This is a genomic window from Parafrankia sp. BMG5.11, assembly GCF_004337455.1.
On the sequence record NZ_SJXI01000015.1, the window covers coordinates 56,938 to 172,280 of the forward strand.

Annotated in this window: 101 protein-coding genes, 2 tRNA genes and 1 riboswitch (1 of these 104 running past the window's edge); of the genes, 50 read left to right on the forward strand and 53 right to left on the reverse strand. The window is 65.4% G+C overall.

What is annotated here, in order from left to right; genetic code table 11:
- Positions 1 to 114: 114 nt before the first annotated feature.
- Positions 115 to 3,390 carry a carboxyl transferase domain-containing protein gene (locus tag E0504_RS11175; protein WP_131624063.1) on the reverse strand — a complete coding sequence of 1,092 codons (3,276 nt, stop codon included), beginning with the start codon at positions 3,388 to 3,390 and terminating at the stop codon, positions 115 to 117.
- Entirely contained in the window at positions 3,387 to 5,561 is a 2,175-nt protein-coding gene (locus E0504_RS11180; RefSeq protein ID WP_131624065.1) for a CoA transferase, read from the reverse strand. Before E0504_RS11180 ends, E0504_RS11175 begins: the two co-directional genes overlap by 4 nt.
- 279 nt (positions 5,562 to 5,840) lie before the next feature.
- On the opposite strand from E0504_RS11180, the gene E0504_RS11185 reads away from it, so the two are divergent.
- Together E0504_RS11185 and E0504_RS11190 are read left to right on the forward strand one after the other, a co-directional pair.
- Complete coding sequence (locus E0504_RS11185) at positions 5,841 to 6,707, forward strand: alpha/beta hydrolase (protein ID WP_131624067.1); 867 nt, start codon at positions 5,841 to 5,843, stop codon at positions 6,705 to 6,707.
- A 16-nt stretch (positions 6,708 to 6,723) separates the two neighbouring features.
- Entirely contained in the window at positions 6,724 to 7,986 is a 1,263-nt protein-coding gene (locus E0504_RS11190) for a 3-hydroxyacyl-CoA dehydrogenase (protein WP_131624069.1), read from the forward strand.
- Here E0504_RS11190 and E0504_RS11195 read toward each other — a convergent pair.
- Positions 7,983 to 9,251 (reverse strand): TetR/AcrR family transcriptional regulator, encoded by a 1,269-nt coding sequence (locus E0504_RS11195; RefSeq protein ID WP_131624071.1) that lies wholly within the window; start codon positions 9,249 to 9,251, stop codon positions 7,983 to 7,985. The genes E0504_RS11190 and E0504_RS11195 overlap by 4 nt on opposite strands.
- A gap of 137 nt (positions 9,252 to 9,388) precedes the next feature.
- Positions 9,389 to 11,851, reverse strand: a complete 2,463-nt coding sequence (locus tag E0504_RS11200) for a TonB-dependent receptor (RefSeq protein ID WP_165938485.1) — start codon at positions 11,849 to 11,851, stop codon at positions 9,389 to 9,391.
- A 281-nt stretch (positions 11,852 to 12,132) separates the two neighbouring features.
- Between E0504_RS11200 and E0504_RS11205 the strand changes: the two genes are divergently transcribed.
- Complete coding sequence (locus E0504_RS11205) at positions 12,133 to 13,038, forward strand: SDR family NAD(P)-dependent oxidoreductase (protein ID WP_131624074.1); 906 nt, start codon at positions 12,133 to 12,135, stop codon at positions 13,036 to 13,038.
- A gap of 2 nt (positions 13,039 to 13,040) precedes the next feature.
- Positions 13,041 to 13,844 carry a phytanoyl-CoA dioxygenase family protein gene (locus E0504_RS11210; RefSeq protein ID WP_131624076.1) on the forward strand — a complete coding sequence of 268 codons (804 nt, stop codon included), beginning with the start codon at positions 13,041 to 13,043 and terminating at the stop codon, positions 13,842 to 13,844.
- A gap of 9 nt (positions 13,845 to 13,853) precedes the next feature.
- Here the strand turns inward: E0504_RS11210 and E0504_RS11215 are convergent, their stop codons facing one another.
- The 7 genes from E0504_RS11215 to E0504_RS11240 form a co-directional block, all read right to left on the reverse strand.
- Positions 13,854 to 14,678, reverse strand: coding sequence for an SDR family NAD(P)-dependent oxidoreductase (locus tag E0504_RS11215; protein ID WP_131624077.1), 825 nt, complete (start codon positions 14,676 to 14,678; stop codon positions 13,854 to 13,856).
- Positions 14,675 to 16,246 carry a class I adenylate-forming enzyme family protein gene (locus E0504_RS11220; RefSeq protein WP_131624079.1) on the reverse strand — a complete coding sequence of 524 codons (1,572 nt, stop codon included), beginning with the start codon at positions 16,244 to 16,246 and terminating at the stop codon, positions 14,675 to 14,677. Before E0504_RS11220 ends, E0504_RS11215 begins: the two co-directional genes overlap by 4 nt.
- On the reverse strand, positions 16,243 to 16,626 hold the full coding sequence (locus E0504_RS54170; RefSeq protein WP_131624081.1) for a cytochrome c family protein: 384 nt from the start codon (positions 16,624 to 16,626) through the stop codon (positions 16,243 to 16,245). The genes E0504_RS11220 and E0504_RS54170 overlap by 4 nt, the downstream gene beginning before the upstream one ends.
- 45 nt (positions 16,627 to 16,671) lie before the next feature.
- A complete protein-coding gene (locus E0504_RS11230) occupies positions 16,672 to 18,624 on the reverse strand; it encodes a PQQ-binding-like beta-propeller repeat protein (RefSeq protein ID WP_306769230.1) in 1,953 nt (650 codons plus the stop codon).
- A 49-nt stretch (positions 18,625 to 18,673) separates the two neighbouring features.
- Positions 18,674 to 19,747, reverse strand: a complete 1,074-nt coding sequence (locus E0504_RS53425; RefSeq protein ID WP_306769231.1) for a hypothetical protein — start codon at positions 19,745 to 19,747, stop codon at positions 18,674 to 18,676.
- A gap of 272 nt (positions 19,748 to 20,019) precedes the next feature.
- Positions 20,020 to 20,793 carry a hypothetical protein gene (locus tag E0504_RS11235; protein ID WP_131624083.1) on the reverse strand — a complete coding sequence of 258 codons (774 nt, stop codon included), beginning with the start codon at positions 20,791 to 20,793 and terminating at the stop codon, positions 20,020 to 20,022.
- A gap of 144 nt (positions 20,794 to 20,937) precedes the next feature.
- Positions 20,938 to 21,561, reverse strand: a complete 624-nt coding sequence (locus E0504_RS11240) for a recombinase family protein (RefSeq protein ID WP_131624531.1) — start codon at positions 21,559 to 21,561, stop codon at positions 20,938 to 20,940.
- A 459-nt stretch (positions 21,562 to 22,020) separates the two neighbouring features.
- Between E0504_RS11240 and E0504_RS11245 the strand changes: the two genes are divergently transcribed.
- On the forward strand, positions 22,021 to 22,551 hold the full coding sequence (locus E0504_RS11245; protein ID WP_131624085.1) for a DUF305 domain-containing protein: 531 nt from the start codon (positions 22,021 to 22,023) through the stop codon (positions 22,549 to 22,551).
- 237 nt (positions 22,552 to 22,788) lie between these two features.
- On the forward strand, positions 22,789 to 23,196 hold the full coding sequence (locus E0504_RS54175) for a four-helix bundle copper-binding protein (protein WP_131624087.1): 408 nt from the start codon (positions 22,789 to 22,791) through the stop codon (positions 23,194 to 23,196).
- Between the two features lie 50 nt (positions 23,197 to 23,246).
- On the opposite strand, the gene E0504_RS11255 is transcribed toward E0504_RS54175, so the two are convergent.
- Both E0504_RS11255 and E0504_RS11260 read right to left on the reverse strand, forming a co-directional pair.
- Positions 23,247 to 24,098: an ion channel gene (locus E0504_RS11255; protein ID WP_131624089.1), complete on the reverse strand. Its 852-nt coding sequence runs from the start codon at positions 24,096 to 24,098 to the stop codon at positions 23,247 to 23,249.
- 329 nt (positions 24,099 to 24,427) lie between these two features.
- The gene (locus E0504_RS11260) at positions 24,428 to 24,841 is read right to left on the reverse strand and encodes a MerR family transcriptional regulator (RefSeq protein ID WP_131624091.1); all 414 of its coding nucleotides are present in this window, start codon (positions 24,839 to 24,841) and stop codon (positions 24,428 to 24,430) included.
- A gap of 47 nt (positions 24,842 to 24,888) precedes the next feature.
- Between E0504_RS11260 and E0504_RS11265 the strand changes: the two genes are divergently transcribed.
- The 13 genes from E0504_RS11265 to E0504_RS11325 all read left to right on the forward strand — a co-directional run bounded on the left by E0504_RS11265 (position 24,889) and on the right by E0504_RS11325 (position 35,581).
- A complete protein-coding gene (locus tag E0504_RS11265) occupies positions 24,889 to 25,683 on the forward strand; it encodes a MauE/DoxX family redox-associated membrane protein (protein ID WP_131624093.1) in 795 nt (264 codons plus the stop codon).
- A gap of 29 nt (positions 25,684 to 25,712) precedes the next feature.
- Positions 25,713 to 26,117, forward strand: a complete 405-nt coding sequence (locus tag E0504_RS11270; RefSeq protein ID WP_131624095.1) for a hypothetical protein — start codon at positions 25,713 to 25,715, stop codon at positions 26,115 to 26,117.
- A gap of 49 nt (positions 26,118 to 26,166) precedes the next feature.
- Entirely contained in the window at positions 26,167 to 26,544 is a 378-nt protein-coding gene (locus E0504_RS11275; RefSeq protein WP_131624097.1) for a hypothetical protein, read from the forward strand.
- Between the two features lie 80 nt (positions 26,545 to 26,624).
- Entirely contained in the window at positions 26,625 to 28,433 is a 1,809-nt protein-coding gene (locus tag E0504_RS11280; RefSeq protein WP_131624099.1) for a copper resistance system multicopper oxidase, read from the forward strand.
- Positions 28,434 to 28,957: 524 nt separating this feature from the next.
- Positions 28,958 to 29,755: a copper resistance protein B gene (locus tag E0504_RS51270; protein WP_207912474.1), complete on the forward strand. Its 798-nt coding sequence runs from the start codon at positions 28,958 to 28,960 to the stop codon at positions 29,753 to 29,755.
- The gene (locus tag E0504_RS11290) at positions 29,746 to 30,390 is read left to right on the forward strand and encodes a DUF2231 domain-containing protein (protein WP_131624102.1); all 645 of its coding nucleotides are present in this window, start codon (positions 29,746 to 29,748) and stop codon (positions 30,388 to 30,390) included. The genes E0504_RS51270 and E0504_RS11290 overlap by 10 nt, the downstream gene beginning before the upstream one ends.
- Before the next feature lie 50 nt (positions 30,391 to 30,440).
- Entirely contained in the window at positions 30,441 to 31,253 is an 813-nt protein-coding gene (locus E0504_RS50330) for a DUF305 domain-containing protein (RefSeq protein ID WP_207912475.1), read from the forward strand.
- Between the two features lie 77 nt (positions 31,254 to 31,330).
- Entirely contained in the window at positions 31,331 to 31,807 is a 477-nt protein-coding gene (locus E0504_RS11300) for a nuclear transport factor 2 family protein (RefSeq protein WP_165938486.1), read from the forward strand.
- Between the two features lie 80 nt (positions 31,808 to 31,887).
- Positions 31,888 to 32,616 carry a PepSY domain-containing protein gene (locus E0504_RS11305; RefSeq protein ID WP_131624106.1) on the forward strand — a complete coding sequence of 243 codons (729 nt, stop codon included), beginning with the start codon at positions 31,888 to 31,890 and terminating at the stop codon, positions 32,614 to 32,616.
- An 888-nt stretch (positions 32,617 to 33,504) separates the two neighbouring features.
- Positions 33,505 to 33,876, forward strand: coding sequence for a hypothetical protein (locus tag E0504_RS11310; protein ID WP_131624108.1), 372 nt, complete (start codon positions 33,505 to 33,507; stop codon positions 33,874 to 33,876).
- Positions 33,877 to 34,030: 154 nt separating this feature from the next.
- The gene (locus E0504_RS54180; RefSeq protein WP_131624110.1) at positions 34,031 to 34,336 is read left to right on the forward strand and encodes a MucR family transcriptional regulator; all 306 of its coding nucleotides are present in this window, start codon (positions 34,031 to 34,033) and stop codon (positions 34,334 to 34,336) included.
- On the forward strand, positions 34,333 to 34,512 hold the full coding sequence (locus E0504_RS11320) for a hypothetical protein (RefSeq protein ID WP_131624112.1): 180 nt from the start codon (positions 34,333 to 34,335) through the stop codon (positions 34,510 to 34,512). Before E0504_RS54180 ends, E0504_RS11320 begins: the two co-directional genes overlap by 4 nt.
- Positions 34,502 to 35,581 carry a tyrosine-type recombinase/integrase gene (locus E0504_RS11325; RefSeq protein ID WP_131624113.1) on the forward strand — a complete coding sequence of 360 codons (1,080 nt, stop codon included), beginning with the start codon at positions 34,502 to 34,504 and terminating at the stop codon, positions 35,579 to 35,581. Before E0504_RS11320 ends, E0504_RS11325 begins: the two co-directional genes overlap by 11 nt.
- Before the next feature lie 24 nt (positions 35,582 to 35,605).
- Here the strand turns inward: E0504_RS11325 and E0504_RS11330 are convergent.
- From E0504_RS11330 to infA, 5 genes are all read right to left on the reverse strand, one after another.
- Positions 35,606 to 35,681: transfer RNA gene (locus tag E0504_RS11330), tRNA-Phe, on the reverse strand.
- Positions 35,682 to 35,763: 82 nt separating this feature from the next.
- A complete protein-coding gene (yacG, locus tag E0504_RS54185) occupies positions 35,764 to 35,961 on the reverse strand; it encodes a DNA gyrase inhibitor YacG (RefSeq protein ID WP_131624115.1) in 198 nt (65 codons plus the stop codon).
- Complete coding sequence (locus E0504_RS11340) at positions 35,958 to 36,917, reverse strand: ribonuclease (protein WP_131624117.1); 960 nt, start codon at positions 36,915 to 36,917, stop codon at positions 35,958 to 35,960. Before E0504_RS11340 ends, yacG begins: the two co-directional genes overlap by 4 nt.
- A gap of 10 nt (positions 36,918 to 36,927) precedes the next feature.
- Positions 36,928 to 37,497, reverse strand: a complete 570-nt coding sequence (locus E0504_RS11345; RefSeq protein ID WP_131624119.1) for a nucleoside triphosphate pyrophosphatase — start codon at positions 37,495 to 37,497, stop codon at positions 36,928 to 36,930.
- 15 nt (positions 37,498 to 37,512) lie between these two features.
- Complete coding sequence (gene infA / locus E0504_RS11350) at positions 37,513 to 37,758, reverse strand: translation initiation factor IF-1 (RefSeq protein WP_057883479.1); 246 nt, start codon at positions 37,756 to 37,758, stop codon at positions 37,513 to 37,515.
- Between the two features lie 223 nt (positions 37,759 to 37,981).
- Between infA and E0504_RS11355 the strand changes: the two genes are divergently transcribed.
- Positions 37,982 to 40,978 carry a TonB-dependent siderophore receptor gene (locus E0504_RS11355; RefSeq protein WP_131624121.1) on the forward strand — a complete coding sequence of 999 codons (2,997 nt, stop codon included), beginning with the start codon at positions 37,982 to 37,984 and terminating at the stop codon, positions 40,976 to 40,978.
- 72 nt (positions 40,979 to 41,050) lie between these two features.
- Here the strand turns inward: E0504_RS11355 and E0504_RS11360 are convergent, their stop codons facing one another.
- The gene (locus E0504_RS11360) at positions 41,051 to 42,208 is read right to left on the reverse strand and encodes an NAD(P)/FAD-dependent oxidoreductase (protein WP_131624123.1); all 1,158 of its coding nucleotides are present in this window, start codon (positions 42,206 to 42,208) and stop codon (positions 41,051 to 41,053) included.
- Between the two features lie 140 nt (positions 42,209 to 42,348).
- On the opposite strand from E0504_RS11360, the gene E0504_RS11365 reads away from it, so the two are divergent.
- Both E0504_RS11365 and uvrC read left to right on the forward strand, forming a co-directional pair.
- On the forward strand, positions 42,349 to 42,813 hold the full coding sequence (locus E0504_RS11365; protein WP_131624125.1) for a glycine zipper 2TM domain-containing protein: 465 nt from the start codon (positions 42,349 to 42,351) through the stop codon (positions 42,811 to 42,813).
- A gap of 85 nt (positions 42,814 to 42,898) precedes the next feature.
- Positions 42,899 to 44,869, forward strand: a complete 1,971-nt coding sequence (uvrC, locus tag E0504_RS11370) for an excinuclease ABC subunit UvrC (RefSeq protein ID WP_131624127.1) — start codon at positions 42,899 to 42,901, stop codon at positions 44,867 to 44,869.
- Positions 44,870 to 44,876: 7 nt separating this feature from the next.
- Here uvrC and E0504_RS11375 read toward each other — a convergent pair whose 3' ends face one another.
- The 4 genes from E0504_RS11375 to E0504_RS11390 form a co-directional block, all read right to left on the reverse strand.
- Positions 44,877 to 46,436, reverse strand: coding sequence for a serine hydrolase (locus tag E0504_RS11375; RefSeq protein ID WP_131624129.1), 1,560 nt, complete (start codon positions 46,434 to 46,436; stop codon positions 44,877 to 44,879).
- Positions 46,437 to 46,594: 158 nt separating this feature from the next.
- On the reverse strand, positions 46,595 to 46,897 hold the full coding sequence (locus E0504_RS11380) for a hypothetical protein (RefSeq protein WP_131624131.1): 303 nt from the start codon (positions 46,895 to 46,897) through the stop codon (positions 46,595 to 46,597).
- Between the two features lie 43 nt (positions 46,898 to 46,940).
- Positions 46,941 to 49,853: a pitrilysin family protein gene (locus E0504_RS11385; RefSeq protein ID WP_131624133.1), complete on the reverse strand. Its 2,913-nt coding sequence runs from the start codon at positions 49,851 to 49,853 to the stop codon at positions 46,941 to 46,943.
- Between the two features lie 51 nt (positions 49,854 to 49,904).
- Positions 49,905 to 52,061 carry an acylase gene (locus E0504_RS11390; RefSeq protein ID WP_131624135.1) on the reverse strand — a complete coding sequence of 719 codons (2,157 nt, stop codon included), beginning with the start codon at positions 52,059 to 52,061 and terminating at the stop codon, positions 49,905 to 49,907.
- Positions 52,062 to 52,158: 97 nt separating this feature from the next.
- Here E0504_RS11390 and E0504_RS11395 point away from each other — a divergent pair, with 97 nt between their 5' ends.
- On the forward strand, positions 52,159 to 52,884 hold the full coding sequence (locus E0504_RS11395; RefSeq protein ID WP_131624137.1) for a 2OG-Fe(II) oxygenase family protein: 726 nt from the start codon (positions 52,159 to 52,161) through the stop codon (positions 52,882 to 52,884).
- Between the two features lie 10 nt (positions 52,885 to 52,894).
- Here the strand turns inward: E0504_RS11395 and E0504_RS11400 are convergent, their stop codons facing one another.
- A complete protein-coding gene (locus E0504_RS11400) occupies positions 52,895 to 53,884 on the reverse strand; it encodes a hypothetical protein (RefSeq protein ID WP_131624139.1) in 990 nt (329 codons plus the stop codon).
- A gap of 174 nt (positions 53,885 to 54,058) precedes the next feature.
- Between E0504_RS11400 and clpB the strand changes: the two genes are divergently transcribed.
- The gene (gene clpB / locus E0504_RS11405) at positions 54,059 to 56,635 is read left to right on the forward strand and encodes an ATP-dependent chaperone ClpB (RefSeq protein ID WP_131624140.1); all 2,577 of its coding nucleotides are present in this window, start codon (positions 54,059 to 54,061) and stop codon (positions 56,633 to 56,635) included.
- Between the two features lie 103 nt (positions 56,636 to 56,738).
- Here the strand turns inward: clpB and E0504_RS11410 are convergent, their stop codons facing one another.
- Both E0504_RS11410 and E0504_RS11415 read right to left on the reverse strand, forming a co-directional pair.
- Entirely contained in the window at positions 56,739 to 59,870 is a 3,132-nt protein-coding gene (locus tag E0504_RS11410) for a TonB-dependent receptor domain-containing protein (RefSeq protein WP_207912476.1), read from the reverse strand.
- 228 nt (positions 59,871 to 60,098) lie between these two features.
- A complete protein-coding gene (locus tag E0504_RS11415; protein ID WP_131624142.1) occupies positions 60,099 to 60,629 on the reverse strand; it encodes a hypothetical protein in 531 nt (176 codons plus the stop codon).
- Between the two features lie 200 nt (positions 60,630 to 60,829).
- Between E0504_RS11415 and E0504_RS11420 the strand changes: the two genes are divergently transcribed.
- Positions 60,830 to 63,832: a TonB-dependent receptor domain-containing protein gene (locus E0504_RS11420; RefSeq protein WP_207912477.1), complete on the forward strand. Its 3,003-nt coding sequence runs from the start codon at positions 60,830 to 60,832 to the stop codon at positions 63,830 to 63,832.
- Positions 63,833 to 63,941: 109 nt separating this feature from the next.
- On the opposite strand, the gene E0504_RS11425 is transcribed toward E0504_RS11420, so the two are convergent.
- The 3 genes from E0504_RS11425 to E0504_RS11435 are packed head-to-tail and all read right to left on the reverse strand — an operon-like array spanning position 63,942 to position 67,281.
- Positions 63,942 to 64,856, reverse strand: coding sequence for a class I SAM-dependent methyltransferase (locus tag E0504_RS11425; RefSeq protein WP_165938487.1), 915 nt, complete (start codon positions 64,854 to 64,856; stop codon positions 63,942 to 63,944).
- On the reverse strand, positions 64,853 to 66,544 hold the full coding sequence (locus E0504_RS11430; RefSeq protein ID WP_131624148.1) for a putative 2OG-Fe(II) oxygenase: 1,692 nt from the start codon (positions 66,542 to 66,544) through the stop codon (positions 64,853 to 64,855). Before E0504_RS11430 ends, E0504_RS11425 begins: the two co-directional genes overlap by 4 nt.
- A complete protein-coding gene (locus tag E0504_RS11435; RefSeq protein WP_131624150.1) occupies positions 66,541 to 67,281 on the reverse strand; it encodes a 2OG-Fe(II) oxygenase family protein in 741 nt (246 codons plus the stop codon). The genes E0504_RS11430 and E0504_RS11435 overlap by 4 nt, the downstream gene beginning before the upstream one ends.
- Before the next feature lie 129 nt (positions 67,282 to 67,410).
- On the opposite strand from E0504_RS11435, the gene E0504_RS11440 reads away from it, so the two are divergent.
- The 4 genes from E0504_RS11440 (at position 67,411) to E0504_RS11455 (ending at position 70,962) form a co-directional block, all read left to right on the forward strand.
- Positions 67,411 to 68,583, forward strand: coding sequence for an acetyl-CoA C-acetyltransferase (locus tag E0504_RS11440; protein ID WP_131624152.1), 1,173 nt, complete (start codon positions 67,411 to 67,413; stop codon positions 68,581 to 68,583).
- 24 nt (positions 68,584 to 68,607) lie between these two features.
- The gene (locus tag E0504_RS11445) at positions 68,608 to 69,390 is read left to right on the forward strand and encodes an SDR family NAD(P)-dependent oxidoreductase (RefSeq protein WP_131624154.1); all 783 of its coding nucleotides are present in this window, start codon (positions 68,608 to 68,610) and stop codon (positions 69,388 to 69,390) included.
- Between the two features lie 176 nt (positions 69,391 to 69,566).
- The gene (locus E0504_RS11450) at positions 69,567 to 70,439 is read left to right on the forward strand and encodes a crotonase/enoyl-CoA hydratase family protein (RefSeq protein ID WP_131624156.1); all 873 of its coding nucleotides are present in this window, start codon (positions 69,567 to 69,569) and stop codon (positions 70,437 to 70,439) included.
- Between the two features lie 43 nt (positions 70,440 to 70,482).
- Positions 70,483 to 70,962 (forward strand): MarR family winged helix-turn-helix transcriptional regulator, encoded by a 480-nt coding sequence (locus tag E0504_RS11455; protein ID WP_131624157.1) that lies wholly within the window; start codon positions 70,483 to 70,485, stop codon positions 70,960 to 70,962.
- A gap of 21 nt (positions 70,963 to 70,983) precedes the next feature.
- On the opposite strand, the gene E0504_RS11460 is transcribed toward E0504_RS11455, so the two are convergent.
- The 7 genes from E0504_RS11460 to E0504_RS11490 form a co-directional block, all read right to left on the reverse strand.
- Positions 70,984 to 71,994: a type II secretion system F family protein gene (locus tag E0504_RS11460; RefSeq protein ID WP_131624158.1), complete on the reverse strand. Its 1,011-nt coding sequence runs from the start codon at positions 71,992 to 71,994 to the stop codon at positions 70,984 to 70,986.
- A 14-nt stretch (positions 71,995 to 72,008) separates the two neighbouring features.
- Positions 72,009 to 72,980: a type II secretion system F family protein gene (locus tag E0504_RS11465; protein ID WP_131624159.1), complete on the reverse strand. Its 972-nt coding sequence runs from the start codon at positions 72,978 to 72,980 to the stop codon at positions 72,009 to 72,011.
- Positions 72,981 to 73,051: 71 nt separating this feature from the next.
- Complete coding sequence (locus E0504_RS11470; RefSeq protein ID WP_131624160.1) at positions 73,052 to 74,329, reverse strand: pilus assembly protein CpaE; 1,278 nt, start codon at positions 74,327 to 74,329, stop codon at positions 73,052 to 73,054.
- A 3-nt stretch (positions 74,330 to 74,332) separates the two neighbouring features.
- Positions 74,333 to 74,983, reverse strand: coding sequence for a CpaD family pilus assembly lipoprotein (locus tag E0504_RS11475; protein WP_131624161.1), 651 nt, complete (start codon positions 74,981 to 74,983; stop codon positions 74,333 to 74,335).
- A 12-nt stretch (positions 74,984 to 74,995) separates the two neighbouring features.
- Positions 74,996 to 76,609 (reverse strand): type II and III secretion system protein family protein, encoded by a 1,614-nt coding sequence (locus E0504_RS11480; RefSeq protein WP_207912479.1) that lies wholly within the window; start codon positions 76,607 to 76,609, stop codon positions 74,996 to 74,998.
- 11 nt (positions 76,610 to 76,620) lie between these two features.
- Positions 76,621 to 77,721 carry a Flp pilus assembly protein CpaB gene (cpaB, locus tag E0504_RS11485; RefSeq protein WP_131624163.1) on the reverse strand — a complete coding sequence of 367 codons (1,101 nt, stop codon included), beginning with the start codon at positions 77,719 to 77,721 and terminating at the stop codon, positions 76,621 to 76,623.
- Positions 77,722 to 77,808: 87 nt separating this feature from the next.
- The gene (locus tag E0504_RS11490) at positions 77,809 to 78,297 is read right to left on the reverse strand and encodes a prepilin peptidase (protein WP_131624165.1); all 489 of its coding nucleotides are present in this window, start codon (positions 78,295 to 78,297) and stop codon (positions 77,809 to 77,811) included.
- A gap of 92 nt (positions 78,298 to 78,389) precedes the next feature.
- Between E0504_RS11490 and E0504_RS11495 the strand changes: the two genes are divergently transcribed.
- Positions 78,390 to 79,346 carry an alpha/beta fold hydrolase gene (locus E0504_RS11495; RefSeq protein WP_131624537.1) on the forward strand — a complete coding sequence of 319 codons (957 nt, stop codon included), beginning with the start codon at positions 78,390 to 78,392 and terminating at the stop codon, positions 79,344 to 79,346.
- Entirely contained in the window at positions 79,343 to 80,443 is a 1,101-nt protein-coding gene (locus E0504_RS11500; RefSeq protein WP_131624167.1) for an FAD-binding oxidoreductase, read from the forward strand. The genes E0504_RS11495 and E0504_RS11500 overlap by 4 nt, the downstream gene beginning before the upstream one ends.
- Here E0504_RS11500 and rnhA read toward each other — a convergent pair.
- From rnhA to ispH, 3 genes are read right to left on the reverse strand one after another with little or no spacing between them, the layout of a single operon-like run.
- On the reverse strand, positions 80,440 to 80,880 hold the full coding sequence (gene rnhA, locus E0504_RS11505; RefSeq protein ID WP_131624169.1) for a ribonuclease HI: 441 nt from the start codon (positions 80,878 to 80,880) through the stop codon (positions 80,440 to 80,442). The two genes, E0504_RS11500 and rnhA, sit on opposite strands and share 4 nt — an antisense overlap.
- Positions 80,877 to 81,836 (reverse strand): homoserine kinase, encoded by a 960-nt coding sequence (gene thrB / locus E0504_RS11510; RefSeq protein ID WP_131624171.1) that lies wholly within the window; start codon positions 81,834 to 81,836, stop codon positions 80,877 to 80,879. Before thrB ends, rnhA begins: the two co-directional genes overlap by 4 nt.
- The gene (gene ispH, locus E0504_RS11515; protein ID WP_131624173.1) at positions 81,836 to 82,810 is read right to left on the reverse strand and encodes a 4-hydroxy-3-methylbut-2-enyl diphosphate reductase; all 975 of its coding nucleotides are present in this window, start codon (positions 82,808 to 82,810) and stop codon (positions 81,836 to 81,838) included. The genes thrB and ispH overlap by 1 nt, the downstream gene beginning before the upstream one ends.
- A gap of 74 nt (positions 82,811 to 82,884) precedes the next feature.
- On the opposite strand from ispH, the gene E0504_RS11520 reads away from it, so the two are divergent.
- The 9 genes from E0504_RS11520 (at position 82,885) to tatC (ending at position 90,012) form a co-directional block, all read left to right on the forward strand.
- Entirely contained in the window at positions 82,885 to 83,541 is a 657-nt protein-coding gene (locus E0504_RS11520; protein WP_131624175.1) for a hypothetical protein, read from the forward strand.
- 67 nt (positions 83,542 to 83,608) lie between these two features.
- A complete protein-coding gene (gene argS, locus E0504_RS11525; RefSeq protein WP_131624539.1) occupies positions 83,609 to 85,354 on the forward strand; it encodes an arginine--tRNA ligase in 1,746 nt (581 codons plus the stop codon).
- A 2-nt stretch (positions 85,355 to 85,356) separates the two neighbouring features.
- Positions 85,357 to 86,037, forward strand: a complete 681-nt coding sequence (locus tag E0504_RS11530; RefSeq protein ID WP_131624177.1) for an SPOR domain-containing protein — start codon at positions 85,357 to 85,359, stop codon at positions 86,035 to 86,037.
- An 81-nt stretch (positions 86,038 to 86,118) separates the two neighbouring features.
- Positions 86,119 to 87,135 (forward strand): beta-N-acetylhexosaminidase, encoded by a 1,017-nt coding sequence (gene nagZ / locus E0504_RS11535; protein WP_131624179.1) that lies wholly within the window; start codon positions 86,119 to 86,121, stop codon positions 87,133 to 87,135.
- Positions 87,136 to 87,146: 11 nt separating this feature from the next.
- Positions 87,147 to 87,932 carry a ScpA family protein gene (locus E0504_RS11540; RefSeq protein ID WP_131624542.1) on the forward strand — a complete coding sequence of 262 codons (786 nt, stop codon included), beginning with the start codon at positions 87,147 to 87,149 and terminating at the stop codon, positions 87,930 to 87,932.
- Complete coding sequence (gene scpB, locus E0504_RS11545; protein WP_207912483.1) at positions 87,929 to 88,516, forward strand: SMC-Scp complex subunit ScpB; 588 nt, start codon at positions 87,929 to 87,931, stop codon at positions 88,514 to 88,516. Before E0504_RS11540 ends, scpB begins: the two co-directional genes overlap by 4 nt.
- A 50-nt stretch (positions 88,517 to 88,566) precedes the next feature.
- Positions 88,567 to 88,836, forward strand: coding sequence for a twin-arginine translocase TatA/TatE family subunit (locus E0504_RS11550; protein ID WP_131624181.1), 270 nt, complete (start codon positions 88,567 to 88,569; stop codon positions 88,834 to 88,836).
- A gap of 31 nt (positions 88,837 to 88,867) precedes the next feature.
- Complete coding sequence (gene tatB / locus E0504_RS11555) at positions 88,868 to 89,221, forward strand: Sec-independent protein translocase protein TatB (protein WP_131624183.1); 354 nt, start codon at positions 88,868 to 88,870, stop codon at positions 89,219 to 89,221.
- Positions 89,221 to 90,012, forward strand: a complete 792-nt coding sequence (gene tatC / locus E0504_RS11560; protein ID WP_131624185.1) for a twin-arginine translocase subunit TatC — start codon at positions 89,221 to 89,223, stop codon at positions 90,010 to 90,012. Before tatB ends, tatC begins: the two co-directional genes overlap by 1 nt.
- On the opposite strand, the gene mmsB is transcribed toward tatC, so the two are convergent.
- The 6 genes from mmsB to E0504_RS11590 form a co-directional block, all read right to left on the reverse strand.
- On the reverse strand, positions 89,993 to 90,865 hold the full coding sequence (gene mmsB, locus E0504_RS11565) for a 3-hydroxyisobutyrate dehydrogenase (RefSeq protein ID WP_131624187.1): 873 nt from the start codon (positions 90,863 to 90,865) through the stop codon (positions 89,993 to 89,995). The two genes, tatC and mmsB, sit on opposite strands and share 20 nt — an antisense overlap.
- Before the next feature lie 83 nt (positions 90,866 to 90,948).
- Positions 90,949 to 91,731 carry an enoyl-CoA hydratase-related protein gene (locus E0504_RS11570; protein ID WP_131624544.1) on the reverse strand — a complete coding sequence of 261 codons (783 nt, stop codon included), beginning with the start codon at positions 91,729 to 91,731 and terminating at the stop codon, positions 90,949 to 90,951.
- A gap of 11 nt (positions 91,732 to 91,742) precedes the next feature.
- Positions 91,743 to 92,801, reverse strand: coding sequence for an enoyl-CoA hydratase/isomerase family protein (locus tag E0504_RS11575; RefSeq protein WP_131624189.1), 1,059 nt, complete (start codon positions 92,799 to 92,801; stop codon positions 91,743 to 91,745).
- 8 nt (positions 92,802 to 92,809) lie between these two features.
- Positions 92,810 to 93,955 (reverse strand): acyl-CoA dehydrogenase family protein, encoded by a 1,146-nt coding sequence (locus E0504_RS11580; protein WP_131624191.1) that lies wholly within the window; start codon positions 93,953 to 93,955, stop codon positions 92,810 to 92,812.
- Positions 93,956 to 93,986: 31 nt separating this feature from the next.
- On the reverse strand, positions 93,987 to 94,478 hold the full coding sequence (locus tag E0504_RS51275) for a hypothetical protein (protein WP_207912484.1): 492 nt from the start codon (positions 94,476 to 94,478) through the stop codon (positions 93,987 to 93,989).
- An 8-nt stretch (positions 94,479 to 94,486) separates the two neighbouring features.
- On the reverse strand, positions 94,487 to 95,983 hold the full coding sequence (locus tag E0504_RS11590; protein ID WP_131624193.1) for a CoA-acylating methylmalonate-semialdehyde dehydrogenase: 1,497 nt from the start codon (positions 95,981 to 95,983) through the stop codon (positions 94,487 to 94,489).
- Between the two features lie 150 nt (positions 95,984 to 96,133).
- Between E0504_RS11590 and E0504_RS11595 the strand changes: the two genes are divergently transcribed.
- Together E0504_RS11595 and E0504_RS11600 are read left to right on the forward strand one after the other, a co-directional pair.
- Positions 96,134 to 96,207 (forward strand) — tRNA-Gly (locus E0504_RS11595).
- Positions 96,208 to 96,345: 138 nt separating this feature from the next.
- Positions 96,346 to 97,260: an alpha/beta fold hydrolase gene (locus E0504_RS11600; RefSeq protein WP_207912485.1), complete on the forward strand. Its 915-nt coding sequence runs from the start codon at positions 96,346 to 96,348 to the stop codon at positions 97,258 to 97,260.
- 3 nt (positions 97,261 to 97,263) lie between these two features.
- Here the strand turns inward: E0504_RS11600 and E0504_RS11605 are convergent, their stop codons facing one another.
- Positions 97,264 to 98,058: an SDR family oxidoreductase gene (locus E0504_RS11605; RefSeq protein WP_131624195.1), complete on the reverse strand. Its 795-nt coding sequence runs from the start codon at positions 98,056 to 98,058 to the stop codon at positions 97,264 to 97,266.
- Positions 98,059 to 98,151: 93 nt separating this feature from the next.
- Here E0504_RS11605 and E0504_RS11610 point away from each other — a divergent pair, with 93 nt between their 5' ends.
- The 4 genes from E0504_RS11610 to E0504_RS11625 are packed head-to-tail and all read left to right on the forward strand — an operon-like array spanning position 98,152 to position 101,152.
- On the forward strand, positions 98,152 to 99,465 hold the full coding sequence (locus E0504_RS11610; protein WP_207912487.1) for an alkaline phosphatase PhoX: 1,314 nt from the start codon (positions 98,152 to 98,154) through the stop codon (positions 99,463 to 99,465).
- Between the two features lie 40 nt (positions 99,466 to 99,505).
- On the forward strand, positions 99,506 to 100,063 hold the full coding sequence (locus E0504_RS11615) for a hypothetical protein (RefSeq protein WP_131624197.1): 558 nt from the start codon (positions 99,506 to 99,508) through the stop codon (positions 100,061 to 100,063).
- Between the two features lie 10 nt (positions 100,064 to 100,073).
- Complete coding sequence (locus tag E0504_RS11620) at positions 100,074 to 100,694, forward strand: 6-phosphogluconolactonase (protein ID WP_131624199.1); 621 nt, start codon at positions 100,074 to 100,076, stop codon at positions 100,692 to 100,694.
- Positions 100,682 to 101,152 carry an NUDIX domain-containing protein gene (locus E0504_RS11625; protein ID WP_131624201.1) on the forward strand — a complete coding sequence of 157 codons (471 nt, stop codon included), beginning with the start codon at positions 100,682 to 100,684 and terminating at the stop codon, positions 101,150 to 101,152. Before E0504_RS11620 ends, E0504_RS11625 begins: the two co-directional genes overlap by 13 nt.
- Here E0504_RS11625 and dinB read toward each other — a convergent pair.
- Complete coding sequence (gene dinB, locus E0504_RS11630; RefSeq protein ID WP_207912488.1) at positions 101,149 to 102,264, reverse strand: DNA polymerase IV; 1,116 nt, start codon at positions 102,262 to 102,264, stop codon at positions 101,149 to 101,151. The genes E0504_RS11625 and dinB overlap by 4 nt on opposite strands.
- A 74-nt stretch (positions 102,265 to 102,338) precedes the next feature.
- Between dinB and E0504_RS11635 the strand changes: the two genes are divergently transcribed.
- Positions 102,339 to 103,589 carry a multidrug effflux MFS transporter gene (locus E0504_RS11635; protein ID WP_131624203.1) on the forward strand — a complete coding sequence of 417 codons (1,251 nt, stop codon included), beginning with the start codon at positions 102,339 to 102,341 and terminating at the stop codon, positions 103,587 to 103,589.
- Here the strand turns inward: E0504_RS11635 and E0504_RS11640 are convergent.
- From E0504_RS11640 to crtY, 6 genes are read right to left on the reverse strand one after another with little or no spacing between them, the layout of a single operon-like run.
- Entirely contained in the window at positions 103,586 to 105,133 is a 1,548-nt protein-coding gene (locus tag E0504_RS11640) for an acyl-CoA carboxylase subunit beta (protein ID WP_131624205.1), read from the reverse strand. The genes E0504_RS11635 and E0504_RS11640 overlap by 4 nt on opposite strands.
- Positions 105,130 to 107,022, reverse strand: coding sequence for an acetyl/propionyl/methylcrotonyl-CoA carboxylase subunit alpha (locus E0504_RS11645; protein WP_131624207.1), 1,893 nt, complete (start codon positions 107,020 to 107,022; stop codon positions 105,130 to 105,132). The genes E0504_RS11640 and E0504_RS11645 overlap by 4 nt, the downstream gene beginning before the upstream one ends.
- A 41-nt stretch (positions 107,023 to 107,063) precedes the next feature.
- On the reverse strand, positions 107,064 to 108,107 hold the full coding sequence (locus tag E0504_RS11650) for a phytoene/squalene synthase family protein (RefSeq protein WP_207912489.1): 1,044 nt from the start codon (positions 108,105 to 108,107) through the stop codon (positions 107,064 to 107,066).
- Between the two features lie 40 nt (positions 108,108 to 108,147).
- Positions 108,148 to 108,729, reverse strand: a complete 582-nt coding sequence (locus E0504_RS11655) for a TIGR00730 family Rossman fold protein (protein WP_131624210.1) — start codon at positions 108,727 to 108,729, stop codon at positions 108,148 to 108,150.
- Positions 108,726 to 110,240 carry a phytoene desaturase gene (locus E0504_RS11660; RefSeq protein WP_131624212.1) on the reverse strand — a complete coding sequence of 505 codons (1,515 nt, stop codon included), beginning with the start codon at positions 110,238 to 110,240 and terminating at the stop codon, positions 108,726 to 108,728. The genes E0504_RS11655 and E0504_RS11660 overlap by 4 nt, the downstream gene beginning before the upstream one ends.
- Entirely contained in the window at positions 110,237 to 111,418 is a 1,182-nt protein-coding gene (crtY, locus tag E0504_RS11665) for a lycopene beta-cyclase CrtY (RefSeq protein ID WP_131624214.1), read from the reverse strand. Before crtY ends, E0504_RS11660 begins: the two co-directional genes overlap by 4 nt.
- Before the next feature lie 242 nt (positions 111,419 to 111,660).
- Between crtY and E0504_RS11670 the strand changes: the two genes are divergently transcribed.
- The 3 genes from E0504_RS11670 to thiC form a co-directional block, all read left to right on the forward strand.
- Positions 111,661 to 112,425 (forward strand): MipA/OmpV family protein, encoded by a 765-nt coding sequence (locus E0504_RS11670; protein ID WP_207912490.1) that lies wholly within the window; start codon positions 111,661 to 111,663, stop codon positions 112,423 to 112,425.
- Positions 112,426 to 112,551: 126 nt separating this feature from the next.
- Positions 112,552 to 114,357 carry an NAD(P)/FAD-dependent oxidoreductase gene (locus E0504_RS11675; RefSeq protein WP_131624218.1) on the forward strand — a complete coding sequence of 602 codons (1,806 nt, stop codon included), beginning with the start codon at positions 112,552 to 112,554 and terminating at the stop codon, positions 114,355 to 114,357.
- 27 nt (positions 114,358 to 114,384) lie between these two features.
- A riboswitch (TPP riboswitch) is annotated at positions 114,385 to 114,524 on the forward strand.
- Positions 114,525 to 114,553: 29 nt separating this feature from the next.
- Positions 114,554 to 115,343, forward strand: the beginning of a protein-coding gene (gene thiC / locus E0504_RS11680) for a phosphomethylpyrimidine synthase ThiC (RefSeq protein ID WP_131624220.1). 1,067 nt of this gene lie beyond the right edge of the window; only the first 790 of its 1,857 coding nucleotides appear in the window; its start codon is at positions 114,554 to 114,556; the stop codon falls past the right edge of the window.

The window sequence follows — 115,343 nt, forward strand, 5'->3', positions numbered from 1 at the left end:
TCTCGCCTCAGCATATCGCCTCCACTGAATCCCACTCGGGTTATGTTGTCCGGATCAGGCTATACCAGGTGCATGAAAGTGCAACCGGCAAATACCTATTTTCTCAAGCGCCCTTCACCAGCTGTCGATCCACTTTGGTGCAGCGGAGTGGCGCCGTGCGCCCGGGCCGCCAACCGACTGGAGGCTCGCGACGATCCAGCGGCGGGTGTCGGCAGGATCGATGACGTCGTCGATCAGAAATGTCGCGGCCGTCGTTAATGCCTTTCCGTGCTCATACAGGCGGGCCACCATTGACTCAAAGTACCGCTGGCGCTCCGCTGGATCCTCAATCGCATCAAGCTCCTTGCGGTACCCAAGCTTGACTGCTCCCTCGAGACCCATGCCGCCGAATTCGGCGGTTGGCCACGCAACCGAGAATGCCGACGCCTGATAGCTGCCGCCGGTCATCGCAATGGCTCCCAGCCCATAACTCTTTCGCAGCACCACCGACAGGATCGGGACCGTTAGATTGGATCCGGCGAGGAACATTCGCGCTGCATGTCGAACCAGACCCGTTTTCTCAACTTCGGGCCCAACCATGATGCCGGGGGTGTCGCTGAGGGACAGAACGGGCAACCCAAACCGCTCGCAAATCTGCATGAATCGCGCTGCCTTGTCCGCTGCATCGCTGTCGATCGCGCCCCCCAGATGCGCCGGGTCATTCGCGATCAGGCCAACCGGCTGCCCCTCGATCCGGGCCAAGGCTGTGACCATCGCGAGTCCGAAGCCTCGTCGCAGTTCCAGAATGGTGCCGCTGTCGCAAAGCGTCTCCATGAGGGCGCGGATGTCGTAGCTGCGGAGACGGTTCTCGGGGATCGCGTGGCGCAGCAGCCGCTGGTCCGCACAAGCCCACTCCGACACTTGCCCCTGAAAATAGCTGAGGTAGTCCCGCGCCCGATCCACGGCCTGCGCCTCATCGTCCACCAGAATGTCGATTACCCCGTTGCGCACGTGGACGGCGGCCGGCCCGACCTCTTCGGGTGCGAAGACGCCGAGCCCTCCGCCCTCGATCATCGCGGGACCGCCCATTCCCAACGTTGTGTCGCGCGTCGCGATAATGACATCGCAGCAGCCTAGCAGTGCCGCGTTGCCGGCGAAGCAGCGACCAGCGACAACCCCCACCGTGGGCACCTTCCCGGACAGCTTGGGGAATAACTCGAACGCGCGGATAAACCCGCCCCCATCGGTATCACCTGGGCGGCCGCCGCCGCCTTCGGCGAATAACACCAGCGGGATGCGCCAGCGCTCGGCCAATTCCACCAAGCGATCGGTCTTAATGTGATTGCGCGCCCCTTGGGTGCCCGCGAATACCGTATAATCGTATGCCATCGTAGCGATCCGCGCACGCTCCGGGCCGAAATGCGCCGCGTTCACCGTAGCGGTGCCCATGACCAGGCCGTCAGCGGGGCTTGAATCGATCAGCTCCTCGAAACTCGCTCGCCGGCTACGACCGGCCACGACGAGACGACCGTACTCGACGAAGCTGCCTGGGTCGCAAAGATCCTCGATGTTTTCGCGGGCGGTCCGCTTGCCAGCTCTGCGGCGCTTGGCAACGGCATCCGGGCGGGCCTCATCCAGTGCGGCGAGTTGCCTGGCGACGACCTGCGCTAAGTCGGCTCGAAGCACGTCAAGGTCGCGCTCAGGTCCCTGGGCGGCGGCGACCACCTCCTGATCCGCGTCCGGCAACAGGAACACCAGCGGCTGACCTGCATCGACAGTGTCACCTACCGCGACCAGGACCTGCAACACGCGCCCCGCGGCCGTCGCGGTGACGCCGTGCTGCATCTTCATCGCTTCGACCACGGCGATCTCTTCGCCGGCGCGAACGTGCGCTCCCGCCTCCACTGAGCATTCGACGACTGTCCCGATCATCGGGGCGTTCACTGCGATCGAGCCGTGCGGCATCGTGGCTACCGCGCGCGGTTCGGCGGCGGCGCTGGCACCCGTTGGGTCGATTTCATCAGCATATTCGCCGGCGCTCAAGACGAGGTCGGCGGCGCGCTCATCGATTAACGCAGTGTGCCATTCGCCGGTGTGGACCATGGGGCTGGCCAGGAGGGCCCGCAGGAATGCAACGTTTGTCGGCGCCCCGGACACGCGGAATTGGGACAGCGCGCGGTCGGCCTTGGCGAGGGCGGCGGCCTGACCGCCTTCTTGAACCGAGACGATCAGTTTCGCGAGCAAGGGATCGAAACGGGGACTGGTACGGTATCCGGCGTACCCGAAACCGTCCACTCTCACGCCGCGCCCGCTGGGGGGCGAATAGGCGGTCAATGTGCCGCCAGCGGGTTTGGCTGTTCCATCGGGCAGCATGGTCTCTAGGTTGATCCGCACCTGGACGGCATTCCCGCGGGCGGTCGGCGGTTCGAGGAGCCCGAGGTCCGCAAGCGGGGAGCCGCCGGCGACGCCAAGCTGCAAGCGCACCAGATCAAGTCCCGTGACCTCTTCGGTCACCGTGTGCTCGACCTGCAAGCGCGGATTGGCCTCGATGAAGGCGATCCTTGTTCCGTCCGACGAAACCAGGAACTCGAAGGTGCAGAGCGACTGCAGGCGTGAGCGGCGGGCCATCTCCAGCGAATGCGCGCGTAGCTCAGCGATCAGGGCGGGCGATACGCCTTCAATCGGCGCGATCTCGACCAGCTTCTGGCGCTGGCGCTGCAGAGAGCATTCTCGTTCTCCCAGGCAGAAATGATTGCCGGCCTGGTCGCCGATTACCTGAATTTCCAGGTGCCGCGCCGGCTGAAGAAGCTCTTCGGCATAGAGGTCCCCGACGCCGAACAATGCCAGCGCTTCGGCCCGGCAGCGCTCCCAAACCCGCTCGAGTTCATCGGCGTCGCGCACCGGCCGCATGCCGCGACCTCCCCCACCGGCAACTGCCTTGAGCATAACGCCCGCCGGACCCGCGTTGGCCAGGAATTCACCGGCGGCTTCGAGGGTGAGCGCTCCCCCAGTGCCGGCGAGAACTGGCACACCGCATTCCCCGGCAAGAGACCGCGCGGCCATCTTGTTTCCGAAGAGATCGAGAGCAGCGGGATCAGGCCCGACGAACGTCAGGCTGGCCCGCTCGCATAGGCGGGCGAAAGCGGCGTTCTCCGACAAGAAGCCATAGCCCGGATGAATGGCGTCGCAGCCAGTGGAGCGTGCCGTTTCGATGATCTGGTCTGCCGCCAGATATGCTGCAGGTCCTTCGCCCGAGAGGCGCACCGCATTACTACCGGCCGTGACATGAAGCGATTGGGCGTCGTCCTCACTGTGGACCATGACAGTTGCTACGCCCATCTCTGCCGCCGTGGCAGCGATCCGGATGGCGATCTCGCCTCTGTTTGCGATGAGCAGCTTGCGAATGGTCACGACGGTGGCATATTCCTGTTTTCGAAGACCTTGTCCTGATGCTCGCCGAGCATCGGAGCGGGGGTCGCGGCGCATAATCGCTTGCCGTCCAGCGTGAAGGGCAACGCGCCGGCAAGATGCCGGCCGATGTGCGGACGTTGCAGTTCGGCCCAATAGCCGGATGAATGCAACTGCCGATCAGCGACTAGACGCTGCAACGGTTGAACCGGGGCGGCAGGAACGCCCGCAGCCTGCAGGACGGTCGCTGCATCAACCACATTCCGCGTTGCCGCCCAGCGTGCAATGGCGCCTTCGATGGTTGCGGCAGAGACGTTACGGCCGGCCGGATCGGACAAGCCGGGATCGGACAGCCAATCATCCCGGCCTAGGAAACGGCACAACGCATGCCAAGCCGCCTCATCGTGGCAGGCTACTGCCAACCATTCGTCCGGATCACTGGTGGCTACACAGCAGCTGGGAGCCTCATCAGCCCGCCGGCTACCAGTGCGTCCGGAAAGCTGGTCGTCGACCTGCGATCTGATCATGGGTTCGGCGGCGAATTGGAACAGCGCCTCAACCTGCGCCAAATCTATGAAGCAGCCACCCAGCCGCTCCCTTCCAAGCAGTCCTAGAAGCGCCGCCGCGGCACCGTAGAGGCCGGCAACTGGATCGCCGTAGGCTATATGCTGCAAGGCCGGCGAACCACCGTCGAGACCATTCACGAGCGGCAAACCCGAAGCCTGCTCCACCGTCGACCCATAGGCCCGGAAACCCCGCCAGGGGCCGTCCTGGCCGAACGCGCCCATCGCAATGATCACCAAAGAGGGTCTCAACGCGTGGAGGACATCCCGCCCCAGGTCCAACCGGTCCATCACCCCAGGCGCGAAATTTTCGATCAGAACATCACCACTGCGCACCAGTTGGCGGGCTGAGGCGAGCCCGTGCTGGGTCTTGAGATCCAAGGAAACGCCGCGCTTTCCGCGGTTCATGACGCAGAACACAGGCGCTTCCTCGACCGTGGTTCCAGGCTCAGGCTTTTCCCACCCCGGCCACCAATCAGGCCGTGCTTCGGCCTCGATCTTGATCACCTCCGCCCCTAGATCGGCGAGGGTGCGCGTTGCCAACGGGCCCGCCCAGCCCATGGAGAAGTCGATTACCCGCAGCCCAGCCAGCGGCCCGCGGCCAGCGCCCGTCGGAGGCAGGGCTAGCCTGGCGCCGTTCCAGTCTATGCGGAACGGCGCCTTCGGAGTTACGATCTTCCGTCCTCCCAGTTCGGCTGCAAACGTGCGCCGATGTTGCCAGTGCGGGATCTTAGAAGTGGATGCGAAATCGGTCAGGGGCACCATCGGGATGCGTGCGGCCTGGCCCGACTCGGCCAATTCTTGCGCATCTCGCTCGGCAAACGCAGGCGCCAGCAGCGTATCGATCAGGTCTGCGGAGGCCAGCCGATCGAGCGTAGTGGCAAAACGCGGATCGCAGGCAAGCTCAGGCAGCCCGACAAGATCGCACAGCGCGTGCCATTGGAAAGGAGTGAGTGCGGTTACTCCAATCCATCCACCGCGCGCAGCATAGATCGAGCAGGGATAGGTCGGGATATAGCGGTTGATACCGAGGCGGCGGGCGCTTTGACCGAAGTGGGCGTAAGAAACTGCATTTGGCTCCGAGAATGCAACGGCCGCATCGAAAATCGAGACGTGAGCACTCTTCAGGGTGACGCCGCGACGTTTCGCAAGGATGCCGGCAAGTGCCGCGACGAACCCGGTCACACCGGCCATCATCTGTGAACCGTAGCCCTGCGCGAGCAGGGGCGGCCCCGCCGCCGGGCCGAAGCTGTAGGCAAGGCCGGCGAGCGCCTGGACGATCTGGTCATTTCCGAGCCACGCCGCGTAGGGCCCGTCACGGCCGAACCAGCTGTACTCGAGCGAAAAGTCAGCTGCAGACCGATCCCCCGTGCCGTCGTGGATGGCGAGTGCCGGGAAGTCGCCGATCGCCGCGCCGTCGAGCTTTCCCTGGTCGAGCCAGCTGCCGAACAGATCAGCGGCATCTGAGCCCCTAGTCGGCGAATTGCCGGGCAGACCGGGGTCACGGCGGACTTCGGCCCCGAACTGGGCCAGTAGGCGCGCGCAGAAGCGGCCTGCCACGTCTCGCGCATCGTCGCGTATCGTGACGCCGCTCAGCGGGGCCAAGGTCACCTGACCCCGTCCTCAGCCGGAACGGCACCGGGAAATCGACTTCCGCTTCGCGCCTGTGAAGAAAACCCGGAAGGCCGTGTCGTCCATTCCACGCCGAACCGCACCGTCAAGACCCCGGAGACTGCCCTTCGGCGCGTCCCAGGGCGTCCCAACTTGACGGCCTCCACCATGAACATCTCCTTGGAACAAGCCTATTGAGAATTGGGGTATGGTTGTTAGGGATGTGAGCGATGTCAAGAACATCATGGCGAGCGCCGCTCGTACGGGAGGAAACCGGAAGTGAGCGATATACAGCAACGAGACGTTGAACTGTTCAGTGAAGGAACCCGAATCGCCGCGGAAATCTTCACCCCCAGCTCATCAAAACCGGCTGAGGGATATCCGGCGATCCTGCTTTGCCATGGCTGGGGCGGCTTAAAGGATCACCTCGCTCGCTACGCCCGCAAGTACGCCGAATCCGGGTATCTGTGCATGACCTTCGATTACCGCGGCTGGGGGCAATCCGATGGGCGGGTAATCGCCCCGCGCAGCGGCCCTCCGCTGTTGGAGGCGGGGGAGCGTACTATGAAAGTGCAAGTCTTGCGCGAGATCGTCGACCCCATCGATCAAACGGCCGACATCAAAAATTGCCTCCACGTCCTGGCCTCAAAGCCGGACGTCGACTCTAGCCGCATTGGCATTTGGGGAACGAGCTACGGTGGCGGTCACGCGGTTTTCACTGCGGGTAACGATGAGCGCATCAAGGCTGTGGTCGCTCAGATTGGCGGCTTTGGCTTCCCGCCTGAACACCGCGATTGGGCTCGGGGGCGCGCTGCAGCAAAGGCCCGAGGCGAGATCGAGCCGCTCGTGCCGCAAAACGGCCAGGACGGCGTGCCCGGCCTCAAAGGCACGCCCGATGTAGCGCGGATGGTAGAGCATTCGCAGCTAGGCGGAGCGGCCAGGGTACGCGTCCCTACGCTCATCATCGATGCCGAGTTCGAAGAACTCAATAACCGACTCGAGCATGGATTTACCGCTTACATGATGATCCGCCAGAATGCACCGGCGGAATATCATACGTACCCATGCAAGCATTATGTCGTGTATGACGAGTACTTCGAACAGTCCACCGATTTAGCCGTTCGATGGTTCGGCCTGCACCTTTGATTGACGGGAGCACGACATGACTGAGACTGCCGATTATGTTTCCCGCGCGCTCGAACGCGCGGCGACCGTCGATGACGTGCCACAAGATACCCCGCTAATCGCGATTGAGAAGGTCGGTATCGTCGGTGCCGGGACAATGGGCGGCGGGATCGCAATGAACTTCGCCAACATCGGCATTCCGGTGCACATCGTGGAAACCGGCCAGGAAGCGCTGGATCGAGGATTCGCGACTATCCGCCGGAACTACGAGCGTAGCGCGAGCCGTGGGCGTTTTCCCGCCGAGGAGGTCGACGTGCGCATGGCACGCCTGACTGGATCGCTCGAGATGAACGACTTGGCGCAGTGCGATCTGATAATTGAGGCGGTTTACGAGAATCTCGACCTCAAGAAGGACATCTTCACCCGGTTGGATGCCATTGTGAAACCGGGCGCCATACTAGCGACGAACACCTCTGGCCTTGATGTCAACGCTATCGCCGCAGCTACCGGCCGTCCCGAAGCGGTCATCGGCTTGCACTTCTTCTCCCCCGCCAACGTCATGAAGCTGGTCGAGATTGTTCGCGGACGAGCGAGCTCGAACTCGGTCATCGCGACCTCTGTTGATATCGCGAACCGCATAGGCAAGGTGGCGGTAGTCGTGGGGGTTTGCCCGGGCTTCGTCGGCAACCGGATGCTTTACCCTCGCCAGGTGCAGGCGCGCGAACTGTTGCGGCAAGGCGCGATGCCATGGGACGTTGATCGGGTGCTGAAAGAGTTCGGCTTTAAAATGGGGCCGTTCGAAATGTCCGATCTCGCCGGCCTGGACATCGGCTGGACCAAGGGCGTCAAGAGCGGCGACGATCTCCGCGACGCGCTTTGCGAGGCCGATCGCCGCGGACAGAAGACCGGTGCGGGCTTCTACGACTATGATGAAAACCGCGCTGCCGTGCCTTCGCCCGTGGTCGAACGGCTGATCCAAGAAGTTTACGGCGGGCCGGAGAACGCCCCCATACCTTCTGATGCGGATATCCTAGCGACCTGCCTCTACCCGCTCGTGAACGAAGGGGCCAAGATCCTCGAGGAGGGTATCGCGCAGCGGCCATCAGACATCGATGTAGTCTGGTTGTACGGATACAACTGGCCGCACCACACGGGAGGTCCGATGCGCTGGGCAGATAGCCAGGGACTTCCTGTGATTATCCGCAGGGCGCGCGAGCTGGGGCAAGCCAACGAGTGGTACAAGCCGGCCGCTCTGCTCGAGCGAATGGTTGATGAGGGTCGCGGGTTCGGGGATCTCTAGGCGCGGGGCGCGCGGGTCCGGTCGCGGGCTGCCCCCAGGCCGTACAGCAACGGCGTCAGGTATAGCTCGGCGGCGTTATCGGCCCTGGCTTCGCGCACCCAGTTTTGAAGCTCCTGCGCGGAATTGATCGCAGCTGTGATCATTTCGGACGCGATGCGAATATCGGACGGCCGGACGGAGCCGTCGAGTAAGCCGTCGTTGAGCATGTCAGCAAAGCGCATTGTGGTGCGCCCCATGCGGTGCTGCAACTCCTCGCGCAGTTCGAAACCGACCGCTGTCAGGGCCGAGGTGCGCAGCAGCGCGCCCTCGGGCAGCATTTGGCGTGACACAAGCGAGCTCGCCGCCAAGATCGTCCGCGTGAGCCCGTCCGCGGGGGTCCGCATAGCGCTGTCCTGCGCCTCGCGGATAATTTCAAACGTACGGTCAAAGCAGGCAGAGACGAGCTCCTCGCGCGTCTCGTTATGGTGGTAGAAAGCGCCCTTGGTGACGTTCAGTTCGGACGAAATTTTTTCTACCGTCGCTCCGCGGTAGCCGAGGTCATTGATCAGGTGCGTCGCTGTCCGAAGGAACGCGTTTTGCGACAATCGGTCGGGGTCTTCGAACGCATTGTGCATCTCCCCAGGGGGTGCGGGAATGGTGACTGGGCGCGCGGCAATGCCGTTGAGAAGCAAATCGGTGAAGCGCTCTGCAACGCGGTCGAAATCTTCGGTCTCGTAAGGCTGGGTCCAGATCACCGACCAGAGCAGTTGAGACACCAGGAAATGCGCGGCGGCATTTTTTTGCGCCGCCGGCATCGCAAGGCCGGGACAATCGAGCAGGCTGCGTGTCCCGCGGAAGAAATCGACGTAGCGATTGCCTGCTTTCGTCCGGCGCTCGTCCGCGAGAGAGCGAATGTCGCCAAAATGCACGAATGGCGGCTGTTGCCCCCGCCGCACCCGGCCCTTGAGGGCGAAATAAGAGGCGATAAAGTGCCTGATGCGCTCGTCGAAATCGTCGATATCGCGCGATGATGCGATCAGTTCCTCGTGCAGTTCGACCGATCGCAGGAACGCGGCGCAGGCGAGTTCCTCCTTGCGAGTGAAGTAGTACCGCAGGCTCTTGAGGTTCATGCCCAATTCCGCCGCGACCACCGCCAAGGTCGTGTCGCGCAGTCCATTGCGGTTGATCAAGCTGGCAGCCGTATTGAGAATGTCCTCCTTCTTGCGCTCGTATCGCGAGCCCGGTGCTGCGTTGATCGCGGCGGCGGCCAGGTTTTCAGGCGGCATTGGGCGAAATCCAAGTACAGAACGGCTCGAATCGCACCGAAGCGCGATCTTTCGCCTAAGAAAGTGCGGCCCCACCGCTATCAGAGCGGGGGGCCGCGAGGCAACCGGTAGCACCGGCGTTGGAGAGCTCTCGAATGTTAGAAACGATATCGCGCGGTGATATTCCAGAGGCGCGGTGCAGCGTATGTGTTGAGGAGCTGTACCCCCGCACCACCCAGATTGGTCGCTATCGCGCTGTCGGAATAAGCTTTGTTGAACAGGTTGGTGACGACCCCGGTAATGTCCAGCCGTTCATTTGCGGTGCGATAGGTCAGCGTGGCGTTGACTAGTGCACGCCCGGCCACTCTCCCCTGCTCGAACGCGTTGGTGAAGTACCTGCTCTGATAGACAATCGTACCGCCGGGATAGATCGTACCCGCCTGGCCGATGTCGATCGCGTGGTAGCCGTAGAGTGACGCCTTGTGGCGCGGGGTGCGGGGCACCTCGTTGCCAGTCAGATCAACGATGTAATCCGGGTTCAATTGCGTGTTGGTCGGCGGATTGAGGAACCGCGGCTTCGTGACGTCGACGACACCGCACTCAGTCGAATTGGCGATCGGCGGACAGAAGCTCGCGAACGTCGGGTGCAGGTAGGTGTACGATGCCACTATGTTTGAGCGCGGTGTAGGCTCGAAGGTGAGTTGGGCTTCCAGCCCGTAGATTTCGGCCCGCTCCGCATTTGTGAAGCGCGTGAATACCGGACCAGGTGCGGTCACTCCGGTGGTCGGATTGGTGACGAAATTTACCGCTGAGATTGGAATCTGCATGTCGTGGAAGTTCTGGAAGAACACAGACCCATCGAACCGCACTTTGCCGCGAGTCAGCTTGCCGCCGATCTCGTACACGTCGAGGTGCTGCGAATCGGCAATGTTGTTCGGCGGCAGTCCCTGCCCCAGAGTGAAGGCCGACGACTGGTAGCCGCGCGCATAGGACACGTAAATTTGGTCGTTGTCGTTCGGACGCCAGGCGAGTGCGGCTCGCCCGGACAGGCCCTCATCCTGACGGCTGGGGTTTGCTGCACTGACCGCCGGACTGACGTCGCCCGCGAAGAACGGCGGATAGTAGTAGACGTAACGGAAGTCGGTGAGCGCTTCCTTGTCGTCCCACGTATGCCTTAGCCCCCCGTCAAAACGGATCGTAGGGGTGATGTCCATCGCGACGTTGCCGAAGATCGCCTTCGACTCGATGTCGTAGATGTTGCGCTGTTCGTATTCAGCCTTTCGCGGGTTTGGCTGCGGCATGACACCTCCGCCCCCGCCCGTTATCAAGACGTCGCCGCCAGTCGGGATCGCTTCCCAGTATTGCTCGTCGAATTCCTGCTTGAAGTAGTAGGCGCCTGCAACCCAGTCGATCACCGAGCCCTGCTCGCTTTCGAGCCTGAGTTCATGCGACATGAAGTGGTTATCGTTGTCGTAATTCGTCGTGTAGAAGGTTGGCACTACGGTACCCGGAGCGAACGGATCGGTAGGCAGAGCATTGTAGCTGGCTCGCGAGGTCAAATCCCGGTCAGCTGAGCCAGTTGCGACGTACTGTTGGTAGCCGCCGACATAATAGAGGGTTGCTCCGCCCAGATCGAGGTCCGCATTAGTGATGGTCTGAAGGTTATCGCGCAACCTGTCGTAGCCGACAAAATCGACGTTGATCTGGTGCGGTTCGGATGGCGGCGTGACAGTGTACTTATACTGAGGATTGGGTGAGAGGCCGCCGAAGACCGCCGTGGTGTTGTATTGCGCCACAGTGGGATAGCTGGGCTGGTTGCTGTAGCGGAATGTCGTCGTGCGGTTACGGATGTGAAAAGCACCCAACGTCCACTCGAGTTGCAGTTCAAGGTAGAGGTTCTTGACCGCGAAGCCGGCGCCTTCCGCACTTCCCAAGTTCTCCTGGTAGGTGTTCTGGTGAAAGCGCTGCGCTCCAAGCCGGAAACCGAGATTGTCGGTAATTGGGCCGGAGATATTCACTCCTATGTTGTAGAAATCGTTGGCCCCGTAACCCAGCGCAGCCTGACCGACGAATTCCTTGGTGGGCGCACGGGATTGCAAATTGATCGCGCCGGCAATCGCGTTGCGGCCGTACGTTGTACCCGCGGGACCGCGGATGAACTGGACGTTCCCCCCGAAGAGAGTGCTTTCGGCGATGTTTGACGGGACTAGATTGATGAACCCGTCGACATATTGAATAACCGCATTTTCCTGCCCGAGCAGTGTCTGCGCGGTCTGCCGCCCAATGCCGCGCACATTGATGCCGAAGTTCTCGGTGAAATTGAAACCCGGCTGGGTGGCAATCAAGTCCCGCGTGCCGTTCACGCCGGCAAGGTTTCGAGCCTCCGCGTCGATTACGGTTGCGACCTGCGGCTTGTCGAGAAGCCCCTGGAACTTGCTTCCTGTCACGATGATCATGCGTTCCTCGACCACATCACCGGTCGCGTCCTGCTCGCCTTCGGCTTCTGCCGCTGCCTCGGCCGGCGTCGTGGTCGGGTCGGCCCGATCGTTCGTTTGTGACCAAGCGGGAGCGCTGGGCGACAGCGCAACTGCAGTGCACGACAGGTAAAGGGCCGTCCTCATTCTCATTGCATCCTCCCCTACAGAGCGGCTGTTCACTGCAAACCGCTTTTCTCAATCGAGTTTCACGCAAGCATCGGGTGATGTCAATCGGCTAAGTTGCCTCAGGGGCTGGCGCCTCCGCGGCTGCTCGGGAGGGTAACCCCCGCTGACAGTGCGCGATGTGTACCCACTTTCTGAACCGCGCGAGACGAAGCCTTCAAAATTTTTTGAGAAAATGGGTTTGTTTTTGCTGCCGCCCGATCTTAAAGCCTTGAGTCAGAGATCGAGGGGATGGTCTGAAAATGCGCGACTTCTCAAGCAAGGCAGCTGTCATTACCGGCGGCGCCAGCGGTATCGGATTGGCTTTCGCGGAGCGGTTTGGCCGTGCCGGCTGCCGCATCCTGATAGCGGATATCGAAGGCCAAGCGATCGAGTCAGCGGTATCGCACCTGACCGGTCAGGGTATCGAAGCGCATGGCCATCAGGTCGACGTAGCGGATTTCTCCGCTGTCGAGGGACTGGCTGCTGCGGCGGCGGACAAGCTCGGCAACGTGCACCTGCTTTTCAATAACGCAGGAGTATCGATCACCGGTCCGACTTGGCTGATGGCCGAAGATGATTGGCGATGGGTCTGGGACGTAAATGTTTGGGGGGTGGTGAACGGCATACGAGCGTTCCTACCGGCCATGCTTGCGCATGGAGAGGGCGGTCACGTGATCAACACCGGTTCATTGGCCTCGTTCAACGGGAATGGCGATCACGCGCCGTACTGCTCATCCAAGGCGGCGGTGCTCGGCCTGAGCCAGTCCCTGTATAGCGAAATGAAGGCCATGATCACGGGCATCGGCGTTAGTATTGTTTGTCCCGGCATGGTCGCTACCCGGATCCACCAGAGCTGGCGTAATCGTCCGGACGACGACCGGCCGTGGAGCGACCGCGAGTTCGCGAACAAGGCGTTCCTCGCGGGAAGCGAAGAGTTCCAGGGCCGCGGCATGGCGCCGGAGCAGATCGCTCAGTCCACCTTCGAGGCGGTGCAGGAGGACCGCTTCTACGTGTTCAGCGGAGCCAACTGGCGTGCCTTCATGGAAGGCACAGTGGCTCGCGCGGTGCGGGGTGAAAACCCGTTCGTCCTGACGTGGGGCGAAGATCGGCGGCCCGAAAGCGAGCGGGGACGACGACCATGGGCTAGCGCCAACGACCTGGTCTGACCATGGCCCGGGCTGTACCCGCAGCAGAACTGGCTAATCACGAGGGTGCGCTCGCTCGCGACGGCTTCGCGATCATCAAGAATTTACTCCAGGATGACGAAATCGGCGCGGTGCGGACTGAGCTGGACCGCCTGCATGCCGCGTGCGGCTTCGGCGGCAACGAATTCACCGGGTTACGCACGAAGCGCGTGTTCAACCTGTTTGCCAAGACCCGCGTGCTTGATCCGCTGCTCATCAACCCTGCGGTTTTGCGCTTGGTACGCTCCGCGCTCGGACCAGAGGCCCAACTTTCAATCGCCTCGACCATGGAAATCCACGGCGAGGAGACGGCGCAAGCCCTTCACCAGGATGACGCTTATCATCCGTCCGCTCCTCACCCGCCGTTGGTCATCAATACGATCTGGGCGCTGACTGATTTCACCCACCAGAACGGCGCAACTCGCCTCGTGCCGCGATCCCACCTCCGGCAGGACCCGGTTGATCTGAGAGAGCCAACCATCCCGGCCGAGATGCCACGCGGCTCGGTGCTCGTCTGGAACGGCGCAGTTTGGCACGGCGGCGGCGCGAACCGCACTGACGCGCCGCGCTTTGGACTCTCTCTCAACTACTGCTGCGGTTGGATCCGACAGCAGGAGAACCAGTACCTTAGTCTCGATCCGACGCTTGTCAGCAGCCTTCCGGAGGACGTCCAGAAGCTACTCGGATACGACATTTGTCAGTTCGTAGGCTGGGTAGACGGCCGCCATCCGATGCGCGCCATCCTTCCCGAGGTGCGCGCGCGAATCCATGCGGGCCAAGGGCGGTAAAAGCCGAACTTAGGCGTCTCCGAAGTGGGTCCGTCCGGCCGCGGTCATGCCGGCGTCAATCACCAGGTCGTGGCAATTGACGAAGCGCCCTTCGTCGCTCGCCAAGTATAGGGCGCCATGGGCGATGTCGCGAGGCATGCCCGTGCGGCGTAGGGGCGTCGCCAATGCGAGGTTCCGCTCCAGTTTGGCCATACTCGCGGCGACATGCCCATCATCCATCGTCGCCGCGCGGCCTGATCCGCCAAAGAAGATTGGAGTCGCGATCCCACCTGGTGCGATGCTGTTCACCGTGATCCCGTACCTCGCCAGGTCCATACCCGCGACCTTGGTCAACTGTCGCACTGCGGCCTTCGCCGCGCTGTAGAGATACTCCCCCATGTGCGTGCGCAAGGCAGCGACGCTGGCGTTGTTAATGATTGCACCGCTGCCCTGCGCCTTCATCACGGGGGAGGCGTGCTTGATACCAAACACAACGCTGCCCAGCAGCAGATCCATCGCGTAGCGAAACTGGTCGGGTGAAACCTCCTCCAGCGTGCCAGGAGTAGGTCCACCGGCGTTGTTGAACAAGCAATCGAGACGCCCGAAGGTGGCCGTCGCCGTTCCGATGGCCTCAGCGATGTGACCTTCTTCGCGCACGTCGCCGGCCACGAAGCGCGCGCAGTCGCCGAGCCGCTCGACCAGTGCGCCACCTTTGTCTTTGTTTCGTCCCGTCAGCACCAGGAGCGCGCCCTGTTCGGCGAACAGTTCTGCCGTTGCCTCTCCGATCCCGCTGGTCGCTCCGGTGATCACCGCAACCTTGCCTTCGAGCCGCCCGCCCTTCGCTGCTTCCTTCATCTCGCGTGCTCTCCATTCCAGGCTGCCTGAAGCTCTCGCTTGAGCACCTTGCCGATCGCGCTACGCGGCAGTGTATCGATCACGCGCACATCCGACAGGCGCTGCATTTTACCCAGCCGCTCGTTTGCGAAAGCGCGCAGCACCGCGCCATCGGCTTCGGCCCCGGGATGCAGCGTGACGAAGCCGACCGGTGTTTCTCCCCATTCATCGGAAGGTACGCCAATAACCGCGGCCTCCTGCACAACCGGATGAGTGAGCAGCACTTCCTCGAGGTCAACGGGGTAGATGTTGATCCCACCCGAGATGATCATGTCTTTGCGGCGGCCGATTAGCGTGAAGAATCCATCTTCGTCCACGGAGGCCAAGTCTCCGGTGCGGATGAACCGGTGCCCTTCGGGACTAGTCCATGTCGCCTCCGCAGTCTGACCCGGCTTGTTGTGATATCCGTTCATCATCGCTGCCGATCGCCCGACGACCTCTCCGACCTGCCCTGGGCCGAGTTCACGCCCGTCGGTGTCTATCAGGCGAATGTCGTGGCCTTCCATCGGCCGTCCGACCGTGTCGAGCTTGTCGGGATGTTCGTGCGCCACCAGCATGCACGAGCCGCCACCCTCGGTCATTCCGTAGTACTCGATCAACCCACCCGGCCAGCGACGGAGGACTTCAGCCTTGAGGTCGCCAGGAAATGGAGCGGAGGTGGCGAACTTGAGGCGATAGCTTGACAGGTCGAAGCTGTCGAAGTCGGGTACCTGCAAAATCCGTCGGTACTGCACAGGCACCAGCATCGCATGCGTCACGCGGTACTTCTCGCTCAGCACGAGGAAGGTGCGTGCATCGAACCGGGGCATGAGCACGACAGTGCCCCCGCCCGCCAGCGCCGGGATGACGCTGACCAGCGTGGTGTTTGAGTAGAGCGGTGTCGAAATAATGGCCACGCCGTCGGGCCCGTAACCCGGGGGGTCGCTCAATCCGTTGTGCCCCCAGCGCATTCGGTAAGGCTGAACGATCCCCTTGGGGTCGCCGGTAGTGCCCGAGGAATATATGATGTTGAATGCCTGGTCGGCGGACACCGTCACGGGCGAGGGTTTTACGCCTTCAGGGGGCAGCCATTCCGCGAAAGGCGGGCCGTCGGCACCGGCCTCCAAGGCGACGACCGCGGCCGAGAGCCGATCCAACTCTCCTGCCAAAAGCGTACTGACGCCCGCGTCGAGGAAAAGATGGCTTGCTCCGTTGTCCGCCAGCATCGCTGCGAGCTGCCTCGGAGTAGAGGAGGGCGACAGTGGCGATATTGCCGCTCCGGCGCGCAAGACGCCGATGAAAATTGCGGCATATTCGATGCTGCTCGAGGCGCAAATGGCGGCCACCCCACCCGACACCACCCCATCTCGCTGCAAGCCGGACGCCACCCGGTCCGCGAGGGCATCGAGCTCGCGGTAGGTGACCGAGCGGTCGTTACAATAGATGGCGATGTGGTCGGGCCGTGCTGCCGCCTGCATCGCAAATAGTTCAAAGAAAGTGCCGAAGTCGCGCCGGACGTATTCCGCGATCGGCCGCGGAGTGTCGCTCATTTGAGAGTCCCCAGATATGCGACGATTGCCTTCCGCTCTGCAGGGCTCAACCTCGCCGGCGGCATCGTGGTGCCCGGAACCGTTACCTGGGTGTTCGCCAGGTAGCGGTCCAGCGTGGCGGCATTCCATGTCAGCCGGCTGCCCCGCAGACCTGCGGAATAGGCGAATCCAGGCTGGGTCGCTGCCTTGCGGCCCGAAATCCGATTAAGCGTCGGCCCCGCTCCGTTCTTCGCGGGCTCGATAGCATGGCACCCTGCGCATTGTGCGAAGGCTGCCGGGACGCTCCGGGCGGGCCCCTGCGCATTCACCGCCTGGAAGCTTGCTGCGCCCAAAAGCACAGCGACTAAGACGCCACAAAGGGCGCTGCGCATCGCCATCATCTTATCTCCGATCGCGCGGGACGCCGTGCCCCTGCGCGCTCAAGTTCACTTGCCATCGACGGAGAACGCCATCAGCACATTGCCGTCGGCATTGCGCATGTTGCGCCCCGCAGTGGCGCCGGAGCGTCCGGCGTAACCCGAATGAACATAGACCGTTCCGCCCGCGATCGTGGGGCCGGCACCGTCCATCACGCCGCCATAGACCATCGCCCCGTTGAGGGCGCGCACGGGTTTGCTAGCGGTATCGAAATCCCACAGGATCGCACCGGTCTTCGCGTCGTAGGCCCGGAAATGGCCGTCATAGCTGCCCGCGAAAACGATGCCGGGCACCACCGAGATCGCTTGGGATATCGCACCGTGGCACCAGAAGTTCTTCCATCGGCATTCAGGCTCCGGCGAGGTTGGCTGGTTCCAGACGACCTCGCCATTGGTCACATCGAGCGCCCACAAGCCCGGCTTGCCGTTCTTGCCCAACACGATGTCCGAAACGCCGGCGTAGACCCGCTCTCCATCGGCGGCGGTGCCAAACTCGATTCCGCCCAGCGCACTGCCGTTGCTGAGCTGACGCTGCCAGAGAATTGCTCCGCTATCCGGAGCGAGCGCGCGAAGCACGCCAGATTTCTGACCCACCAGCAAGCGCTCTTGGCCATTCTTGTCGGTATGCAGGATAACCGCCGCACCGATCGAGAAGTCCGGTCCTAACGGCGACGGGCAGTTGGCTGGCCTCTGGTCGCCTTCGCGCCAGCAGCCATCGATATAGTTGTCGTTGGCGGTGAGTTGCCGAGCCCACCTTATCGCACCGCTGTCGACATCGATCGCCAGAACGGAATCTGAGTGCTCGTAGGCCAGATCTGTGTAGGAATTGGAGGTCCCGACGTAAATCAGTCGCCGTTTGGGATCGACTGTCGGTGTGACCCAGATCGCCCCGCCCGATGGACCCCACAAATCCTTGCCGGCACGGTTCTTAGCGAACGGTCTCGGCAGTTCATCAGACGTGTAGCGTTTCCACAGGATTGCGCCGGTCGCCGCGTCGAGTGCCACGAGAGCGCCGCGAAATTTGCAGCACACCCAGTTAGGGGATTGGGCGAACGCCTCATTGCCCGAGGAGATCGGGACGAAAATCTTGCCGTCCCAATAAGTGATTGACCCGGTCATCTGCACACCGGGCTGCTCGTCAATCGTGGTTTTCCAGATCTGCTCGCCGGTCTGCGCATCAAGCGCCACCGCGCTCTTCGTCCAGTCGGAAAAGAACAGCGCCGCGCGTGTCAGTTCGCCGTTCGCCATCGGGGCGATCACAGGACTGGTGCGAGTCGCCGCGCCAGCGGCATGCCGCCAGTAGACGCAACCAGTCTTTGCATCGAGGGCATAGACGGCGCCGGACATCGAGGTGGTGAACAGCCGGTCGCCAATAATCGTCGCCTGTCCGTTCTTGGCGCCCGGGTACTGAAACGCCCATTTGAGCTTGAGCCGTGGTACGTCGGCCGCGGTAAGTCCGGGGTTTGCCTGGTAACGCCGGTTGTCGACCGTGGGGCTCCACCCATTCCACGATGCTTGTGTTGCAAAGTCGATCGGGGGGGGAGCCTTCGTACACTTCGGAGCATCGAGGGGAGTGCCCTCAACGCTATCGCCCCAGATTCGCCGTGGATCGATGTCGGTAAGCTCGGCGTCGCCACGCACCTTGCTTACGTGTCGCGCGATGGCTTCCATCTCGGCTTGGGTCAGGCCCGCCGCCATCGGGGCCATTGAGCCGCCGCGCATGGCCGCCAGGATGAAGCTCGCGCGGTTCTGCGCCAAAACCTCACGGGCCGGCGTGCGGTCGCTGGCGTTGTCGTGGCAGGCGGCGCAACGTTGCGCATATAGTGCCGCCCCGTCAGCGGCTGGGGTCGTGGCGGCCGCGTGCAGCGCGGGCGGTGAAGCGTTACGGTCGGCGACCGGCTGGGCGACCGATTGCGACGCTCCCAATCCCGCGAGAAACAGTGCTGCGGCGAAGGCCGTCACGCTATGCCGGCGCCGCGGTTCGGACGCCACGCTTGGTGCGCTGCCGCGCTCAAGCATCATAGAGCCCTGTGAAAGGCCCAATCTGGCAGGAATAGCCCTCCGGCGGCGGGGTTAGCGCAAACCGCTTCACCGGCGTGCCCTTCGGATGGGAAGCAAGTGTCTTCAGCGCCCAGAGATTGAACGCGTCGGTATTGACCTGCGGCCACATGTGACCATGCCCCGCTTTACACGAAATATGCACAACGTTGCGCTGGGCGCTGAAATAGTTTGAGCCGGCCTGTGTGCTCGGACGGTAATCGGCACAGAGCACGCTACCACAGTACCAGATGTCCTTGTCGCCGCCCCATACGGTCAGCACGATCAGGGGCTTGACCCGGCGCGGAAGGGGCATCGGACCGACCCTTCCCTGGAACACGTTGCGGGGATTGGCGATTACCGCCTCTCGAGCCTGGGCAAAGGATAACGGGCTGCCGTCGTCCTTGGTCACGTACCATTCGCCGGAGATCGGCATGCCGCCGGCCCAGAAGGCCGAGTTGAACAACAGCGCGCGGTTGGTCATCGTGCCGCCAGCCGAAATCCCGCCGAGGAATAGGCGCCTGCGATCCAGAGGCCATTTGGTTCCAACACAGCGAACCATTGCTTCCATGAATCGGGAATCGGGCCCCGCATCAGTCCGCCACACTTCGCCTGCAGGCGTTGGCGCACGCCCGTCGTTCCATGGATTCCAGTTCCATCCATCTTTTCCGACGCCATTGCAGGGACCGGCGGCCAACGCCGGGTCCTGGTTCGCGCATTGCCGGACGGGTGCTACCACCATGAAGCCGGCGTCCGCGAGCGCCGCGTTGTTGCCACTGCGCGGGACGTTCAAGTTCCAGTCGGTTGCCTCGACCGTGCCAGTCAGAGGAACCCAAACCGCACTACCGGATCTTGGAGCGGGCTTTCGCGGAGGGACCACCACGAACGCACGCTTGATGCCGTCGGAAGGAAAGTCGACGTTGAGACCGATTTTCGGGGTGAAATTCTCAGGGCAACGCCAGAAGCGATCCTTGGCCGATGCCGGAAACGCCATCATGGTGAACGCCACAACCGCCGAAGCAAGAGTAATTTTCCGAAGACGTCTCACGCAGACCTGCCCATCGCAATCCCTCTCTCTCATTCGCGGAATGCATACCTCATTTCTCAATTGAGTCTAGCGTGATGAGGTGATGCGTCAGATTTCGGGAGTTCGTGGAGCACATCCCCCCGAAGCCTCCCCTGACGAATGGCTGCTTTCGGGAACATCGGCGATCTGCGTGAATGCCCGATATTGGGCGCAAAGCAGACACTAGCGACGCTGGCTCGAGATTTCACAGTCCGGCAAGGCCCCCCGCGTGGGAGCGCGGGGGGCTATCCTCGTCAGTGAAGTCCCTGTGAGGGGGGTAAGAGGGAATCCAGTGGGATCCTGACAAACTCATCGTCATCGTCATCCTCAACCGTAGTGATAACAGTGACGTCCGGCATCATTGCCTGAGCCATCGCGTGAAGCTCTTCTTTCGTAGAGGCGCACATAGCGCCTGACCGGCAAGCCTCCGCGAATTTGGTCACCTGCTTCCGGACTCGATCGCGCCCGGTGTAGTCCTGAATTTCACTTTCAGGCTCCGAGGTGGCAAAGTGAGACCTGAACACGCTCTCTGGCAGATCGTCTTCATCCAGGTTGTGCGGAACTCCGTTGATCTCCATCCAAACCGCGTAATCTCCGACGAATGTCAGATCTTCTGGCGCAGGAATTTGGTCGACTGGAGGAGCTGCTATCGCCCAAACGGTCCCATCGGGCATTGTGATGCGATCTACTAGATCGAAGGCCAAGTGCTCTAGTTCAGCCGGGAGTTCGAAATTCGAGTATCCATCAGACCCTTCGCGAGCCGCTAGTATGTACCCCTCGCGCACAAGAGCCGCTGCGTGCCGTCGATAGAGGCCTTCACGGATTCCCCATGCGGTTGCGATAGATTCATCGTAAGAGAACAACCTAACCACAGGAGATTCTGTTTTTTCATTATAGCGAATAAAAAGCGCTCTCACGAGTGGGTCACTCCTCCCGTCAATAAGGCCCGCAAAATAGTGAAATAGAATCTGTTTGTTGTGACAATTGCGCACATCTTCGTCGTTGAGGCGAGGGTCGGTATTGGTCATCGTTTAATCCTAATGTGGCCGAGGGGCCGGTTGATGACCTATGTATACCGAACCCAGACTCCCGGACCCAAATATGAAACGCCGTTGGCGACGATCTTTTTTTAACAGGTTTCTGCTGCGGAGGGGGCAGAGCCTGTCAGGCTGCTACTTCTGAAGCTGGGCTGCAGCCTTCGCCGTCTGAATGCCAGCCGGCCTGTTGTTCCTCTCAATGCGCTGGATGGCCGCTCGGCTGACGCCATACGATTTCGCAAGACCGCCTAGTGAGTGCCCCTCTGCCCTTTTCGCGCGAACCTCCGCTTGTTGCTCATTCGAAAGGGAAGGGCGACGTCCAAGCTTTTTCCCTTCAGCTTTCGCACGCGTCAGTCCGGCCTGGGTCCGTTCAATTAAGAGGTCGCGCTCGAACTCAGCTACTGCGCTAATGACGCCCATGGTCATCTTGCCGGCTGCACTCGCGAGATCAATGCCACCCAGGGCAAGGCAGTGCACGCGCACCCCTGCCGCAGCCAACCTCTCGACCGTTGCCCGCACGTCCATGGCGTTGCGGCCCAGGCGATCAAGTTTTGTAACAATCAGTACATCTTCGGTCTCTAATCGGTCGAGCAACCGTGCGAAGCCCGGTCGCTCCATGGCCGGGACCGACCCCGATATGCTTTCTGCAATAACCCGATTCGGCTGAACCAAGAATCCAGAGGCCTGGATCTCCCGCACTTGGTTGTCCGTGCTCTGATCGACGGTGCTCACGCGGCAGTAAGAAAATATTCTTGCTATGATGGCCTCCCATGTAACGTATAGGGGGCTCGAATTATACTCTGTATCGGAATCCGCTGCCACATAATTTAAGATACACCTGCTCCAGTTGTATCTAAATCGAACGTTTTCGTGCCTGCCTCGAAACACTGCTGCTCGCGTGCGCTGATCAGAACCAAGCATTTCCATCTGGCGACACGAAGATTTCCGTTTTCCATCCAGCTGCAGTTCGCGCAGGCCGTGTTCACCTAAATCGGCAAGGCCGGGGGGGGCACAGCATCAGCAGATGGGCCGATTGCGGACTGGCAGCTCTTGGCTGCGAATCTCGGATAAGCTGCCGGCGAACTCACGGCTTGTAAGGTAGCCAACTGCCCCGACCGTCATAGACTCCAGTCGCCTCGGAAGCGGCAGCCCGCAGCCGGTGAACCATTGCTCCAGCCGCTCGTTGCCTAAGACCAACAGGCCTTAAGGAGATCAGAGATGAACGGCGAAGACCATAGCATGAAGATGGGGTGGAGCCGTTTCGCGGCGATGATAATGACGTCGGTCGTGATCATGTTCTTGCTCATGTATCAGTTGGTCTACAGCAGCGAACACGTCACCTTCAGCCTCAATCGGCTGCTCTCTTCGGTCATCATGGGCGGCGTCATGACTGCCGTCATGCTGGGCTTCATGTGGAGGATGTATCAGCCAACTGCTGCGAAAATCGCGGTGCTGGCAATCGGCCTCGTGGCGGCTGGCGTACTGCTGGCGCTCAACCGGAGCCAGGCCCTTATCGACGACACCCGCTTCATGAAGTCGATGATCCCGCACCACTCGATCGCGATCAACAATTCACGAAAGGCACAAATAAGCGATCCTCGCGTGCGGGAGCTGGCGGACAAGATAATCGAAAGCCAGGTCCGGGAGATAGCTGAGATGAAGATGCTGATCAGCGACATCGAGGCGAACGGCGAAACAGGCCGTGAACCTCTTCCAGCACGTCCGGCAACCCTCACAACTGACAGATGAAGGCCAAAGCAAGAGAGGCGGTTCAGTAGCCGCGTCCGGATGGAGGCAGTCTTCTCACGAGGTCGCGCCGCCTCATTGTAACGCCTACGAGCAGTTGCCGAAGCGACATCATTCTGGCTGGCACCTTGCTCCGTTCATCTCAGTCCAGAGCGCATGTTCGCATGAGTGGGAACATCTTCGGGCCCCTTGCCTTCGAGAGATAGCCTCACGGGCTCATCTAACCGACAGGAGAACACGATGCATCATATGCAAGAGATGATTGCCACCCACCCCAGCGTTCAGGGGAGCACGAATGACGCACTGATCCGCTGCCTCGAAGAGTGTTACTCGTGCGCGCAGACCTGCATCTCCTGCGCTGATGCCTGCCTGGCGGAGGAGATGGTGGAGCAGCTGCGTCAGTGCATTCGCCTCAACCAGGACTGCGCCGATCTGTGTCTAGCTGCCGGCACCGTGGGCATCCGCCGCACGGGAAGCAACGAGCAAGTCATCGCCGCGGCTATGCAAGCGTGCGCAATCGCCTGCAGGGCGTGTGCAGCAGAGTGTGAGAAGCACGCCGAGATGCACGAGCACTGTCGCATTTGTGCAGAGCACTGCCGGCGCTGCGCCGAGTCATGCGATCAAGCGGCGCAGTCACTTAGCCGCTAATCTCCCGCACCCGCTGAGAGCGCTCCACGGGGCCGCTCTCAGCGGGTGACTCAGATGTCTTCAACTCCCCAGCCATGAGCAATCAGCAAACCGTGCAGCCGCTTACGGCGATCCTGCTCTGAACCGACCTCAATCGCAAACTCATCCTCCGGTACAACTGGCTGCCCCCGGGAGCGCAGTGCATCGAGTGATGGAATCGGAAGAGGGGCGTCCCCTGGTTTTGTGAAGTGCTTTGGGAGCGCCTCAAGAACGTTCACAATCGCGGAGCGCGCCGAGTTAAGAATCACTTCTGGTGGTCGGAATCGGTCTGGTACACCGTGCGCTGCGATCATCAGAACTTGATCGAGCCGAGCCAGGCCGACGATCGGCGACTTCCCTGCCTCATCTGAATGGAAGTACTGGAAGACCGGGTAGGCCAGATACTGTTGGCTGAGTTTCGTGAGCTGGCTGGCGATGCTGTTTAAGGGCAGTGACAACCCTGAGTAGCTATTCCCATCCCACCCAGCGGCAACGGCCTCTGCCGGAGTGTTCCCTAGCCCTCGTACTTCAGCGGCAAAGGCGCGCGCAGAGACCGCTGCCGATATGACGGATATCAGATAAGTGATCGCGAGCGTCGCCGTGAACAGTCCGGTGCCTGACGCGAGAGCAGTAGCGACCTGCCAGCTCCCCGCGCTCGGGGAGAAGTCGCCGTTTCCTAAGGTGAAGATTGTGTATCCAACGAAGTAGATGCGGTCGCTGAAGTCTGCGACTGCTTCTGTCGAGCTACTCAGTAGCGACGGGGGGTATGACCAGAACACCAGGAACCACCCAGCCCACAACAGGAACAACCAGGTGGCCACAGTGATCGTTAAAACCAGCGGCCCCGCCATGATCATCAGCCGGTGTGAGTTGATCAAGCTCACGAGACGCCAAGCAAGATAGGAGGCGGCACGGGCTATTGGACCGGCGCCACCCCCAACCCAGAGGGTGGTCCAGATGGTATCAATTAAAGCCGCAAGTACGACTAAGACGCCTGCTGTGAGACAGAACCAATCCAACTTGTGACCTCCTTCCGCGCACTGCGGCGGCCCGGCATAGCGAATCGCCGGTCTAGCCCCATTCGTGACAGCTCTGCCGGAAGATCTTCTCGCAGAGCAAACCTTGCTTGAGCACCTCACGTTGCTGGGTGTGATGCCTCCCAACCGCGGCGTCGATCATCTCTTGATCCTCACAGAAGAAACCATGCCTTGCGTCAATCGATCAGGCCATCGAAGGATCTCAGGATAGGGCACGGCCCGGTGCTGCCTTCGCCGCACTTCTCTGCCAACGCGCGCAGAGCGTCCCTCGCCTTATTGAGCTCCGCCACCTTCACGTCGAGTGCTTCGAGGCGCCCGAGCGCCAGCTTGCGGGCACGGCTGCGATCCTGCGTTGAGTCGAGCGCTAGAAGCTCCTTGATCTGTTCAAGGGTGAACCCGGCCACCTGTGCCTGCTTGATGAACCGCAACCGACGCAGGTCATCGGCCCCATAGCGGCGGATGCCGGTCTCCCGTGAGGGAACCTTGAGAAGCCCGCGCCGCTGATAGAAACGAACGGTTTCGACACCAACTTCACCGGCTGCAGCCAAGCGCCCAATCGTCAGTGAAGATATCTCTTGACTCTGTACCATAGTACGCAACCTATATCGGTGCCGACGAGATCACAAGGAGACGTGAAATGTCGGACATGAGCAACCATCCGGCTCCCGCCAACAAGGCGGTCATTTACCGCATGGTGATGCCGAAACACACCTGCCCCTATGGCTTGAAGGCTATCCATGTTCTGAAGCGCGCCGGCTACGAAGTCGAAGATCACCACCTCACCACACGCGAGGAAACGGACGCGTTCAAGGCCGAGCATGGCGTTGCGACTACGCCGCAGGTCTTCATCGGCGGCCGGCGGATCGGCGGCTACGACGATTTGCGCCGCCACCTGGGCAAGCCGGTCATTGACCCGAAGGCAACGAGCTACCGTCCGATCATCGCATTGTTCACGATGACAGCGCTGATGGCGGGTGCGGCGAGTTTCGCCGTGACCGGCAGCCCCTTCACCCTTCGCGCGGCCGAGTGGTTCATCGCCTTTTCGATGATCGTACTGGCGCTGCTCAAGCTGCAGAACATCGAGACTTTCGCGACGATGTTCCTCAACTACGACCTGCTTGCGAAGCGGTGGGTACCTTACAGCTACATCTACCCTTATGCCGAAGGGCTCGCCGGAGTCCTGATGGCGGCGGGAGCGCTGACGTGGCTCTCGGTGCCCCTTGCACTGTTCATTGCCACGATTGGCGCTGTCTCGGTGTTCAAGGCGGTCTACCTCGACAAGCGCGAGCTGAAGTGTGCCTGTGTCGGCGGGTCGAGCAACGTTCCGCTGGGCTTTGTTTCGCTCACCGAGAACCTGATGATGATCGGCATGGCGATCTGGATGGGTCTGTCGGCGCTTGGGCTGCTGGCCGGCGCAGCGCACGGGGCGTGAGATCCAGGGGCGCGCCCGGAGCCTGCTTCTTGTTTGCAAGTATTCCGGGACGGGCCTATCTTCCCGCGATGCTTGCGATGCGGCTCATGCGGATACTGGCGCTTTTCGCGATCGTGCTCGCTCCCATGAGCATGATGGGCGCTCCGGCAGCCATGGCTCAGCCTCAACCGCCCGCATCAGCATCTCACCACGAGCAATCCGCGGCGGAAAGCGGCCACTGCGCCGAGATGCGCGGTGAAGAGGACAGTGGTGGCAGCGATCCGCAACAAGACTGTTTGTCCGACTGTGCCGTTGCCTGCGCAGCCATTTCCGTGCTCGGCGCCCCTCTTCCCGAGCCGCACCCGCTGCCGGCCATCCGGCATCCGGCTCCTTTGGCGCACTGGATGCGCGGACTGATGGCAGAGGCCGTTGATCCCCCACCTCGAACCGCCTGAGCTTCGAACGAACCATTATCCGTTTTTCGAACGACTCAGGAGTTTTGAGATGAAAATTCTGCTCGCAGCGATCGCCATGGTGATTGCTTCCCCAGCCCTCGCGCAAGTTGCACCGCCGGCTCATGCTGACCATGCCGGCCACGCGAACCACGCAAGCCACGCAGATCATGCAAACCACGCGGCGGCACAGGCGCACGCCGGCCACTCTGCAGCGTCTGCCGACCCGCACGCCGGGCATGACATGCCGGCTGGTAAGATGGACTGCTGCAAGGAGACGGCAGACGGGACCATGGCGTGCTGCGCTAAGATGAAGGCGGAAGGCAAGGCCATGCCTTGCTGCGACAAGGCGAAAGCCTATGACGCGGCCCCGTTCGCCAGTGCCGAAGCCGATCCGCACGCCGGGCACAACATGCCTTCGCAACAGTAGTTGGCGGGGAAGGCGGCGCTCGGCGCTGCCTCCCCCCATTCTGCATTATTTTCCGCTCTACGGAGCGACGAGGAACTACAATGAGCCCATTGATTCACAGGCGCGCCCTCCTGCGCGGCGGCGCCATCGGCGTAGCCGGACTTGGCGCATCCCGGCTCTTTCCAGCCTGGGCGCAGACCGGAAGCCACGGACTGGCTGCCAAAGCTTCGCCAACAATTACCGGAGAGGACATCCGGCTCACCGTCGCGGAGAGCGCCTTCCAGGTTGATGGGCGGACGGGGCATGCCATCACGATCAACGGGACCATACCGGCGCCCCTCATCAGGCTGCGCGAAGGCCAGAACGTGCGAATTGTGGTCGACAACCAGCTCGACGAGGACACTTCGATCCACTGGCACGGTCTGATCGTACCCTTCCAGATGGACGGTGTGCCCGGCGTCAGCTTCCCCGGCATCGCGGCTCGCTCAACTTTCACATACGAGTTCCCGCTGCGCCAGTCGGGCACCTACTGGTACCACAGCCATTCGGGCCTCCAGGAGCAGCTTGGCCATTACGGGCCGATGATCATCGATCCGGTGGGCGCGGATCCGGTAGCCTACGACCGCGAGCATGTGATCGTGCTGTCGGACTGGAGCTTCATGCACCCGCATCGGATCTTCTCGCGCATGAAGGCCGAAGGCGGCTTCTTCAATCGCCAGAAGGAAACGCTGCTCGATCAGCGCAGCGAGACCTTGAGCGCCGAGGATCGTCTGATGTTCGCGCGGATGCGGATGGACCCGAGCGACATCTCGGACGTGACCGAGGCCGCTTACACGCTGCTGATCAACGGCCACAGTCCGGACGAGAACTGGACTGGAATCTTTCGGCCCGGCGAGCGGGTGCGGCTGAGGATCATCAACGCGGCGGCGCAGACGACGTTCAACTTCCGTATTCCCGGGCTCCCGATGACGTTCGTGGCCACGGACGGCATCAACATGCGCCCGGTGGAAGTCGACGAAGTGCAGATCGGCAACGCCGAGACCTACGACTTCATCGTCGAGCCACGCGATCATGCCTATACCATCGTGGCCGAGAGCATCGACCGGTCCGGCATGGCCCGGGCGACACTCGCGCCGCGCATGGGCATGGTCGCCGCGGTCCCCCCGTTGCGGGAACGTCCCACGCTGAACATGACCGACATGGGCATGGGCGGCATGGATCATGGAAGCATGGATCATGGCGCGGCGCCGGCCGCGCCGGGAGCCATGGACCATTCCGCAATGGGGCATGGCACGCCTGCCGCTTCCGGCGTGGCGGCCGGGGCTGGTTCGATGGCGGGCATGGATCACTCCAGCATGGACATGCGGGATGCGTCGCAAGTGGATTTCCCCGTGGGTGTGGGCGTCGACATGATCGCGCCCAATCCTGTCGATCGCACCGGTCACCCCGGCATCGGATTGGAGAATGTCGGGCACCGCGTCCTCACCTACAGCGACATGGCGTCGCTCACTCCCAATCGGGATACACGCACGCCGACGCGGCGCATCGACATTCATCTTACTGGCAACATGGAACGGTTCATGTGGTCGATGGACGGCGAGCAGCTGAGCGAAAATCCAGAGCCTTACCGTTTCGCCCGCAACGAGCGTGCTCGTCTCAGGCTCATCAACGACACGATGATGACCCACCCCATGCACCTGCACGGGCACTTCTTCGAGATCGTCAACGGCCAGGGGGCCAGCCAGCCGCTCAAGCACACGGTGAAGGTTATGCCCGGCGGTTTCGTCGACCTCGATCTCACGGCTGATGCGCCTGGTGACTGGGCTTTTCACTGCCATCTTCTCTACCACATGCACGCCGGCATGATGCGCGTCGTGACGGTCCGCCCGCTTGATGGAGGCGCAGCATGAAGCGCGCGATCCTCCTGCTGCTGGCGTCTGCGATCGCCAGCCCCGCGCTCGCCCAGCATAGCGGCCATGCTCAGGCTTCGCCTCCACCCGCTTCCGCGCCGGCGGCGACTTGCACGCCTGAACATGCTGCGATGGGCCACTGCATGATAGCTGCAGCCGCAGCGCAGCCCTCCGAGCCGTCGCCGTCCTGCACAGCCGAGCACGCCGCGATGGGACACTGCACCATGGCGCCTTCAACTTCGGCGCCAGCGCCAGTGCCAGCGCCAGCACCGGCCACTGCAGGCTGCACCGCCGAGCACGCGGCAATGGGGCACTGCCAGATGCCGGCAGCGCAGCCCGTCGCCGCGCCTTCGCCTCTTCCTGCCGCGACGTGCACGCCTGAACATGCGGCGATGGGCCACTGCACGTCGCCCACACAGCCGTCGCCACCTGTCTCTGGCGTCGACCCGCACGCGGGCCATACGATGCCGGCCGAGCAAGCCGCACCTCCGGGGGCCACCACGTGCGCGCCGGAGCATGCGGCGATGGGGCACTGCAAGCTATCAGCCGGCGCTGAGATCGCCGAAGCTCCACCGCCGCCAGAGGCGTTCACCGGACCTGCCCACGCCCAGGATCTGTACTTCGATACGGCCGCGGCCGCGCGTTCGCGCGCGGAGCTTGCCCAGGAGCATGGCGGGCTGAAGGCTTACCGTTTTCTGGTCGACCAGCTGGAGGCGTCCATCGGTGAAGGGCGCGAAGGGTACGCTTGGGACGCGCAATTTTGGTACGGCGGCGACATCGACAAGTTCTGGCTCAAAACAGAGGGCGAGGGCGAGTTCGGCGGGGAGCTGGAAGAGGTCGAGGTACAGGCGCTGTGGAGCCGTGCCATCGACCCCTGGTTCGACCTGCAAGCAGGTGTCCGGCAGGATCTGCGCTCCGGTCCCGACCGCACCCATCTGGTGCTCGGCATTCAGGGGCTCGCCCCTTACTGGTTCGAAGTAGAAGGTGCCCTGTTCCTCTCGAACAAGGGGGACCTCACCGCGCGGGCTGAGGCCGAATACGATTTGCGGCTCACCCAAAGCCTGATCTTTCAGCCGCGGGCCGAAATCGACTTTTCGTTTCAGGATGTGCCGGACTTGAGGCTGGGCAGCGGCATCTCGACGGCGGAGTTCGGGGCGAGGCTGCGGTATGAGCTCTACCCTGAAGCAGGCCTGGCCGTGGTCGCCCCCTACATCGGTGCTCAATACGAGCGTGCCTTCGGCGACACGGCACGTTTTCGCCGGGCTGAGGGAGAGGGCGTCGGCGGCTGGCGCCTTCTCGTGGGAGTGAGGACATGGTTCTGAACGTCCCTCGCTTCATGGTACTTGTGCTCATGGCCGCGGTTCTCGCGCTCTCGTCAACGCCGGGCGCGGCTCACAAGGACCACAACAAGCGAAACGAGGCGGCGCAGACCGCTGTTAAGCAGGGTCGGTCGCCTCCCACCACCACGCCAGGCGCCATGCATGAGATGATCGAAGATCATGCCGAGGCGATGGAGGTGGCGGCGCCGAAAAGCTTTTCCGAGCGCTTGATGAGCTGGGTCGGCCGAACACATCCCTTCGCGGTGCACTTTCCGATCGCGCTCTTTCCGGTGGCTCTCGTCGCCCTGATCCTCGCGCGGCGACGAGGCGAGACGGTCGAGCTCATTCGCGCGCTCATCATCGTCGCGGGCGCCGCGAGCGTCATCGCCGCAGTCCTCGGCTGGTTCACGGGCGGCTTCGTGCTCGTCGACCCTGACGCGGTCCACCTTTGGCATCGCTGGATCGGAACCGGGCTCGCGATGATCGGCGGCGCGGTGGCCGTCTGGGCGTTCCGGCGGCGGAACTCTGTCTATGGCCGAGGGATGGTCGCAGCGCTGGCGGCCATCACGCTCCTCTTGCTGGTCCAAGGCTGGCTCGGGGCTGCGCTTGTCCACGGTATGGACCACATGAGTTTCTAGATACGGGATGGGACCCTGCGCAATCGAGGAGAGACGTGATGAAGCGAATTATGACACTGTTGCTTGGGGCGGTCGCCCTCGCAGCCTGTTCAAGTGGCGAAGAGAATGCTGGCCAGGACGCGGAGAATGCCAGCGCAAGCTCCATGGCGAACGATGCCAACAATCCCTTCGGCGCTGTCGAGATGCAAATGCATGAGCGAATGATGGCGGCTGTAGGCGCGAACGCTTCAGAGACCTGGGTCAAAAAGATGATCGAGCATCATCGCGGAGCGGTTGAGATGTCCCAGATACTGATCGACCGGGGCGGCGAGTCGGGTTTCGTCGAAATGGCGCGCATGACGGTGGAAAAGCAAAGCCGCGAAATCGGCGAGTTGGAGCGGTCGCTTGCTGGCGGGATCACCGGCGGATCGGGCGAGGCCAACCCATTCGAGCCGGTCGACAAGAGCATGCATGACGCGATGATGGCTGCGACCGGCAGCACACTTTCGGAAACCTGGGCGCGCAAGATGATTGCGCATCACCAAGGCGGGGTGGACATGTCGGAGGTTCTTATCCGCCAGGGCGGCGACCCTGATATCCTGGCGAAAGCGCGCAGCACCGCTCGGGACCAGCGCGCCGAGATTGCGCATCTGGCGGCGATGTTGAGCGGGGAGGCGATGCCGGCAGCCGATGCGCCCGCTGCCTCGTCTTCGGCCAGGGCAACGGATCGCGCGACCCCGGCGGCGCCCCGCACGAGTCCTGCGCCCAAGGCCGCCCAGCCGCCCGCTCAGCCCAAGCAGGCGGCACCGCGCCCGACTTCTAGCCCTGCGCCGTCGCCGACAGCGGAGTGCCTTCCCGAGCACCGAGCGGCGGGCCATTGCTGACGATCCGGTGGAAACAACCCAGGGGCGCGGCGATGCCGCGCTTCTGGACTGTGGTCCATTTTCAAAGGGGGAAACGTATGAAGAGCTTTCTTGTCGCTGGGGCGGCGGCTGTCGTCAGCCTGAGCGGTACCCCTGCTCAGGCGCACAAAACCGATTGCGGCGCTCAGCGCCCGGCTATCGAGCGGGTGCTTGCCGACTATCGCGCGGCCATCGAACGTCTCGATGCGCAAGGCACGGAACAGCTGTTCGCGGCGGATTCGGCCGTGTTCGAGAACGGCGGCGTCGAGGGGACGTACGCAAACTATCTTGCTCATCATCTTGGACCGGAGCTCGGACATTTCCGTTCGTTCCGCTTCGCCGATCATCGCCTCGAGTTCTGGTGCGACGGCGCGGTTGCGGTGGCGACCGAGACGTACACCCATCGGATCGAGCGAGCCGAAGGCGCTGCGATCGAGCGCCGGGGCGTCACCACGTCGGTGCTGCGGCGAACGGGCCAAAACTGGCAAATCGTCAACATGCACGGCTCCTCGCGGGCGCCTCGACCGACGACCTGAGGCGGCGCTTGCGGCCGAATTATGTGCCGGATGTCGGTCGACGATCGAAGTTGATTACGTTGAATGGTGAGGGACGCAAGATGTCAGCCACTGCGCGGATTGCGGGTAAGGTTCACAAGTGGCTGGCGCTGCTCATGGCGATCCAGATCCTGTTCTGGTTCGTGAGCGGGCTTTTCTTCGCAGTTGCTCCCATCGAGCAGGTCCGTTCCGAGCACATGGTGGCCTCCGCGCCGTCGCCCGATATCGCTATCGGAGACGCCGCGGCCGGGTTGCTGCGGATCGGCAGCGCGGCGCCCGGAGAGCGGATCGAGATCAGGAGCATGCTGGTGCGACCAGTGGCCCTAGTCTCCCCCCGTGAAGGCCGCCCCCGCCTGTACGACCTGGCGACGGGGCAGCAGATCTCGCCCATCCCGTCTGCGCTCGCGGTCCAAATCGCGGAAGCCGACTACATCGACGACCGCAAGGCTGCCAGCGTGACGCTGGTGACGGAGGAATCGACCGAGTATCGCGCAGCCCTGCCGGCATGGCGGGTCGATTTCGATGATGACACCGATCGGGCGCTCTATGTGGCGCAGGATACGGGCACCGTTACCGCCAGGCGGTCGACCCTGTGGCGAGTGTTCGATTTCATGTGGTCCCTCCACATCATGGACTTCAAGAACCACGAGAACTTCAATACGCCGCTGCTGATTTCCGCCACGGCATTGAGCCTCGTGATGATCGTCGCGGGCATCGTCCTGTTCCCGAGCCGGCTTGGCTACAACGCTTGGCGTAGGAGGCGCAGACGTCGCCTCCTTTCCAGAACTTAGTAGCCTTACGACATCGCCTGCTCGTTAGCTGGCGGACGGCGCAAGATTGCTGGAACGTCTGCTCACGGGCTCCCGCAGGGCGGGCCAGAATGTCCTACTTTAGGGCGCGTAGCCGACGGATCGACGCAGCAAGGCTGAGAGGCCCCGATAAATGCGCTGCGGTGTCCCGCTGCTCCAGCTGTGATGTCCTTTAAGGGCCGGTCGAGACATGCAAATTTCAGTTTCCGGGTCGCTGATTTGCCAGGGCCAGAAGCCGGGGTGGTGCTGATTTCCAGAGCGACGTCGAGCGGCGACGACCTGCCGCGCAGCATCGAACTTTTGTAAAGCCGAAACCGTCTAATCGGGGCGATCAACCGCGGTGCTTGGCTTCGATCTATGCCAACCCTTAGCTGCTGGAAATCTCCTGCCACACGATTGCGCACATGCAGCTCGTTAACGGGTTATACTGAGCGCGGCATTCCGGCCGGAGCAGGGGCAGCCCGCGGCTGGCCTACCGGCGGCCAACGGGAAGCTGAACGGGCAAACTGCGGGCGATGGGTGGTTACCTGCGCTGAGGGTCCCCCGTCTGCTGTCAGTGTCAGCCTACCCCTCGGAACCGCCGGTCGCCCAGTATGAAAATTTTTTTCGGCCCGACGACGCATCAGTCCTGCTCAATTGTCGGCCAACCAAATGGTGAACCAACAACACTGTAATGGGTGTCCCAGACAGACAATCTGGTAAACCAGTTTAAATAATCAGCCACGAATTAGTGCACCAAACAAATAAACGGCCACTTTTGTGACGTTTCAGCTCAATGGCGGGGGTTTACAATTCAATTAAGAGACTAATATGTGGGCCGTCCTCGCGGATGAGGGCGGTTGAAGAGTATGGAAGATGTTAGAAGTTAGCGTGCTTATAGACGTGGAGGCGACCGTTGTGACTTCGAGTCCGGTTCATGCGAACTCGGTCATGGAGCACTTCGTATCGCTGAGCTCCGATTATGCTCTCAATGCAGTTTGCGGAGAGCTCGATGCTGAGTTCGACGACGTTGAAAGTGGTGAGTCGCTAGCGGACGGCAAAGTGCGCTTCGACTTTGAGCTCTATTATCGACATCTCGAGTACGCCCCCGATGTCGCTACAGCGAAGAAGAACGCAATGGCTTCACTTCAAAGGATCGTCACCAACGCAACTCCAATCTTGGCTTCATTCGAGGGGGAGGCCCCCGCTGGTTTCCAAATTCAGGCGCTGCCGGAAACACTGAGCGCGAAGGTGTTCACGTGACCTCCCTGGTGACCACAAAGGAACCAGGGATGTCGACGACGGCCGCTTCCAGATCGCCACTCTTTTCGCGGGCCCTAGTTGGCGACTGTGGGCCGGATTGCTTGCCGGGCTTACAGGCTCAGGGACATTGCGATTCAATCTGGGAGGGCAATCAGTGAGTGCCGAGCTTCCGAGAGCCGTCACAACCCCGTCAAAGGCGTTCTGTTACGAGTATGTGATGTGTCTTGCTTGTGGAGCTAAGCGCCTGACGCTCGCGCGGCATATCCGAGCGGCACACGCTGTGAGTATCGAGCAGTATCGGGCGCATTATGGGCTTGAGCCAGACTGTCCGTTGATCGCTCGTGCGTATTCGAACCGCCTGCGGTTACTCGCAGCCAAGCACCCCATTGGCCTTCGACAGGGCCGAAAACATTCTCGTAATCTTCACGACGGAGCGCCGTCTATGAGGGCAAGACAATGACTACGCCCGCGCGCATTTCTCAAGCCGATATGGACCGCGCGACGAAAGCAGTCGCGGCGGCGAGGATCAGCTCTGCGCGCATCGTCATGGACTTGGAGAAGAGGCGGATCGAGATCATCATCGGAGAATCAGCAAAAGCTTCCGCATACGAGGAATGGACCGACGATGACGTCTAATCTCCCCGACAATGTGCGTGCCGTGAAGGATCGTCATGGCAAGATCCGTTACCGCTTCCGTCGAAAGGGCTTCAAAAGCCGCTACATTTCCGGTGAACCCGGCACAGCCCTGTTCCATGCCGCCTACGCTGAGGTGCTTGCGAGCGCTGCGATCCGCCCGGAACCCGTCAAGTCGCGGCGCCACGTCAATCCGCGCACGCTTGACGACCTTCATCGCCGCATGAAGCTGACGCCAAAATGGAAAAAGAAGAAAGACAGCACTCGGCGTGTTCAGACCGGAATCATGGAGCGCTTCCTGGATCGGGTTGGCAAGTCCGGCAAGCGCTTTGGAGACCGGCCCGTGAGCAAGGTCACTTATGGTTGGCTCGAGAGCATTCTCGGTGAGATGTGGGAGACGCCGGCCGCCGCCAATGTGCTGCGGCGCGTGTTGTCGACGCACCTCGACCTTGCGATCAAGCTAGATTGGATCTCAGTAAACCCCGCCCGCCTAACTGAGAAATACGACGAAGGAGAAGGCTTTCATACCTGGGAAGACCACGAGATCGAGCAGTATCGCGCCACGCACGCGCTGGGTACCATGGCTCGTCTGACGCTCGAGCTCGCCCTCAACACGGCTGCCCGGCGCTGTAACGTCAACAAGATCGAACGCGAGAACATTGTAGGCGGACGGATCGTCGTCGACCACGTGAAGAACAACAACGAAAGCAATGTGCCGATGCTGGCTAGCACGCGTGCGGCAATCGACGCCCTGCCAGCCACACCGATCCGCTATCTGGTGACAACCGCTTTCGGGAAGCCGTTCACAGACAATGGCATGGGGAACCGGATGCGCAAATGGTGCGACGAAGCTGGGTTACCGCATTGCTCTCTGCACGGTCTGCGGAAGGCCCTATCCCGTCAGCTCGCCGAGCATGGATCGACCGACGCCGAAGGCCAAGCAGTTACCGGCCATAAGAAGGCAGAGACCTTCCAGAAGTACCGAGCGAGAGCAAATCGGGCACTTCTCGCGGACCGTGCTTTGTCCAACCTTGGGCCCCTGGCAGATGTCCAACCTGTGGAAAGGGACTAGTTTACAGATGCTTGCGCACAATAGTGGTGCCTCGGGGCGGATTCGAACCACCGACACTGCGATTTTCAGTCGCATGCTCTACCAACTGAGCTACCGAGGCAGGCACTGCACGACGGCGCTGTCAGCGGCCGGCGGTTGGCGAGGCGGCGCTATGGCCAAGGGCGCGCGCCTTGGCAAGTGCCTCAATCGCGTGATGCGTCAAGCGCCCGGTCAAGGTCTTCGGGATCGGCCGGTCGTCCGGGCACGGCGTAGCTGTCGGAAAACCACCGGACTAGGTCGCGGTCCTTGCACCGGGTCGAGCAGAACGGCGCGTGGGCATCGCTGCGCGGCTTTCTGCAGATCGGGCACGGACGAGCGGCGGGGCGGCTGGGCGAGGTCATCGGGGAACCATCTGGGCATGGCCCGGCCCCAGCGCAACATCGGCGGCCGGTTGCACCCGTACTTCGCGCCCAGTTCGCCGCGCGAGTTCGGTCAACCACTCCGGTAAAAGCGCGGCGACCACCGCCGGGTGCGCGCTGAGCAGCACGGCGCCCGCGCCAGCCAGCCCTTCGGCATCCCGCAGCAGCTTGCGCGCAGCGGCACCCGCCCGGTCGAACGCCAGCCGATGCAGCAGTGACGGGCCGGTCTGGCGCGCAACCAACTGCACGAAGCCGAAGCCGTTCATCGCCGTCCGCTCGTGCGCCCACCCGGACAGCGCCTGTCCCAGGAGCGCATCGACCGCCTTGCGGTCCTCACGGGCAGCCAAAGTGGGAAAGTCGACGCCGATCGATCCCCCTAGATCGAACCGGGCCAGCGATGCGGCAAGCGACGGGACCGCCGCGAGCGCGAGCGCGCGCGCCGCCAGGGGACCGTCGACGTCGATCAGCGTCATCGCGGCGGTCGGGGCGAATCGCAGCGCGCCGCCGGGAAAGGCGACATCGCCCTCCCACGCTTCGCTCCACAGCTCGTCCCAGGCCCCGTCGGGGAAGCGGCGCACGACCGAAGCATCCGGCAGCGTCTCGGCCAGCGTCGGCGCTGGCCGGGGGTCCGCGTCGGTCGGGCGCGCCTGGGCGAGCTTACCCCGCTTGCGTTCGGTCACCGCGGCGCGGGTCACTTCCAAGCGCAGCGGAGCGCCTTCGCTCGCATCCGGCGACAGGCGATCGACCAGCGCGTCCTCACCACTCGGGAAGCGGGCGCGCCCGCGGCTTGCGCCCTTGGCGCGCTCAACCAGCACGGCATCCGCCACCAGCCCCGCTTCCAGGCCGCCAGGCCAGCGCAGCCGGGCCGACACCGCGCGTCCGTTCCGATATTGGAGCGCCCGCTCCTCGCCGATCCCCTGTTCGACCAGCCAGATCATCTGGCCCGAGTCACCGGACTTCGAAGCCTGCCGCCTGCAACAGCGCGCGGGTCTCGAACAACGGCAATCCCACGACGCCCGAGTGGCTGCCCGCGATCCACGCCACCAAGCCTTCGGCAGAACCCTGGATAGCGTATCCGCCCGCCTTGCCGTGCCATTCGCCGCCCGCGAGGTAGGCGTCGATTTCTTGGCTGGAGAGGCGCTTGAACCGGACCTGCGTTTCGCTCAGCCGTTCGCGGATCGTGCCATCGGGTGCGCGCAGCGCGATGGCGGACAGGACCCGGTGCCGGCGGCCGGAAAGGAGTTCCAGGCACCAGCGCGCGGTCGCCTCGTCTTCCGCCTTGGGCAGAATACGCCGGCCCGCGGCCACGACCGTGTCCCCGGCCAGCACGAATTTGTCAGGAGCGGGCGCGGCGAGTGCCTTTTCGCGCGCCATGCGTGAAGCATAATCGCGCGGCAATTCAGCCCCGCGCGGCGTTTCGTCGATGTCGGCAGCGATCACGTCCGCCGGCGTGATGCCAAGCCGCGCAATCAGTTCGCGCCGGCGCGGGCTGGCTGAAGCGAGGATCAGGTCGGGCATGCCGCCCGGCGCTGGTTACTGCGGCCCCGGGCCGCCGCGCCCAGGCATGAAGCGGTAGGTGATCCGCCCCTTGGTCAGATCGTAAGGCGTCAATTCGACCAGCACCTCGTCACCCGTCAGCACGCGGATGCGGTTCTTGCGCATCTTGCCGGCGGTATGGCCGAGGATTTCATGGCCGTTTTCGAGCTCCACCCGGAACATCGCGTTGGGCAGCAGTTCGACCACTTTCCCACGCATTTCGAGGAGTTCTTCTTTGGCCATGCGGTTTGTCGGTACTTTCTGATGATTGGACGAGGCGGATGCCCGGTCGGACTGGCCGCGCCCCATATACGCGCTGGCGCCAAAAGGGAAGCACGCGCTCATCGCAGGGAAAGCTTTGCGCGACAAAAAGTTACCCGAGTTCGGGTTGTGCCCCATGCCCACTTCCGCAAGGCAGGACGTCGCGGAAGGGGAGCCGCAGCCAACAATCAAGGATACAGATCACTTGCGTTCCCTTTACCCCGTTTCGCTGTTCGCTCTTGCCATCGCTGCTCCCTTGAGCGCCCAGGATGCCGGCGGCACCGCGCAGGCGGAGACCCCGGCGGCCGCCGATGACGCCGACGCCGACGAGAGCGAGATCGTCGTCACCGCCACGCGGCTGCCGGGCCAGGTGATGACCGACAGTCCGCCGGTGCTGGAACTGGAGGAAGCGGACATCGCCGCATATGGCGCAACCTCGATCGAGGATCTGGTCGCGCAACTGTCTCCGCAAGTCGGTTCTGGACGCGGCCGTGGGGGGCGCCCGGTGATCCTGGTCAACGGCCAGCGCATCACCAGCTTTCGTGAGATCCGCCGCTTTCCGCCCGAAGCGATCCGCAAGGTCGAGGTGCTGCCCGAGGAAGTCGCGCTCAAGTTCGGCTACGCTGCCGATGCGCGGGTGATCAACTTCATCCTGAAGGACGCGTTCGCCTCTACCGAAGTGGAAGCGGAATTCAGCGCCCCGACCCGCGGCGGGACCGCGACGGCCGAGGCGGAGGCATCGCTGCTGACGATCACCGGCCCGCGCCGGACCAGCGCTAACCTGGAATACACGCGGACCAGTCCGCTGACTGAAGGCGACCGCGGCGTCGTGCAGGCGGCCGGCAGCAGTCCGACGCTCGCTACCGATCCCGATCCCGCTGATTACCGTTCCCTCGTCGCGCGCTCGGAAACGATCGAGGCGAACGCCACTCTGACAACCGGGCTGGGCGAATTGGGATCAGGCAAGCAACTGACCCTTAACGGCAACGTCAGCCGCAATGTGCGCACCGCGCTGTCGGGGCTGGACACGGTGGTGCTGACCGATCCCTCCGAGGCCCAGGCGCTGCGCACGCTCGATGCCGATCCGATCACCCGCAAGACCGCGACCGATACCTATTCGCTCGGCGCGGGCTACAATATGCCGCTGGGCGACTGGCAGCTTTCCAGCACGCTCGACGCCAGCCGCACCGACACTGACAGCCGCATCGACCGGCGCCGCGACACGGGCGGGCTGGTCGCTGCCGCCGCGGCGGGGACGCTGGCGCTGGACGGCGCGCTGCCGGCCACCGCGGGGGGCGGGTTCGACCAGTCGCTGAGCCGGGTCTGGTCCGCTAGCCAGAAGAACACCCTCGCCGGCACGCCCGTGCGTCTGCCGGGCGGAGAGGTCAACGTGACGCTCGACGCGGGCTACGACTGGACCCGGATCGAGAGCAGCGACACCCGTTCCGGCCTCGCGCCGACCCAGCTCACCCGCGGCAATCTCAACGCCGGATTCAATGTGGGCGTGCCCATCGCCAGCACGCGTGAGGGGGTCCTGGACGCGATCGGCGACCTGTCGCTCAATTTCGGGGGCGGGATCGATCATCTGTCGGACTTCGGCACGCTGACCGACTGGAATGTGGGCGCCAACTGGCGACCGGCCGAAAAGCTGGCGCTGCAGGGCAGCTACACCGTGCGCAAGGTCGCTCCGGGGCTGAGCCAGCTTGGCGGCCCCACCATCATTGACGTGAACGTGCCGGTGTTCGATTTCTCGACCGGGCAAACCGTGCTCGCCACGGTAACCAGCGGCGGCAATCCCGGCTTGCGCGAAGAAACCCAGCGCGATCTCAAGCTGTCGGCGAGCTACGACCTCGACTGGTTCGACCGGGCCAACATCCGCGTCGAATACTTCCGCAACCAGTCGGACGACACCACCGAGGGGTTCCCGCTGCTGACCCCCGCCATCGAGGCGGCGTTCCCGGGCCGGGTGGCGCGCGCGGCCGATGGCACGCTGCTGTCGATCGACCGGCGTCCGGTGACTTTCGCTGAGCGCAATTCGTCGCGGATCCGCTACGGGATCAACCTGTTCGGCAAAGTCGGCAAGCCGAAGCCGGAGACCGAAGACACCGGCGGCGCGCGGCGCGGTGGTTTCCGCGGCGCGATGGCTGCGGCGGAGCCCGCGCCCCCCGCGGCAGGTGCCGGCGGATCGTTCGATCCGGCGCGGTTCGCCCAGATGCGCACGCAGTTCTGCGCCAGCCCCGCGGACGCGGGGCCTGATCTGTCCGGATTGCCGGAGCGCATGGCCGAGCGACTGAAGGGCGCCGACGGACAGATCGATCCGGCGAAGGTGGCCGAAGCGCGCACCCGCATGTGCAACGCCGACGGTACGCCGCGCGCCGACGCCGGCGGTCGCACGTTCGATCCGGCGCGCTTCGCGGCCCTGCGCACGGCGCTCAACTGCGGCGCGGACGGGCAGCCGGTCGATCCCGCCGCGCTCCCGCCGGAAATCGCCGATCGGCTCAAAGGACCTGACGGAACGATCGACCCGGCGCGGCTCGCCGAGCTGCGCACCCGGTTGTGCGCGCTGCCGGCGGACGGCAGCGGCGGCTCCGGCCGGCGCGGCGGTCAGCCTGGCGGACAGCGCGGTCCGGACGGCGAGCGCGGCGCCGGTGCCGGCGGGCGCGGCGGCGGGCGCGGCGCCGGCGGCAGTCCCTTCGGCGGGGGCGGCGACGGCCAGGGTCGCTGGAATCTGTCGCTGTATCACACGGTCGAACTCACCAATCGCGCCCTGATCGCCGATGGCGGCCCGGAGCTCGATCTGTTGCAGGGCGATGGCCTTACCGATGGCGGCGTGTCCCGCCACCGCATCGAGCTGGAGGGCGGCGTGTTCAAGGACGGACTCGGCGCCCGCGTTTCCGCCAATTATCAGTCCGGCACCACCGTGCGCGGCAGCGGCTTGCCGGGATCGAGCGATCTGCGGTTTGGGGAGCTGGCGACGGTCAATCTCAACCTGTTTGCCAATCTTGAACAGCAGGATTGGCTGACGGGCGGCGGCGAACCGGGGTTCTGGAAGGGAACCCGGCTCAGCCTGAGGGTGAGGAACCTGTTCGACGCGCAGCAGCGAGTGACGGATGCGGACGGGATCGTTCCGCTACGCTATCAACCCGCGCTGATCGATCCGACCGGTCGCACCGTCGGGATCGAATTCCGCAAGATGTTCTGACCAATATCCGCGCGCGACTGTCACTTGACGGTCGTGCGCGGCAAGGCGGACGCCGCTTTGGCGATGCGCCCGCTAGATGGCCTCGCCGGCCGCGACGCCGCTCGCCCAGGCCCACTGGAAGTTGTAGCCGCCCAGCCACCCCGTCACGTCCACCGCTTCGCCAATGGCGAACAGGCCGGGCACGCGTTTGGCCTCCATCGTCTGCGACGACAACTCGGCGGTCGAGATCCCGCCCACGGTGACTTCCGCCTTGGCAAGCCCCTCGGTCCCGGTTGGATGGAAGGTCCATGCCGCCAGCCGCATTTCGGCTTCGCGCAATGCCTTGTCGGACAGGTTCGCCAGTTCCGCCGGCATTGCAAGTCGGTCCGCGAGAATATCCGCCAGTCGGGCCGACAGGGCACCGCGCAGCAGCGAGCGAAGGGTCGCGCGCGGGCTCGCTCGCTTGGCCTCGACCAGCCATCCGGCTGAGCGGTCCGGCAGGAAGTCGATGACGACCGGCTCTCCCGGGCGCCAGTAACTGGACACCTGCAGTATCGCCGGGCCCGACAGGCCGCGATGCGTGAACAGCGCGGCCTCGGCGAAGCGGGTCTTGCCCGCGCTCGCCGTAACCGGAGCCGATACGCCCGAGATTTCGCGGAACAGCACCTCCTCGCCGCCGAGGGTGAGCGGGACGAGGGCGGGGCGCGGCTCCACCACCTTCAGCCCGAACCGGCGCGCCAGGTCATAGGCAAAGCCGGTCGCCCCCATCTTGGGGATCGACGGGCCGCCGGTGGCGATCACCAGTGCGGGCGCGGCAACGTCGCCCACGCGAAACGATCCATCGGCGTGATCGACTGCGCCCACATCGGCACCGCACCTGATCTCGACCGAGCCCCTGGCGCATTCGTCCAGCAACAGATCGACGATCTGGCGCGCCGACCCATCACAGAACAGCTGCCCGAGCGTCTTTTCATGCCAGGCGATGCCATGGCGTTCCACCAAGTCGAGGAAGTCGCGCGCCGTGTAGCGGGCGAGGGCCGATTTGGCGAAATGCGGGTTGGCCGACAGATAGCGGTCGGGCGCGGTGTGGAGGTTGGTGAAGTTGCACCGGCCGCCGCCCGAGATCAGGATCTTCTTGCCCGGTGCCTCGCTCTTTTCGACGAGCACCACGCGCTTGCCGCGCTGGCCTGCACGCGCGGCGCACATCAGGCCGGCGGCGCCTGCGCCCAGAATGATCGCATCGTACTGCATGGCTCGACGTTGCGCTTAGGTCGGTTACCGCTCGACGCAAGAGCGGGAACGATCACGGTGCGGGGGGGATTGCCCTCGTATCCCCCCGCCGCTCTCCACTGACGATCATCTCCGAGCGGCCAGCAAACTGGAACGCCGCCATGAACAAGATGATGCTCCTCCCGCTTGCCGCCGCGGTCATGACCGCTGGTTGCGCCACCGATCGGTACGGCGGGTATGGCGATCGGTATGCCAACAACGACTATGGCTATTACGATCGCGAATATTCCAGCCGCTATGGCCAGTACGACTACAACCGGCCCGATCCGCGCTATGGCGGGTACTACGCCGACAATTACTACCGCAACGACAGCCGCTATCGCGAACGTCAGCTGTCGTACGATGACCGGGTGTATCGCGGTCGTGACGGGCGGCTTTACTGCCGTCGGTCGGACGGTTCGACGGGCCTGCTCGTACTCGGCGGTGCAGTGGTCGGCGGGGTGGCCGGCAACGTCATCGCGCCTGGCGATTCGCGTACGCTGGGGACGATCATCGGCGCCATCGCCGGGGGCGCGCTGGGTGCCGCGGCAGCAAGCAACGCCAACCAGTCGGCCTATTGCCGCTGAGGTTGCGCCGACGAAAAGCAGGGCCGGCTTTCCTTCGCGGAGGCCGGCCCTTTTCATTCGCGCCCGCGACTCCTAGCTGATCCCCATGTCGCGCACAGGTGAACGATCCGGGGCCGGAACCCCGCCAGACCCGCGCGGTCAGGATCGCTTCCTGGAGGAGCGGGCGACCTACACCGTGAAGGGCGCCGGCGCGCAACCGGACCTGGAGGCGGGAGTCGCCGCGATCCGCGACACCGTGCGCACGCTGCGGCCCAAGCCGGGCGTATATCGCATGCTCGATGCGCGCGGTGACGTGCTCTATGTCGGCAAGGCGCGCAGCCTGAAGGCGCGGGTGGCGAACTATACCCAGGTCAAATCGCTCTCCACCCGGCTCAAGCGAATGGTCAGCCAGACCCGCCGGATGGAGATCGTCACCACGAACTCCGAGGCGGAGGCATTGCTGCTGGAAGCGCAGCTGATCAAGCGGTTCCGCCCGCCGTACAACGTGCTGCTGCGCGACGACAAAAGTTTCCCCTTCATCCTGCTGCGCGCCGAGCACGCGTTTCCCCGCATCCAGAAGCATCGCGGAGCGCGGCGCAGCAAGGGCAACTACTACGGCCCGTTCGCCAGCGCGGGCAGCGTCAACACCACGATCAACGCGCTGCAGAAGCTGTTCCTGCTGAGGAGCTGCACCGACAGCTTCTTCGCCCGGCGCGACCGGCCCTGCCTGCTGTACCAGATCAAGCGCTGCAGCGCGCCGTGCGTCGGCCGGATCGACGAGGCCGGCTATGCCGAGCTGGTGGCCGAGACCAAGGATTTCCTCTCCGGCAAGTCGGGCGCGGTGCAGAAGAAGATCGAGACCCAGATGGCCGCCGCCGCCGCCGATCTCGACTTCGAGCGGGCGGCGATGCTGCGCGACCGGTTGCGCGCGGCCACCGCGATCCAGGGCAGCCAGGCGATCAACGCCGCCGGGGTGGGGGACGCCGACATCTTCGCGCTCGCCAGCAAGGGCGGGCAGATGGGGATCCAGGCGTTCTTCGTGCGCGGTGGGCAGAACTGGGGCCACCGCGCGTTCTTCCCCAGCCACATTGAAGGCGAGACCGAGGAGGACGTGCTCGCCGACGTACTCGCCCAGTTCTACGAAGAAGTGCCGCCGCCGCGCACGATCCTGCTCGACCGCGACCTGCCCGAATGCGAGCTGCTGGCCGAGGCGCTGTGCACCGCCGCCGGCCACCGGGTGGAGATCAGCGTCCCCCAGCGGGGCGACCGCCGCCGGCTGATGGCGCAGGCGCAGCGCAACGCGGTGGAGGCGCTGGAGCGGCGGCTGGCCGAAAGCGGCACCAAGACCCGGATCATGCGCGAGCTTGCCGAGTTCCTCGAGCTGCAGGAGCCGCCTGACCGGATCGAGGTATACGACAACAGCCACATCCAGGGGACCAAGGCCGTCGGCGCGATGATCGTCGCCGGGCCCGAAGGCTACCGCAAGGGTCAGTACCGCAAGTTCAACATCAAGACAGCGCAAACCAATGACGACTTCGCGATGATGCGCGAGGTGATGACCCGCCGCTTCGCCCGCGCGCTGGAGGAAGACCCCGACCGCAGCCAGGAACGCGGCAGCGGTGTGTGGCCCGACCTGGTGCTGATCGACGGCGGCAAGGGCCAGATGTCGAGCGTGAAGGACGCGCTGGAGGAACTCGGCATCGAGGACGTGCCGTTGATCGCCATCGCCAAGGGGCCGCACCACGGGCGCGAGGGGCGCGAGGTGTTCCATTTTCCCGACGGGCGCGAGAAGATGCTGCCGACCAATTCGCCGCTGCTGTTCTACCTGCAGACCTTGCGGGACGAGGTCCACCGCTTCGCCATCGGCGCGCACCGCGCCAAGCGCAGCCGCGCGATCAGCGCCTCACCGCTGGACGAGATCCCCGGCATCGGCCCCGGCCGCAAGCGCGCGCTGCTGCTGGCGTTCGGCACCGCGGGCAAAGTGCGCGCCGCGGCACTGGACGATCTCAAGCGCACGCCCGGCATCAGCGAAGGCGTGGCGCAGAAGATCTATGATTTCTACCACCCGGCGGGGTGAGGAGGGATCACTCCTTCACCAGGTTGAGATCCTGGAAGTCGAACGAGAAGTCGGTGATGTCGGAAATCGGCTTCATCGTGATGCCGGTCACCTTGCCGTCCTCCACCGCAAAGGTGACGAACGCATCGGCCTTCATCGTCCGGTCGGGCCAGAACGCCGCGAACGTATCGCCATCGTAAGGCGTCAGCGGCCCGTCGAGCAGTTCGGATCGGCTCATGTCGATCGCCAGCCGGCCGCGTTGCTCGGTGATCGTCACGGTGCCGTACCACTGGTCACGATAAGTGCCGGCGTAGGCACTTAATGGCAGGCTGGGTTTCTTCGCGTTCTTCGGCGGCGCCGCGGCTGCGGCCACCGCGCTCTTGGCCGCGGCATTGACCTCCGCATTGGACTTGATCGCGCCCGCGATCACGTCGTTGTCCTGCTTCCCGTCGATCAGCTTGTCGGCGATCTGGCGGGTCCACGCGCCCGCGGTGCTCATGTAGTCGTTGGACGAGGCGAACACCGCGATGTTCCGTTGCGGGATCAGGATCAGGTTGCTGGTAACCCCAGGGGCGCCGCCCGAATGGTGAACGATCGGGGTGCCTTCCAGGTCCGACACGAACCAGCCGAGCGCATACATCTGCAAGTTGGTCGAGCCGCCGGTGGGCCGGATGATCCCGCTGCCGACCGGGGTGACGCCCTTCCACAGCTCGTTCTTCTGCTTTTCGCTGACCAGGCGCTGGCCATCGGCCGTCACTCCGCCATCGAGCCAGAACTTCGCCCACTTCATCATGTCGGCGGATGGACACCAGATGCCGCCCGCCGGGGCCACGGTGGGGCTGAACTCCATTCGCGGGTCGATCGGTACGCCCGCGCTCGCGCCCGCCTCGCGCTCGTGACCGCGCACGTGAGGCTGCCCGGGCTTGAGGCGCGAGCCGTCGGCGGCGCACGCCGTCATGCCGACGGGGCGGAAGATGTCGTCGGTGACGAAATCCTGCCAGCTCTTGCCCGAAACCCGCTCCACCACCTCGCCAGCGACGATGTAGAGCAGGTTGTCGTAGGCATAGCCGTCGCGAAAGCCGGTGGTCGGCTTCAGGTGCTTCAGCGCGTTGATCACGTCCGGCGCCTTGGCGTTGCCGTCAGGCCACATCACCAGGTCGCCCGCGCCGAGCCCCAGGCCCGAACGGTGCGTCAGCAGGTCGCGCACGGTAAACCGCTCGCTGACCCAAGGGTCGTACATGCCGAATTCGGGCACGTACTTGCGCACCGGATCGTCCCAGCCAAGCTTGCCCTGATCGACCAGCATGGCGAGCGCGGTGGTGGTGAACGCCTTGGAGATGGAGGCGATCGGGAACAGCGTGTCGTTGGTGACGGGCTTGCCCGAACCCTCCTCCAGCGTGCCGAACGCGCCTGAATAGACGACCTTGCCGTCCATCAGCACCGCCGCGGTCATCCCCGTCGCGCCGAGCCCTTCGATGATTCGTTCCGCCTCGGCCGCGTAATCGGGCTGGGCGACCTGGTGCGCATAAGCCGGCTGCCACGCCAGCGCACTGGCAGCGACCGTCGCTGCGATCCGGACCCTCATCATCTTCGTTCCCCCCTTGGGCGTATTCGTGTGCGAGTTCTAACGCGCCCGATTGGCCTGCCAAGCGAATGCTTCAGGAGACCATTCGCGCATGGAAAAGGGGCGCCGGATCGCTCCGCCGCCCCCCTTGGTGATCTCTCGATCGCGTGATTGGCGGGCGCTCAGCCCTGGCGCGTCCCGCTCATCGGCATGGCACCGAAAGCGCCGGCATTGACGCTGCCGGTCAGTTGGTCGCCATCAACGGTGGCGCTGCCTTCCAGCTTCATCGGCATCGGGACGGTCATGTTCATCGTCCAGTTCAGGTTGTTGCCGTCGATCTTGCCGTTTTCGATGTCCATCGAACCCATCGCGCCGGCGTTCTTGCCGGTGAAGGTGCCATCGCCGTTGTCTTCGATGGTGAACACGCTCTTCTGGTCACCCATCGGGGTCTTGGTGATGCAATCGTAGCTGCCGGCAACAGACATGGGCAAATCCTCTGAATGATTGGAAAGGGAATGACTGGAAGGGTTATTCCCCGCTGCTGACATCGGTGTCAACGGGGGCGCTGGTATCGGCCGGCAAGTAAGTGATCGGCAGGTTCAGCTTGGCGAGCTGCGGATCGATCACGTCGCGGTCGCCCACGACCACGATCGTCAGCCCGCCCGCGCCGAGATAATCCCGCGCCGCCTGGTCGATCGCATTCGTCCGGATGGCGCGATAGGTATCGGGCAGCTTGCTGTAATAATCGTCCGGCCGGCCGCGCGCCTGCAGGTCCAGCAGCGCGCGCAGCACCTGGCCGTTGGTCTGGAACCGGTTGGGCAGGCCGCGGATGTTGCCGTCGGTCACGCGGTTGAACTCGTTCGCGTCGACCCCTTTGTTGCCGCCCGCGAACTGGCCGATCACGTCGAGCGCCAGCGCGACCGAATCGCCCGTGCGATCGGCCTGGACCGGCGCCGAGAAGGTGAACAACCGCTGCCCTTCAGGCGCGGTCACGCCGGTGCGAACGCCATAGCTCCACCCCTTGTCCTCGCGGATCTGCAGGTTCAGGCGCGACAGGAAACCGCTGCCGAGCACTTCGTTGGCAAGGTCGAGCGATTCCAGGTTGGCGGCGGCACCGGTGATCGGCAGCAACCGCCCGGCATAGATCACCGATTGCGGCGAGTTCGGCCGGTCGATCACCACCAGCCGGCTTTCGGTCGCCGGGGCGATCTGCGGCAGGTCCTTCTTCGCGAGTGCTTGCTGGCCGCTCGACCAGTTGCCGAACGCCTGGTTCAACTGGGGCAGCAGTTCGGCCATCGTGACATCGCCGACCACGGTGATCCGCGCGTTTTCCGGGCGAAGCCAGGCTTGCGCCTCGGCTGCCAGGTCCTGCGGGGTGAGCTTGGCCACCACTGCCGTGGTGCCGAGCGCGCCCACGGTGCCGTAAGGGTGCCCTTCGCCATAGACCAGCGGCGCCAGCGCGCGCGATGCGAGCCCCTGCGGGGACGCGAGCTGCTGGGCGATGTCGGCGGCGCGCTGGTTCTTCAGCCGCGCGACGTCGTCGGCCCGGAACGCCGGATTGCGCACGATGTCCGCCATCAGTTCGAGCGACGGTGCGAGGTTGGCCGACAGGGCGGTGAGGAACACGTCGTCGTAATCGAGCGAGGTGCCGGTGGAGATGTCCGCCCCCAGCCGCTCCTGGTCCTCCGCGATCTTGGTCGCGTCGCGGGTGGTGGTACCTTCGTCCAGCGCGCTGACCATCAGCGAATGGGTTCCGGCGCGCGCCAGCCCGTCGGCCGAATACCCGGCGTTGAACCGCAGGTCGACGATCACCTTGGGCACCGCGGTCCGGCGGGCAAGAGCGACCGGAATGCCGTTGGCCAGCGTGGCGCGCTCGATCGTGGGGAAGGTCAGTTCACCCACATCGTCGACCGGCGGGATCGCGATCGGCGGCGATTTGGCAATCGGCGGGACGGGCTTCTTCGCGTCGGGCTGGGGAGCGGGAACGGTGCCCTCGTCGCCCCAGCCGCCCATGGTGGCGCCGTCTTCGGTCCGCTCGCCGGGAACGACCGCGACGGTCAGCGCTGGCCGGCTGAGCCAGCGCTGCAGCGCATCGCGCACCTGGTCCGGCGTGAGCGCGGCGATCGCCTCGAGCTGCTTTTTGTAATCCGCCGGATCGTTCGAATAGAGCAGCCCTTCGGCCAGGGTCGCGCCCTTGCCGCCGAACCCGCCGACTTCCTCCAGCGCGCCGATCTGGCCGGACATGATCTTGGTCGCGGCGCGCTGGACTTCGTCCTGCGTGGGTCCGCGCGCGATGAAGTCGGCGATCACCTTGTCGAACGCCGCTTCGGCCGCGGCCCGGTCGGTGCCGGGCTTCACGTCCATGTCCGCCTGCAGAAAGCTCAGCAGTTCCTGCTGCTGGTTGCCGGCAGACACCCGCACCGCCAACTCGTCACCGCGCACCAGCGCGTTGTCGAGCCGCGAACTCGCGAGCCCGCCAAGGATATACATGCCCACCGCCAGCGCCGGAGCGTCGGCATGGTTGATGCCGGGACCGGTCCAGGCGCGGGTGACCCGGGTGACCGGAACTTGGTCGGTCATCTCCCGCCTAATTGGCGCGGCGGGGCCGACCACCGGCGCATCGACCGGCTTGACCTCAGGGCCGCGAGGGATCGCGCCGAACCACTTTTCCACCTTGGCCCGCGCGGTCGCGACATCGATGTCGCCCGCCAGCGCCAGCACCACGTTGTTGGGCGCGTAGTGATCGCGGAACCAGTTGCGCACATCGGTCAGGTTGGCGGCATCCAGATCGGCCATCGAGCCGATCGTCGAATGGCGGTACGGGTGGCCGACCGGCAGCAGCCCGTCACCGATCGCGTATTCGACCAGGCCATAAGGCTGGTTGTCGCCCTGCCGCTTCTCGTTCTTGACCACGCTCCGCTGCTTATCGAGCTTGTCCTGGGTGACCGCGCCCAGCAGGTGGCCCATTCGGTCCGCCTCCATCATCAGCGCCCGATCGAGCGCGCCGGTCGGCACCGTTTCCACGTAATTGGTCCGGTCATACCAGGTTGAGCCATTTGTGCTGGTCGAACCGACCGCTTCGAGCGGGACATCGAAGCTTTCGACGTTCTCGCTGCCGCCGAACATCAGGTGTTCGAACAGGTGCGCAAAGCCGGTGCGTCCGCGCGGTTCGTTCTTCGATCCCACGCGGTAGTACAGTGTGACGCCCACCACCGGGCTCTTGCGGTCGGTGTGGACCAGCGTGGTCAGCCCGTTGGCGAGCGTGAAGCTGTCGTAGGGAATCGACACTTCCTCGACCAGCGCGCTCAAAGGAGCCGCAGCCGGCGCGGTGGCCTGCGCCGCCGCGACCGGAGCCGAACTTGCCGATTGCGGAGCAGGGGCAGCGGCGCAGGCGGTGAGCGCAAGCGCCAGCACGCTGGTGGAAGCGAAACGAAAAGTCATGACAGTCCCCGGGGAAGATATCGGCAAGCGGTGTGAACCGCCTGCCTAAGGTCACTTTGCCGGGTGTGTCACCACCTTTCGACTAACGGCATTCGCCAGCGCATCGGCGCGGGTGAAGTGCACCGGTTTGAGCTTGTGCTGCACGAACAACGGCGCCTGGTCGGTGAAGTGAACGCTGCCTGGCCGGGTGGTCGCGGCGCCGAAGGGCTGGATCGACTGGCTCACCACCGGCTTCCCCGGCGCCCATTCGACGAACATCACGTAGCTGTCGCCGTGCTTCACCTTGAGCCGGCCATCAGGTTCGACGTCCCATAGGGTAGAGGCGCGCAAGGTGTCGCTGCCTCCGTCGAGCGGCAGATCGACCGTATAGCGACCGGGTCCGCGGCGCAGGCGCAGAATGTCCTGCAACGGCGGGTCGAGCCGGCCAAAATGAGTCATCAGGTGGTCGGCGGCGTCCGCCAGCAGCGTCTTCACCGGGCGAAGCGGCTTGCCGGAGTAGCTGTCGCCCATCGCGGGCCGCATGATCAACAGCGCCAGCGCATCGGCCCGCCCCGCCCCGTCGGAGGTCAGGTCCCAGCCCGCCAGGATTCGCTGCGCCTTGGCGAGGGTTGGCTCGCCCCGCAGATCGAGCGCGGCAATCCCGTCGAGCACCTGTTTGACATAACCGGCCCGTTCCCACCCGGTGTCGTACTTGATCCGCTCCAGCCGCTCGCGCCCGATAGGCCCCGCCTCGTCGAGCAGCTTTTCGGCGCGGTATGCGCGGTTCGTCATGCGCAGCTCGACGCCCATCTCGGGCGGCGCGCTCGCGGGATCGAGGTTGCTTGACTTCCCGGCCGCGACAAACGGCGTGTTGTTGGCGTTGAACACGAAGCCGGAAGCGGGGTTCAGGTAGTGCGGCAAGCTGTCGTACGGCACCAGGCTTTGCCAGATCACATCGCTGCGGTCGCCGGGCAGCACGCCGCGCCAGTTCGGCCCCCGCTGCCGCTGCGGGATCGCGGCGTTATACCAGTAGGCGATGTTGCCCGCCTTGTCGGCGTAGATGAAGTTGGTCGAAGGCACCGCCTGACGCGCCAGGATGGATTGCCACTCGGCATAGGTCTTCGCCTTGTTCAGATCATAGTAGGCGTCGAGCGTGGCCAGCGAATCCATCCCGCCATAGCGGAAGGCGAACGCACCCTTGTCGTTCATGATCACCGGGCCGTGCACGCTGCGATAGACCTTCTGGGTCACCGGAATGACCAGCGGGCCGAAGCGCACCGGCAGGCGCACGGTGCTCTCCTGCAGCGGCAGCCACTTGCCATCGAGCCGGTAGCGGGTCTTGCTGTCGTCGAGCGCCAGCTGGTACACGTCCACCATGTCGGGCTCGTTGACCGTGTTGGTCCAGCCCAGGTCCTCGTTATGGCCCAGGAACGGGAACGGGCTGCCGGGAAAGTTCGCGCCGGCATAGTGCCAGCCTTCGCCGCTCTCCACGACCAGCTCGTACCACGCGACGCCGCCTTCCCACGGCTGGTGGCTGTTCGACACCAGCCGGGTGGTGCCGTCGTCCGAGCGGCCCGGTGCGATGGCGAAAGCGTTCGACCCGAGGTGCTCGGCCGCCTCGCGGTCCGGTAGCGGGGTGTTCAGCGCCGGGCCGGGATCGGGCAGCAGCGTTTCGCCCGCGACCAGCGGGCCGACGGTGTTGTTGAGGCCGAAGAAGAACGGCTGACGCAGGGCGAAACCGGTAGCGACATCCTCTCCGTTGACGGGGAACAGGTTGCCGAGCCGGACCTCGCCCGGATGCGCGGCGGCATAATCGTTGAGGCCGACCGCGTAGGCATCGAGCAGCGCCCGCGTACCGGGCTTGAGCTTGTCGTAATTCCGCCGCACCGTCCCGCGTGCATCGAGCAGCGCCAGCACGTAATCGAACTTCGCGCCGTCCTCGCCCGCCAGGGCGCCATAGCGGCCGCGGGTCATTGCCACCACGTCCTGCAGCGTGCGGAAATCGTCTTCGGCGTGCGCCAGCGCCACGCCGTATGCGACGTCCGCGTCGGTCTTGCCGTAGATGTGGGGCACACCCCATTCATCGCGCACGATTTCGGCTTGGTAAGCGCGCGGGGCAGGGGCCTTGGCTGAACGTGCGGCGAGCGGTTCCCACACCATCAGCCCGATGAGCACGACCATCAGCAGTAACGCCGCCGCCACTGCCGCCCGCACACCCCACTTGCGCATCAGAATACCTCTCCCGTCGCGCGAGCCATAGTCGCCAGGCAATGAGTTGCAACCGCGCACTTGACCATCCCGGCAGCGCTCGGCACCCCCACGCGCCATGTCCTCGTTCGAGCTTGATCCCCGCCATGACGCAGACGAACTGGCCGCCCGCTTCGCGCGGGACGGCAGGGTGACGATCGACGGTCTGATCCAGCCGGATCAAGCGCTGGCGCTGCACCGCCAGTTGCGCGCGCGCGACGACTGGCGGCAGGTCATCATCATCGGCGAAAAGTTGGTCGAACTGGATCGCGCCACCCGTGCAGGCCTGACCCGGGAGCAGCAGGACGCGCTCGATCAAGCGGTCTACGCCGGCGCGCGCACCGGTTTCCAGGCGCGTTACGAAGCCATTCGCGTGCCCGATGCGGAGCGGGATCGCGCCGCCAGCGACGATCCGCTTGCCGGCCTGGCCGCATGGCTTTCGGCAGGCAACACGCGCGACTTCCTCCGCACCGTGACCGGAGAGCCCGACATCGCCTTCGCCGACGCCCAGGGCACCGCGTATTCACCCGGAGACTTCCTCACCGGACACGACGACGCGGTCGAGGGCAAGCACCGCGTCGCTGCTTATGTGTTCGGGCTGACCCCCACCTGGAGAATCGAATGGGGCGGACTGCTGATGTTCCATGAGGCGGAGGGAACCAGGGGGACCTTCATCGCGCCCGGGTTCAATCAGCTCAACCTGTTCCGCGTCGGCCAACAGCACAGCGTGTCGGAAGTGACGCGCGCGGCTGCGTATCGCCGCTACTCGGTCACCGGATGGCTCCGACGTTCCGCGGCGGGCTAGCGCCTAACCGCTAAAGCGACCCGCCCGCGCGCTCCAGCCATTCGAGCGCGGCGTCGAACCGGGCGCCGTGGTGCGCCTCGATTGCCGCGTCCTCGACCGCGCGCTCCTCGGGCGCGAAGCCGGCGGACGGGTCCTTGGCGTGATGCGGGATCGCAGGGACGGCCGCGTCGCGATGGCGCGGTGGAAGGTCCAGTACGCGCGACACTCTGGCGAGGACCGCTTCACGGTCGCTCAGCAAATCTGCAAAGCTGACCTTAACGTCTGCCGGCCACCGGTTGGCCGTGATCGCACTGTCGAACAATGCTTCCTGTTGCGCGTGGAGCACGGCGCACGCCCGGGCCGCCTGATCGAGCGGATCGGCGATGCTGCGGATGGCGGATGCCAGCAGGTCATGAAAACTCGCACTGAGCGACGCGACTTCGCCCGCGAGCCGCATGCAGAATTCGATCCGCGCGCGTCCCCCGCGAAAGATCGCCCCCAGATAGGCGCGCCGCTCCATCGACACGAACACGGCGCGCACGGGGCGGTCGGGCGCGCACAGGTCAGCCACGATCAGGTTCACCCAATTCGTGGGTTTCACCACCACGACCCCGCCTTCCCAGGCACAGGCACCCAGCCAATCTAGCGCGTGGTCGATGGCCGCCGGGAGCGGTGCCGCTGCCGAGCCGCTGCGAAGCGCCTCGCGCTGGCTGGCGATGTCCGCCAGGCACTGCGGCTCCTTCAACGCGAGAGTGCAATTCCCGTCGTCGAGGAGGCGCGCCAGCAGGGTTGAACCGCAAAAACCGACGTGGAAGATGAACCGTGACGCTGCTTGCTTGCTGCGGTGACGCAGGTGCAACGGCTGCAGCGTTTCGGACGACCAGAACCTCTCGCGGCCATCGAGAAAGCTCGCCTGCCGCATGCGTTCAGCGGTGGTGCCCACCATCACGGCTTCGCCGCGAACGCCGTCGAGCCGATGCAGGAAAGCGATCTCTCGTTCAGCCGCGGCGCTGGTTGTCATCAATTCGCACTAGCGGGCAGACCGGTCGCGATCCAGCACGTCTGGACCGTTCATCCGGAGCGTTTCGCCGCCTTGCTTGCACCGGCGCGCAAAGCCCGACATCTTTATCCGGGGCGGTCTTGAGTTGCAAATTGGCAACACCACCTAAGCGTCGAAGGACGAGGGAATCTGACGATGAATATGGAACAGTTCACCGACCGCGCGAAGGGCTTCATCCAGAGCGCGCAGACCGTTGCCATCCGCATGAGCCACCAGCGGATCACGCCCGAGCATCTCGCCAAGGCCTTGCTGGAGGATAGCGAAGGCATGGCCGCGGGCCTGATCACGCGGGCGGGCGGCAATCCGGCGGCGGCGGTGCAGGGGATCGACGCGGCGCTCGGTAAGATCGCCGCCGTCTCGGGCGGCGGCGCGCAGGCGACGCCTGGTCTCGACAACGATGCGGTGCGCGTGCTCGACCAGGCGGAGCAGCTGGCCAGCAAAAGCGGCGACAGCTATGTGACGGTTGAGCGCATGCTGCTGGCGCTGGTCCTGGCCAGCACGACCGCTGCCGGCCAGGCGCTCAAGGCGGCGGGGGTGACCGCGCAGTCGGTGGAAACCGCCATCACCGACTTGCGCGGCGGCCGGCAGGCACATTCCTCCAGCGCGGAGGAAAGCTATGATGCGCTCAGCAAATACGCGCGCAACCTCACCGAAGTGGCCAAGTCCGGCAAGCTTGATCCCGTGATCGGGCGCGACGAGGAAATCCGCCGCACGGTGCAGATCCTCGCCCGCCGGACCAAGAACAACCCGGTGCTGATCGGCGAGCCGGGCGTCGGCAAGACGGCCATCGCTGAGGGTCTCGCGCTGCGGATCGCCAACGGGGACGTTCCCGACAGCCTGAAAGACCGGAAGCTGATGGCGCTCGACATGGGCAGCCTGATCGCTGGGGCCAAATATCGCGGGGAATTCGAGGAGCGGCTGAAAGCCGTCCTCGACGAAGTGAAAGGGGCCGAGGGCGACATCATCCTGTTCATCGATGAAATGCACACCCTGATCGGAGCGGGCAAATCCGAAGGCGCGATGGATGCCGGCAACCTGCTCAAGCCCGCGCTTGCGCGCGGCGAGCTGCATTGCATCGGCGCGACCACGCTCGACGAGTATCAGAAGTACGTCGAAAAGGACGCCGCTCTCCAGCGCCGGTTCCAGCCGGTGTTCGTCGGTGAACCCACGGTCGAGGACACGATCAGCATCCTGCGCGGGCTGAAGGACCGGTACGAATTGCACCACGGGGTCCGCATCACCGATGGGGCGATCGTGGCTGCCGCGACGCTGTCCAACCGCTACATCTCCGACCGTTTCCTGCCCGACAAGGCGATCGACCTGATGGACGAAGCCGCCAGCCGTATCCGGATGGAAGTGGAGAGCAAGCCGGAAGAGATCGAGACGCTCGACCGGCGCATCATCCAGCTCAAGATCGAGGAAATGGCGCTGGGGCGGGAGAACGACCAGGCTTCCAAGGACCGCCTCGCCGCGCTGCGCGAGGAGCTCGGCAACCTGGAGCAGCAATCGAGCGAGCTGACCACCCGCTGGCAGAATGAGCGCGACAAGATCGCAGCTGAGGGCAAGATCAAGGAAGCGCTCGACGCGGCCCGGATCGAACTGGAGCAGGCGCAGCGTGAAGGCGATCTCGCGAAGGCGGGAGAGCTGTCGTATGGCCGCATCCCCCAGCTGGAGAAGCAGCTGGCCGATGCGGAAGGGCAGGCGAGCAACGCCCTGCTGCGCGAGGAGGTCACCGCCGACGACATCGCCGGGGTGGTCAGCCGCTGGACCGGCGTGCCCGTCGACAAGATGCTGGAGGGCGAGCGCGAAAAGCTGCTGGCGATGGAATCGGTCATCGGGCAACGCGTGATCGGTCAGGAACAGGCGGTGCAGGCCGTGTCCAAGGCCGTGCGCCGCGCGCGCGCGGGGCTGCAGGATCCGGGGCGGCCGTTGGGGAGCTTCCTGTTTCTCGGCCCCACAGGCGTCGGCAAGACCGAACTGACGAAGGCGCTCGCCGGGTTCCTGTTCGACGACGACAGCGCGATGGTCCGCATCGACATGTCGGAGTTCATGGAGAAGCACGCGGTCGCCCGCCTGATCGGTGCACCTCCAGGCTACGTTGGATATGAAGAGGGCGGGGTGCTGACCGAGGCGGTCCGCCGGCGGCCATATCAGGTGGTGCTGTTCGACGAGGTGGAGAAGGCGCACTCCGATGTCTTCAACATCCTGCTGCAGGTGCTCGACGACGGCCGGCTGACCGATGGGCAGGGCCGGGTGGTTGATTTTTCGAACACGCTGATCATTCTTACCTCGAACCTCGGCAGCCAGTACCTCACTCAGATCGAGGAGGGACAGGGCGTCGAAAGCGTCGAGCCGCAGGTGATGGACGTCGTGCGGGCGCACTTCCGTCCCGAGTTCCTCAACCGGCTGGACGAGATCGTCCTGTTCCACCGGCTGGGCCAGGAACACATGGCGCCAATTGTCGAAATCCAGGTGGCGCGCGTTCAGAAGCTCCTCAAGGATCGCAAGATCACGCTCGATCTGACCGACGCGGCCAAGCGGTGGCTGGGGCGGGTGGGGTATGACCCGGTGTATGGTGCGCGGCCGTTGAAGCGCGCGGTGCAGCGGTACCTGCAGGATCCACTGGCGGAGAAGATACTCGCGGGCGAAGTGCCTGACGGCAGCTCGGTCGCCATTGGTGAGGGCGACGGCGGCCTAGCGATGACGGTCTAGATAGCTCAGCCGAAGTTGGGTCTCTCCCGGCATGGCGCGATAGCTCGATAAAAAGAGGCCCCCGGTTTCCCGGGGGCCTCTTTTCTGCCTAACGGTTGCCTGATCAGAAGCCGACAGTTGCGTTCGCGAAAAACTGACGACCTGTGTAATCGAAGCCCGAGTACAGCGGCGCATTTCCGAGCGTGTTCACCGCTGCCGAAATTCGCGGCGGCTTCTTGTCGAACAGGTTGCGAACACCAACGGTGAATTCGAACTTGTCCGTTACGTCGAACTGCACCGACGCGGTGTGCAGGAAGTAGTCCGGCACCTCAAGGATGTACGAGTCGCGATACGCCTGAGCGAGGTCCTCGTCCACCGTACCTGTCGTCTCATCGTACGCGAAGTAGTCATACGTGCCCGAGCTGCCGTCGATCCACGAAACGCCGTAACGCAGAGTCACGTTGTCGATGTTGTAGGTCGCGTCGAACGTGCCAACCCAATCAGGAGTGACATAAGTGCCGTTCGCGTCGGTCAGGAACTCGTCTTCGAACAGACGAGTCGACTGCTCGGTGTACTTCGTGACGTTGGCATTGAGTACCAGGCGGTTACCGAACAGCAGGTCCGTCGCGAAGCGGCCATTGAATTCATAGCCCTTCACGATGTCGGTCGACAGGTTCACGTACCCGTTGTTGACGGTCAGGATGTTGCTCGCATCACGCTCGACGAGGCGGCAGAATCCTTCGGCCGGATCAAAGGCAACGTCGCCGTAGCAACGGCTGAGGATGTTCCCCGCACCGAGCTGTGAAACGCCGTTGTCGACCCGGATGTCAAAGTAATCAAGCGCCAAGCTGAGGCTACCAACCGACGCAGACAGGGGGGGCTGAAAGACTGCACCGACCGACCAGTTCTTCGAAGTTTCGGCCTCGAGCCCGAACGAAGCACCACCAAGGCTAAAAGTCGTGATGCTGCTCGTCTGGATGAAGGTCGTGACGTCGATCCCGATCGCGGCGCAGTTCTGTGCCGTGAGCGTGTCGTTTGGCGAGTAATCGGACGGATCGTCTGGGAAGTTATCGCTGTCGCACGGGTCGCCACCGGCACCCAGGAAGCCGCTGGTTGCGCCGAGGAACTGCTCAGCGAGTGCCGGAGCACGATAGGACGTGCCGTAGCTTCCTCGGAAGCCGAAGCCCCGGAAGACCTCCCACTCGCCGGCGATCTTGTAGGTCGTGTCGCTGCCGTAGGACTTGTAGTCCGTGTAGCGAGCCGACGCCGTCAGGTTGAGGTTTTCGAAGAACGGACGATCAGAAAGCAGCGGCAGGAACAATTCCGCAAAGACTTCCTTAACGCTGTCCGTGCCCCGGGTGGGGTCAGAGGTTGTCAGGCCGTACAGGTTACCCTGCTGCGCGTTTATGTCCGGCGTGTCGTCGATGCTTTGCTTGCGGTATTCCGCACCCAAAGCCAACTGCACGTCGCCACCCGGCAGTGCAAAAAGCGGACCGTCGACCGTGAAGATCGCCGTCGTTTCCCGGAACTTGTTGATGCCGACCGTATCCGCGAGGATGTAATCGCGGAAGGCCTGCGGCAGGTTGCCGCCTACGGTGTCTGCGTTGAGTGGCGGGGCCGCGACGCAGTTAGGGTTCGTGGCAAGGCTGGCACAGCTGAATGACCCGTCGGCATTCTGAACAACCTGGAACGAGTTTGATAGACGATCGGTCAGGAACGATTCGATGTGATATTCGCCGTCCGTCCACGACTTGCCCACGTAAAGATCGTAACGCCAGTTGGGCAGAAAGAAGTCACCGCGAATACCGCCGCCAGCGCGCACGTAGTCGACCTCCTGGCTGGAATTGGTCAAACCGTAACCGACGAACGCTCGCACGCCGAGGAAGTCCCCGCCTGTCGTTTCGTTAGGATACGCTACGAGCGAGTTCCAAAGGAACGAAGGCACCAGCGGGTTGCGACGGGTTGTATCGAAAGCGACTGGGTCTCCGTTCTCGTCGGTGATCATGGCCACCGGGTAGTCGAGGGAAAGCTGGCGGTAGAGCGGAGCTTCCGACTTACGACGGGTCGCGAGGACTTCACCGTACAGTTCAGCATTGCCGAGCGTGCCAAGTTCGTAGGTGCCCGACAGATATCCGGTGTAGGTTTCCACCGGGCTGATCAGGTATTCCTGCTGGCTCTCCGGATCGAAGCTGTCGCGATTATAGAGGCCGACACCGAGGTAACCCGGAGTCGTGCCGCCGCCCAGTCCGGGAGCCGGGACAAAGCGGTTGAACGTGCCGAGCGCACCGCTGGCGCGACCGATGCCGCTGCGGTTGCCGGTGCCAATCGTGTTGATCGTTACGCCGCCATTGTCGATGGTGAAGCAGTTGCGGGGATCGCCGATCGGATAGGGATCGCCGGATCCGAATTCGCTTCCTTCACCGTCCAGGTAGCCCGGGATGGGGCACGAGGTGAAGTCCACGTCGTTCAGGCGCAGGCCGTCGCGCTTGCGCCATTCGAGGGAGCCGATGATGTCGAGACGGTCGGTGCCGAAGCCGAAGGTAGTTGCAACGCGGCGATCGACGCCGGCGCCCACTTCGGGAACGTTGACCTGAGCTTCCATGGTGACGCCGCGCAGCTTCTGGTCGGTAATGATATTCACTACGCCTGCGATCGCGTCCGAACCGTAAACAGACGAAGCGCCGGCCTTCAGGATTTCAATCCGTTCCACGATTGCGGTCGGCAGGACGTTAAGATCTGCCGAGAGAACCGCGCCGCGTGTACCGGCGGGCGCCAGGCGGCGACCGTTCAGCAGGATCAGCGTACGCGCCGGGCCGAGGTTGCGCAGACCGAGCGTGTTGGCGCCGGTGCCGCCGTCAACGACGAAGCCGCTGTAGTAGTTGTTGATCTGTCCAGCACCGGCGGTCACTTCGCTGCTCTGCAGAGCGTCGGCCGCGCTGTTGAAACCACCCTGGGTGATTTCTTCGGCGGTGACGACGGTGATCGGCTCGATGGTCGAGAACTCGTCGCGGCGAATGCGCGAACCGGTGACGACGATCGCGCCGCTCGTTTCAGCGGACGAGCTGCCATCGGCGCTGCTCAGCGTCTCGATCGGATCGCACACGCCATCGGTGTTCTCGTCGGGGCAATCGGGTGCCTCGGTCGCGGTCGTGCTCTGCGCATAGGCAGGGGTGGCAAAAGCAGCCAGCGAGAGAGCAGCGATGCCGGCGCCTGCCAACATTCCGCTCTTGCCGCTGAGCGCGGTGAACTTGATCATGGTTTAGTCGTCCCCAGAATTTGCCGACGCGACCCGCCGGCGACACGATTAGATGCGACGCGCACTGATCCGCCACACGGGCGGACGTTTGCGATCTGGCCGAATGACCCCCACGTCGCGGTGCCGCAACCGGAAAGCTACAGCTAGGTTGCACTCGGGCAATTGTTGTTGCGCGGTTGCAACACTTGAGTTGGCAGGGGTGGTTGAGATCGCTCCGCCGGGTCCCGGCTAGTCGATCCGCTTGCCCTTGACGCCCATTTGCCCGTCGATGCGGATGAAATAGCTGGCCATTGCCGCGCGCTTGAAGACCACCGCGTCCCCGGTACGGGCTTCCCGCAGCCGCGACGGAACGTTGGTGACCTGCCAGGTCGCGCCTTCCTTGGTGCGGAACACGAAGGAATCGCCGCCGGTGTAGCGGACGCTGGTGATGGTGGTTTCCAGCATGTCCATGTCGGGTGCGTCGCTGCCGCCCCCGAACAGCCCCAGATCGGGCAGCGAGAATCCGAACAGGCCGCGGCGGGTGCGCTGGATCTCTTCCTTGTCGACCACTCTCAAGGCGCCGGCGTCCGCCGCGCTGACGATGTCCTTGGCGGCGGTGTCGTAGCACGCCAGACGCGCCGCCGGATCGGTCTGGATCTGACAGGAGCGAAGGGCGGCGAAGTGATCCTGGGTCGATGCTTGCGCCGCAACGCCGGTCCCCGCGACCGCGGCAGACAGCACAAGGGCGGCGCGAAGCGCGGCGACAGTGGAGAGGCGCATGGAGCGGTATATCCCGGGTGTTGGTGTGATGCGCAAGAATGACACAGTTTTTCGCGCCTCGCCAACTGTCACGCGATTGCCACAGTCCGCTTCATTACGCGCGGCAGAAGCACCGAGTGGATTGCGAAAGGTTGGTTTGGCCCACTACAGGCCCCGGGTCGGTGTAATGCCGAACGAGATACCGCGGCTCTAGGACCCGCGTGAAAAAGGGGATGAATATGTCCAATCGTCAGAACAAGGCGGTGCTCATGGTCGGTACGATCATGGCGTCGCTCGCAGTCGTCAGCCCGGCCTACGCGCAGTCGGACAGCCAGCCGCAGGAAAACCCGGTCGGCACCGACATCGACGCCGACGCCGGCACCGGCGGAGAAGCGATCGTCGTCACCGGTTCGCGCATTCAGCGCCGCGACCTTACCTCGACCAGCCCGCTTGCCACCGTGCAGGACGAAGAGTTCAAGCTGTCGGGTTCGGTCAACGTCGAGCAGGTGATCAACACCCTGCCGCAGGTCGTTCCAGGCGCTACGTCGTTCTCGAACAACCCGGGCGGCGGCGTTGCCACCCTTAACCTTCGTGGCATCGGCACCGCCCGCACCCTCGTGCTGGTCAACGGCCGCCGCTATGTATCGTTCGATCCGCAGCAGATCGTCGACCTCAACACCATTCCGCAGTTCCTGCTCGACAGCGTCGACGTGGTGACCGGCGGTGCTTCGGCCGTTTACGGTTCGGACGCGCTCGCAGGCGTCGTCAACTTCCGCCTGAAGCAGGACCTCAGCGGCATCGAAGCTGGCGGCCAGTACAGCATCACCGATCGCGGTGATGGTGCGCGCTACCAGGGTTTCGTGGCAATCGGTGCCAACACGGGCGACGGACGCGGCAACGTGACCGCCTATGCCGAATATTTCCGCCGCAAGTCGGTTTTCCAGGGCGCGCGCGAGTTCTCGCGCTTCGCACTGGGTGACGATGGTACCGTGCTGTCGCCGGCCGGATCGCCGACCACTCCACAGGGCCGCATTTCGGTTGCTCCGACCTCGGTCGTGGGCGTCGATCCCGATGGCGCCGGTCCGCTGACCGCACCGACGCTCACGCGCGGCGTGGGCGCTTATGCGAGCGATTTCGGCGCGAACTTCGGCTCGCCGGGCGTGTCGGACGTGTTCGACTTCCCGGGCGATCTCTACAACTACGCCCCGGCTAACTACCTGCAGGTTCCGCAAGAGCGTTACTCGATCGGCGGCTACGGCCACTACGACATCACGGACAACATGACCGCGTTCGTCGAAGCGACCTTCGTCAACAACCGGGTGGCCAACGAACTGGCCGCGACCCCGGTCGGCGGCACCTTCAACGTCAACCTCGCTAACTCGCAGGCGTATCTGTCGGCGGCCGACTTCGCACAGCTGCAGCAGATCGACGCCAACGAGACCGCGATCAACGCCGCGCGCGCCGCTGCTGGCCTTGCGCCGCTGTTCGGCCCTGCGGCCACCGGTGGCCTCGACGCCCGTCTGCCCGGCATCGTGCAGCTGAGCATCAGCCGCCGTATCTTGGAAACCGGGTCGCGCAACACGCTCGACGAGCGTAACGCGTTCCGCGTGCTCGCCGGTGTTCGTGGCGGCGCGTTCGCTGACTGGACCTACGAAGCGTATTACAGCTACGCCCGTACCCGGAACGCCAACATCCAGGCCGGCAACATCTCGAGCTCGGCATACCGCCGCGCGGTCGAGAACGGCACGATCAACGTCTTCGGCGCGGGCACGCTCGACCAGGCGGATGTGGATTCGATCTCGATCCTCGCTCAGAACGGTGAAATCTCCACGCTGCAGGTCGCTTCGGCCTCGCTCGCGGGGACCCTCGGCAACTTCGGCTGGGGTGCAGAGGACATCGGTCTCGCGATCGGTACCGAATACCGCAAGGTCGCCGCGCAGTTCATTCCCGACACGGCGCTGTCTTCGGGTGACGTGGTCGGCTTCAACGCCGGCGACCCCACCGCGGGCAGCTACAACGTGAAGGAAGTGTTCGGCGAAATCCGCGTTCCGCTGATCGCTGACAAGCCGTTCTTCTACCGTCTCGACCTGAACGGCGCTGCCCGTTACTCCGACTACTCGCTCGAAGCGGTGGGTGGCACCTGGACGTACGCTGGCGGCATCGAGTTCGCTCCGGTTCCGGACATCACCTTCCGTGCTCAGTACCAGCGCGCGGTTCGTGCTCCGAACGTGGGCGAGCTGTTCGGCGGCCAGTCGAATGGCTTCCCGGGCGCGACCGATCCCTGCTCGCTTGCTTCGGCAGCGACCAACGCCACCATCAACGCGCTCTGCCAGGCGACCGGCGTACCCGCTGGCCTAGTCGGCAATGCAGGCCTGCAGCCCGCGTCGCAGATCCAGGGCCTGTTCGGCGGCAACCCGGACCTCGAGGAAGAAACTTCGGACACCTACACCGCCGGTGTGGTCATCCGTCCGTCGTTCATTCCGCGCCTGAACATCTCGGTCGACTACTTCAACATCACGGTCGACAACTACATCTCGACCCTCGGTGGTGGCCTGAACGGTACCCTGGACCTCTGCTATAACGTGATCCAGGACATCAACAGCGTCTACTGCCAGGCGATCGCCAACGGCGGACGTAACCCGGCCAACGGCCAGATCGGCGACGGCGACTTCCTGCCGCTGATCGGTAACGCCAACGTCGCCAAGGTCGAAACCCAGGGCGTCGATTTGCAGGTCGATTACAGCATGCCGCTGTCGTTCGGGATGTTCGGTGAAGAGTCGAAGGTGAACTTCTTCTTCCTCGGCACCTACACCAAGGACTTCAAGTTCTACGCGGTGCAGGATCTGGACGACTTCACGCAGTGCGCCGGTCGCTTCGGCCAGCTGGTCTGCGGTAATCCGCAGCCCAAGTACAAGTGGTCGAGCCGCCTGAGCTGGATCGATGGCCCGCTGACCACCAGCCTGCGCTGGCGTCACCTGGGTTCGGTGCGCGACGACGACGTCTCGACGGACTACGTGGTTGAGCGTCTCAAGTCGTACAACCTCATCGACTTGTCGCTGGGCTTCGACATCACCGAGCAGTTCAGCCTGTCGATGGGTGTGAACAACCTGTTCGACAAGCAGCCGCAGCTGATCGGCGACAACCAGGAGCAGGGGAATACCTACCCGGGTGTCTACGACGTGCTGGGCCGCGACTACTTCGTTTCGGTCAACCTGAAGTTCTGATCGAACCGACGCTTAAACGAAAAGGGGGCGGCACCAGCGATGGTGCCGCCCCCTTTTCGTGTCCTATTCGATACGATGCGTACCGTGGGACCAGCCGGAAATGGGAAGGCTAGTCCAGGCGACCGATCAGCCTGAAATCGGCGAACGCCGACGTGCCGCGGCCGTCGTTGAGCGGGTGGCGCTCCCGCTGTCGAAGCCCGGCCGCGTTCAGTGCAACCGACAAGGCGGTGTCGTCTGCGATCTGCGCACACGCGGCTTCCAGCGCGTTCAACCGTCCGATCTCGCCCATGGCTCTTTCTTCGATCTCCCGGATCGCCGCTGCGACCTCGTTCGCGGGACCGGCTTGTCCGCGCGCGAGTGTCAGCCGAATGGCCTCCGCGATCTCCCACGCCGCCGATCGGGCACCGAACAGTTCGGCACCGCGCTGCGGCGCATCGCGAATGGGGGCAGGCGGATAAAGCTGTCCGGGCGCGCATCGATCGAGCGCCCGGCGCGCCATCGAGGGAAGCTTGGCCTCGAATAGCGCCCACTCGATCCCCTGCCGCCGTCGCACATTCTGCGCGTAGATCGGACCGTCGCGGTGGTGAGTCACCAGGCCGATCACGCCGTCGCCGGTGAGGACGCGGGCGAATTCCGCCGCGGCCGCTGCCAGATCGCCATACTCGAACGCGAACTGCCCGACGATCGCATCGAAGGCGCCGGCGGCAGCCGGCAGCTGCTCCATCGCCACCCCTCCGCGCGACCGGGTGTCGGCGGGCGGCGGGGGAAGCTCCGGCGCGAGATCGATGCCTTCCAGCTGCAGGTCGGAGCGCTCCGCCAGCATCCAGCCCATCACCCGGCCATCCCCGGTGCCGATGTCGAGCACGCGGGCGCGTGCTGGCAATGATTGCGCGAATTGCCGCCAAACGCTCGACAGAACCTCAGCCAGGCCGCCGCCTGCCGGCAGGCAGCCGGGCTTGCCGGCAGGCGCTGCACTGCCGCGCCAGAACGCGTTCCACGCGGCGGAGTGCGTCCCGGTCGTCAAGCGGACGCCCCAGCAGTGTGGACATCGAACGCCACGGTCATCCGTATTCCGCCGGAGAATGGCCGTGTGCCGTGAAACAGCGTGCTGGGGAACAGCGCTAGATGGCCAGGAACGGGGCGGATCACGTGCAAGGGCGGCAGATCGAGGCGCAGGTCCGCTGCGGGGCGCCCGACTTCGAGCCAGCCGGCTTCCGGATCTTCGTCCAGCGTAGGTGGCGGAAATTCGACGTACAGCGCCGAAGAGAGGATGCCCAGAGGATGGATATGCGCGGTGTGGTGGTCCCCGCCGCCCGCCAGCCGCACGGACCAGGATCCGGCGATGCGCCAGGGGGCGTCCCGGTGACGGAGCAGCGGGTGGGCCGCATCGGCGGCGGGCAGCTGGGCGCGATAGTCCTCCAGCGTCGCATCGATGGCATCGGCCAGCCGAGCGAACGGCGGGTCAAGGCGGTCGAACAACCCTCCTCGGGTCTGGGTGCCGCCACGGAGCGACTGGCCGAGCGGCGGAGCGGCCGCGTCGTGCAATTGATGGAGCAGCGCGGTGACTTCCTCGCGCAATTCGGTCCAGCCATGAAGCGGGAGCATGGCGACCAGACCGGGCTGCTCGTGAAGCCACCCGGCGCGCGGATCGTCCAGCAGGCGCCACGCGACCCCATGCAGAGCCCAGGCGGTGACATTCGCATCGTCGGCTTCGCGCACCCGGTCGAGCAGTCGGACGGCTGCATCGGGCTGCCCCACCCGCAGCCGGTGGCGCGCTTCCAGCAAGTCACGGTTGGTGCTCCGCAGCGGCAGCCCGCGCCAGATCAGCTCCGCGCGCGCGTTATCACCGGCCGCGCCGGCGTGCTGGGCTTCCAGCATGGCGAGTTCGGGGATCGCCGGGAACCGCGTGCGCGCAGCCGCGGCCCGATCTGCGGCGGCGCCAAAGCGGTCGAGCGCGCCCAGCGCCTCGACATGCGCAGCCGCGATTGCGGGGTCTCGGGGCAGGGCCGCTTCGGCCGCGGCGAAGGGACGGGTGCAGTCGGGATCGCCGGCTTTCAGCAGCAGAGCCGCTTCGAACCGCAAGGATTCGATCCACCCCGGCATCTGGGCCGTCAGGGCAGCGGCGACCTCGGCCGCCTCGGCAAACCGACCATCCGCTTCGAGCGCCTGCGCCTTGCCGAGCCACCGTTCGCGGTCGCCGGGTTGCGCCGCGATCGCCCGCTCGAATTGCTCGACCGCATCCGGCTCCGCTCGCTCCAGCGCCACCCGGGCGCGTCCCAGGGTGGCGCGGGCGTGGCCCGGCTCCGCCGCCAGCGCCGCATCATACCAGCGCGCGGCTTCCGCCCGCTGGCCAAGCGCGAGCGCGCGCGCCGCCCTGACGGAACAATACCGCGCATCGCGCGCGCCGGCGGCGGCATGGTGCACCAACGCGTCGATCGCGGCCTGGTCGCGTCCGCACCGGCCCAGCGCGATGGCATGGTTGATCGCGTATTCGAGCGATGCCGGATCGGCGTCGACCGCGCTGCCGAACGCGGCGGCGGCATCTTCCACCTGCCCTGCGCGCATCGCGGCGTTGCCCGCGCTGTTCCACAGCGGCGCGTCGGAGCCTCGCTGGCGGGCGGCGGCTTCGAGCAACCGGAAGGCTTGCAAGGGATCGCCGGCGGCGGCGGCAGCGCCCGCCTGTCGGCGCGCTTCGTCTGCCAAGCCGGTCACCGGTCGCGCAGCCAGCCGGTGATTGCCAGCCGCCCGAGCGGCGCGAACGGCGGAACATAGCTGACCAGATGGCTCTGCGGGACGGCAAACAGGTTAAGCGCGTTGAACCGGGGGCGAAACCCCTCGACCACGTCGCCTTCATCGTCGAGAAACAACAGGTAGCCGCCCCAGTCGGGATGCCAGTCCTGCGGTGCGAAATTGAGGACGTAGGCGATCCGCCAGCCTTCCGCGACGTGGCTGTCGATATGGCGGCCGAGGTAATGATTGGGCGCGTACAGCGTCGCTTGCCCATCCGCCTTCACCAGGCTGTCGATGCCCGTCACATCGCGCGCCAGCTGCAGGAAGTCGGGAGCGTTGAGGTATTCCAGCAGCAGTTCGTGGGGGCCGTCCGGTTCCCACCGGTTCTGCAGCGCATCGACCATCGGATAGTGCGCAAAGCGGAAGCCATAGTCGCCGCGCGCCGAGGCGGCGTGCGCGGCGAGCGCCGCTGCGTTCGCGCGCTCCCCGCCGCCCGGCGCGGCGAGTTCGTGCGCACGCAGGCTGACAGGCGGCGTCGCCTCGCCATCGCCGCCCCGCGTCGCCAGTCCCCACCGGGTTCCGCGGCGCAGGATGCCGGCCACTTCTTCCGCCGTTTCCGGCGTCAGGACGTCGCGCACCTGCACCCGGCCGCGCTCCGCGAAGCGCCGCGCGCAATCCGCTCGATCAAGCGCGGGATTGATCTGGAACAGCTTTTTCATTGCGGGATCACAGGTTGGTCCAAGGCTGGTCTTTTGGCGCTGGGCAGGATGCTTGGCAAGCGACCGGGTCGAGGCTTGACCTGCGCGAAACTTCCCATAGGTCGGTTGCCAATCGATACGGAGATCAACATGACCACTGCCTACATCGTCGATGCCGTGCGCACCGCCGGCGGTCGCCGCGGCGGCAAGCTCGCCGGCGTTCACCCCGTGGACCTCGCCGCCGCTTCGCTTGATGCGCTGGTCAGCCGCACGGGGATCGACCCCTCGCGCGTGGACGATGTCGTCATGGGCTGCGTAACGCAGGCGGGCGAGCAGTCGATGCAGGTCGGCCGCCACGCCGTGCTCGCGTCCAAACTGTTGCCGCAATCGACACCTGCGGTGACGATCGACCGCCAGTGCGGATCGTCCCAGCAGGCGATTCAATTCGCAGCACAAGCGGTGATGAGCGGGACGCAGGACGCGGTGATCGCGGCCGGCATCGAAAGCATGAGCCGGGTGCCCATGGGCACCAGCGCGACCTTCCACATGAAGGAAGGGATGGGGCACTACAAGTCGCCCGGCCTCGAGGCGAAGTTCCCCGGCATCATGTGGTCGCAGTTCGCCGGGGCCGAGATGATCGCCGACAAATACGGTTTTTCCAAGGAAGACCTCGACCGCTTCGCTTACGAAAGCCACCGCAAGGCAATCGCCGCGACGGAAAGCGGCGCGTTCCAGCGCGAGATCGTGCCGATCACCATCCAGACGCCCGACGGAGAGGCGCAGCACACGACCGATGAAGGCATCCGCTTTGACGCGACGCCCGAAAGCATCGCCGGGGTGAAGCTGCTCAAGGAAGGCGGCAAGCTGACCGCGGCGACGTCCAGCCAGATCTGTGATGGATCGAGCGCGGCGCTGATCGTATCCGAGGCCGCGCTGAAGGAACTCGGCCTCACGCCCCGCGCGCGCATCCACACGCTGACCGTGACCGCCGGCGATCCGGTGATCATGCTGGAAGAGCCGCTGTTCGCGACCGACAAGGCGCTGAAGCGCGCCGGGCTGACGATCGGTGACATCGACCTCTACGAGGTGAACGAGGCGTTCGCATCGGTCCCGCTCGCGTGGCTCAAGCACACCGGTGCTGATCCGGACAAGCTGAACGTCAACGGCGGCGCGATCGCGCTCGGCCACCCGCTCGGCGCCAGCGGTACCAAGCTGATGGCGACCCTGCTCAACGCGCTTCAGGCGCGCGGCAAGAAGTACGGCCTGCAGACGATGTGCGAAGGCGGCGGCGTCGCCAACGTGACCATCATCGAAGCGGTCTGAGTTTCATTCAATCGGGAGAGTTCCATGATAGTCGATAGCAACACCGCCGCCGTCGTGACCGGCGGCGCATCCGGCCTTGGCGCGGCCACCGCGCGCGCGCTCGCGGCCAAAGGCGCGAAGGTCGCGATCTTCGACCTGCAGGCGGAGAAGGGCGAGGAAGTCGCGCGCGAGATCGGCGGCGTGTTCTGCGAAGTGAACGTGACCGACGACGCTTCGGTGGATGCAGGGTTCGAGAAGGCGCGCGCCGCGCACGGGCAGGAACGGATCCTGGTCAACTGCGCGGGCACCGGCAACGCGATCAAGACCGCCAGCCGGTCCAAGACCGATGGCAGCATCAAGCATTTCCCGCTCGATGCGTTCAACTGGATCATCCAGATCAACCTCGTCGGCACGTTCCGCTGCATCGCCAAGTCGGCCGCCGGGATGCTGACGCTTGAACCGCAGGAAGACGGCGAGCGCGGCGCGATCGTCAACACCGCGTCGGTCGCGGCCGAGGACGGCCAGATCGGCCAGGCGGCCTATTCGGCGTCGAAGGGCGGGGTGGTCGGCATGACGCTCCCCATCGCCCGCGACCTGATGAGCGAAGGCATCCGCGTGAACACCATCCTGCCGGGCATCTTCAACACGCCGCTGATGAACGCGGCGCCGCAGCAGGTGAAGGACGCGCTGGCCGCCAGCGTGCCGTTCCCCAAGCGTCTCGGCAACGCGGAAGAGTACGCGATGCTGGCCATGACCATGATCGAGTGCGGTTACTTCAACGGCGAGGATGTCCGCCTCGACGGCGGGATCCGCATGGCCCCGCGTTGATCGGGATGGCGCTGCGGCGCTTTCCTACATGACCCCGGTCGCGCTAGACCCGCACCGATGACCATTTGCCGGCGCCTCCTCCTCGCATTGACCCGCGAGATGGGAGGCGCCGGTTTTTCTTGTCCTGAACAGTGTGACACGTGTGACACTTTCACCAGCCAGAGAGAGGCCCGCGCATGACCAACGCCACGCAGATCACGTATGAAGTGCAAGGGCCCGCGGCGATCATCACGCTGAACCGCCCGGAAAAGATGAACGCCTTCACCCGCACGATGATGGACGAGATCATCGCCGCAATGGACGAAGCCGACGCCGACGACCGGGTCCGCGCAGTGGTGTTCACCGGGAGCGGGGAACGAGCGTTCTGCGCCGGCGCGGACCTGACGCCGGAGGGTGGGGGCCATGTGTTCTCCGATCCGCAGCCGGTGGAGGACCTGTCGGACGAGCGCGTGCGCGACGGTGGCGGGCGGCTGACGCTGCGCCTGTTCGACAGCAAGAAACCGCTGATCTCCGCCTGCAACGGCGTGGCGGTGGGCGTGGGCATCACGATGCAGCTGCCGATGGACATCCGCCTTGCGTCCGACAACGCGCGCTATGGCTTCGTCTTCGCGCGGCGCGGGATCGTGCCCGAAGCGGCCTCCAGCTGGTTCCTGCCGCGGATCGTCGGAACGCCCACCGCGCTCGAATGGTGCATGACCGGCCGGCTGTTCGATGCGCAGGAAGCACTGGCGAAAGGGCTGGTGCGATCGGTTCACGCCCAGGGCGAACTGATGGACGCCGCGCTCGCCCTGGTGGGCGAGATCGCCGACAACACTTCGGCCGTGTCGGTGGCGATGACCCGTGCGATGCTGTGGCGCCTGCCCGCCACCGAACACCCGATGATGGCGCACCGGATCGACAGCCGCGCGATCTATCGCCTCAGCCGCAGCGCCGATGCGCGCGAGGGGATCGACAGTTTCCTCGAAAAGCGCGCGCCGAACTATCCGGACACGGTCAGCGGCGACATGCCGGACTTCTATCCCTGGTGGGAGCAGCCCGGATACGCGTGACGCGCTTGCTTGCCGCGATGGTTGCCGTAGAAACCGGAGCCAGATGACCCGCTCCCCTGTCCCTGCGCGCCTGGCGGATTTCCTGCCGTACCTGCTGTCAGTGACGTCGAACGCGGTCAGTGGCCGGGTCGCCGATGCATACCGCGCGCAATTCGGGCTGCGCATTCCGGAATGGCGCGTGATGGCCGTGCTGGGGGACGCAGGCGCTCTCACGCAGCGCGAACTGACCAGCGCGACGTTGATGGACAAGGTGGCGGTGAACCGGGCGTGCAAGGCGTTGGAAGATCGCGCCCTCGCTGCCCGCATCGCCAACGAACGCGACGGCCGCTCGCATCACCTGGCGCTGACCGAGGAGGGGCGGGCAATGCACGGGCGGATCATGCCGCTCGCACTGGCGATGGAGGAGCGCCTGTTCGAGCGGTTCTCGATCGATGATCGCGAGGCGTTCGCGCGCCTGCTCACCCGGCTGCGCGAAGCATCGGCAGAACTTGGCCACCAAGGCGCGGCCGGCGGACCTGACTAGCAGGCCCGCCCGTGCCGCCGGTTACTTGCCGGGGCCGCCGCCGGAGAACGCATCGCCGATCGAACAGGCCGCCGGGCCGAGGATGACGATGAACAGCGTCGGCAGGATGAACAGGATCAGCGGGACCGTCATGATCGCGGGAAGCCGCGCGGCCTTTTCTTCGGCGCGCATCATCCGCTCGTTACGGAACTCGGCCGACAGCACGCGCAGCGCACTGGCGAGCGGGGTACCGTAACGCTCGGTCTGGATCATGGTGGTGACCACGCCCTTCACCGCGTCGAGGTTGCACCGGTAGGCGAGGTTGTTGAACGCCATCTTGCGTTCGTTGAGGAACGACAGCTCGATCGCGGTGAGCGCGAACTCGTCACCCAGTTCCGGGTAGGCCCGGCCCAGTTCCTTCGCCACGCGGTTGAACGCGGCATCGACGGTGAGACCGGCTTCGGCGCAGATCACCAGCAGGTCGAGCGCGTCTGGCAGGCCCTTGCGGATCGCGTCGGTCCGCTTGCCGGCCTTGTTCTTGAGGTAGATTTCGGGCGCCTTGTAGCCGAGGCCGACAGCGGCGGAGAGCGCGAACAGCCGCTTCATGTCACCCCATTCGGGGAACGCGTTCAGCGCGTAGATGAAAACGAACGCCAGGATACCCATGACGACCGGCACGATGGCCCGCGCCCCGATGATGTAGACCGCCAGTTCCTTGTTGCGGTAACCGGCCCAGGCAAGCTTTTGCTGGATGACCTCGAGCTGGCTCTGCTGGAGCACCTTGAGGTTCGCCAGCGTCTCCTTGACCTTGTCGGTCGAGTCCGAGCGGCGGACCAGGCTGGCGCGCTTGCGGGCGTTGGCCTTGACCACCCCCGCCTTCAGCTCCTCGCGCCGGGCACCGAGTGCCTTGACGCGCTTGGCCATGGGATCCTTGACCGTAACCGCGGCATAGATCGCCAGGATCATGGCGAAGGCGGCGATGCCCGCGAGCATCGTGCCGACGAAGATCACGTCGAAGCCGAGAAGCGTGGGTCCGGGTGCGTTGCTGATCATGGCTGCCTGCTCAGTTAGATTTCGAAGCTGACCATCTTGGCCATGATGAACACACCGATGCCCATCCACACCATTCCGCCCAAGCCGGCGACGATGAGGCGGTCCTCGGTGAAAAACCCGCCGACATAGCCGGGGTTGATCCACCAGATCATGATGAACACGATGAACGGCAGCGCACCGACGATATAGGCGGACGCCTTGGATTCAGAGCTCATCGCCTTGATCTTCAGCTTCATCTGCCCGCGCTTGCGGAGCACGTCGGCGAGGTTCGACAGCGTCTCGGCTAGGTTGCCGCCCGTTTCGCGCTGGATGGCCAGGGTGATGCAGAAGAAGTTGAATTCCGGGATCCCTAGGCGATCGGCGGTTTCCTGGAGCGCTTCTTCCATCGTCCGGCCCACACGGATACGATCAGTGATCGCCTTGAACTCCTCACCGACCGGCCCGGGAACCTCGTGAGAGACGATCGTCAGCGTTTCGGTGACGGGCAAGCCGGAGCGCAGGCCGCGAACCAGCAGCTCGATCGCATCGGGAAACTTAGCATTGAACCTGTTGGTCCGCCGCTTGACGTGGAAATTGACCACGAAGTGCGGGATGCCGGCGCCGGCGAACAGCCCGAGGCCCAGCGACAGCATCGGGGCGCCGGTGCGCAGATAGAGGATGACCGCGACAGCCAGGGCGATGCCCATCGTGGCATAAAGATACTGCGTGATCGTCCACGACTTGCCAGTCCGGTCCAGCCGCCCGGCGAGTGCTTCCGTGCGCGACCCCGATCCTGCGATCTTGAACGTCTTCGGCTTGCGGGCAGCGATCGCCTTCTTGAGCTGCGATTCAACCTTGGTGTCCGTGCTTTCCGAGTGGCGGTAGCGCACAGCTTGAAGCCGCCGCGTGCCTTCCTTGGCAGCCGACGGGCCGGCGAGGGCGGTGTAGCCGAGCGCCAGCACAGCCATTAGGCCTCCGGCGAACAGCATTAGCTGAAAAATGCTCATCGAACCCTACCGCCTCTCGTTCCCATACCGCCCCGCAGTCGCCGCACCGATGACGGCGCAGCGCCCTGGGGTCATGCGTCCGCCCGCGCGCCGGCCTTGTCTTTCTTCGCCAGCAGCGACTTGAAGTCGAAGCTGCCGAGCAGGGATTTCTTGCCCGCCGGGCCGTCGACCGCTTCCTCGTCGCTCGCGCCAATGACCCGTTCCGCGAGCTCCCGCAGGGCTGCGCTTGCCTTGCTGGTGCGGTTCGCGTCGGCGAAGGTCTGGCCCAGCTTGGCAGCGTTGGACGCCGCCTTGAGGTCATACGGCACGGAGAAGTCGATCTTGCGCTCGATCGAAGCCTCGAAATCCGCCTTGCTGATCTCCGCCACCCCGTTCTGGATTTTGTTGGCGACGATGACCGGCTGGGCGTGGGCCGCGTTGCTCTTGAGCCAGCTGAGAATGCGGATCGTGTCGCGCGCGCTGGCGAGCGTCATCTCGGTAGCCAGGATGACCACGTTCACGTCGGCCAGCAGGTGCGGGAAGTTGATCAGCATGTTCCGCGGGAGATCGATCACCGTCATCTCGAACGCGTGACGGAATTCCTCCTCCAGCTGAACGAAGGCGCTGCCATCGGTCATCAGGGGCGAGTTGATCGGTGCCTCTGCCGAGAGGATCGCGAGGTTGTCGTTCGCGCGGATCATCGCCCGTTCGATGAACAGGCCGTCGATCCGGCTGGGGTTGTCGATCGCGTCGGTCAGGCCCCGGCCCGGCTCCAGGTCGAGCGCCAACGCGCCCGTACCGAAGTGCACGTCGAGATCGAGCAGCGCCGTCGGCAGCTTGTGGTCGGCCGAAAACAACCACGCGAGCGACGTCGCGATGGTCGAGGCGCCGACGCCTCCACGCGTGCCGACCACGGCGGTCGAGATGTGGCGCTTGGCCGCATCCGGGTCGTTTGCCTTGGGCGCCGCGAATACCGCCTGGGCGTGATTCAGTGCATCGCGCAGCTGGCTCGCCGACAGCGGCTTTAGCAGATAGTCATGGATCCCGCTTGCAAGCAGGTCGCGGTAGAGCCTCACGTCGTTGACCTGCCCGACGGCGATCACCACGGTTCCAGGCTCGCACACTTCGGCCAGCGCGTTGATGTCGTTCAGCGGGTCGCCGCTTTCCGACAGATCGACCATCAGGATGTTCGGGCTGGCCGCCACCGAGAGCGACTGGACGGCGTTGCGCAACCCGCCCTTGGCGCACTTTTCGGGCTGCCAGCCAAGCTCGATCACGACCGGGCGCAGCGTATCGAGCGCGGCTTCGTCGCAGATGAACGCAGCGAACGGATCGCGGTTGCCGGGGGTTGGTTTCCAGGGGGCGTTCATGGCTTAGTTTCCTCCCGAAGCGGTAGAGCTGGCCTTGAGCTCGCCCGCACCTGTGTTGGCCTTGTCACGGTAGGTCGTGATCGCCTTGGTCGAGCTCATGATGACGGTCTCGCCGGTCCCGGCCTGGCCGTGGAGCAGGTCCTCGGGATTGGCGACCATCGCCGCCAGGTTGCCGTTGACCCCGCACCCGTAGCCCGGGGACGTGGCGTTCTCGTAATTCATGTCGCTCCGCTTGCCCCAGTCGGGGCAGCCGGGGACACTGGCGACCGCGCGGGTGATCACCACCCGGGCCGTGCCGGGTTGCAGGAACCCTTCGGTCACTGGTGCGCCGTCTGCCAGCAGCAGACCATGACGCGCGGCGATCTGGGCGACCGCTGCTCGGGTCGCACCGCTCGCGATTGGATCCTCGATCGAGAGCCGGTCGCCATAGCGCAGGTTCATCGCGTCGAACCAGGCGGACAGGCGCTGCTGTTCAGGCAGCGACAGACCGTCATAGGTTGTAGCCAGGTCGAGCGTATAGCTGGTCCGCGCCACGACCGGCTGCTTGACCGAATACAGGCTGGTGTTGTCCATCGCTCCCGGTGCGTTGCACCCGGCAAGCGTAGCGGCGAGGGTGAGGGCAAGGGTGCCCGCGGTAAAGCGTTTGCTGGTCATCACTCTCACCTCTCAGTTGAAGCTGAAGCCGGGGGCGGCAGCGTCGTTGCCGGCGCGGCGGTCCTTGCGGCGTTTCTTGTCGCTGCCGGCGGCGCGGCTCGGCAGGGCCGCGTCGGGCTGCACCTCCGAGATGGCCGGCCCCGCGGGTATCTGTTGCTGAGCCGCGGTCGGTTCAGGGCGGGTCGCGATGCCGCTGGTCGCTTCCTGCATGCCGAACAGGCGCGCAGCCTCGTTGGGCGCATTGAAGCCATCGGTCGGCAGCTTGACCTGGTTGCCGTCGATCGGGTTCACCAGGTACGGGGTCACGATGATCACCAGCTCGGTTTCGCCCCGACGATAGCTGGTCGAGCGGAACAGGTTGCCCAGGATCGGTACGTCGCCGACGCCGGGGGTCTTCTCGATCGCGTTTTGCGAGTTGTTGCTGAGCAAGCCGGCGATCATGAAGCTCTGGCCTGAACCCAGCTCGATGGTCGTTTCCGCCCGGCGCGTAGTCAGCGCGGGAATCTGGAAGCCGTTCAGCGTAACCGAGTTCTGGCTCGAAACCTCCGACACTTCCGGCCGGACGCGCAGCGATATGCGGCCGTTGGCCAGCACCGTGGGCGTGTAGGCCAGACTGACGCCGTACTTCTTGTACTCGATGGAGGTCGAGCCGAGACCCTGGCTGATCGGGATCGGAAATTCGCCGCCCGCGAGGAAGTCGGCGGTTTCGCCAGACAGCGCGGTCAGGTTTGGCTGCGACAGGGTGGTCACGAGGCCGACCGATTCCGCCAAGTCAAACGCGCTGGCGATGTCGAGTCCGAGCAACTTGCCGAACAAGCCGATCGTCGATCCCTTGCCGGTGCCCGCCACCAGGCTTCCCCCGTCCGGGGCCGACGTAAAGCCGACGCCGAGGCCCGCAGGACTGCCAGGGGTATAGGTGGACGTCGGCCCCCGCCCGGTGGTGACACCGAACTTGAAGCCGCCGGTGGTATCGACAGTCTGCAGGTTGGCGCCGATGGCGCGGACCAGCGAGCGGCTGACTTCGGCGAACTTGACCTGCAGGTTGACCTGCAGCGGCGTCGCGGTCTTCAGCCGGCTGATGACATTCGCTTCATCCCCGACGAACGCCGCAACCAGGCGCTCGGCCTCGGCAGCATCTTCCGGGGCGGCGACCGTGCCGGTCAGCAGGAACGTGTTGGTCCCCATGGTGGCAACGCTGATCTTCGCCTCGGGCATCGCCAGCGCCAGCATCTGATCGACGCTGTCGATGTTCGATCCGACCCGCACGTTGGCCGACCAGATCACCGCGCCAGCCTTGTTGCTCGCGTAGACGGTGGTTACCCCGCCTGCCTTGCCGAACAGGTAGAGCTGGCGTTCGGACTTCACCTGAACGTCGGCAATTCCGTCGTTGGCGACGAACACGTCGGCCATCATGCCCGGTACGGTGATCAGCTCGCCGCGCCCGATCGACAGATTGATGTCGCGGCTCGGGGCGATGGTTTCCTGCGCGTTGGCCGGCAGGGCGGGAAGCCCGGCGAGCGGCGCTGCGGCGATGCCGAGCATCAGCAGCGTTGAAGTAAAGCGGCGGTTCATTGTCTGGCCCCTCGAATGGAACAGGTCTTTGCCGTAGATGCGGGTCGCGGTCATTGCAGGCCCCTTCACGGCATCATGCCGAGCGTGCCGGAGACCACCTGGCCGCCGTTCTGGATGGCGCCCGCCTGGCTTTCCAGGACTTGGCCGTTGCGTGAGATGGTGACGGTGCTGGCGTCCTTGCCGCGGGTCACGGTGACGACCGAGCGGGGTGCCGGTGCCGGAGCATAGCCCCGCGGTGCCGGACCTGCCGCGCTGATGGTCGGAGCGGCGCCCATCGCAGGGGCCGGTGCCGGCATCGTGCGGCGCTGGAAGCGGGACACGTCGCCGCCGGTCTGGAAGGTGGAGGCGCCATCGCTGGGGCGGTTCATCGCGGCGGCAAGGAGCTTCTCTTCCTGTTCGGGAGTCGCGCCATCGGGGATCTTCACATCGCCCTGGGCGATCGCCCGCTCAAGCTCGGACTGGCTGTCAGCGATCGACCGCAGCGACAGGCTGAGAGTGCCGATGGTCTGCGCGACTGCCACCTTTTCGGCGATCTTGGGCGTCACTTCCAGCGTCACGGTGCGGAACTGCTTGACGACCGTGGTGCCGTTCTCGGACTTTTCCTGAGTGGTCGACTGGTCGGTCGCCAGCACGCGGATGTTGCGCAGGATCGTTTCGGACGCCTTCAGGTCGCCCGAATCGCCGTTGCTCTTGACGGTCTGCGTCAGCATCAGGTCGACCCGGTCACCCGGGAAGATGAAGCCGCCGACGCCCGTCTTGGCAGAAACGGGAACGGTGACGGCACGCATGCCGGGACCCAGTGCCGCGGCCAGGAAGCCCCGATCGCCCGGTGCCACCAGCGAGCCTTGCGTCACCGGCTCGCCGGCCGTGACCGGGAAGCGCACCACGGTGCCCAGCAGCTTCGACACATCGGATTCGCCATCGATGTAGTAGGCGTCCTTCACGAGCTCTTTGGGCCAGGGCTGGAAGCCGATGGCATCAGCCGTGATGATCGTGCCGGTCGGCAGCACGCGCTGGGCGACCAGTACCTTCGGTCCTTGCGGCACCGCCGGTGCGGCCTGTGCGTCCGGTGCCGACGATCCGGCAAACATGCTCCGAGCCATCACGGCGGTCACGATGGCGATTGCCAGAGCACCAACCAGCAGCAGCAGCTTCTTCCTGTCCATGGCTGTCAAAGCCCCCTTATGCAGCCCGTATGATCCCGACGGGCCGGAATGAAATTCGTGGTTAAGCGAAAAGGGTTAACATCGAGTTCACCCAACCAGCGCGCTTTGTGCGGCTGGCAAGTAATGGGTGCCGAGAACCCACAATCCGGCGGTGGCGATTGCGACCCCGTAGGGGATGGCAAGACGGTCCCGCTGGCGGCGCGTGACGTGCCATGCGCCGAGCACCAGCGTCAGAACGCCGCCGGCCAATGCCATGACGATCAGCAGCCGCAGAAACCATTCGGGCTCGATCCACAGGGCCAGCGCGGTCAGCAGCTTCACATCGCCGCCGCCCATCCACTTCATCGCGAACATCGCCGCGAAGACCGCGAACGCAGCCACGCCCACGCCCAGTTGCAGCGCAACTTCGGGCCACAGCGAAAGGCCGCTCGCCCACCAGAAAAGCGGCGCGGCAAGGGCGATCGCGAGGTTGAGCCAGTTGTCGATCTGGCGCCGGCGCCAATCGGTCGCCGCGGCGACCAGCAGCGCAATTGCCAAGGCTACGAGCAGCCCGTATTGCAGATATCCGCCCAACATTGAGTAAGCCCCCAAAGACCCGCAGAGGGTCCCGAAGCCTCAGTGTTAGCGCGCATGGCTTACCAAAAAGTAACCACAGCCGGAGGGTCCCCATTAGCCAAGCCAAAGCCTTCGCCGGCGTTTCGGCCGATCGGCGTGCGATCCCTGCAGACGCGCAGGAAAGTCTATGGATCGCGCCTGACGGCCACAGGGTTCGCCGCATCGACTTGCCGCAGGACGAGACGCGCGGATCCATCCTGTTTCTCGGCGGTCGCGGCGATTTCTACGAGAAATACCTGGAAGCGCTGGTTCACTGGCAGAGCAGGGGCTGGCGGGTCACCGCCGCCGACTGGCGCGGCCAGGCCGGCTCCGGCCGATTGGGTATCGATGCCGTCACCGGGCATATCGAGGATTTCGCCGTGTGGGTCGCGGATCTCGCAGCGCTGTGGGCGCAGTGGTCTGCCGAGACGCCTGGCCCCCACGTCTTGGCCGGCCACTCGATGGGTGCGCATCTCGCATTGCGCGCAACTGCCGAAAGGGCGGTGCAGCCTGACGGCCTGGTGCTCGTGGCGCCGATGCTGGGGTTGGCTGGACGGCTGCCGACAGGCGTGACGCACGCGCTTGCGCGAGTGATGCTTTCGCTCGGCGACGCACGCCGCCCTGCCTGGAAGTGGAGCGAAAAACCGGGCGAGCCGCCCGCCTCGCGAGAGCACCTTTTGACGCACGATCCTGCCCGGTATGCAGATGAATTATGGTGGCGCCAGCAGCGGCCCGACCTCGTCATGGGTCCAGGAAGCTGGGGCTGGGTGGAGCGGGCCTCCGCCTCCATGCGAAGCTTGTTGAGACCGGGCGTGCTTGAAGCGGTCGCCGTGCCGACGCTGATGCTGGCGGCTCGCGAGGACAAGCTGGTGGCCTATCGCGCCATCGCTGATGCGGCGGTCCGTCTGCCGAATGTCGAATTGGTGACATTCGGGCCAGAGGCGCGGCACGAAATCCTGCGGGAGTCCGACGCTGTCCGCACGCAAGCCATGACCTCGATCGATGCATTTCTCGACCGGATCTCCGGATGACGGCGGGGTTCGACATCGCAGTTGTCGGCGCAGGCATTGCTGGCGCCAGCCTTGCCGCAGAACTGGCGGCGCAGGGTGCGCAGAGCGTCGTGCTGATCGAGGCCGAGGATCAGCCCGGCTACCACACCACCGGGCGGTCCGCGGCGTTTTGGGAGGAGTGCTATGGCGGTCCGGACGTCGTCCCGCTGACGCTCGCATCCGGGCCCTGGTTGCGAGACAACGGGTTCCTCAGTCCGCGTGGTGCGCTGTATATCGGACGGGAAGACGACGCGCCCGCGCTTGACGCGTTCATGGAGCGCTTCGAAGGCAGCGGAGTCCACATCGAACGCCTCGACCGGGAGGGGCTGACGGCGCATCTGTCCGGATTGCGCCCTGGGTGGGTCGGAGCGGTGTGGGAGCCTGCCTGCGCCGACATCGATGTCAGCGCGCTGCACCAGCATTATCTCGCAACCGCGCGCAAAAGCGGCGTGCGCTTGGTGACCCGCGCACAGATCGTCGGTGCGGAGCGTACGGAAGCCGGCTGGATACTGACAGATGCGCATAATGAGCGCTTCAGCGCCCGAGTGGTGGCGAACGCAGCGGGCGCGTGGGCCGATACGTTCGCCGCGCTAGTAGGTGCTCGGCCCAAGGGCATCCAGCCTCTACGGCGGACGGTCGCCCAGCTGCGCACAGACCCCGCGCCGCCCGCCACCCTGCCGCTGGTGCTCGACATCGCTGGCCGTTTCTATTTCAAGCCGGAAAGCGGCCGGCTGTGGCTGAGCCCCCATGACGAAGAACCATCGCCGCCGTGCGATGCAGCGCCCGAGGCACTCGCCGTGGCTGAAGCGATTGCCCGGTTCGAAACCGTTGTCGACTGGCGCGTGGCGGCAGTGGAGCGCAAGTGGGCAGGACTGCGATCGTTCGCACCCGACCGGCTGCCAGTCTATGGCTACGATCCGGCGGTCGAGGGTCTGTTCTGGTTCGCCGGGCAAGGCGGGTTCGGCATTCAGACCGCGCCGGCGGCGGCGCGTCTGGCCGCACAGCTGCTGCTGGATCTACCGCGCGACGCCATGACTGCGGAGCTGGACGCGGGCCTCTACGATCCGGCGCGGTTTTAACTTCGTCCAGCCTGCTCGGCAGCCGCACAGGCGAGCGCATCGACCCGGTCGTTTTCCGCGTGGCCGCTATGCCCCTTCACCCACACCCACTCGACCTGATGCGGCCTGGCGGCGGCAATCAGCTCATGCCACAGATCGGCATTGCGAACGGGCTGCTTGCTGGCGTTCTTCCACCCGTTCTTCTGCCAGCCGTGAACCCACTTGGTGATTCCATCGAGCACGTACTTGCTGTCGGAATGGAGTTTGATCGCGCACGGTTCGATCAGCGCCTCGAGCGCCCTGATGGCCGCGGTCAGTTCCATGCGGTTGTTGGTCGTTGCCGGGTCTCCGCCCGATAATTCCTTCTCATGTGCGCCCATGCGCAGCAGCGCGCCCCAGCCGCCGGGTCCCGGATTGCCCTTGCAAGCCCCGTCTGTGAAGATTTCAACCTGCTTCATGAAGCGAATGCGCCTTGCCCCGCCTCGGCATAGAAATTCAAGCGCCGCACGTAGTCCATCGGATCCTTCCTGGTCACGAGCGCGTCGGTTGGGGTGTCGAGCCAATCCTCGGCACGGCTGGCTACGAAGCGCAGGCACGCGCCTTGTGCAAGCACCGGAAGCGCGGCGCGTTCATCATCCTGCAGCGGCCGCACCGCATCGTAACCGTCGATTAGAGCCGCGCCGATCGCGGGTGCGAAATTGCTGCCCCGGCGGTCGAAACTCCACGCTGCGTGCGTGACCGCCAGATCGTACGCCATCGCCTCGTTGCAGGCGAAATAGAAGTCGATCATCCCGCTGACGGCGTCGCCCAGCATCAGGACGTTATCGGGAAACAGATCGGTATGGCAAACCGAACGCGGCAGATCGCCCGGCCAGCGATCGCGCACGTCCGTTGCGACGGCGACGACCCCGGGCAACACCGGATTAATCTGGCCGAGGGCCATGGCGTCGTAGTGCGCAAGGGTGCCGGCCGTTTGCGCCACCCCCAGCGCATTGTCGCGTTCGAGCGCGAAATCCAGCCCCGCCAGGTGTACCTGAGCCAGGGCCGCGCCGACCGCGTGAGCTTGCGCCGCCGTGGGCCGATCGACCGACACGCCGGGCAGAAACTCGATCAGCGCCACCGCCTTGCCGCCCATCTCCCGCCACGCGGCGCCTGTCCGGTCGTGGATGGTGCGCGGCACGGCACAGCCCCGTTCCGACAGATGGTCGAGCAGGCCAAGAAAGAACGGCAGGTCCGCCAGGTCGATGCGCCGTTCGTACATTGTCAGGATATACCGCCCGCGTTCGGTTTCGATCAGCCAGTTGGAGTTCGAGATCCCCTCGGCAATGCCCTTCGCGGAAATCAGCCCGCCGACGTCGTACTCGGCGATCAGTGACGCCAGATCCTCTGCCCCCAGGTGCGTGTAGACCGCCACTAGTCGATCAGCTGGCGGGGCAGCTTGAACACCATCTTCTCCTCAGTGGTGACGATGGTGCGTTCTTCGACGGTGCGCCACTGGGCAAGCTGCTCGACCACTTCGCGCACCAGCTTTTCAGGAGCCGAGGCGCCCGCCGTGAGGCCGACCGTGCCCACGCCGTCAAGCCAAGCCGGGTCGATGTCGCTCGCCCGCTGGATCAACCTGGCATCGGTGCCCATGCGCATGGCAACCTCTACCAGGCGGACCGAATTAGACGAGTTGGTGGCACCGATCACCAGCACCAGGTCGCTGCCGGGGGCAATTGCCTTGACCGCGGCCTGACGGTTCGAGGTGGCGTAGCAGATGTCTTCCGCCTTTGGACCCACGATGTCCGGGAACCGGGCCTGTAGCGCAGCAACGATCTCTCGCGTGTCATCGACCGACAGGGTCGTCTGGGTCAGGAACGCGAGCGGCAGGTCAGGGAGGAAATTCAGCGTGCCGACATCGGTGAGGGTTTCGACGAGGGTGATCGATCCTTCGGGCACCTGACCCATGGTGCCGATCACTTCCGGGTGACCCCGGTGGCCGATGAACAGAATATGCCGTCCGGCCTCTACCTGACGTTCAGCCTGGCGGTGCACCTTGCTCACCAGCGGGCAGGTTGCATCGACCCACGTCATCGTGCGCCGCTGCGCTTCCACGGGTACCGATTTGGGCACGCCGTGGGCGCTGAACACGACCGGGGCACCGTCAGGCACCTCGTCCAGTTCTTCCACGAAGATGGCGCCCTGCGCCTTGAGGGCATCGACCACGTACTGGTTGTGAACGATCTCGTGCCGGACGTAGACGGGCACGCCGTACCGTTCGATCGCGCGCTCGACGATCTCGATCGCGCGGTCGACGCCGGCGCAGAAACCGCGCGGTGCGGCGATCAGCAACTGCAGGGGCTTGCGCTGGTCAGCGGAGCGGGAGGGTTGCAAGCGCGCGTTCATCGGTCGCCCCCTAGCGCTTCGCCGCGTGCGCCGCTAGGGCGGCGGCTGCAATGACAACCGGGACCGTGCCAAACATGATCAATCGCCTTCGCCTTGCTGTCTTCCTGACGATGGGTATCGCGCTGGCTGGCTGCAAGACCGCTGGTGAACTGGTGGTGGATCAGGGTGTCGGCATTTCGGCGATCCGCACAGTGTGCCCGGCCGTCGGCGTGCCCAACTACACCGGCGACGTTACTGTCTTTCGCGTGCCGGGAGATACCAGTGCAGCGAACATCGACCTGACGGCGGCGATCACTAACCTGCGGTCCACTTGCGACGATGCGACCGGCGGCGACAGGGTGTATTCCAATGCGACGTTCGACGTCCTCGCCCGGCGCACCGACACGCGGGGCGCGCGTCAGGTCACATTACCCTATTATTCCGTAGTGCTGCGGGGCGGATCGTCGGTGGTGACCAAGCGCATCGGGCAGGTGACGCTGAGCTTCGCCGACGGTCAGGAGCGTGCTCAGGCGCGGGCCCAGGCAGGCGCTTACGTCGACCGCGCTGAGGCGACCTTGCCGCAGGACATCCGCGATCAGATCACGCGCCGGCGGAAGGCAGGCGACGAGGATGCGGCGATTGATCCGTTGAGCGATCCCGCGGTCAAGGCGGCCGTCGCCCGGGCCACGTTCGAACTCTTGGTCGGCTTCCAGCTCACCGAGCAGCAACTGGCCTACAACGCGACCCGCTAGGCGCCGCTCCCCTTCCTGCCCCGCGCGTGGCTTGCGCTTTGCCGCCGATCCGGTAACCCGCGCCGCCATGTCAGACACCCAGACCCTTCACGCGGCCTTTGCGGCGCGCATCGGCGCGGTCCTGCGCGCGCTCGAACTGGAAGGCGCGCTTCCTCCCGGAGCATCGGAGGCAGCGGTCACCGTAGAACCGCCGCGCGATCCAACCCACGGCGACCTCGCGACCAATGCCGCGATGGTGCTGGCCAAAGCGGCGGCGACCAATCCCCGCTCGCTGGCGGAAAAGATCGTCGAGCATCTGAGCCGCGAACCCGCCGTCGCCGCGGCTGAAATCGCCGGACCCGGGTTCATCAACCTGCGGCTGGCGGACTCCGTCTGGCTGGACGAGCTTCAGGCGATTGCGGCGCTAGGTGCGAATTACGGCCGCGCCACCACCGGCGCGGGGCGGCGCGTGAACGTCGAATACGTATCGGCCAATCCCACGGGCCCCATGCACATGGGCCACTGCCGGGGCGCGGTGGTGGGAGACGCGCTCGCCACGCTGCTCGAGTTCGTCGGCCATCCCGTCACCCGCGAATACTACATCAACGATGCGGGCGCCCAGGTCGACGTGCTCGCCCGCTCGGCGCACTTGCGTTACCGGGAGGCGCTAGGCGAAACCATCGGCGACATTCCCGAAGGGCTCTACCCCGGGGATTACCTCGTCCCGGTCGGCAAGACGCTGGCGGCTCAGTTCGGTCCGCGGTTCGTGAACGCGCCCGAGAGCGAATGGCTGCCTGAGTTGCGGCCGATCGTCGTCCACGCGATGATGGACATGATCCGGGCCGACCTCGCGTTGCTCGGGATCGAACACGATGAGTTCGCGTCTGAGGCGGAGTTGCAGCAGGCGGGCAAACCAGCCGAAGCCGAGGCCTGGATGCGCGCGCATGACCTGGTTTACGACGGCGTGCTCGAGGCACCCAAGGGCAAGACGCCGGACGACTGGGAGCCGGTCGAGCTGCCGCTGTTCCGCGCCACCCGCTTCGGAGACGACCAGGACCGGCCGATCCGCAAGAGCGACGGCAACTGGACGTACTTCGGCGCCGATCTGGCCTATCACATGCAAAAGGCGGCCACGGCCGACGAACTGATCGACATCTGGGGCGCGGATCACGCCGGCACCGTGAAACGGATCAAGGCCGCCGTGGCCGCCTTGGCGCAGGGCGAGGGGCGGGCGATCCCGTTCGACGTCAAGCTAGTGCAGATGGTCCAGCTGCTGCGCGGCGGCGAGCCAGTAAAGATGTCGAAGCGCTCCGGCACGTTCGTGACGCTCGCGGACGTGGTGCGCGAAGTCGGCAAGGACGTGGTCCGGTTCACGATGCTGACGCGCAAGCCCGAAGCGCAGATGGAGTTCGACTTCGCCAAGGTGGTCGAGGCGTCGAAGGACAACCCGGTGTTCTACGTCCAGTACGCCAGCGCGCGGATCCACTCCACGTTGCGCAAGGCCGCGGCAGAAGGGCTCGGTCCCGACCCTGCCGCGATCGAGCGTCTCGGCGCTGAAGAACTGTCGCTGATCAAGCACGCGGCACAGTTTCCCCGGCTGGTCGAGGCTGCCGCTGCGGCGCGTGAGCCGCATCGGATCGCGTTCTTCCTCTATGATCTTGCCGCCGCACTCCACGCCTTCTGGAATGCCGGCAACGACGCGCCCGAGAAACGCTTCATCGTGGCACAGGACCCGGCGCTTACCGGCGCGAGGCTTTTCCTTGGTCAACAGATCGGGCAAGTTATCCGTAACGGTCTTGCGCTACTGGGCGTCGAGGCTGTCGAGGAGATGTAAGCATGGCGGGGCAGGGCGGGACGATCGACGACGACTTCATCGCGGACGAGCAGCTGACGCTGGGGGCCGAGGAAGATGAGCGCCTCCCGTGGCTCGAGGCCGGCGATGAGGACGAGGATGAAGGCGGGGTCGACACCGGACGGATCGTGGGGTTCGCGATGTTCGCCGCACTCGCGCTGGCGGCGCTGGTCGGGGGCATCTGGTGGTTCGGCCAGCGCGGCCCCGACCCTGAACTGGTCGCCGACGGCAGCACGATCCAGGCGCCCGACGGCCCTTACAAGACCCGGCCGACCGACCCGGGCGGCAAGACCTTCGAAGGCACCGGCAATCTCGCCCCGGCCGTGGGCGAAGGCGAAAAGCGGGAAGGCCGCATCGCGGAAGCAGATGTGCCCGCTCCCAGCATCGACACACCCAAGGCGGGGGCAACACCCGCAGCGCCAGTCGCAAGCGGCATCGGGGTTCAGGTCGGTGCCTATACCGACAAGGCAACCGCCGAAGCGGGTTGGCAAAAGCTGCAGTCGCGAACCGACAAGCTGTCAGGAGTCAGCCACCGGGTGGTCGAGGGACGCGCCGACATGGGCACGGTCTACCGGCTCCAGGCCGTGGCGGGCGATCTGGCCGGTGCCAACGCCCTGTGCGCGGCGTTGAAGAGCGACGGAGTGGACTGCCAGGTCAAGCGCTGAACAGTTCACACGCCAGGTGGCAGGGGATTGGTCCCGCCACCTGACTTGCAGTAGTCGCGGCTTGCTGCGAATCTGCGGTCCATGACGCCTGCGATCTTCGGCCTTTCCGGTCTTACGCTGAACCCCGACGAACGGGCTTTCTTTCGCGAGTGCGACCCGGCGGGCTACATCCTGTTCGGCCGCAACATCGACACGCCGGCGCAGGTGCGGGCACTCACCGATGAACTGCGGTCGATCCATGGCCGCGACAAGTTGCTGGTTTCCATCGACCAGGAAGGCGGCCGGGTCGCCCGGATGCGCCCACCGCAGTTCAGCGCCTTTCCTGCAGGCGCGGCATTCGACGCATTGTACGAGCTCGCGCCGTCCTCCGCGATCGCCGCGGCGCAGATGAACGCTCACGCCATGGGGATCGAGCTGGCGGAGGCCGGGATCACAGTCGATTACTATCCCTCGCTCGATGTCCGCCAGCATGGCGCGCACGACGTGATCGGAGACCGTTCATTCGGGTTCGAACCGCTGCGCGTGGCGGCGATCGGCCGCGCTGTCCTGGACGGTCTCGCCGCCGCGGGCGTGGCGGGGTGCATCAAGCACATGCCGGGGCACGGGCGTACCTCGGTCGACACGCACAAGACGCTGCCGACCGTCACCGCGACCGCGGAAGAGCTCGAGATCGATCTCGCGCCGTTCAAGGCACTAAGCCACGCACCCGTCGGGATGACCGGTCACCTGGTGTTTCCGGAGTGGGACCCGGAGTGGCCGGCAACCCAATCGCCGACGATCATCCACGAGGTCATTCGCGGCCAGATCGGGTTCGATGGTCTGCTACTGACCGATGACCTGGATATGGAGGCGCTGTCGGGCTCCGTTCCCGAGCGGGCCGAGCGTGCCATTGCGGCGGGTTGCGACCTGGCGCTCAACTGCTGGGCGAAAATGAACGACATGGTAGGCATCGTCGAGCGCCTCCCCGCCATGTCAGCGCAGACCGCCGCCCGGCTCGATCGCGCGTTGGAGAACACCGGCGTTGTACCTGAGGGCGACAAGGCGCAGCTGCTGGCCCAGCGCGACGAACTGCTGGCCCTCGCGGAAACTGCCGCGTGACCGACGGCGCCATGCTGCTGCCCCTCCATCCGGCCGGGGAGGATTGGTCCGGCCCGGGCGCGGCACCTACCGAAGATGCGGCGCTTTACCTCGAGCTGGACGGTTGGGAGGGACCGCTCGACCTGCTGCTGGACCTGGCGCGGCGGCAGAAGGTGGATTTGAAGGCGATCTCGATCCTCTCTCTGGTGGATCAGTATATCGCGTACATCGAGCAGGCGGAGGCGCTGCGGCTGGAGCTGGCGGCCGACTACTTGGTGATGGCGGCGTGGCTCGCGTATCTGAAATCCGCGCTGCTTCTTCCGCGCGATGAGCGGGAAGACCCCAGTCCCGAAGACCTGGCCCTGAGACTGCAGTGGCGCCTCGCCCGGCTGGGCGCGATGCGCGAGGCGGCCGCCCGGCTGATGGCCCGCGACCGGCTTGGCCGCGACGTGTTTCCCCGCGGCGCTCCGGAAGGCTTGCGCACCGACCGCAAGACCTTGTGGCAGTGCGACTGGTTCGCGCTGGTCCAGGCGTACGGCCAGATCAACGCGCGCACCGCACCGGTTGTGCACATGGTACGCGAACGGCCGGTGATGACGCTCGATTCCGCGATCGACCGCGTCTCCGCGATGCTGGGCGTGACGCTCGACTGGATCGAGCTCAGGCAGTTCCTGCCACCGCATGCGGAGCCGCGGCTACGCAAGTCGGCGCTTGCCTCCAGCTTCGTCGCGGCGCTGGAACTCGCGCGGCGCGGGCGGGCGGAGTTGGCTCAGGAGGAGACGTTCGGACCCCTTCGGCTGCGGCGGATCGCCGGGTGAGCGACGGCTTCGACCGCGCGCTGGAAGCGACGCTGTTCGCAGCGGAAGAAGCGATGACGGTCGACGCGCTCGTGAACCATCTGGGAGCGGCCGCTGCGGCAGACGTGCGGCAAGCCCTAGCGCGCCTCCAGGTCCACTACCGCGAGCGGGGCGTCCGGCTGGTCGAGCGCGGGGGGCGCTGGCACTTCGAAACCGCGCCGGATCTGGCGCACATCCTGCGGCGCGAACGAGAGCAGGTTCGCCGCCTCAGCCGGGCAGCGACCGAGGTGCTTGCCATCGTGGCCTATCACGAACCCGTCAGCCGCGCAGAGATCGAATCGATCCGCGGGGTGCAGACCTCGTCCGGCACACTCGACGTGCTGATGGAGGCGGGCTGGGTGCGGGCCGCGGGCCGGCGCGAGGTACCCGGGCGGCCAGTCATCTACGGGACCACGTCTGCGTTCCTGGATCACTTCGGCCTGTCGTCCCGCAAGGACCTGCCCGGGATCGACGAACTCAAGGCGGCTGGCCTGCTCGATCCGGTGGACGAGGCGTTCGATGCGCTTGCTAATGAGGATGCAGCCGCCGCGGAATCCGACGGCTAGACTGGCGCTCGCGGCCCGTATCCCCTAGATGGGCGGCAAGGAGATTACCCATGGGTTCGTTTTCCATCTGGCATTGGCTGATCGTCTTGCTGATCGTGCTCGTCCTGTTCGGACGCGGGCGCGTGGCGGAAATCATGGGCGACTTCGGCAAGGGCATCAAAAGCTTCAAGCAGGGCATGAACGAAGATGAAGCGGCCCCCGGGAGCAAGGGGCAGGGCGCCGCCCCCACGGTTCACAGCCTGGAAGGGCCACACCACGATGCCAAGCCAGCTCAGGAAGCCGCCAAGGACCCCCACCCGGGAGCCGAGCACCGCCCATAAGCGGCTGATCGGCGCCTGACGGCGGATACCCATGTTCGATATTGGCGCATCCGAGTTGTTGATGATCGTGATCGTCGCGGTTGTCGTGATCGGTCCCAAGGACTTGCCGCGTGCGCTGCGCACCGCGGGCAAGTGGATCGGCAAGGTCCGCCGCACCTCCAACCATTTTCGATCGGGTATCGAGTCGATGATCCGCGAAGCCGAGATGGAGGAAATGGAAAAGAAGTGGGCCGAGCAGAACGCCCGCATCCTGGCCGAACATCCGCCGGTTGACCTGTCGGATCACGAAATGCGTCCGCTGCCGTCGCAGACGGCCGAGGGGCGCGCCGGTGATCCTCCGGTCGACCCTCCGCCGCCCGATGAACCCCAGCTCCCGCTACGCTGATGGTGTTTTCGATCCGCGACATCGACCAGTCTCAGGCGCCGCTGCTGGACCACTTAATCGAGCTCCGCGCGCGGCTGCTGCGCGCGTTTCTCGCCCTCGCCGTCGCGTTCGGGGTGTGCTTCTATTTCGCGCAGGAAATTCTGGGCTTCCTGGTGCAGCCCCTGCTCGATGCCGGGCAGAACCGGCTGATCTATACCAAGCTTTACGGGCAGTTTTTCGTCGAGCTCAAGGTCGCGCTGTTCGCGGCGTTCTTCCTGGCTTTCCCGATCATCGCCAACCAGTTGTGGGCGTTCGTCGCCCCGGGACTGTATGCAAAGGAAAAGAAGGCCTTCCTGCCGTTTTTGCTGGCAACGCCGGTGCTGTTCGTCGCTGGCGGGGCGCTGGCGTATTACGTGGTTATGCCCACGGCCTTCGTGTTTTTCCTGGGATTCGAAGGCACCCAAGGCGGCGTCCAGATCGATGCGCTGCCCAATTCCGAAGACTATCTCAGTCTCGTGATGCAGTTCATCATGGCCTTCGGGCTGAGCTTTCTCCTGCCGGTCTTGCTGCTATTGCTCAACACTGCAGGCATCGTCAGCCGCGCACAGTTGGTCAGCGCGCGCCGGTACATGATCGTCGCCGCATTCGTGGTCGCAGCCGTTGCCACGCCGCCAGACGTCATCAGTCAATTGATGCTCGCGATCCCGTTGTTGCTGCTGTTCGAAGGCGCGCTGGCGGTGATGTGGTTTACCGAAGCTAAGGCTGCCCGCGAGAAGGCCGCAGACGAGACACCTACTTCAGCGTCCGAATGATCCCGCTGAAATCGGTGTTGCCGTTGCCGGCACCGACAAAATCTTCGTACAGCGCGCGCGCCCGCATACCCATCGGCACAGGGGCGTCCGCGGTTTCGGCGGCCTCCATCGCCAGCCGCAGGTCCTTCAGCATCAGGCCCGCCGCGAACCCGCCCTGATAATCGTTGTCGGCGGGCGACAACGGGCCGACGCCCGGGATGGGGCAATAGCTGGTCATCGACCAGCACTGGCCGCTGCTGACACTGGAGATATCGTAGAAGGTCTGCGGATCGAGGCCCAGCTTCTGCGCCATGGCGAACGCTTCGCAGGTGCCGAGCATGCTGATGCCCAGCAGCATATTGTTGCAGATCTTCGCCGCCTGCCCATTGCCGGCCGCGCCTGCATGGATCACCGCCTTGCCCATCGCTTGCAGGATCGGTTCAGCGCGCGTGAACGCGCTGTCGCTGCCGCCGACCATGAAAGTGAGCGTGCCGCCGTTCGCCGCCGCGATCCCGCCGGAAACGGGCGCATCGACCATTTCGTAGCCATGGTGCTGCGCCTGCTCGGCAACCTCGCGCGCCGTCGCGACATCGATGGTCGAGCAATCGAGCAGGATTGCCCCCTGCGGCGCCGCACCGAACACCTCGCCGGTATAGGCGCTCAGCACGATCTGGCCGTTGGGCAGCATCGACACCACCGCCTCCGCATCCGTGACCGCTTCGGCGATCGAGCCGGCGGTATCGCAGCCATTCTCACGCGCCCGGGCAAGCGCTTCCTCGTTGAGGTCAAATGCACGCACCTGGTGCCCGGCCTTGACCAGGTTCGCGGCCATCCCGCCGCCCATGTTGCCGAGGCCGATGAAGGCGATTCTCATGTAGAACTCCAGCTAGTGAGATGGCCAACAGGGGTGACGGCGAACCGGATCGCCCCGATCATTTGCTGAGGCGGCGATGACGGTCAGCGCCCCTTCCACTGCCCCTCACGCTTTTCGATAAAGGCGGCCATGCCTTCCGCCTTGTCCTCGGATCCGGCGAGAATCTGGAAGATGCGGCGTTCGACGATCAGGCCCTGGTCGAGCGTCGTCTCGAACGCGGCGTTGACCATTTCCTTGTTCGCGATCGCGGCCATCGGGGGCATCGCGGCGATGGCGGCAGCGGTCTTAAGTGCCTCATCCAGCAGCGTTTCATGGGGCACTACCCGCGCCACCAGGCCGCTACGCTCGGCTTCGGCTCCGTCCATCATCCGGCCGGTAAGGCACATCTCCATGGCCTTGGCCTTGCCGACCGCGCGGGTCAGCCGCTGGCTGCCGCCCATGCCCGGCGCGACGCCGAGCTTGATCTCGGGCTGGCCGAACTTCGCCTTGTCGGACGCGATGATGAAGTCCGCCATCATCGCCAGTTCGCACCCGCCACCGAGCGCGAAACCGTTGACCGCCGCGATCCATGGCTTGCGGACCGCCTTGACCAGGTCGCTGGTCCAGCGGGCGAAGAAATCCTCGAGGTAAAAATCGGCCGCCGCCTTGTCGGCCATTTCCTTGATATCGGCCCCGGCAGCGAACGCCTTGTCGCCAGCGCCGGTGAGCACCGCGCAGCGTTGGCCCCGGTCTGCCTCGAACGCTGAAAAAGCACTGATAAGGTCTTCTAGAACCTGTGAATTCAGGGCGTTGAGCGCCTGCGGACGGTTCAGCGTGATCAACGTCACCGCGTCGCGGTGTTCGACAGTGACGGTCTCGAAAGTCACGTTGCGGTCAGTCAAAGGGGCTTCCATTCTTCGTTGTCCGGCAACGGCGCGAAGATGCTGTCGATCAGTTCGTCGCTCACCTGTTCCGGAGTGGGCGGGTTCCACTGGGGATCGCCGGTCTTGTCGACGATCACCGCGCGCACGCCTTCGGCGAAGTCGGGACGGGTCAGGACGCGGCTGGCGATGCGGTATTCCATCACCATCTCGTCGCACAAGTGATGCAACCTCGCCGATTCCGCGAGCTCGCGCAGCGCGACCTTGCAGGTCTGCGGACTCTTGGTGCGCAACGTGGCGAGTTCCTTGATCGCCCAGTCACTGCCCTGGTCATCGGCATCGGCTTCCAGGCTGGCGATCACCTCTTCCAGCCGGTCGGATTTGAAGTGGTGCGCGATCTTGTCGGCGTTGGCCTCGATCCGGGCCGGGGGCGGGGTGACCGACAGCTCCGACAGGATGCCGGCGATCCGGTCAGGGTGCTCGGCGATGCGGGCCTTTGCCTCCTCCAGCTTGTCGGTCGGCAAATAGTGAGTCGCGAGCCCCGCCCAGAGGCACTCGGCGCCATCGAGCCGGGCGCCGGTCAGCGCGAGGAACTGGCCCAGTCGGCCCGGCAGGCGCGACAGGTACCACCCGCCGCCCACATCGGGGAACAGGCCGATGCCGGTCTCAGGCATGGCGAACCGGGTGTTCTCGGTCGCCACCCGGAATTTCGCGGGTTGCGAGATGCCGACCCCGCCGCCCATCGTCACCCCGTCCATGAAGGCGACGATCGGCTTGGCGTATTCGAACATCTGGTGGTTGAGCTGGTATTCGTCGTGGAAGAACCCGCGGCCCGAAACGCCGCCGTCGTTCAGCGCCGAGTTGCGAAGGAACGCGATGTCGCCCCCGGCGCAGAACCCGCGGCCTTCGGCGTGATCGACGATCACCGCCTCCACCGCGTCGTCCGACGCCCACTTCGTCAGTGCGGCGCTCATCGCGTGGCACATGTCGAGCGTCAGCGCGTGCAGCGCCCGGGGCCGGTTGAGCGAAATGCGCCCGGCGCGTCCGGTGGTCTCGATCAGGATGTCGTTCGTCATGGGATCCGTCATTGGCGCAGCATATCCCGGCCGACGATCATCCGCATCACCTGGTTGGTCCCTTCAAGGATCGAGTGGACCCGCAGATCGCGCCAGAACCGCTCGATCGGATAGTCCTTCAGGTAGCCGTAGCCACCGAACAGCTGCAGCGCGTCGTTCACGATCTTGCTCCCGCTATCGGTCGCCAGCCGCTTGGCCATCGCGGAAAAGCGCGTCTTGTCGGGCGCGTTGTCGCTGACCTTGGCGGCGGCGAGGTAGAGCAGGGCACGCGCGGCTTCGAGGTCGGTCGCCATGTCGGCGAGCATGAACTGGGTGTTCTGGAAATCGGCGATCGGCTGGCCGAACTGCTGGCGCTCCTTGGTGTACCGGACCGCCTCGTCGAGGCACCGCTGCGCACCCCCCAATGAGCAGGCGCCGATATTGAGCCGGCCACCGTCGAGCCCGGCCATGGCGAAGCGGAAGCCTTCGCCCTCTGCACCGACGCGGTTGGCGACGGGCACCCGGCAATCCTCGAAGATCAGCTGCGCGGTGGGCGACGCGTTCCAGCCGAGCTTCCGCTCCGGCGCGCCGTGGCTGAGGCCAGGGGTGCCCTTTTCGACCACCAGGCAGGTGATGCCCTTGCTGCGATCCTCGCTGGTGCGGACCATCACGACGTAGATGTCGTTGAACCCGCTGCCGGAGATGAACTGCTTGGTGCCGTTGATCACGTAGTGATCGCCATCGAGCACCGCGGTCGTCTTGAGCGCCGCGGCGTCGGAACCTGAACCCGGCTCCGTCAGGGCGTAGCTGGCGATATGCTCCATGCTGACCAGCTTGGGCAGGAAACGCGCCTTCACTTCCCCGCTGGCGAACCGGTCGATCATCCAACTCGACATGTTGTGGATCGAGATGAACGCCGATGTCGCGGGGCAGCCATAGGCCATCGCCTCCATGATCAGCGCCGCCTCCAGCCGGCCGAGGGCGATGCCGCCGCTTTCTTCCGAGACGTAGATCGACCCGAAGCCGAGCTCGCCCGCCGCCTGGACCACGTCGCGCGGGAAGTGGTGATCCTCGTCCCATTGGGAGGCGAACGGCGTGATGCGGTCGGCGGTGAACTTGCGCGCCATATCCTGGATGGCGAGTTGGTCGTCGGTAAGCTGGAACTGTCCGGTCATGCTGGTTGCGTTAGCCCATCGGGTTCAAGGTTCAAGCGGCACACTTGGTGTAGGTGAACGGCCCGCCCGGTTCCTCGCCGCCGCGCTCCGTGCGGGTGAGCGTATCGCCGCTGGCCGACAATTCGACATCGCGGGTCCAGCTCATGCCTTCGCCGCTGAAGGCGAAGTTCGCGCGAATCGCCGTGTCGCTGCTGCTCTTGATCGTGCCGAGCTTGCCGATCGATTCGTAGAACGTCAGCGTGGTCGGCGAAATCCGCAGCAGTCCCTTCGCGTCGCCGCGCGTGCTGGTGCAATCGGCGGGGACCATGCCCCAGTTGCCCTGCAGCGCCACCGGGATGCCGAATTCGGGAACGCCGGTGCCATCGGTGGCGGTCGCAGTCGCTGCTGGCGCCGGGGTCGCTGACGCGAGTGGAGTCGGCGTGCCGGCTGCGTTCGCGCTTGCGCTCGTTTCCGTCGTGGAATCCGTGTCCTGCTGGCAGGCGGCAAGCGCCAGGGGCAGTGCGGCGAGGGCGACGAAGCGCATTGCCGGGCTCACGCGAATGTCGGGATGTTGAAGGCGTTGGAGCCGTCGCCGCCCCCGTCGGGCCAGCGCTGAGTCACGGTCTTGACCTTGGTCCAGAACTTCATGCCCTCGGTGCCGTACTGGTTGGTGTCGCCGAACGCGCTGCGCTTCCACCCGCCGAAGCTGTGATAGGCGACCGGCACCGGGATCGGCACGTTGATCCCGACCATGCCGACGTTAACCCGGCTGGCGAACTCGCGCGCAGCGTGGCCGTTGCGGGTGAAGATCGCGACCCCGTTGCCGTACTGGTGCTTCGATGGCAGCGCGACCGCTTCCTCGAAGTCCTTGGCACGGACGATCTGGAGCACGGGGCCGAAGATCTCTTCCTTGTAGCTTTCCATGTCGGGGGTGACGTGGTCGATCAGCGTCGGCCCGACGAAGTAGCCGTTCTCGTGCCCCTGGAGGGTAAAGCCGCGCCCATCGACGACGATCTCGCCGCCTTCGGCCTCGGCGGTGTCGATCCACTGTTCGACCCGCGCCTTGTGCTCGGCGGTGACGACAGGACCGTAATGCGCGTCCTTGTCGGTCGAGACCCCGATGCGCAGCGCCTCGATCGCGGGGATCAGCTTTTCACGCAGGCGATTGGCCGTATCCTCACCCACCGGCACCACCACGGGCAGCGCCATGCAGCGCTCGCCGGCCGAACCGAAAGCCGCGCCCGCGAGGTCGTTGACCACCATGTCGAGATCGGCATCGGGCATCACGATGCCGTGGTTCTTGGCCCCGCCCATCGCCTGCACGCGCTTACCGGCGGCGACGCCGCGGTTGTAGACGTAGTGCGCGATGTCGGACGAGCCGACGAAGCTGACCGCGGCGATGTCGGGGTGGTCGAGGATAGCGTCGACCATCTCCTTGTCGCCGTGGACCACTTGCAGCAGCCCCTCGGGCGCGCCGGCCTCGAGGAACAGCTCGGCCAGCCGCACCGGCACGGATGGATCGCGCTCCGAAGGCTTGAGGATGAAGGCGTTGCCGGTGGCGATCGCCATGCCGAACATCCACATCGGGATCATCGCCGGGAAGTTGAACGGGGTGATGCCCGCCCCGATGCCGAGCGGCTGGCGCATCGAATAGACGTCGATGCCCGGCCCCGCGCCGATGGTGTATTCGCCCTTCTGCACCTGCGGGATGCCGCAGGCGTATTCGATCACCTCCAGCCCGCGCTGCACGTCGCCCAGCGCGTCGTCGATCACCTTGCCGTGTTCGGAGCTGAGCAGGTGCGCCAGTTCCTCGCGGTTGGCCTCGATCAGCTGCTTGTAGGCGAACATCACGCGCGCGCGCTTCTGCGGGTTGGTCGCCGCCCAGCCCGGCTGCACCGCCAGCGCCGATTGCACCGCGCGGTCGAGCAGCGCCGCGTCGCCCAGCGGCACGCGCGCCTGCACTTCGCCGGTGGAAGGGTTCATCACATCCTTGAAGCGGGTCGCGGCCGCGCCCGGGCCGCCGACCATGAAGTGATCGATGTCGCGCATGGGAAATCTCCTTTGCCGCTGCCTTGCGAGCGCAGGTGACGGAAATCAACCGGTTGCCGCTGAAACGATTGACCGGCGCGGCGGGGCCAAGCTAATGGCCGGCACACAGGGCTTCCCGCGAAGTCGTACTTCGCGGGGTCCCTCACAGGCGCGGGCATGATGTAGTGGTAGCCTGCCAGCTTCCCATGCTGGACGTGCGGGTTCGATTCCCGCTGCCCGCTCCACCTCCTTCAAACTTCGGTCACTTGCGCGGCAAGATTCTCTCGTGCTCCGGCGGCTTGCCATGCGCGGCGAAGGCGGCAATGCGCTTTGGCAGGGGAGGCACGCGCTTGGCGAATACGGAAGTAGTTACGGACGGCACCTTGCTGGGGCGCTTCGACGGTGAACGGCCGCCCGCGCCGCCGTGGTTCGAACAGGTGCTGGCCATCGAGCCTGAACGGTCGACCTTCGACGTCGATGGCGCCGCGATCGAGCTGCTGACCTGGGGCGAGGTGGGCCGGCCGGGTCTGCTGTTCCTCCACGGCAATGCCGCGCATGCCGACTGGTGGAGCTTCATCGCGCCGTTCTTTGCCGCCGACTATCGCTGCGCGGCGATCTCGTGGTCCGGCATGGGCCGCTCCGAATGGCGCGAGCGGTATGCGATCGCGACCTTTGCGAAAGAAGCTTTGACGGCGATCGAGGTGGCGGGCCTCGCCGCGTCAGGCGCGCCGCCGGTGATCGTCGCTCACTCGTTCGGCGGTTTTCCCACGCTGTATGTCTGTGCCGAGCACCCCGAGGCGATCGGCGGCGCGATGCTGGTCGATTCCGCCCCGCCGAAGCCCGGTGGCGGGCCGCCGCCCCGGCTGGCGGAGGGGCGATCGCAGCACAACCGCTATCCCACGCTGGCGCACGCCCTGCGCCGGTTCCGCTTCCTGCCTGAGCAGGAAACCGGCCGTCCCGAGCTGATCGACCACATCGCGCGCGGCGCGCTGCACGAGGTGCCGGCCGAGGGCGATTCCCCGGCCGGCTGGACCTGGCGGTTCGATCCGCAGTTCTGGGCGCATTTCGACCGCGGCGACCTGGCGGAAGGGCTGATCGCCCGCGCCCGCGCCCCGATCGGCATCATCCATGGAGTCCATTCCGCGCTGCTGACGCCGGAACGGGTCGCGGAGATGACGGCCGCCATCCCGGACCTGCGCTTTGTCACCGGCCTGCCGCACGCGGCGCACCACGTGATGGTCGACGATCCGCTGGGGTTGATCGACGCGATCCGCGACGGGCTGCCGAAGCTGGGCTAACCCCTAGCGAGGCGGCATCCGGATGCCGCCGTCGAGCCGGAACTGGTGCGCGTTGAGGTATCCGTTGCGCGCGATTTCCAACACCAGCGAGGCGAACTCCTCCGGCTCGCCCAGCCGCTTGGGGAACGGGACGCTCGCGTTCAGCTGGTCCCACATCTGCGGATTGCGGTCCTTCATCCCCAGCATCAGCGGGGTGGCGAAGATGCCCGGCATGATCGAATTGACCCGAATACCGAGGTCCATCAGATCGCGCGCCATCGGCAGGACCAGGCCGTTCACGCCAGCCTTGCAGCTGCCATAGATCACCTGACCGATCTGCCCGTCCTGCGCGGCGACCGAGGCGGTGAGGATGATCGCCCCGCGCTCCCCGTCGTCATTGAGCGGTTCGGCATTGGCCATGCCGAGCGCCGAAATCGAGGCGACGCGGTAGCTCGACACCAGGATGCCTTCGGCGCCGAACGCGTAATCTTCGGTCGAGACCCGCTTGTATCCGCCGCTTGCCTTGTCCCACCCGACCGTCTTGCCGCGCCGGCTGGTCATTGCGCAATGCACCGTCAGACGTTCCTGTCCGTGCGCGGAGCGGGCACGCTCAAAGCCATCGAGCACCGATTGTTCGTCGGTGATGTCGACCCTTGCGAACAGCCCGCCGATCGCCGCCGCGTGCGCCTCGCCCGCTTCTTCGTTCACGTCGAAGATGGTGACCTTGAAACCGGCTTCGGACAGGGCCTGCGCGCTGGCCTTGCCAAGACCGGAGGCGCCGCCGGTGACCACCGCTGCCAGGCCTGGTTCTAATTTCATGGTCGCTGTCCTCTCGCCTCAAGAATCGGCTGTCATCACCGTGTCTCCACGCTATCGCAGGGCACAGGCATGGTCGCCAAGAGGGTTCGCCGCATGACGTTTGAAATGCACCGCCGCACGTTCCTGTCCGCTACCGCCAGCGCGTTCGCCGCGCTCGCCGCAAGCGGTTGCTCGACCGTCCAGCGCCGCTCCACGGTCGGTTACGGTCCGCTGGTGGCCGACCCGGCCGGGTTGATGGACCTGCCGGCGGGCTTCACCTACCGGGTCATCTCGCAACTGGGCGACACGATGAGCGACGGCTTCACCGTGCCCGACGCCGCCGACGGGATGGGCTGCTTCGACCTGGGCGGCGGCAAGATCGCGCTGGTGCGCAATCACGAACTGATGCCGGGCAAGGACGGCGGCGGCGTCATGGGGCCCGCGTTCGACACCACGGGGCGCAGCCTGATCCCGTTGCCGGGCGGCACCACCACGATCGTGCTCGACGCGCGGACGCTGCAGGTGGAGAAACAGTATCGCAGCCTTGCCGGCACCATCCGCAACTGCGCGGGCGGCACGACCCCGTGGGGCAGCTGGCTGACCTGCGAGGAAGCGCCGTTCAAGGCCGATGGCCGCGTGGCCAACCAGGATCATGGCTGGACTTTCGAAGTGCCCGCGCGCACGCCGGGCCTGGTCGATCCGGTGCCGTTGAAGGCGATGGGGCGGTTCAATCACGAAGCCGCCTGCGTCGATCGGGCGACCGGTTATATCTATCAGACCGAGGACCGCGCGGATGGGCTGCTCTATCGGTTCATTCCCGACGTGCCCGGACAGCTGGCCAAAGGCGGCAAGCTGCAGGCGCTGGCGTTGACCGATGGCGTGCGCGACACCCGCAACTGGGACGGGATCACGGTTGCGCCGCAGAGCTGGCGCGGGGTGAAGTGGATCGATCTCGCCGACGTGGAAGCGCCCGCCGACGATCTGCGCAACCGCGGCGCGGCCGCTGGCGCCGCGCTGTTCGCGCGCGGGGAAGGCATCTGGATGGGTGACGGCGAGGCGTATTTCACCTGCACCAACGGGGGTAACGCGAAGCTGGGGCAGATCTATCGCCTCGACATGCGCGGCGAACGCGGGTCCGGCGGCAAGCTGCAGCTGTTCTTCGAATCGACCAGCGCGGACCAGTTCAATTACGGCGACAACCTGACGGTCGCGAACTGGGGCGACCTGATCGTGTGCGAGGATCAGTACACCGACGACGTCACCAATCATCTGCGCGGCATCACGCCCGAAGGCATCGCCTATCCGCTGGCGTTGCTGCGCCAGCAGACCGAGCTTGCGGGCGCCTGCTTCTCGCCCGATGGGCGGACGCTGTTCGTCAACGCCTACAGCCCGGCCAAGACGCTGGCGATCACCGGGCCCTGGATCTGATGAGGCGAGTGACCGGCCGGGGGTGTGACGAGCTGACCGCTTGAGCGCGTTCCTGTTTTCCCTGGCGGCGGTGTTCGCCGTGTCGCTGGGCGGTGGCGATCAGCTGCTGGCGGCGCGGCTGGCCGATCGAACGCGCCGAAGCGCTGGGTTGCTGGTGGTTGGGGCCATCGCCTCCGCGCTGTCGGCGCTGGCCATGGCGGTCGCCGGCCTTGCGTTTGCCCTGATCCTGCCGGAACCCGCCGCCGACATGCTGGTGGCGATCGCCTTGCTGGTCGCGGCGGTGGAGCTTGCCTGGCCGTGGCGGCGCAAGCTGCCCGAGGAGCCGACCCATTCGCTGTTCGCGACCCTGATCGTGCTGCTGGCGCGGCAGGTCGGCGATGCGGCGCGGTTCCTGGTGTTCGCCTTCGCGGCGGGCGGCTCCGCCTGGCTGGCGGGGGCAGGCGGAGCGCTGGGCGGCACCGCCGCCATCGCGCTGGGGGTGACGCTGGCGGCGGAGCTGGAACGGTGGCCGGTGCGCGCCATTCGCCTGACGCTGGCAGCGGTGGTCGCGATCGTCGGGGTGTACGCCGGGCTCGCCGCTCGCGGGATCATCGGCTAGGCGGGTGCAGGTGTCATCGCCCCACATCATCGAAGGCGCCAACGACGCCGAGGTCGCCCGGTGGATCGACCGGACGCTCGCCAACGCGCTGGCGTCGACCGCCGGCCCGATCGCGGTGACGGTGCCGGGTGGCTCGACCCCGTTTCCCATCATCGAGCGGCTGGCCGCGGCTCCGCTCGACTGGCGGCGGGTGACGGTGTGGCCGGGCGACGACCGGGTCGTGCCGGAGGATCACCCCGCTTCGAATACCGGCCGCATCCGCGCGCTGCTGGCACCGGCGGGCGCCGAAGTGGTGACGCTGACGGTGATGGAACAGGTCCCGCGCTTCACGCTTGCATGGCTGGGCATGGGTGAGGACGGGCACGTCGCCTCGCTGTTTCCGGGCAGCGAGCCGCGCGTCGATGATCCGGAATCGATCCGCCGCCTGACCCCCGATCCGCTGCCGCCCGAAGCGCCGTTCGACCGGATCACGCTGACCCTGCCGGCGCTGCTGGCCAGCGACGCCTTGTTGCTGGTGATCCGTGGCGCGGCCAAGCGGCGGGTGCTGGCTGACGCTATCGCCGGCCGCAGCGATACGCCGGTCGCGCGCCTGCTCGCCGCCGCCAGCCAGCCGGTCACATGCTTCACCTGATCCCGCGCCCGCTGCACCGGCTCGTCCTGCGCGCCGCACATGCGCTGCGGCAGCGCTGGCGCAGGCACCTGCGGCTGCCGATCCAGGGGGTGACGGTGTTCGTCACCGATCTTGAGGGCCGGTTGCTGCTGGTGCGGCACAGCTATGGGTCCGGCAGCTGGGCGCTGCCCGGCGGCGGGATGCGGCGGGACGAGAAGGCCGAGGATGCGGCAACGCGCGAGATCGCCGAGGAAGTCGGTTGCCGGCTGGAAGGCGCGCGCGTGCTCGAGGCGCTGGAGGAAACCCTGTCCGGCGCGCCGCACACCGCCTGGCTGGTCGCCGGGCGCACGCCCGACTGGCCACGCCCGGATCGCCGCGAAATCCTGGAGGCGCGGTTCTTCCCCACCCATTCGCTGCCCGAGCCACTGACGCGGTTGTCGCGCAGACGGATCGAGGCGTGGCGGGGGCAACTGCGCTAAAGCAACGACAGCTGCGCGTCGTCCCGAGCCGGCTCGGCCGCGCCGCCCCGGTCGAGGTTCGACAGCGTCAGGCCCATCAGCCGGATCGGCAGCGGCAGGGGCAGCGCTTCGTCGAGTAGCTCGCGCGCTACGCGGGCGAATTCGGTCTTGTCCGCCACCGCGTGAGGCAGCGATCGGGCGCGGGTCATGATCTGGAAATCGGTGTACTTCATCTTGAGCGTGACCGTGCGCCCCTTGGCCTCGTTGCGCTCGATCGAGGTCCACACGATGTCGATGATGCCCTCCAGCGTTTCGCGCAGGGCGGGGCCGGTGGAGATATCCTCGCTGAAAGTGCGCTCTCCGCCCACCGACTTGCGGATCCGGTTGGCGCGTACGGGGCGCAGGTCGATGCCGCGCGCCGCGCGATAGAGGTAATCGGCAAAGCTGCCAAAATGCGCGCGCATCCACGGCAGGTCCTTGGCGGCGAGATCGGCGCCGGTCGTGATGCCCAGCCGCGCCATCTTTTCCGCCCCCTTGGGCCCGACCCCGTGAAAGCGGCGGATCGGCAGCGACTGGACGAACGCCGCCCCCTGGCCCGGAAGGATCACGCACAGCCCGTCGGGCTTGTTCTGGTCGCTGGCGAGCTTGGCGAGGAACTTGTTGTAGCTGACCCCCGCGCTGGCAGTGAGCCGGGTATCCTCGCGGATGCGGCGGCGGATGTCCTGCGCGATCTTCGTCGCGCTGCCGATGCCCTTCAGATCATCCGTCACGTCGAGGTATGCCTCGTCGAGGCTCAGCGGCTCGACATGGGGGGTATAGTCGCGGAAGATCGCGCGGATCTGCTGGCTGACTTCCTTGTAGACGTCGAAGCGGTGACGCACGAACACCAGGTCCGGACACAATCGCCGCGCGGTGGCGCCGGGCATGGCGCTCCGCACGCCGAACCTCCTTGCCTCATAGCTGGCGGCGGCGACCACGCCGCGCGTGCCCGACCCGCCCACCGCCACCGGCAACCCGCGCAGCGAGGGGTCGTCGCGCTGCTCCACGCTGGCGAAGAAGGCGTCCATGTCGACATGGATGATCTTGCGCAGCCCTTGCGCGGTCTCCCCATCGTCATCATCTTCCTGGCTCACGGCGTACAGCTAGACCTTCACTCGGAAAATCGGAACTGGCCACGGCCTCGCAAGAGGTGCACCGCCGCCCCGCCATGCACGGACCTGCCACCCCCGCCGAAGAACGCACCTTCGCCGCGATGAGCGAGCGGCGGCTGGTGTTCATGATGGCTGCGCTGATGAGCCTGCAGGCGCTGGGGATCGATTCGATGCTGCCCGCGCTCGGCATGATCGGCGACGAACTGGGAGCGGTGGGCAACGAGCGCCAGCTGGTGATCGGCGCCTACCTGCTGGGATCGGGCCTGGGGGCGCTTGCCCCGGGCGTGCTGGCGGACCGGTTCGGCCGGCGGCCGATCCTGCTCGGCTCGATCGTCATCTACGCCGCGCTGTCGCTGGTCTGCGCGCTGGTCACCCAGTTCGAAGTGATGGTCGCCCTGCGGATGGGCCAGGCGTTCCTGACCGCCGGCCTTTCGGTGCTGCCCGCGGCGATCATCCGCGACCGGGTGGGCGGCGACCGGATGGCGCGGATGATGTCGACCATCATGGTCGTGTTCATGGTCGTCCCGGTGCTCGCGCCGTTCCTCGGCCAGACGGTGCTGCTGTTCGCCGGCTGGCGCTATATCTTCGTGTTGATGGCGGCGCTGGCGACGGTGATCGGCGTGTGGACGTGGTATGGTCTGCCCGAAAGCCTGCACGCCGAAGATCGCCAGCCGATCGCGCTGAAGCCGGTGTTCCGCAACATGCGCGAGGCGTTCCTGCGGCGCGACGCGATCGGCTATGTCATCGGTTCCAGCCTGGTGTTCGGCGCGCTGTTCGGGTTTCTCAATTCGGCCCAGCAGCTGGTCAGCGAAACCTTCCAGATGGGTCCGTACTTCCCGTTCATCTTCGGCGGCGCGGCGGCGGGGATGGCGCTGGCGAACTTCTTCAATTCGCGCATCGTGGAGCGGTTCGGCGCGCGGCGGGTCTCGCACACCGCGCTGATCGCCTTCATCGCCACCTCGGTGCTGCAGGTGCTCGCCGCCAGCCAGCAGGACGAGAAGCTGTGGCAGTTCCTGCCCCTGATGGCGGCCAACATGGCGCTGCTGGGCTTCGTCGGCGCGAACTTCGGCTCGATCGCGATGCAGCCGTTCCAGCATATCGCCGGGTCGGCATCGTCGGCGCAGTCGTTCCTGCGGATGGTCACCTCGGCCGTGCTGGGCGCGGTCATCGGCCAGGCGTTCGACGGCACCGCCCGGCCGCTGGCGTGGGCGCTGCTGATCGCGGGCGTCGTCAGCCTCGCCTGTGTGCTGTTCAGCGAGAAGGGCAAGCTGTTCCGCCGGCTTCACCCGCCGGAAGGGGCGCGCTAGGCCCCCAGCGTCCGCCACGCGAGCCCGGCAAATTCGCACAACAGCGGCCGGGTATCGCGCGGGTCGATGATGTCTTCCACGTTGAAGCGTTCGGCGCTTCTGAACGGGGAGGTCACCTTGCCCAGCCGCTCGCGGATGCCTTCGAGTTCCGCCGCCGGATCGTCCGCCGCCTCGATCTCCGATTTGTAGGCGACCTCCAGCCCGCCCGCGATTGGCAGGCTGCCCCAATCCCCTGACGGCCAGCAATAGCGGTATTGGTACCGGTCCGCGTTGGACATAGCGCTGCCCGCGATGCCGTATGCGCGGCGCAGCACCACGCTCGCCAGCGGGACGGTCGCCCGGTAGACCGCGTTCATCGCCTGCACGCCGTAGCGGATAGTGCCGGCCATCTCCGCCTCGCGCCCGATCATGAAGCCGGGGTTGTCGACCAGGTGGACGATCGGCAGGCGGAACTGGTCGGCGAGCTTCACCCAGCGTTCGACCTTCTCTGACGTCTTGGCGTCCCACGATCCGCCGAGATAGCTGGGGTCGCTCGCCAGGACCGCCACCGGCCAACCGTCGAGCCGGGCGAGTGCGGTGATCGCGGCGCGTCCCCACAGCCGGCCGATCTCGAACACCGTGCCCCGGTCGAAAACGAGGTCGAGCGCGCGGCGCATCGAATAGACCTGCTTGTCGCCGCGCGGGACGATGTCGAGCAGCGCCTCCTCGCGCCGGTCGGCGGGATCGCCGGTATCGATCCGGCGGGCGAGCTGGCCGGCGTATTCGGGCATGAACGACAGGAAGTGCCGCGCGCGGGCAAAGGCCTCTTCCTCCGACGCCACTTCGTCATCGACCACTCCGTTGCGCGCGTGGATGCCGCTGCCGCCGAGCGCTTCCTTGGCTTCTTCGTGATTGGCCGCGCCGCCTTTCCAGTTGTCCCCCAGCGCATCGACCACCGCGGGTCCGGCGGCGAAGATCTGGGACAGGCCCTTGACCATGATCGAATAGTGGCTGGCGACGATCCGCGCCGCGCCGAGCCCCGCCGTGGGGCCGAGCGCCAGCGCCACCACCGGCACGGTGTCAAGGTTCTGCACCACTTCGCCCCAGGGGGTCACGGCGGGGATATAGGTCGCGCCGATCTGCTCCAGCGTCTTGACCGAGCCGCCGCCGCCGGTGCCGTCGATCATGCGGATGATCGGCAGCTTGAGTTCGTGCGCCATCTTCTCGGCCTGGACCATCTTGCGCCCGATCCCGGCATCCGCCGCGCCGCCGCGAATGGTGAAGTCGTCCGCCGTGGCAACTACAGGGCGACCGTTGATCTCCGCCTTACCGAACAGAAACGGGGCGGGGAGGACGCCGGTCAGTTCGCCGTTTTCGTCGTAGCTGCCCTTACCGGCGATCTTGCCGATCTCGCGGAAACTGCCCGGATCGACCAGCGCCGCAAGCCGCGCGCGGGCGTCCATCTTGCCGCGGCCGTGCTGGCGCGCGACCTTGTCCGCGCCGCCCATCTGTTCGGCGAGCGCCTCGCGCCGGCGCAGCTCTTCGAGTTCCTTGGCCCAGGTCATTCCGTAGCGACAGCCTCCACGCGAGCCAGCAGCATTTCGACCTGCACCTGGCTGCCCTGGCTGACCGACAAATCGCTTACCGTGCCGGCGAATGGAGCGGTGAGCGCATGCTCCATCTTCATCGCTTCGAGCACCATCAGCCGCTGGCCGGCGGTGACCGCCTGGCCTTCCGTCACATCCACCGCGATGACCTTGCCCGGCATCGGCGCGACGATGTCACCGTCGTGAGCGGAGTGGGAGCCGGAGGGGTTGGCGCGGTCGGGTGAGAACTGGAACGCCGCTCCATCTTCGAAGAAGGTCCGCAGATCACCGTCACCGACGATGGTGCGAGCGTATCCCTGCCAAACTTCGGCATCGTCCAGCTCGACCGTCCGGACTGCACCGTCCACCCGGAGCCGGACGCTGTGCTCGGCGTCGCGGTTGAGGCGAAATCCGCGAAGGGTCTGGAGCATGAACTGGTCGGTGGCGGCTTGCGATCCTATCACTAGGTCATCTGCCGCGGCTTGCAACAGATTACCCGTAGGCTGCGGCGGATCGATCAGCCGATCCTGATTGTCGCCTATAAAGCCCGTGCTCAAATCGCCCCGGCGAAAGGCCGGCTCTGCCAACAAACACGCAAGGAACCAGGCGTTGGTCCTGACAGGTTCGATCTCCACCGACCGGCAAGCGTCCGTGAGGGTATCGATCGCCTCGTCCCGGTCCTCCCCCCAGGCGATCAGCTTGGCGATCATCGGATCGTAAAACGGTGAGATGTGGTCGCGCTCTTCAACCCCGGTGTCGATCCGGTCGCCAGAGAGGTGAAAATGATCGAGCGGACCAATGCTCGGCAGGAACCCCTTCGCGGGGTCCTCGGCATAGAGCCGCGCTTCCATGGCCCAGCCGTTGATCGACAGTTCGCTCTGCGCCAGCGGCAGGGGCTCCCCGCTGGCGACGCGCAGCTGCCACTCCACCAAGTCGACCCCGGTAATCTCCTCGGTCACGGGGTGTTCGACTTGTAGGCGGGTATTCATCTCCATGAAGAAGATGCGGTCGGCACGCAGGCCCTCGCTGGCGTCGGCGATGAATTCGATGGTGCCCGCCCCCTCGTAGTCGACCGCCTTGGCGGCGCGGACGGCGGCGGCGCAGATTCCTTCGCGGGTCGCCTCGTCCATTCCGGGGGCGGGGGCTTCCTCGATCACCTTCTGGTGGCGGCGCTGCAAGGAACAGTCGCGTTCGAACAGGTGGACCACGTTGCCGTGGCTGTCGCCGAACACCTGCACCTCGATGTGGCGCGGCGAGGTGATCCATTTTTCGAGCAGGACCTGATCGTTGCCGAAGCTCGCTGACGCCTCGCGCCGGCACGATTGCAGCATTTCCTCGAACTGCGCCGCGTCATCGACCTTGCGCATGCCCTTGCCACCGCCGCCGGCGACGGCCTTGATCAGCACCGGATAACCGATCGCGTCAGCCTCGCCCTTGAGGCGCTCGATGGACTGGTCGTCGCCCAGGTAGCCGGGCGTGACCGGCACGCCGGCGGCGATCATCCGCTCCTTTGCCGCGTCCTTCAGGCCCATCGCCTCGATGCTGTCGGGCTTGGGCCCGACCCAGATCAGTCCGGCCGCGATGACCGCGCGGGCGAAGTCGGCGTTCTCCGACAGGAAGCCGTAGCCCGGGTGGATGGCATCGGCGCCGGTGGCGTGCGCGGCGGCGATGATACGCTCGCCCACCAGGTAACTTTCGGCCGCGGGGGAGGGGCCGATATGCACCGCCTCGTCCGCTTGCCGCACGTGCAGGGCCTTGGCATCGGCATCGGAATAGACCGCCACGGTGGCGATCCCCATGGCGCGCGCGGTGCGGATGACGCGGCAGGCGATCTCGCCGCGATTGGCAATCAAAAGCTTGGTGATCATGGCGGCGGGGTTAGTGTGCGCCGGCGGACCCCGCAAGCGGCTCACTCGTCGGCGAGTGGCTTCATCGGCGGAGGCGGAATGGGCTGGGCCATGCGCACGTCGATCAGGATCGCGCCGCGGGTCCAGGCGGGCGGCTCGGGCGGTACTTCCGGCTTGTTGCGCACCGCCTCGCCGAACGCGGCGGCGACGTGGCGCAGTTTTTCCAGCCGGCCGATCACCACCCGGTGATCCCACGCGCGTGTCCCCAGTTCCACGACCCGCCGCCCGATCGCGCCATAGATGCGCGCCGCCGCCAGGATTGCCCAACGCTGGCGGAACGGCAGCTTGGCCGCGCCGAGCCGGGCATACGCCTCGTGCCGCTCCATCCGCCGGATCAGCCGCGCGGCCATGTCGGTCAGTTCCTGCCGGTGATGCGGCTTCAGGTGCTGGCCGGGTTCGATGTCCTCCTCGACCAGCCACTCGACCGGCAGGTAGCAGCGATCGGCCTTGTCATCCTCGTCTAGGTCGCGGGCGATGTTGGCGAGCTGAAATGCCAGGCCAAGGTCGCACGCCCGGTCGAGCATCCAGGAATCGTCGCGCGGCACCCCCATGACCTGCGCCATCATCACGCCCACCGCGCCGGCAACGTGATAGCAATAGCGCGCCAGGTCAGCCTCGCTGCGGGGTCGCCAGCCGCGCGCATCGAGCTCGAAGCCCATGATCACGTCTTCGGCCATTTCGCGGGTGAGGCCGCTTTCGCGCGCCACCAGGCCGAACGCGTCGAACGCGGGATCGGCGGTAGGCAGCCCTTCGAAAGCCCGCTCGGTCAGCAGGCGGATCGCGGTCAGCCGGCGCTCGGCGCCTTCCTCCTCGCCCAGCGTACCGCCGTGATCCTGGTTGTCGGCCAGGTCGTCGCACCGGCGGCACCAGGCATAGAGCAGCCACACCTTCTCGCGCGTGTCGCGGTCGAACAGGCGGCTGGCGAGGGCGAAGCTGCGCGACCCCTTGGCGATCGCGTGTTCGGCATAATCGACCAGGTCCTCCCGCTCGCGCCCCCCGCCGGCCTGGGACGGGGTGGTGCGCAGGATGCGGCTGGGCGCCAGCATCCGGGGAACGACCCGCCTTGGCTTCCTCATCGCGGCTGGCTCACAGTTCGCTCGCGCTCATCTGGAAGATCGGCGTGTGCGGGCGGTAGGCGGCCATCTTGTCGAGCAGGTCGGGCAAGGTGTCGGCGGCGACGATGATGTTCTGGTGCGCCGGCCGGACGAAGCCGACGTCCGCCATGTGGCGGTTGAACGCGATCAGGTGATCGTAGAACCCGAACGAATTGAGCAGGCCGACGGGCTTGGTGTGATAGCCCAGCTGCGCCCAGCTGACGGCCTCCCACAATTCGTCCATCGTGCCGACCCCGCCGGGGATGGTGACGAACCCGTCGGAAAGGTCGGTGAAGCGCTGCTTGCGCTCGTGCATTCCGCCGACGGTATAAAGCTCGGTGCAGTCGCGGTTGGCCACTTCGGAGCCGGCCAGCGCTTCGGGGATGACCCCGATGACCTCTCCACCCGCTGCCAGCGCACCCGAGGCGACCGCCCCCATCAGGCCCAGCCGGCCTCCGCCATAGACCACCCCGATCCCGCGCTCCGCCAGCCCGCGGCCGACGTCGCTGGCCAGTTCGATGTAGCGCGGATCGGCGGGGGTGGCGGATCCGCAATACACAGCCAGCCGCTTCATTGCGCCAGAACCTCGATCATCAGTCCCGCGGTGGTCTTCGCGCTCGCCACCACGCCCGGAATGCCCGCGCCCGGATGCGTGCCGGCACCTACGAGGTAGAAGTTCCTGATCACGTCATCCCGGTTATGGCCCCGGAAATAAGCACTTTGGGTCAGCACCGGTTCCAGGCTGAACGCGCTGCCCAGGTGGGCGTTGAGGTCGCTCGCGAAATCGCTGGGCGCGTAATGGAACTTGGTCACGATCCGATCGTGGATGTCGGGGATCAGCCGGCGGCCGAGTTCGTCGAGGATGCGCTTTTCCAGCATCGGACCGACTTCGTCCCAGTCCACCGCCAGCTTGCCCATGTGGGCGACCGGCACCAGCGCATAGAACGTGCTCTTGCCCGGGGGCGCCATGCTGGGATCGGTCACCGTGGGGTGATGGAGATAGATCGAGAAGTCCTGCGGCAGCACGCCGTGTTCGTAGATGTCGTCGAGCAACCCTTTGTAGCGCGGACCGAACAGGATCATGTGGTGCGGGATGCCGGGCCAGGTACCCTCCAGCCCGAAATGGACGACGAACAGCGACGGGCTGAAGCGCTTCCTGGCGAGCTTGCGCGCCTGGTCCGTGCCCCGCCGGGTCTGCCCCAGCAGGTCGCGATAGGTGTGGACCAGATCGCCGTTGCTGGCGACGGCGTGGAACCGTTCGCGCCAGCCGCTCTGCGTTTCCACCTCGGTCGCGCGGTCGCCGATCGTGTGCACCCGGGTGACCGGATCGTGCAGCCGCACCTCGCCGCCCAGCCGCTCGATATGGCGCACCATCGCGGCGGCAAGCCGGTTGGTGCCCCCGCGCGCCCACCACACGCCGCCGTCCTTCTCCAGCTTATGGATCAGCGCGTAGATCGCGCTGGTGGTCATCGGATTGCCCCCCACCAGCAGGGTGTGGAAGGAGAGCGCTTCGCGCAGCTTTTCCGATTTGATGTAACTCGACACCATCGAATAGACCGACCGCCACGCCTGATACTTGGCGAGCGCCGGGGCGGCCTTGATCATGCTGGCGAAATCGAGGAACGGCTTGGCGCCGAGCTTGACGTAACCCTGCTCGTACACCCCGGCGGAATAGCGCAGGAAATCCTCATACCCTGCGTAATCACCCGGCGCGACGCGGTCGATCTCCGCGCGTAGTCCCGCTTCGTCGTTCGAATAATCGAAGTTCACGCCGTCGGGCCAGTTGAGGCGATAGAACGGGCTGACCTGCATCAGTTCGACATCGGCCGCGATGTCGTGGCCGGACAGCGCCCATAGTTCCTTCAGGCAGTCGGGATCGGTGATGACGGTCGGGCCGGCGTCGAACGTGAAGCCGTCCCGCTCCCAGTAATATCCGCGGCCGCCGGGCTTGTCGCGCGCCTCCACCACCGTGGTCTTGATACCGGCCGATTGCAGCCGGATGGCGAGCGCCAGCCCGCCAAAGCCTGCGCCGATGATGCAGGCGCGCTTGCCGCCTTCCGATTGCGGCTGGGCATGGGCGGTCATGCCGCAGCCCTCGCCAGCGACGGTCCCGCGGTGGCGAGCGCGCGCATCGCGCCCAGCACGGGCACCGGGGGTTTGCCCAGCAGCACCCGCGCCTGGTCAAGGCGGGTGGAGCGGGCGGCGTAGAAGCGTTCGATCAGCGGGTGTGGCAAGCGATAGAACCTTTCAAAGATCTTGTAGCGATCGTCCGCCGCGCCGGCGCCGAACAGCATCCGGCCCAGGCGGCGGTAGAAAATCGTGTTCTGCCAGTGGTCGCGGGCGCGGCCCTCCAGCAGGTCGGCGAGCACGGATCCGGGCAGATCGGCGCTGCTCGCGATCGCCAGCGCGGTTTCGGCCGCGAACGGCAGGGTATAGCTGGTCAGCGGGTGCGCAAACCCGCCGCGCGCTCCGGCCACGGCGACCCCGGGGGTGCGGTGCGCGGCTTGAAACGCGGCGAAGTTTCCGCCGGTGATGACCGGCAACACGCCCGTTTCCTCAGCGACCGTGGCGCCCTCCCAACGGTTGCGCGCGCAGTATCGATCAATCCGCGGCGCGAGCACGGCGGGATCGAGCGCCGGACTGTTGGCGTAATAGGTGTCTTCGACGAACAATTCGTCCGGCGTCAGGGGAAGCGTGTAGACGAACCGATAGGCGCCATGCTGCGCGACGGCAGCGTCCATGATGATCGGCCGGTCCAGTCCGTGTGGCACGCGCGTGCGCAGATGCCGGCCCATGAAAACCTGCCAGCCGCCAGCCAGCGAAGGCGCGGCGTCGATCCCGCGCGCATCGATCACCGTCCGTGCCGCGATCCGCTCCCCGCCCGAAAGCACGATCCCGGCAGCGTCGAGCGCGGCGATCGGGCAACTGGTGCGGATCGCCTCTCGCGGCAGCAGGCGCCGCAGTGCGCGGTCGAACGCGGCCGAGTTCAATGATCGGTACGGGGTGCTCAACTCGCGCGAGTGGGCGGGAAAGCGCACCGAATAGCCGTTCCATCGGGCCGGTTCGAAGTGATCGAGCAATGCGGTGCCGGCGTGGTCCAGGTCGGTTATGAACCAGCTCCAGCGATGGTTGCCGCCCAGAGTTTCGCCGCCCTCGACCACCGTCACTGCGAGATCCGGGCGCGCCTGCCGCAGCGCCAGCGCGATCAGCCCTCCGGCCAGACCGCCGCCGGCGATCGCGATATCTGTCGAGCGCCCGTTCATGCGCCCCTGCCCTAGGACGCATCGGCGCATCCGGCAACGCCTCCCGTCGTTCGCGCAGCGCGCCATCCCGGGGCGGGTCGGTCAGGAACGCTGGCACCCGTGAACGGTTTGCTTCGGTACAACAGGGGTACATGAACATGAGGACTATTATTTCGGGCGCGTGCCTGTCCGTCGCGCTGGCCGCTTCGCCGGTGCTGGCGCAGGACAGCGGCGCCTCTTCCGGGCCGCCGGCGGACATCGACATGACCGACACCGTCTATGATGATACCTGGATCAGCCTGGGCGTGGGGGTTGGCTATGGCCCCAGCTATGACGGGTCGGACGATTACGTCGCCTTCCCCGCGCCGATCGTCCAGGGCCGGGTCGCGGGGATCGGCATCCAGCCGCGCCCGGCGGGTCTCGCGGTCGATTTCATCCCCGACGCGGCAGACGGGGTAGGCTTCGCCTTCGGGCCGGTGGCACGCGTGCGCACCAACCGCGCGCGGCAGATCAAGGATCCGGTGGTCCGCGCCGCGGGCAAGCTGGATACCGCGATCGAGGTCGGCGCCAACGCCGGGATCAGTCTGCCGCGGGTGCTGAACCCTTACGATTCGCTCAGCTTCGGCGCCGATGCGCTGTGGGACGTGGGCGGGGCGCACGAAGGGATGACCTTCACCCCGTCGGTCACTTACTTCACCCCTCTCAGCCGCGGAATGGCAGCCTCGCTGTCGCTGTCGGCGGAGCATGGCGACGACGACTTCGCGCGCTATTACTATTCGGTGAGCCCGGCGCAGAGCGTCGCCAGCGGATTGCCGGTCTACAACGCCGACGGCGGCTGGAACAAGGCGGGCGCGACGTTGCTGACGGCGTTCGATTTCGATGGCGACCTGACCAACGGGGGCCTGTCGGCGGTGCTGATCGGCGGTTATTCGCGGATGCTTGGCGATGCCAAACGCACGCCGTTCACCAGCATTCGCGGCAGCGCCGACCAGTGGTTCACGGCGGTGGGAGTCGGCTACACCTTCTGATCTTCGGACGGGGTACGACCAGGCGCGGGCGCTCACTGGCGCGCGCGGTCGGTTGCCGCTTGCAACGAATCTGCCGCTCCGCCATCCTCGATCAGAGGCCCGATAACGGGCGGGAGAGGATCACGCATGCACGCGCCGGCGACAGCCACCACGATCGACAAGGACGCCCTGCGCGCCAAGTACGCCGAAGAACGCGACAAGCGGCTGCGGGCCGAGGGTTCGTCGCAGTATTTGCGGCTCGAACGCGAATTCGCCGAGCTGGCGGCTGACCCTTATACCCCGATCACCCCGCGCGAGCCGCTGACCGATCACGTGACGTTCGCTTTCATCGGCGGCGGGTTCGCGGGGCTGGTCGTCGGCGCGCGGCTGAAGCAGGCCGGGATCACCGATGTGCGTATCGTCGAGAAGGGCGGCGATTTCGGCGGCACCTGGTACTGGAACCGGTACCCCGGCGCGCAGTGCGACACCGCGAGCATGATCTACATGCCGCTGCTCGAAGAAACCGGCCACATGCCGAGCGAGAAGTACGCGCACGCGCCCGAGATCCGCAACCACTGCAGCCGCATCGGCGAGACTTTCGGCCTGTACGACAAGGCGCTGTTCCATACCGAGGTGACGGGCCTGGAATGGAACGAGGGCGACAAGCTGTGGACCGTGCGCACGAACCGCGGCGATACGTTCACCGCCAAGTACGTCGGCATGGGCACCGGGCCGCTGCACGTCGCCAAGTTGCCGGGTCTGCCGGGAATCGAGACCTTCAGGGGCAAGGCGTTCCACACCAGCCGGTGGGATTATGCCTACACCGGCGGCAACCCCGAAGGCGCGCCCATGACGGGTCTTGCCGACAAGCGGGTGGCGATCATCGGCACCGGCGCGACGTCGGTCCAGGCGGTGCCGCACCTGGCGCGCGATGCGAAGGAACTGTACGTGTTCCAGCGCACCCCGTCATCAGTCGACCGCCGCGACAACGCGCCGCTGGATGACGACTGGTTCGCCAGCGTCGCGGAGCCGGGTTGGCAGCGCAAATGGCAGGACAACTTCGCCGCCAACCTCGGCGCCGGCTTCCCGGCCGAAGACCTTGTCAAGGACGGGTGGACCGATCTTGCCAAGCGGATGCGCGCCAACCTGCGCACCGTGCCGCCGTCCGAGTGGACCCCCGCCCGGATGATGGCGGCGTTCGAGGATGCCGATTACGAGAAGATGGAGCAGATCCGCCGCCGCGCCGAGGAACTGGTCAACGATCCGAACACCGCCGACGACCTGAAGGCATGGTATCGCCAGTTGTGCAAGCGGCCGTGCTTTCACGACGAATACCTGCAGGCGTTCAACCGGCCCGGCGTGAAGCTGATCCACACCGATGGGCAGGGCGTGTCCGCGATCACCGAAAAGGGCGTGATGGCCAACGGCACCGAGTACGAGGTCGACTGCATCATCTACGCCTCGGGGTTCGAGGTTTCGACCGACTACGTCGCGCGCGCCGGGTTCGACGCGGTGGGGCGGGACGGGCGAACGCTGTCGGAATACTGGGCCGGGGGGATGCGCACGCTCCACGGGTTGCACATCAACGGCTTTCCCAACCTGTTCATGGTCCAGCCGGCGCAAGCGGCCAACTTCATCGCCAACGTGCCGCACAACATCGTCGACCACGCCGATACCATCGCCAGCGTGGTGTCCGCCGCCGAGGAGCGCGGCGCGGCGACGGTGGAGCCGACGGCTGAGGCCGAGCAGGCCTGGCTCGACCTGCTGCGCACGGGCCCCGCGCGCGCGATCGGCAGCACGGAGTGCACGCCCGGATACTACAACAACGAGGGCAAGGGCTGGGGCGAGGACGCGCCGTTGTTCGTCGGCCACCCCGGCGGCGCGCTGGCGTACTTCGCGCACATTGATGCGTGGCGGAAATCGGGCCGGTTCGAAGGTCTGGAGTTCACCTAGACAGCCCGCCGGCACGAGCCTATCCATCCTGCATCCCCGGGGAGCCTGCGCCGCCATCGAGATATTTCGAAGGCGGTCAAAACTGGCTGAGAGGTGGGCTTCGCAACCCACGACCCGTCGAACCTGAACCCGTTAACACGGGCGGAGGGAGGGTCGCTGGCGAGGCGCTTTCCATCTGTCCACAGAGGAACTGCGCATGGCGGACATCAACTCCAAGCTCGAAATCGGCGTCACGACGGGAGCCATCCGCGGCAGCCGCAAGGTCCATGTCGGCCCGCTGGGCGTCGCGATGCGTGAGATCGTGCTGGAACCCTCTTGCGGTGAGCCGCCGGTGCGAGTGTATGACACCTCCGGTCCTTACACCGATCCTGCGTGCACGATCGACATCCGAGCCGGCCTGCCGATGATCCGCCGCGACTGGCAGCTCGCTCGCGCCGACGTCGAGGAATACGCCCCGCGTGAGGTCCGGCCGGAGGACAACGGCCAGCTCGGCCCCGATCGTTCAGGCGGCGTGCCCCCGTTCCCGACCGTACTGCGCCGGCCGCTGCGGGCGAAAGCCGGCGGCAACATCAGCCAGATGCACTATGCCCGTCGCGGCATCATCACGCCCGAGATGGAATACGTGGCGGAGCGCGAGAACCTCAGCCGCGAGCGCGCCGCGAACGAACGCGACGGCCAGGATTGGGGTGCCGAGATTCCCGACTACGTCACCCCCGAATTCGTCCGCGACGAAGTGGCGCGCGGGCGGGCGATCATCCCGTCCAACGTCAACCACCCCGAATGCGAGCCGATGGCGATCGGGCGCAACTTCCTGGTCAAGATCAACGCCAACATCGGTAACAGCGCGGTCGCCAGCGATGTCTCGAGCGAGGTCGACAAGATGGTCTGGTCGATCCGCTGGGGCGCCGACACCGTCATGGACCTCAGCACCGGGCGCAACATCCACGACACCCGCGAATGGATCATCCGCAACTCGCCCGTCCCCA

Coding starts and splice junctions, on each gene's coding strand:
- E0504_RS11500 (WP_131624167.1), top strand. CDS start 79,343: ATGACGGCGGGGTTCGACATCGCAGTTGTCGGCGCAGGCATTGCTGGC.
- E0504_RS11320 (WP_131624112.1), top strand. CDS start 34,333: ATGACTACGCCCGCGCGCATTTCTCAAGCCGATATGGACCGCGCGACG.
- E0504_RS11450 (WP_131624156.1), top strand. CDS start 69,567: ATGACCAACGCCACGCAGATCACGTATGAAGTGCAAGGGCCCGCGGCG.
- E0504_RS11675 (WP_131624218.1), top strand. CDS start 112,552: ATGCACGCGCCGGCGACAGCCACCACGATCGACAAGGACGCCCTGCGC.
- E0504_RS11360 (WP_131624123.1), bottom strand. CDS start 42,208: ATGCAGTACGATGCGATCATTCTGGGCGCAGGCGCCGCCGGCCTGATG.
- E0504_RS11670 (WP_207912490.1), top strand. CDS start 111,661: ATGACCGACACCGTCTATGATGATACCTGGATCAGCCTGGGCGTGGGG.
- E0504_RS11480 (WP_207912479.1), bottom strand. CDS start 76,609: ATGACCGCGACCCGCATCTACGGCAAAGACCTGTTCCATTCGAGGGGC.
- E0504_RS11195 (WP_131624071.1), bottom strand. CDS start 9,251: ATGCCGCCTGAAAACCTGGCCGCCGCCGCGATCAACGCAGCACCGGGC.
- E0504_RS11625 (WP_131624201.1), top strand. CDS start 100,682: ATGCTTCACCTGATCCCGCGCCCGCTGCACCGGCTCGTCCTGCGCGCC.
- E0504_RS11260 (WP_131624091.1), bottom strand. CDS start 24,841: ATGGTACAGAGTCAAGAGATATCTTCACTGACGATTGGGCGCTTGGCT.
- E0504_RS50330 (WP_207912475.1), top strand. CDS start 30,441: ATGACACTGTTGCTTGGGGCGGTCGCCCTCGCAGCCTGTTCAAGTGGC.
- E0504_RS11290 (WP_131624102.1), top strand. CDS start 29,746: ATGGTTCTGAACGTCCCTCGCTTCATGGTACTTGTGCTCATGGCCGCG.
- E0504_RS11590 (WP_131624193.1), bottom strand. CDS start 95,983: ATGCGCGACATCGATCACTTCATGGTCGGCGGCCCGGGCGCGGCCGCG.
- E0504_RS11325 (WP_131624113.1), top strand. CDS start 34,502: ATGACGTCTAATCTCCCCGACAATGTGCGTGCCGTGAAGGATCGTCAT.
- E0504_RS11550 (WP_131624181.1), top strand. CDS start 88,567: ATGGGTTCGTTTTCCATCTGGCATTGGCTGATCGTCTTGCTGATCGTG.
- E0504_RS11580 (WP_131624191.1), bottom strand. CDS start 93,955: ATGACCGGACAGTTCCAGCTTACCGACGACCAACTCGCCATCCAGGAT.
- E0504_RS11305 (WP_131624106.1), top strand. CDS start 31,888: ATGTCAGCCACTGCGCGGATTGCGGGTAAGGTTCACAAGTGGCTGGCG.
- E0504_RS11640 (WP_131624205.1), bottom strand. CDS start 105,133: ATGACCTGGGCCAAGGAACTCGAAGAGCTGCGCCGGCGCGAGGCGCTC.
- E0504_RS11435 (WP_131624150.1), bottom strand. CDS start 67,281: ATGAAAAAGCTGTTCCAGATCAATCCCGCGCTTGATCGAGCGGATTGC.
- cpaB (WP_131624163.1), bottom strand. CDS start 77,721: ATGGACAGGAAGAAGCTGCTGCTGCTGGTTGGTGCTCTGGCAATCGCC.
- E0504_RS11300 (WP_165938486.1), top strand. CDS start 31,331: ATGAAGAGCTTTCTTGTCGCTGGGGCGGCGGCTGTCGTCAGCCTGAGC.
- E0504_RS11375 (WP_131624129.1), bottom strand. CDS start 46,436: ATGATGAGGGTCCGGATCGCAGCGACGGTCGCTGCCAGTGCGCTGGCG.
- mmsB (WP_131624187.1), bottom strand. CDS start 90,865: ATGAGAATCGCCTTCATCGGCCTCGGCAACATGGGCGGCGGGATGGCC.
- E0504_RS11475 (WP_131624161.1), bottom strand. CDS start 74,983: ATGACCAGCAAACGCTTTACCGCGGGCACCCTTGCCCTCACCCTCGCC.
- tatC (WP_131624185.1), top strand. CDS start 89,221: ATGGTGTTTTCGATCCGCGACATCGACCAGTCTCAGGCGCCGCTGCTG.
- E0504_RS11650 (WP_207912489.1), bottom strand. CDS start 108,107: ATGCTGGCGCCCAGCCGCATCCTGCGCACCACCCCGTCCCAGGCCGGC.
- E0504_RS11645 (WP_131624207.1), bottom strand. CDS start 107,022: ATGATCACCAAGCTTTTGATTGCCAATCGCGGCGAGATCGCCTGCCGC.
- E0504_RS54175 (WP_131624087.1), top strand. CDS start 22,789: ATGCATCATATGCAAGAGATGATTGCCACCCACCCCAGCGTTCAGGGG.
- E0504_RS11385 (WP_131624133.1), bottom strand. CDS start 49,853: ATGACTTTTCGTTTCGCTTCCACCAGCGTGCTGGCGCTTGCGCTCACC.
- argS (WP_131624539.1), top strand. CDS start 83,609: ATGTCAGACACCCAGACCCTTCACGCGGCCTTTGCGGCGCGCATCGGC.
- E0504_RS11220 (WP_131624079.1), bottom strand. CDS start 16,246: ATGAGCGACACTCCGCGGCCGATCGCGGAATACGTCCGGCGCGACTTC.
- nagZ (WP_131624179.1), top strand. CDS start 86,119: ATGACGCCTGCGATCTTCGGCCTTTCCGGTCTTACGCTGAACCCCGAC.
- E0504_RS11235 (WP_131624083.1), bottom strand. CDS start 20,793: ATGACCAATACCGACCCTCGCCTCAACGACGAAGATGTGCGCAATTGT.
- crtY (WP_131624214.1), bottom strand. CDS start 111,418: ATGAACGGGCGCTCGACAGATATCGCGATCGCCGGCGGCGGTCTGGCC.
- E0504_RS11340 (WP_131624117.1), bottom strand. CDS start 36,917: ATGATCTGGCTGGTCGAACAGGGGATCGGCGAGGAGCGGGCGCTCCAA.
- E0504_RS11390 (WP_131624135.1), bottom strand. CDS start 52,061: ATGCGCAAGTGGGGTGTGCGGGCGGCAGTGGCGGCGGCGTTACTGCTG.
- yacG (WP_131624115.1), bottom strand. CDS start 35,961: ATGACCTCGCCCAGCCGCCCCGCCGCTCGTCCGTGCCCGATCTGCAGA.
- E0504_RS11275 (WP_131624097.1), top strand. CDS start 26,167: ATGAAAATTCTGCTCGCAGCGATCGCCATGGTGATTGCTTCCCCAGCC.
- E0504_RS11635 (WP_131624203.1), top strand. CDS start 102,339: ATGCACGGACCTGCCACCCCCGCCGAAGAACGCACCTTCGCCGCGATG.
- E0504_RS11440 (WP_131624152.1), top strand. CDS start 67,411: ATGACCACTGCCTACATCGTCGATGCCGTGCGCACCGCCGGCGGTCGC.
- E0504_RS11210 (WP_131624076.1), top strand. CDS start 13,041: ATGGCCCGGGCTGTACCCGCAGCAGAACTGGCTAATCACGAGGGTGCG.
- E0504_RS11205 (WP_131624074.1), top strand. CDS start 12,133: ATGCGCGACTTCTCAAGCAAGGCAGCTGTCATTACCGGCGGCGCCAGC.
- E0504_RS11465 (WP_131624159.1), bottom strand. CDS start 72,980: ATGAGCATTTTTCAGCTAATGCTGTTCGCCGGAGGCCTAATGGCTGTG.
- E0504_RS11410 (WP_207912476.1), bottom strand. CDS start 59,870: ATGATCAAGTTCACCGCGCTCAGCGGCAAGAGCGGAATGTTGGCAGGC.
- ispH (WP_131624173.1), bottom strand. CDS start 82,810: ATGAACGCGCGCTTGCAACCCTCCCGCTCCGCTGACCAGCGCAAGCCC.
- E0504_RS11415 (WP_131624142.1), bottom strand. CDS start 60,629: ATGCGCCTCTCCACTGTCGCCGCGCTTCGCGCCGCCCTTGTGCTGTCT.
- E0504_RS11280 (WP_131624099.1), top strand. CDS start 26,625: ATGAGCCCATTGATTCACAGGCGCGCCCTCCTGCGCGGCGGCGCCATC.
- E0504_RS11215 (WP_131624077.1), bottom strand. CDS start 14,678: ATGAAGGAAGCAGCGAAGGGCGGGCGGCTCGAAGGCAAGGTTGCGGTG.
- E0504_RS11265 (WP_131624093.1), top strand. CDS start 24,889: ATGTCGGACATGAGCAACCATCCGGCTCCCGCCAACAAGGCGGTCATT.
- E0504_RS11345 (WP_131624119.1), bottom strand. CDS start 37,497: ATGCCCGACCTGATCCTCGCTTCAGCCAGCCCGCGCCGGCGCGAACTG.
- clpB (WP_131624140.1), top strand. CDS start 54,059: ATGAATATGGAACAGTTCACCGACCGCGCGAAGGGCTTCATCCAGAGC.
- E0504_RS54170 (WP_131624081.1), bottom strand. CDS start 16,626: ATGATGGCGATGCGCAGCGCCCTTTGTGGCGTCTTAGTCGCTGTGCTT.
- E0504_RS11655 (WP_131624210.1), bottom strand. CDS start 108,729: ATGAAGCGGCTGGCTGTGTATTGCGGATCCGCCACCCCCGCCGATCCG.
- E0504_RS51275 (WP_207912484.1), bottom strand. CDS start 94,478: ATGCGCTTCGTCGCCCTCGCCGCACTGCCCCTGGCGCTTGCCGCCTGC.
- E0504_RS11395 (WP_131624137.1), top strand. CDS start 52,159: ATGTCCTCGTTCGAGCTTGATCCCCGCCATGACGCAGACGAACTGGCC.
- E0504_RS11610 (WP_207912487.1), top strand. CDS start 98,152: ATGACGTTTGAAATGCACCGCCGCACGTTCCTGTCCGCTACCGCCAGC.
- E0504_RS11190 (WP_131624069.1), top strand. CDS start 6,724: ATGACTGAGACTGCCGATTATGTTTCCCGCGCGCTCGAACGCGCGGCG.
- E0504_RS11540 (WP_131624542.1), top strand. CDS start 87,147: ATGCTGCTGCCCCTCCATCCGGCCGGGGAGGATTGGTCCGGCCCGGGC.
- E0504_RS11200 (WP_165938485.1), bottom strand. CDS start 11,851: ATGAGGACGGCCCTTTACCTGTCGTGCACTGCAGTTGCGCTGTCGCCC.
- rnhA (WP_131624169.1), bottom strand. CDS start 80,880: ATGAAGCAGGTTGAAATCTTCACAGACGGGGCTTGCAAGGGCAATCCG.
- E0504_RS11445 (WP_131624154.1), top strand. CDS start 68,608: ATGATAGTCGATAGCAACACCGCCGCCGTCGTGACCGGCGGCGCATCC.
- E0504_RS11470 (WP_131624160.1), bottom strand. CDS start 74,329: ATGAACGCCCCCTGGAAACCAACCCCCGGCAACCGCGATCCGTTCGCT.
- E0504_RS11400 (WP_131624139.1), bottom strand. CDS start 53,884: ATGACAACCAGCGCCGCGGCTGAACGAGAGATCGCTTTCCTGCATCGG.
- E0504_RS11245 (WP_131624085.1), top strand. CDS start 22,021: ATGAACGGCGAAGACCATAGCATGAAGATGGGGTGGAGCCGTTTCGCG.
- E0504_RS11605 (WP_131624195.1), bottom strand. CDS start 98,058: ATGAAATTAGAACCAGGCCTGGCAGCGGTGGTCACCGGCGGCGCCTCC.
- infA (WP_057883479.1), bottom strand. CDS start 37,758: ATGGCCAAAGAAGAACTCCTCGAAATGCGTGGGAAAGTGGTCGAACTG.
- E0504_RS11575 (WP_131624189.1), bottom strand. CDS start 92,801: ATGACGAACGACATCCTGATCGAGACCACCGGACGCGCCGGGCGCATT.
- E0504_RS11520 (WP_131624175.1), top strand. CDS start 82,885: ATGATCAATCGCCTTCGCCTTGCTGTCTTCCTGACGATGGGTATCGCG.
- E0504_RS11460 (WP_131624158.1), bottom strand. CDS start 71,994: ATGATCAGCAACGCACCCGGACCCACGCTTCTCGGCTTCGACGTGATC.
- tatB (WP_131624183.1), top strand. CDS start 88,868: ATGTTCGATATTGGCGCATCCGAGTTGTTGATGATCGTGATCGTCGCG.
- E0504_RS11365 (WP_131624125.1), top strand. CDS start 42,349: ATGAACAAGATGATGCTCCTCCCGCTTGCCGCCGCGGTCATGACCGCT.
- E0504_RS11380 (WP_131624131.1), bottom strand. CDS start 46,897: ATGTCTGTTGCCGGCAGCTACGATTGCATCACCAAGACCCCGATGGGT.
- E0504_RS11530 (WP_131624177.1), top strand. CDS start 85,357: ATGGCGGGGCAGGGCGGGACGATCGACGACGACTTCATCGCGGACGAG.
- E0504_RS11455 (WP_131624157.1), top strand. CDS start 70,483: ATGACCCGCTCCCCTGTCCCTGCGCGCCTGGCGGATTTCCTGCCGTAC.
- E0504_RS51270 (WP_207912474.1), top strand. CDS start 28,958: ATGGGGCACTGCAAGCTATCAGCCGGCGCTGAGATCGCCGAAGCTCCA.
- E0504_RS11490 (WP_131624165.1), bottom strand. CDS start 78,297: ATGTTGGGCGGATATCTGCAATACGGGCTGCTCGTAGCCTTGGCAATT.
- E0504_RS11660 (WP_131624212.1), bottom strand. CDS start 110,240: ATGACCGCCCATGCCCAGCCGCAATCGGAAGGCGGCAAGCGCGCCTGC.
- uvrC (WP_131624127.1), top strand. CDS start 42,899: ATGTCGCGCACAGGTGAACGATCCGGGGCCGGAACCCCGCCAGACCCG.